The sequence below is a fragment of the Methanomassiliicoccales archaeon LGM-DZ1 genome (assembly GCA_030168595.1).
In the GTDB taxonomy this organism is placed as follows: domain Archaea; phylum Thermoplasmatota; class Thermoplasmata; order Methanomassiliicoccales; family Methanomethylophilaceae; genus Methanomethylophilus.
Map to the genome: position 1 here is coordinate 115,343 of CP115556.1, position 115,343 is coordinate 230,685.

General features: G+C 60.6%; 105 protein-coding genes, 1 other RNA gene and 2 pseudogenes (1 of these 108 cut by a window edge). 57 read left to right on the top strand and 51 right to left on the bottom strand.

Annotated elements, in window-relative coordinates:
* Positions 1-118: 118 nt before the first annotated feature.
* The 5 genes from hisD (at position 119) to O8W32_00525 (ending at position 7,605) form a co-directional block, all read left to right on the top strand.
* Entirely contained in the window at positions 119-1,405 is a 1,287-nt protein-coding gene (gene hisD, locus O8W32_00505; GenBank protein WII09328.1) for a histidinol dehydrogenase, read from the top strand.
* A gap of 2 nt (positions 1,406-1,407) precedes the next feature.
* A complete protein-coding gene (gene ppk1 / locus O8W32_00510; GenBank protein WII09329.1) occupies positions 1,408-3,504 on the top strand; it encodes a polyphosphate kinase 1 in 2,097 nt (698 codons plus the stop codon).
* 19 nt (positions 3,505-3,523) lie between these two features.
* Positions 3,524-5,080 (top strand): Ppx/GppA phosphatase family protein, encoded by a 1,557-nt coding sequence (locus O8W32_00515; protein WII09330.1) that lies wholly within the window; start codon positions 3,524-3,526, stop codon positions 5,078-5,080.
* Between the two features lie 311 nt (positions 5,081-5,391).
* Positions 5,392-6,756 carry an Nre family DNA repair protein gene (locus O8W32_00520; GenBank protein WII09331.1) on the top strand — a complete coding sequence of 455 codons (1,365 nt, stop codon included), beginning with the start codon at positions 5,392-5,394 and terminating at the stop codon, positions 6,754-6,756.
* Positions 6,757-6,822: 66 nt separating this feature from the next.
* Complete coding sequence (locus O8W32_00525) at positions 6,823-7,605, top strand: protein-ADP-ribose hydrolase (GenBank protein WII09332.1); 783 nt, start codon at positions 6,823-6,825, stop codon at positions 7,603-7,605.
* A 424-nt stretch (positions 7,606-8,029) separates the two neighbouring features.
* Here the strand turns inward: O8W32_00525 and O8W32_00530 are convergent, their stop codons facing one another.
* A complete protein-coding gene (locus O8W32_00530) occupies positions 8,030-8,446 on the bottom strand; it encodes a hypothetical protein (protein WII09333.1) in 417 nt (138 codons plus the stop codon).
* A gap of 74 nt (positions 8,447-8,520) precedes the next feature.
* Here O8W32_00530 and O8W32_00535 point away from each other — a divergent pair, with 74 nt between their 5' ends.
* The 4 genes from O8W32_00535 to O8W32_00550 all read left to right on the top strand — a co-directional run bounded on the left by O8W32_00535 (position 8,521) and on the right by O8W32_00550 (position 13,146).
* The gene (locus O8W32_00535; protein ID WII09334.1) at positions 8,521-9,372 is read left to right on the top strand and encodes a radical SAM protein; all 852 of its coding nucleotides are present in this window, start codon (positions 8,521-8,523) and stop codon (positions 9,370-9,372) included.
* Between the two features lie 54 nt (positions 9,373-9,426).
* Positions 9,427-11,076, top strand: coding sequence for a thermosome subunit alpha (gene thsA, locus O8W32_00540; GenBank protein WII09335.1), 1,650 nt, complete (start codon positions 9,427-9,429; stop codon positions 11,074-11,076).
* Between the two features lie 285 nt (positions 11,077-11,361).
* Positions 11,362-12,576, top strand: coding sequence for an ISL3 family transposase (locus tag O8W32_00545; protein WII09336.1), 1,215 nt, complete (start codon positions 11,362-11,364; stop codon positions 12,574-12,576).
* 75 nt (positions 12,577-12,651) lie between these two features.
* Positions 12,652-13,146: a hypothetical protein gene (locus O8W32_00550; GenBank protein ID WII09337.1), complete on the top strand. Its 495-nt coding sequence runs from the start codon at positions 12,652-12,654 to the stop codon at positions 13,144-13,146.
* On the opposite strand, the gene O8W32_00555 is transcribed toward O8W32_00550, so the two are convergent.
* From O8W32_00555 to O8W32_00565, 3 genes and pseudogenes are all read right to left on the bottom strand, one after another.
* On the bottom strand, positions 13,147-13,689 hold the full coding sequence (locus O8W32_00555) for a recombinase family protein (GenBank protein WII10057.1): 543 nt from the start codon (positions 13,687-13,689) through the stop codon (positions 13,147-13,149).
* A gap of 201 nt (positions 13,690-13,890) precedes the next feature.
* Positions 13,891-14,196 (bottom strand): annotated as a pseudogene (locus tag O8W32_00560) (recombinase family protein).
* On the bottom strand, positions 14,082-15,053 hold the full coding sequence (locus O8W32_00565) for a recombinase family protein (GenBank protein WII09338.1): 972 nt from the start codon (positions 15,051-15,053) through the stop codon (positions 14,082-14,084). The pseudogene O8W32_00560 and the gene O8W32_00565 overlap by 115 nt, the downstream one beginning before the upstream one ends.
* Before the next feature lie 465 nt (positions 15,054-15,518).
* Between O8W32_00565 and O8W32_00570 the strand changes: the two genes are divergently transcribed.
* From O8W32_00570 to O8W32_00675, 22 genes and pseudogenes are all read left to right on the top strand, one after another.
* Positions 15,519-16,418 (top strand): extracellular solute-binding protein, encoded by a 900-nt coding sequence (locus O8W32_00570; GenBank protein WII09339.1) that lies wholly within the window; start codon positions 15,519-15,521, stop codon positions 16,416-16,418.
* A gap of 14 nt (positions 16,419-16,432) precedes the next feature.
* On the top strand, positions 16,433-18,607 hold the full coding sequence (pstC, locus tag O8W32_00575) for a phosphate ABC transporter permease subunit PstC (protein ID WII09340.1): 2,175 nt from the start codon (positions 16,433-16,435) through the stop codon (positions 18,605-18,607).
* Positions 18,608-18,621: 14 nt separating this feature from the next.
* The gene (gene pstB, locus O8W32_00580; protein ID WII09341.1) at positions 18,622-19,377 is read left to right on the top strand and encodes a phosphate ABC transporter ATP-binding protein PstB; all 756 of its coding nucleotides are present in this window, start codon (positions 18,622-18,624) and stop codon (positions 19,375-19,377) included.
* A 9-nt stretch (positions 19,378-19,386) separates the two neighbouring features.
* Positions 19,387-20,460, top strand: a complete 1,074-nt coding sequence (locus tag O8W32_00585; GenBank protein ID WII09342.1) for an AbrB/MazE/SpoVT family DNA-binding domain-containing protein — start codon at positions 19,387-19,389, stop codon at positions 20,458-20,460.
* Positions 20,461-20,485: 25 nt separating this feature from the next.
* Positions 20,486-21,277, top strand: coding sequence for a hypothetical protein (locus O8W32_00590; GenBank protein WII09343.1), 792 nt, complete (start codon positions 20,486-20,488; stop codon positions 21,275-21,277).
* A gap of 72 nt (positions 21,278-21,349) precedes the next feature.
* Positions 21,350-22,189: a hypothetical protein gene (locus O8W32_00595; protein WII09344.1), complete on the top strand. Its 840-nt coding sequence runs from the start codon at positions 21,350-21,352 to the stop codon at positions 22,187-22,189.
* A gap of 889 nt (positions 22,190-23,078) precedes the next feature.
* Positions 23,079-23,699, top strand: coding sequence for a sugar O-acetyltransferase (locus O8W32_00600; protein ID WII09345.1), 621 nt, complete (start codon positions 23,079-23,081; stop codon positions 23,697-23,699).
* 138 nt (positions 23,700-23,837) lie between these two features.
* Entirely contained in the window at positions 23,838-24,605 is a 768-nt protein-coding gene (locus O8W32_00605) for an EFR1 family ferrodoxin (protein WII09346.1), read from the top strand.
* A gap of 128 nt (positions 24,606-24,733) precedes the next feature.
* Positions 24,734-25,978, top strand: coding sequence for an SLC13 family permease (locus O8W32_00610; GenBank protein WII09347.1), 1,245 nt, complete (start codon positions 24,734-24,736; stop codon positions 25,976-25,978).
* Between the two features lie 334 nt (positions 25,979-26,312).
* On the top strand, positions 26,313-27,500 hold the full coding sequence (locus O8W32_00615) for an AAA family ATPase (GenBank protein WII09348.1): 1,188 nt from the start codon (positions 26,313-26,315) through the stop codon (positions 27,498-27,500).
* 51 nt (positions 27,501-27,551) lie between these two features.
* On the top strand, positions 27,552-28,247 hold the full coding sequence (locus tag O8W32_00620; GenBank protein ID WII09349.1) for a hypothetical protein: 696 nt from the start codon (positions 27,552-27,554) through the stop codon (positions 28,245-28,247).
* Between the two features lie 235 nt (positions 28,248-28,482).
* Positions 28,483-29,013: a S26 family signal peptidase gene (locus O8W32_00625; protein WII09350.1), complete on the top strand. Its 531-nt coding sequence runs from the start codon at positions 28,483-28,485 to the stop codon at positions 29,011-29,013.
* 5 nt (positions 29,014-29,018) lie between these two features.
* Complete coding sequence (locus O8W32_00630) at positions 29,019-29,777, top strand: hypothetical protein (protein ID WII09351.1); 759 nt, start codon at positions 29,019-29,021, stop codon at positions 29,775-29,777.
* 143 nt (positions 29,778-29,920) lie between these two features.
* Positions 29,921-31,825 carry a hypothetical protein gene (locus O8W32_00635; GenBank protein WII09352.1) on the top strand — a complete coding sequence of 635 codons (1,905 nt, stop codon included), beginning with the start codon at positions 29,921-29,923 and terminating at the stop codon, positions 31,823-31,825.
* Positions 31,818-32,792 (top strand): hypothetical protein, encoded by a 975-nt coding sequence (locus O8W32_00640; protein ID WII09353.1) that lies wholly within the window; start codon positions 31,818-31,820, stop codon positions 32,790-32,792. The genes O8W32_00635 and O8W32_00640 overlap by 8 nt, the downstream gene beginning before the upstream one ends.
* 17 nt (positions 32,793-32,809) lie before the next feature.
* Positions 32,810-41,377, top strand: a complete 8,568-nt coding sequence (locus tag O8W32_00645) for an InlB B-repeat-containing protein (protein ID WII09354.1) — start codon at positions 32,810-32,812, stop codon at positions 41,375-41,377.
* A gap of 21 nt (positions 41,378-41,398) precedes the next feature.
* Entirely contained in the window at positions 41,399-41,806 is a 408-nt protein-coding gene (locus O8W32_00650) for a hypothetical protein (protein WII09355.1), read from the top strand.
* Positions 41,807-41,857: 51 nt separating this feature from the next.
* Positions 41,858-44,764, top strand: a complete 2,907-nt coding sequence (locus O8W32_00655) for a hypothetical protein (protein ID WII09356.1) — start codon at positions 41,858-41,860, stop codon at positions 44,762-44,764.
* Position 44,765: 1 nt separating this feature from the next.
* The gene (locus O8W32_00660; GenBank protein ID WII09357.1) at positions 44,766-45,365 is read left to right on the top strand and encodes a hypothetical protein; all 600 of its coding nucleotides are present in this window, start codon (positions 44,766-44,768) and stop codon (positions 45,363-45,365) included.
* Between the two features lie 239 nt (positions 45,366-45,604).
* Positions 45,605-45,814: a helix-turn-helix transcriptional regulator gene (locus tag O8W32_00665; GenBank protein WII09358.1), complete on the top strand. Its 210-nt coding sequence runs from the start codon at positions 45,605-45,607 to the stop codon at positions 45,812-45,814.
* A 13-nt stretch (positions 45,815-45,827) separates the two neighbouring features.
* Entirely contained in the window at positions 45,828-46,523 is a 696-nt protein-coding gene (locus tag O8W32_00670) for an MFS transporter (protein ID WII09359.1), read from the top strand.
* A gap of 61 nt (positions 46,524-46,584) precedes the next feature.
* Positions 46,585-46,959 (top strand): annotated as a pseudogene (locus O8W32_00675) (DNA-3-methyladenine glycosylase).
* Positions 46,960-47,031: 72 nt separating this feature from the next.
* Here the strand turns inward: O8W32_00675 and O8W32_00680 are convergent.
* Positions 47,032-48,315 carry a hypothetical protein gene (locus tag O8W32_00680; GenBank protein WII09360.1) on the bottom strand — a complete coding sequence of 428 codons (1,284 nt, stop codon included), beginning with the start codon at positions 48,313-48,315 and terminating at the stop codon, positions 47,032-47,034.
* Entirely contained in the window at positions 48,312-50,462 is a 2,151-nt protein-coding gene (locus tag O8W32_00685; GenBank protein WII09361.1) for an AAA family ATPase, read from the bottom strand. Before O8W32_00685 ends, O8W32_00680 begins: the two co-directional genes overlap by 4 nt.
* A gap of 55 nt (positions 50,463-50,517) precedes the next feature.
* On the opposite strand from O8W32_00685, the gene O8W32_00690 reads away from it, so the two are divergent.
* On the top strand, positions 50,518-51,657 hold the full coding sequence (locus O8W32_00690; GenBank protein WII09362.1) for an alpha/beta fold hydrolase: 1,140 nt from the start codon (positions 50,518-50,520) through the stop codon (positions 51,655-51,657).
* Positions 51,658-51,798: 141 nt separating this feature from the next.
* Here O8W32_00690 and O8W32_00695 read toward each other — a convergent pair whose 3' ends face one another.
* The 3 genes from O8W32_00695 to O8W32_00705 all read right to left on the bottom strand — a co-directional run bounded on the left by O8W32_00695 (position 51,799) and on the right by O8W32_00705 (position 53,807).
* Positions 51,799-52,362 (bottom strand): GNAT family N-acetyltransferase, encoded by a 564-nt coding sequence (locus O8W32_00695; protein WII09363.1) that lies wholly within the window; start codon positions 52,360-52,362, stop codon positions 51,799-51,801.
* Complete coding sequence (locus O8W32_00700; protein WII09364.1) at positions 52,363-53,382, bottom strand: hypothetical protein; 1,020 nt, start codon at positions 53,380-53,382, stop codon at positions 52,363-52,365.
* 83 nt (positions 53,383-53,465) lie between these two features.
* The gene (locus O8W32_00705) at positions 53,466-53,807 is read right to left on the bottom strand and encodes a hypothetical protein (protein ID WII09365.1); all 342 of its coding nucleotides are present in this window, start codon (positions 53,805-53,807) and stop codon (positions 53,466-53,468) included.
* Between the two features lie 517 nt (positions 53,808-54,324).
* On the opposite strand from O8W32_00705, the gene O8W32_00710 reads away from it, so the two are divergent.
* Positions 54,325-55,293, top strand: coding sequence for an NAD(P)/FAD-dependent oxidoreductase (locus O8W32_00710; GenBank protein ID WII09366.1), 969 nt, complete (start codon positions 54,325-54,327; stop codon positions 55,291-55,293).
* An 838-nt stretch (positions 55,294-56,131) separates the two neighbouring features.
* On the opposite strand, the gene O8W32_00715 is transcribed toward O8W32_00710, so the two are convergent.
* Together O8W32_00715 and O8W32_00720 are read right to left on the bottom strand one after the other, a co-directional pair.
* Complete coding sequence (locus tag O8W32_00715; protein ID WII09367.1) at positions 56,132-56,290, bottom strand: hypothetical protein; 159 nt, start codon at positions 56,288-56,290, stop codon at positions 56,132-56,134.
* Positions 56,291-56,331: 41 nt separating this feature from the next.
* Entirely contained in the window at positions 56,332-57,213 is an 882-nt protein-coding gene (locus O8W32_00720; protein WII09368.1) for a serine protease, read from the bottom strand.
* 97 nt (positions 57,214-57,310) lie between these two features.
* Between O8W32_00720 and O8W32_00725 the strand changes: the two genes are divergently transcribed.
* Positions 57,311-57,514, top strand: coding sequence for a hypothetical protein (locus O8W32_00725; protein WII09369.1), 204 nt, complete (start codon positions 57,311-57,313; stop codon positions 57,512-57,514).
* A 103-nt stretch (positions 57,515-57,617) separates the two neighbouring features.
* Here O8W32_00725 and O8W32_00730 read toward each other — a convergent pair whose 3' ends face one another.
* The 4 genes from O8W32_00730 to O8W32_00745 form a co-directional block, all read right to left on the bottom strand.
* Positions 57,618-58,127: a hypothetical protein gene (locus tag O8W32_00730; GenBank protein WII09370.1), complete on the bottom strand. Its 510-nt coding sequence runs from the start codon at positions 58,125-58,127 to the stop codon at positions 57,618-57,620.
* Positions 58,128-58,209: 82 nt separating this feature from the next.
* Positions 58,210-58,839, bottom strand: coding sequence for a tetratricopeptide repeat protein (locus tag O8W32_00735; protein ID WII09371.1), 630 nt, complete (start codon positions 58,837-58,839; stop codon positions 58,210-58,212).
* A 24-nt stretch (positions 58,840-58,863) separates the two neighbouring features.
* Positions 58,864-59,784 carry a tetratricopeptide repeat protein gene (locus O8W32_00740; protein ID WII09372.1) on the bottom strand — a complete coding sequence of 307 codons (921 nt, stop codon included), beginning with the start codon at positions 59,782-59,784 and terminating at the stop codon, positions 58,864-58,866.
* Positions 59,781-60,560: a hypothetical protein gene (locus O8W32_00745; protein ID WII09373.1), complete on the bottom strand. Its 780-nt coding sequence runs from the start codon at positions 60,558-60,560 to the stop codon at positions 59,781-59,783. The genes O8W32_00740 and O8W32_00745 overlap by 4 nt, the downstream gene beginning before the upstream one ends.
* A 179-nt stretch (positions 60,561-60,739) precedes the next feature.
* On the opposite strand from O8W32_00745, the gene O8W32_00750 reads away from it, so the two are divergent.
* From O8W32_00750 to O8W32_00775, 6 genes are all read left to right on the top strand, one after another.
* Entirely contained in the window at positions 60,740-61,879 is a 1,140-nt protein-coding gene (locus O8W32_00750) for an aldo/keto reductase (GenBank protein ID WII09374.1), read from the top strand.
* Between the two features lie 543 nt (positions 61,880-62,422).
* Positions 62,423-63,043 carry a hypothetical protein gene (locus O8W32_00755; protein ID WII09375.1) on the top strand — a complete coding sequence of 207 codons (621 nt, stop codon included), beginning with the start codon at positions 62,423-62,425 and terminating at the stop codon, positions 63,041-63,043.
* A 258-nt stretch (positions 63,044-63,301) separates the two neighbouring features.
* A complete protein-coding gene (locus O8W32_00760; protein WII09376.1) occupies positions 63,302-64,330 on the top strand; it encodes a transposase in 1,029 nt (342 codons plus the stop codon).
* A 96-nt stretch (positions 64,331-64,426) separates the two neighbouring features.
* Positions 64,427-64,618, top strand: coding sequence for a hypothetical protein (locus O8W32_00765; protein ID WII09377.1), 192 nt, complete (start codon positions 64,427-64,429; stop codon positions 64,616-64,618).
* Between the two features lie 157 nt (positions 64,619-64,775).
* Positions 64,776-65,108 carry a hypothetical protein gene (locus tag O8W32_00770; protein WII09378.1) on the top strand — a complete coding sequence of 111 codons (333 nt, stop codon included), beginning with the start codon at positions 64,776-64,778 and terminating at the stop codon, positions 65,106-65,108.
* Positions 65,109-65,119: 11 nt separating this feature from the next.
* The gene (locus O8W32_00775) at positions 65,120-65,545 is read left to right on the top strand and encodes a hypothetical protein (GenBank protein ID WII09379.1); all 426 of its coding nucleotides are present in this window, start codon (positions 65,120-65,122) and stop codon (positions 65,543-65,545) included.
* A gap of 369 nt (positions 65,546-65,914) precedes the next feature.
* Here the strand turns inward: O8W32_00775 and O8W32_00780 are convergent, their stop codons facing one another.
* The 6 genes from O8W32_00780 to O8W32_00805 form a co-directional block, all read right to left on the bottom strand.
* Positions 65,915-66,985, bottom strand: a complete 1,071-nt coding sequence (locus O8W32_00780) for a methyltransferase domain-containing protein (GenBank protein WII09380.1) — start codon at positions 66,983-66,985, stop codon at positions 65,915-65,917.
* A 36-nt stretch (positions 66,986-67,021) separates the two neighbouring features.
* Positions 67,022-67,336, bottom strand: a complete 315-nt coding sequence (locus O8W32_00785) for a metalloregulator ArsR/SmtB family transcription factor (GenBank protein ID WII09381.1) — start codon at positions 67,334-67,336, stop codon at positions 67,022-67,024.
* Between the two features lie 70 nt (positions 67,337-67,406).
* The gene (locus O8W32_00790; GenBank protein ID WII10058.1) at positions 67,407-69,122 is read right to left on the bottom strand and encodes a YgiQ family radical SAM protein; all 1,716 of its coding nucleotides are present in this window, start codon (positions 69,120-69,122) and stop codon (positions 67,407-67,409) included.
* The gene (locus tag O8W32_00795) at positions 69,008-69,631 is read right to left on the bottom strand and encodes a GNAT family N-acetyltransferase (protein ID WII09382.1); all 624 of its coding nucleotides are present in this window, start codon (positions 69,629-69,631) and stop codon (positions 69,008-69,010) included. Before O8W32_00795 ends, O8W32_00790 begins: the two co-directional genes overlap by 115 nt.
* A gap of 557 nt (positions 69,632-70,188) precedes the next feature.
* On the bottom strand, positions 70,189-71,388 hold the full coding sequence (locus tag O8W32_00800) for an ATP-binding protein (GenBank protein WII09383.1): 1,200 nt from the start codon (positions 71,386-71,388) through the stop codon (positions 70,189-70,191).
* Between the two features lie 317 nt (positions 71,389-71,705).
* Positions 71,706-72,560 carry a pyridoxamine kinase gene (locus O8W32_00805; GenBank protein ID WII09384.1) on the bottom strand — a complete coding sequence of 285 codons (855 nt, stop codon included), beginning with the start codon at positions 72,558-72,560 and terminating at the stop codon, positions 71,706-71,708.
* 164 nt (positions 72,561-72,724) lie between these two features.
* Here O8W32_00805 and O8W32_00810 point away from each other — a divergent pair, with 164 nt between their 5' ends.
* From O8W32_00810 to O8W32_00840, 7 genes are all read left to right on the top strand, one after another.
* Entirely contained in the window at positions 72,725-73,621 is an 897-nt protein-coding gene (locus tag O8W32_00810) for a hypothetical protein (protein WII09385.1), read from the top strand.
* 27 nt (positions 73,622-73,648) lie between these two features.
* Positions 73,649-75,742, top strand: a complete 2,094-nt coding sequence (locus O8W32_00815; GenBank protein WII09386.1) for a DEAD/DEAH box helicase family protein — start codon at positions 73,649-73,651, stop codon at positions 75,740-75,742.
* Between the two features lie 278 nt (positions 75,743-76,020).
* On the top strand, positions 76,021-76,965 hold the full coding sequence (locus O8W32_00820; protein ID WII09387.1) for a Na+-dependent transporter: 945 nt from the start codon (positions 76,021-76,023) through the stop codon (positions 76,963-76,965).
* 389 nt (positions 76,966-77,354) lie between these two features.
* A complete protein-coding gene (pdxS, locus tag O8W32_00825; protein ID WII09388.1) occupies positions 77,355-78,230 on the top strand; it encodes a pyridoxal 5'-phosphate synthase lyase subunit PdxS in 876 nt (291 codons plus the stop codon).
* Positions 78,227-78,823, top strand: coding sequence for a pyridoxal 5'-phosphate synthase glutaminase subunit PdxT (gene pdxT, locus O8W32_00830; GenBank protein WII09389.1), 597 nt, complete (start codon positions 78,227-78,229; stop codon positions 78,821-78,823). The genes pdxS and pdxT overlap by 4 nt, the downstream gene beginning before the upstream one ends.
* A gap of 118 nt (positions 78,824-78,941) precedes the next feature.
* Entirely contained in the window at positions 78,942-79,598 is a 657-nt protein-coding gene (locus tag O8W32_00835; GenBank protein ID WII09390.1) for a tetratricopeptide repeat protein, read from the top strand.
* The gene (locus O8W32_00840; GenBank protein WII09391.1) at positions 79,595-81,736 is read left to right on the top strand and encodes a UvrD-helicase domain-containing protein; all 2,142 of its coding nucleotides are present in this window, start codon (positions 79,595-79,597) and stop codon (positions 81,734-81,736) included. The genes O8W32_00835 and O8W32_00840 overlap by 4 nt, the downstream gene beginning before the upstream one ends.
* Here the strand turns inward: O8W32_00840 and O8W32_00845 are convergent.
* The 4 genes from O8W32_00845 to O8W32_00860 form a co-directional block, all read right to left on the bottom strand.
* Positions 81,722-82,132, bottom strand: a complete 411-nt coding sequence (locus tag O8W32_00845) for a cupin domain-containing protein (GenBank protein WII09392.1) — start codon at positions 82,130-82,132, stop codon at positions 81,722-81,724. The genes O8W32_00840 and O8W32_00845 overlap by 15 nt on opposite strands.
* A 22-nt stretch (positions 82,133-82,154) precedes the next feature.
* The gene (gene gltS, locus O8W32_00850; protein ID WII09393.1) at positions 82,155-83,339 is read right to left on the bottom strand and encodes a sodium/glutamate symporter; all 1,185 of its coding nucleotides are present in this window, start codon (positions 83,337-83,339) and stop codon (positions 82,155-82,157) included.
* Between the two features lie 82 nt (positions 83,340-83,421).
* Complete coding sequence (locus O8W32_00855) at positions 83,422-84,375, bottom strand: hypothetical protein (GenBank protein WII09394.1); 954 nt, start codon at positions 84,373-84,375, stop codon at positions 83,422-83,424.
* Positions 84,375-85,322, bottom strand: coding sequence for a hypothetical protein (locus O8W32_00860; GenBank protein WII09395.1), 948 nt, complete (start codon positions 85,320-85,322; stop codon positions 84,375-84,377). Before O8W32_00860 ends, O8W32_00855 begins: the two co-directional genes overlap by 1 nt.
* Positions 85,323-85,446: 124 nt before the next feature.
* On the opposite strand from O8W32_00860, the gene O8W32_00865 reads away from it, so the two are divergent.
* Complete coding sequence (locus O8W32_00865; GenBank protein ID WII09396.1) at positions 85,447-85,866, top strand: hypothetical protein; 420 nt, start codon at positions 85,447-85,449, stop codon at positions 85,864-85,866.
* The gene (locus O8W32_00870) at positions 85,863-86,129 is read left to right on the top strand and encodes a DUF1294 domain-containing protein (protein WII09397.1); all 267 of its coding nucleotides are present in this window, start codon (positions 85,863-85,865) and stop codon (positions 86,127-86,129) included. The genes O8W32_00865 and O8W32_00870 overlap by 4 nt, the downstream gene beginning before the upstream one ends.
* Before the next feature lie 15 nt (positions 86,130-86,144).
* Here O8W32_00870 and twy1 read toward each other — a convergent pair whose 3' ends face one another.
* From twy1 to O8W32_00900, 6 genes are all read right to left on the bottom strand, one after another.
* Positions 86,145-87,110 carry a 4-demethylwyosine synthase TYW1 gene (gene twy1, locus O8W32_00875; GenBank protein WII09398.1) on the bottom strand — a complete coding sequence of 322 codons (966 nt, stop codon included), beginning with the start codon at positions 87,108-87,110 and terminating at the stop codon, positions 86,145-86,147.
* A 9-nt stretch (positions 87,111-87,119) separates the two neighbouring features.
* On the bottom strand, positions 87,120-88,643 hold the full coding sequence (locus tag O8W32_00880; GenBank protein WII09399.1) for a replication factor C large subunit: 1,524 nt from the start codon (positions 88,641-88,643) through the stop codon (positions 87,120-87,122).
* The gene (locus tag O8W32_00885) at positions 88,640-89,239 is read right to left on the bottom strand and encodes a zinc ribbon domain-containing protein (GenBank protein WII09400.1); all 600 of its coding nucleotides are present in this window, start codon (positions 89,237-89,239) and stop codon (positions 88,640-88,642) included. Before O8W32_00885 ends, O8W32_00880 begins: the two co-directional genes overlap by 4 nt.
* A 2-nt stretch (positions 89,240-89,241) precedes the next feature.
* The gene (locus tag O8W32_00890; protein WII09401.1) at positions 89,242-90,030 is read right to left on the bottom strand and encodes an ATP-binding cassette domain-containing protein; all 789 of its coding nucleotides are present in this window, start codon (positions 90,028-90,030) and stop codon (positions 89,242-89,244) included.
* 141 nt (positions 90,031-90,171) lie between these two features.
* On the bottom strand, positions 90,172-91,818 hold the full coding sequence (locus O8W32_00895; protein WII09402.1) for a sodium:solute symporter family protein: 1,647 nt from the start codon (positions 91,816-91,818) through the stop codon (positions 90,172-90,174).
* Positions 91,815-91,979 carry a hypothetical protein gene (locus O8W32_00900; GenBank protein ID WII09403.1) on the bottom strand — a complete coding sequence of 55 codons (165 nt, stop codon included), beginning with the start codon at positions 91,977-91,979 and terminating at the stop codon, positions 91,815-91,817. The genes O8W32_00895 and O8W32_00900 overlap by 4 nt, the downstream gene beginning before the upstream one ends.
* A 165-nt stretch (positions 91,980-92,144) precedes the next feature.
* Here O8W32_00900 and O8W32_00905 point away from each other — a divergent pair, with 165 nt between their 5' ends.
* Positions 92,145-92,729, top strand: coding sequence for a flavin reductase family protein (locus O8W32_00905; protein WII09404.1), 585 nt, complete (start codon positions 92,145-92,147; stop codon positions 92,727-92,729).
* A complete protein-coding gene (locus O8W32_00910) occupies positions 92,729-93,409 on the top strand; it encodes a flavoprotein (protein ID WII09405.1) in 681 nt (226 codons plus the stop codon). The genes O8W32_00905 and O8W32_00910 overlap by 1 nt, the downstream gene beginning before the upstream one ends.
* Here the strand turns inward: O8W32_00910 and O8W32_00915 are convergent.
* On the bottom strand, positions 93,333-94,154 hold the full coding sequence (locus O8W32_00915; protein ID WII09406.1) for a LicD family protein: 822 nt from the start codon (positions 94,152-94,154) through the stop codon (positions 93,333-93,335). The genes O8W32_00910 and O8W32_00915 overlap by 77 nt on opposite strands.
* A 257-nt stretch (positions 94,155-94,411) precedes the next feature.
* On the opposite strand from O8W32_00915, the gene ffs reads away from it, so the two are divergent.
* An RNA gene (ffs, locus tag O8W32_00920) (signal recognition particle sRNA) lies at positions 94,412-94,717 on the top strand.
* Between the two features lie 53 nt (positions 94,718-94,770).
* On the opposite strand, the gene O8W32_00925 is transcribed toward ffs, so the two are convergent.
* The 5 genes from O8W32_00925 to O8W32_00945 all read right to left on the bottom strand — a co-directional run bounded on the left by O8W32_00925 (position 94,771) and on the right by O8W32_00945 (position 100,209).
* On the bottom strand, positions 94,771-95,769 hold the full coding sequence (locus O8W32_00925) for an AIR synthase related protein (protein WII09407.1): 999 nt from the start codon (positions 95,767-95,769) through the stop codon (positions 94,771-94,773).
* A gap of 35 nt (positions 95,770-95,804) precedes the next feature.
* On the bottom strand, positions 95,805-96,371 hold the full coding sequence (locus tag O8W32_00930) for a hypothetical protein (protein ID WII09408.1): 567 nt from the start codon (positions 96,369-96,371) through the stop codon (positions 95,805-95,807).
* Positions 96,372-96,758: 387 nt separating this feature from the next.
* Positions 96,759-98,306: a site-2 protease family protein gene (locus tag O8W32_00935; GenBank protein ID WII09409.1), complete on the bottom strand. Its 1,548-nt coding sequence runs from the start codon at positions 98,304-98,306 to the stop codon at positions 96,759-96,761.
* 144 nt (positions 98,307-98,450) lie between these two features.
* Positions 98,451-99,098 (bottom strand): DUF115 domain-containing protein, encoded by a 648-nt coding sequence (locus O8W32_00940; protein ID WII09410.1) that lies wholly within the window; start codon positions 99,096-99,098, stop codon positions 98,451-98,453.
* Positions 99,073-100,209 carry a DUF373 family protein gene (locus tag O8W32_00945; GenBank protein ID WII09411.1) on the bottom strand — a complete coding sequence of 379 codons (1,137 nt, stop codon included), beginning with the start codon at positions 100,207-100,209 and terminating at the stop codon, positions 99,073-99,075. The genes O8W32_00940 and O8W32_00945 overlap by 26 nt, the downstream gene beginning before the upstream one ends.
* Positions 100,210-100,313: 104 nt before the next feature.
* Between O8W32_00945 and O8W32_00950 the strand changes: the two genes are divergently transcribed.
* A complete protein-coding gene (locus O8W32_00950; protein ID WII09412.1) occupies positions 100,314-100,958 on the top strand; it encodes an MBL fold metallo-hydrolase in 645 nt (214 codons plus the stop codon).
* A gap of 63 nt (positions 100,959-101,021) precedes the next feature.
* Here the strand turns inward: O8W32_00950 and O8W32_00955 are convergent, their stop codons facing one another.
* From O8W32_00955 to O8W32_00975, 5 genes are read right to left on the bottom strand one after another with little or no spacing between them, the layout of a single operon-like run.
* Positions 101,022-101,681: a translation initiation factor IF-6 gene (locus tag O8W32_00955; protein WII09413.1), complete on the bottom strand. Its 660-nt coding sequence runs from the start codon at positions 101,679-101,681 to the stop codon at positions 101,022-101,024.
* A gap of 5 nt (positions 101,682-101,686) precedes the next feature.
* Entirely contained in the window at positions 101,687-101,959 is a 273-nt protein-coding gene (locus O8W32_00960; protein WII09414.1) for a 50S ribosomal protein L31e, read from the bottom strand.
* A 5-nt stretch (positions 101,960-101,964) separates the two neighbouring features.
* Positions 101,965-102,096: a 50S ribosomal protein L39e gene (locus tag O8W32_00965; GenBank protein WII09415.1), complete on the bottom strand. Its 132-nt coding sequence runs from the start codon at positions 102,094-102,096 to the stop codon at positions 101,965-101,967.
* 26 nt (positions 102,097-102,122) lie between these two features.
* A complete protein-coding gene (locus O8W32_00970; GenBank protein ID WII09416.1) occupies positions 102,123-102,455 on the bottom strand; it encodes a DNA-binding protein in 333 nt (110 codons plus the stop codon).
* 13 nt (positions 102,456-102,468) lie between these two features.
* Complete coding sequence (locus tag O8W32_00975; protein WII09417.1) at positions 102,469-102,900, bottom strand: 30S ribosomal protein S19e; 432 nt, start codon at positions 102,898-102,900, stop codon at positions 102,469-102,471.
* Positions 102,901-103,250: 350 nt separating this feature from the next.
* Here O8W32_00975 and hmgA point away from each other — a divergent pair, with 350 nt between their 5' ends.
* The 3 genes from hmgA to O8W32_00990 are packed head-to-tail and all read left to right on the top strand — an operon-like array spanning position 103,251 to position 106,554.
* Positions 103,251-104,414, top strand: coding sequence for a hydroxymethylglutaryl-CoA reductase (NADPH) (gene hmgA, locus O8W32_00980; GenBank protein ID WII09418.1), 1,164 nt, complete (start codon positions 103,251-103,253; stop codon positions 104,412-104,414).
* Complete coding sequence (gene pheT, locus O8W32_00985) at positions 104,411-106,069, top strand: phenylalanine--tRNA ligase subunit beta (protein WII09419.1); 1,659 nt, start codon at positions 104,411-104,413, stop codon at positions 106,067-106,069. The genes hmgA and pheT overlap by 4 nt, the downstream gene beginning before the upstream one ends.
* Entirely contained in the window at positions 106,069-106,554 is a 486-nt protein-coding gene (locus tag O8W32_00990; GenBank protein WII09420.1) for a peroxiredoxin, read from the top strand. The genes pheT and O8W32_00990 overlap by 1 nt, the downstream gene beginning before the upstream one ends.
* A 45-nt stretch (positions 106,555-106,599) precedes the next feature.
* Here the strand turns inward: O8W32_00990 and O8W32_00995 are convergent, their stop codons facing one another.
* From O8W32_00995 to O8W32_01035, 9 genes are all read right to left on the bottom strand, one after another.
* The gene (locus O8W32_00995; protein ID WII09421.1) at positions 106,600-107,298 is read right to left on the bottom strand and encodes a hypothetical protein; all 699 of its coding nucleotides are present in this window, start codon (positions 107,296-107,298) and stop codon (positions 106,600-106,602) included.
* Positions 107,295-107,921 carry a hypothetical protein gene (locus O8W32_01000; protein WII09422.1) on the bottom strand — a complete coding sequence of 209 codons (627 nt, stop codon included), beginning with the start codon at positions 107,919-107,921 and terminating at the stop codon, positions 107,295-107,297. Before O8W32_01000 ends, O8W32_00995 begins: the two co-directional genes overlap by 4 nt.
* Positions 107,918-108,886, bottom strand: coding sequence for an inosine/xanthosine triphosphatase (gene yjjX / locus O8W32_01005; protein ID WII09423.1), 969 nt, complete (start codon positions 108,884-108,886; stop codon positions 107,918-107,920). The genes O8W32_01000 and yjjX overlap by 4 nt, the downstream gene beginning before the upstream one ends.
* Positions 108,883-109,149, bottom strand: a complete 267-nt coding sequence (locus tag O8W32_01010) for a DUF2116 family Zn-ribbon domain-containing protein (protein WII09424.1) — start codon at positions 109,147-109,149, stop codon at positions 108,883-108,885. Before O8W32_01010 ends, yjjX begins: the two co-directional genes overlap by 4 nt.
* Positions 109,094-109,687: a tRNA (pseudouridine(54)-N(1))-methyltransferase TrmY gene (gene trmY / locus O8W32_01015; GenBank protein ID WII09425.1), complete on the bottom strand. Its 594-nt coding sequence runs from the start codon at positions 109,685-109,687 to the stop codon at positions 109,094-109,096. The genes O8W32_01010 and trmY overlap by 56 nt, the downstream gene beginning before the upstream one ends.
* Positions 109,684-111,063: a signal recognition particle protein Srp54 gene (locus O8W32_01020; GenBank protein WII09426.1), complete on the bottom strand. Its 1,380-nt coding sequence runs from the start codon at positions 111,061-111,063 to the stop codon at positions 109,684-109,686. The genes trmY and O8W32_01020 overlap by 4 nt, the downstream gene beginning before the upstream one ends.
* Positions 111,064-111,548: 485 nt before the next feature.
* Complete coding sequence (locus O8W32_01025) at positions 111,549-112,598, bottom strand: MtaA/CmuA family methyltransferase (protein WII09427.1); 1,050 nt, start codon at positions 112,596-112,598, stop codon at positions 111,549-111,551.
* Positions 112,595-113,236 carry a cobalamin-dependent protein gene (locus tag O8W32_01030; GenBank protein WII09428.1) on the bottom strand — a complete coding sequence of 214 codons (642 nt, stop codon included), beginning with the start codon at positions 113,234-113,236 and terminating at the stop codon, positions 112,595-112,597. The genes O8W32_01025 and O8W32_01030 overlap by 4 nt, the downstream gene beginning before the upstream one ends.
* A gap of 176 nt (positions 113,237-113,412) precedes the next feature.
* Positions 113,413-114,438, bottom strand: coding sequence for a phosphoserine phosphatase (locus O8W32_01035; GenBank protein WII09429.1), 1,026 nt, complete (start codon positions 114,436-114,438; stop codon positions 113,413-113,415).
* A gap of 290 nt (positions 114,439-114,728) precedes the next feature.
* Here O8W32_01035 and purB point away from each other — a divergent pair, with 290 nt between their 5' ends.
* A protein-coding gene (gene purB / locus O8W32_01040; protein WII09430.1) for an adenylosuccinate lyase crosses the window boundary here: on the top strand, positions 114,729-115,343 show its 5' portion. Its footprint extends 756 nt past the window's final position; the window shows 615 of its 1,371 coding nt (coding positions 1-615); the start codon lies at positions 114,729-114,731; its stop codon lies off the right edge, out of view.

Here is a 115,343-nt window from a genome sequence, read left to right on the forward strand (position 1 = left end):
CCGGATGCTGGCACATCCGGTTCCCGGTTCCGCCGGGACAGCAGACGGGGCCTCAGGGCCCGCGTACGCGCGTACGCTGCTGGGTAATTATATTAAATAGCGGGCCATAGGCGTCAGCATGGCAAACGAGGACGGGGGCTCCTGGAAGCAGCCCGAGAAATGGAAGCCGATCACCGAGGAGTACTGGATCGCCAACCGCATGTCCAAGACCGACGAGGTCAAGGACACCGTCGAGGAGATCATCAGGAACGTCCGCGAGAACGGCGACAAGGCGCTCCGCGAGTACACCCTGAAGTTCGATAAGCAGGACATCAAGGATTTCGCGGTCTCCCGCGAGGAGATCGAGGCCGCCTACGACAAGGTCGACCAGAAGACCGTCGACGAGCTCGAGAACGCCGCCTTCAACATCGAGAGGTTCCACAAGCTCCAGGTCCCTCCCGACTACTGGCAGACCGAGGTCGAGCCCGGGATCACCCTGGGCATCAAGAGCACCCCCCTGGAGAGGGTGGGATGCTACATCCCCGGAGGGCTCGCCAGCTATCCCAGCACCGCCCTCATGACCGTGGTCGCCGCCAAGACCGCGGGCGTCGACGAGGTCGTCTGCTGCACCCCAGCCCCGGTCAAGCCCGCCGTCCTCGTCGCCCTGGACATCGCGGGATGCGACGAGATCTACACCGTCGGCGGCGCCCAGGCCATCGCGGCCATGGCCGTCGGAACCGAGAGCATCGAGAAGGTCCAGAAGATCGTCGGACCCGGGAACAGGTTCGTCACCGAGGCCAAGATACTCCTGCAGGCCGAGGTGGGCATCGACTTCCCGGCCGGCCCCAGCGAGGCTGCCGTCCTGGCCGACTCCTCCGCCGTGCCCGAGTACGTGGCCGCCGACCTGGTGGCCCAGGGCGAGCACGGCCCGTCCTCCGCCTTCGTCCTCGTGACCGACGACCCGGAACTGCCCGATAAGGTCTGGAAGTGCATGGTCAGGCAGCTCGAGAAGGAGCCGCGCAGGGACATCATCGCCAAGGCGATGGAGAACTCCGGCTACATCGTCTGCAAGGACATGGACCTCGCCGTCGAGACCATGAACGGCGTGGCCCCCGAGCACCTGTGCATCGAGGTCCGCGACCCCATGGACGTCCTCTCCAAGGTCAGGAACGCCGGCTCCATCTTCGTCGGGCCCTACACCCCCATCGCCGCCGGCGACTACGCGTCCGGTACCAACCACGTGCTCCCGACCAGCGGGTACGCCTCGGTATGCTCCGGGCTGACCGTGCAGATGTTCAGGAAGACATCCACCGTGCAGATGCTCACCAAGGAAGGCCTGGCCTCCCTGGCGCCCACCATCATGACGCTCTCCGCCGAGGAGGGCCTGCACGCCCACGGGCAGTCGGTCAGGGCCAGGAAGGTCTGAGGATGCCGAAGACGGCCGCCTCCAAGCCCGCCAAGGAGATAGACCTCTACGACAGGTCGCTCTACATCAACAGGGAGATCTCCTGGCTCGAGTTCAACAGGAGATGCCTGCAGGAGGCCATGGACCCGGGCGTCCCCCTGCTGGAGCGCGTCAAGTTCCTGGCGATATGCTACGGGAACATGGACGAGTTCTTCATGATCCGCATGCCGGGGCTGCTGGGGGCGGAGGTCGACCGCCTCATCAACATCGGCCCCGACGCCTACGACGATGAGGGCGCGCTCATCCGCGACATCAACTCCCGGGCGGCTGAGCTCATCGACGGATATGAGAACGCCTGGGCCAAGCTCGAGGCCCCGCTGGCGAAGGAGGGCATCAGCATCCTCTCCATCTCCGCCGTCGACGCGAAGCAGAAGATGTGGATCGACGACTACTACTCGGAGAGGGTTCATCCCCTCCTGACCCCCCTCGCCCTCGACATCTCCCATCCGTTCCCGTTCATATCCAACAACTCGCTGAACATCGCCGTCAAGCTCCGCAAGGAGGACGGCGAGGTGCTCTACGCCAGGGTCAAGGTGCCGGTGGGCATCCTCCCCAGGTTCGTCAAGGTGCCCTCCGGCGGGTCGACCAAGCAGTTCGTCCTCCTCGAGAACATCATCAAGGACAACATCGGGGCCCTCTTCCCGGGCCTCGAGGTCCTCGGGGCGTACAAGTTCCGCATCACCAGGAACGCGGACGTCAAGGTCACCGTCGACGAGGCGGTGGACCTGATGAGCGCCGTCGAGAACGCCCTCGATTCCAGGGACATCGGGTTCCCGGTGAGGATGGTCGTCGAGGAGTCCATGCCCACCGACCTCGTGTCCGTGTTCGCCAAGAACCTGAAGCTCAGGGACAGCCAGGTGACCAGGGCATCCGACAAGGGGATGCTGTTCACCGACCTCTGGGACATCGCCGGCCTGAACCTCCCGGGGCTGAAGTACAAGCCGTTCACCGGCTCGGTCCCCCAGGAGATCGCGGAATCCGCCAGCATGTTCGACGTCATCAGGCAGAAGGACTGGATCATCTTCCATCCCTACGAGACGTTCGAGACCGTCATCAGGTTCCTCAGGGAATCCGCCGACGACCCCAACGTGCAGTCGATCAAGATCTGCCTGTACCGCCTGGGGAAGAACTCCGAGATCATCAGGCAGCTGATGCGCGCCAAGGAGAAGGGCAAGGCCGTCTCCGTCCTCATGGAGCTGCGCGCCAAGTTCGACGAGGTCAACAACATCGCCCTGGCCAGGGAGCTCGAGAAGATCGGCGTCCACGTGGTCTACGGGCCGGTCAACCTCAAGGTGCATTCCAAGCTCCTGCAGGTGGTCAGGCTCGAGAAGGACCACCTGGTCCGCTACACCCACATGAGCTCGGGGAACTACAACGCCAACACCGCGAAGCAGTACGCCGACATCTCGTTCTTCACGGCCAACCAGGAGATAGGCGAGGACGTCGGGGAGCTCTTCAACGCCCTGACCGGGTACTTCGGGCCCAGGAAGTACAGGCATCTCCTGGTCGCCCCCCTCACCCTCAAATCGACCCTCATCGAGATGATCAGGAACGAGGCGGAGAACATGAGGGCCGGCGGGAAGGCGTACATCGCCATGAAGGCCAACGGGCTGATCGACAGCGACATCATCGCCGAGCTCTACCGGGCCTCGATGGCCGGCGTGAAGATCGACCTAAACATCCGCGGCCTGTGCTGCCTCCGCCCGGGCGTGAAGGGAGTATCCGACAACATAACGGTGACCAGCATCGTGGACAGGTTCCTGGAGCACGAGAGGATCTACTACTTCCTCAACGGCGGGGACCCCAAGATGTACATGGGCTCCTCCGACATGATGCCCAGGAACCTCATAGCCAGGGTGGAGGTCCTGTTCCCGGTCCTGGACAAGGAGATGATGATCCTCATCCGCGACCGCATCCTGAAGCCGACGCTGGAGGACAACGTCAAGTCCCGCGTCCTCAGGCAGGACGGGACGTACGTCCTGCGCAGGCCGAAGCCCGGGCAGGAGAGGATGAGGTGCCAGGAATGGTTCCTCGAGAACAAGGGGGTCTGGCACGGATAAGACGGTCGGCTTCATCGACGTGGGCACCAACTCGGTGCACATGCTGGTGGTCCGCTTCTACGACGGCTCCCTGGGGACGACCGTCTACCAGGACAAGGAGACCGTGCGCATGGGCCAGAGCCTGTACGCGCAGGGCGCCATCGACGCCGAGACCCTGGAGAAGACCAGGATCGTCATCAGGAACTTCGTCGGGGTCGCCAGGGAGTACGGGGCGTCCGAGATCGTCGCCATGGCCACCTGCGCGGCCAGGGAGGCGTCCAACCGGCAGGAGCTGGTGCACGCCATCAAGAGCGAGGGCGTGGACCTGCATGTGATCCCCGGCCTGGAGGAGGCGAGGCTCATCCGCCTGGGCGTCCTCGGGCCGGACTCGGACTGCCGGACGCTCTGCATCGATGTGGGCGGCGGGAGCACGGAGATCTCCCTGGGCGACGGGAAAGGGGGCGTGTACCTCGATTCCCTGAGCCTCGGAGCGGTCAGGCTGGCCTACGGCTCCGGCATAGACCAGAGCGGCAAGGTCACCTCCAGGCAGTACGACGCTCTCAGGAGGATCGTGGACACCGCGTCCTATCGCAGCGTCGGGAGGGTCAGGGACATGGGCTTCGACCGGGCCGTCGGCTCTTCCGGGACCATCATGGCCATCGGAGAGATGTGCGGTTCCCTCAGGGGGGACAGGGACGGATCGTACTTCACCTACACCGAGCTGTCGTCCCTGATGAAGGACGTCTGCTCCCGCGACGTCGGGGAGAGGCTGAAGCTCCCCAAGATGACGGCGAACCGCGCCGACATCATCGTGGGCGGCGGGGCCGTCGTCGAGGAGCTGATGTTCCTCTTCGGCATACAGAAGATGGAGGTCTCCAAGAACGGCCTCAGGGAGGGCATGCGCACGGAGTACCTGCTCGAGCACGGGCAGTCGGACTTCGACCTGCGCGGCTCGTCGGTGAACGGCCTCGTCTCCCGCTGCGGATGCGACAGGCGCCATGCCGATGCGGTCAGGAGGTATTCCCTCGCCATCTACGACCAGATGGCGGAGAAGGGGATCATCGCGGGCGATTCCCGCTTCCGCGAGCTCCTGGGATATGCGGCGGAGCTCCATGACGTGGGGGAGTTCATCAGCTACGAGAGGCACGCGGCGCACTCCTTCACGATAATAAAGAACTCCTTCCTGCCGGGGTTCGACGAGCACGAGCTCCTGCTCATGGCGCTCATGGCCAGGTTCCACCACAGCTCCGTCCCGGGCCCCTCGTCGAAGTACTTCGCCGGCCTCGAGCCCGATGAGGCCGGTCCCCTGAGGGAATGCGCCCTGGTCCTGCGCATGGCGGACATCCTGGACAGGAGCAGGGACCGTTCCGTGGAGTCGATCGAGGTCTCCCCGGTGGGAGCGAGCGTCGTGATGCGCCTGATGTGCACCCGCGACATCAGCATGCAGCTGTGGAAGCTCAAGACCATCAGGGACGAGTTCTCCAACGTCTTCGACAGGAAGCTGCGGGTCGTGGACATAAGGGAGCCTGCGCACCGACCTTCCCCGCCGGCGGACGGCCGTTCCGGCGCCCGGGCGCCGCTTTCGGACAGGAGTTAAAATATCAGAAAGGCCATCTCGGAACCATAAGTTCGGGACAGCCCCCTTGCACTTGGCGAAAGCCAGGTTGTCCCGGGCTTTGCTTTTTCTCTGCTCCGTTCCGCGGCCATGCTCTCTTTCCGGCATGCGCTGCGTTCCGGATGTTCCCGGGCATGATGCAGGTCGGCCGTCGGAAGAACGATCATCAGTTCGGCTCGATGAAATCCGAACAGCCGTCGGCCCGGCGATCTTCCCCAGCATGCAGGCATCATGATGCACGATCATCCGCTGGGATGGCATCTTTTATCATCCGCATTGCAGTATGCGAGGGCATGGGCGGTTTCTTCGACGAGATGGTGAAGGAGGAGGGCGCAGGCTCCGTGAAGTCCGGCCTCTGCGTCATATGCAAGGGCGCCCACATGCTCTGCGGCAAGGAACGCTGCCCCCTGATGATCAAGTTCTACTCCCGCCAGAGATCGCGCCCCATCACCTCGTCCAAGGACCTGGCCGGGAGCAGCCCCCCGGGCGTCTTCATCGGCCGCTACGGTTATCCGAAGGTGGCCATCGGCCCCCTCCTCCCCGGGGAGTTCGGCGACACCAAGGTCATGGACACCCCTGAGATGTGGATGGGGAAGTCCATCGACGATGTGGTGAGCATGAGGGACGGGCTCGTCAGGGGCAAGTTCACCATCGACGCGAAGGATCAGAGCAAATGGGGGAAGGACGTCCTGACCGTCCAGGAGCTGTCGCTGACCAAGGACCCGGTCTCCGTGGAGGCCAAGTTCTCCGAGCGCCCCCACGGGAGGATCGTCCTCGATGACGAGATCCAGCCCTTCGGCCCGTCGGCGAAGATGGAGAGCTTCAGCAAATCCAACGGGAAATGGGAGCGGAACCTGGAGAAGGGCTACTACGACACCGACGAGAACGCCAAGTCGGCGGTGCTGGAGGCCTATTACAACGGCACCCTCATCTCCGAGATCCAGAAGGCGTTTTCGGCGGGGACGCTGGGGGTCCAGAAGAACCGCCGCTTCGTTCCCACCAGATGGAGCATCACGGCCGTGGACGACATCATCGGGAAGGACTACCTGTCGCGCACGCGCTGGTACCCGACCATCGACGACTACCGGGTCTACCATTTCGAGCAGCTGGATAACAGGTGGTGCATCATCATGCTCCCGACCACCTGGCGCTTCGAGCTGATCGAGGCATGGTACCCGGACACCGCCTGGAACCCGGCCAGGTCGAGCATCCCCTCGGGCATCGGGGACAACGATATGTTCGGCAGGGGCGTCGAGATAATACACGATTCCGAGTTCTTCGACAGCAGGTGGGAGTACGCGCACATCGGCGGATGCTACTACGCTTCGAGGATGGCGGTGAACGAGCTGCTGGAGAGGGAGCACCGCACTGCAGGCGCGGTCATCTGCAGGGAGGCCCATCCCGGTTACGTGATGCCCGTGGGCGTGTGGAACGTGAGGGAGAACGTACGCATGGCCCTGAAGCAGGAGCCGCACCGCTTCGACAGCCTCGACGGCGCCCTGGGATACCTCTGCTCGGTCATGGACATACCCAGGAGGGTGTGGATCAGGAACTCGGATGTGCTCACGGACTTCCTGAGGCAGAGGAGGATCGAGGACTACTACGGGAAGAGCAAGACCGACCTGGGACCTGATCGACGGGCGGTCACTTCCGGGTAAGTATGTTGCGGGGCGGTTACTTCTCCGGATATAAACCCCGAAGAGCATCATGATGCCCGACGAAGAATGGACCAGGCTCAGAGGAGAATATATCTTATCAAGAGGCTGCTCGCCGAAGCAGGAGAGGGCGGTGCCGCTGTCCCAGAAGGCGAAGATGAGCAGAAGCGCCTGCTCAGGTCGCTGATGAACATCCGCCCCCCGGGGGCCGCGGACGGGGACTTCCTGGAAGTCCAGGACGAGTACCTGCGCAATGAGATAGAGGAAGCCGGCATCACGGACATCGCGGACCTCCGCCCGGTCTGCGGGGACCTTTACCTTTGGCAGGGGGACATCACCCGCCTGTGCTGCGGAGCCATAGTGAACGCCGCCAACAGCGGGATGACCGGCTGCTATGTGCCCTGCCACGCCTGCATCGACAACTGCATCCACACCTATGCCGGCGTGCAGCTGAGGCTGGAGTGCGCCCGGCTGATGTCCGGGAAGCCTGCCGGCGAGCCTGTCGGGCAGGCCGAGATCACAAGGGCGTACAATCTGCCGTGCAGGTACGTCATCCATACGGTCGGGCCTATGATCCGGGGATCGGTCTCCCCCGAGGACGAGCGCCTCCTGGCATCGTGCTACCGCTCATGCCTGGAGCTTGCTGACGCTCATTCGGCCGGGAGCATAGCGTTCTGCTGCATCTCGACCGGCGTGTTCCGCTTCCCCAACAGGAGGGCGGCCGAGATCGCCGTGGACACCGTCAGGGCATACAAGGAAGATACAGGGAGCGGGATCGAGGTGATCTTCTGCGTCTTCAAGGGCACGGACCTGGAGATCTACCGCGGCCTTCTGGGGGCAGGGAAGCGATGATGCTGACCGAGCTCGAGGAGAAGGACAGCCCCGAGGGGTACAGGAGGAAGATAGAGAGGCTCCGCAGCGCCCTGGAAAACTCGGACGCCGTCGTCATCGGCGGAGGTGCCGGCCTCTCGGCTTCCGCCGGGTTCGACTACGGAGGGAAACGCTTCGAAGATAACTTCTCGGATTTCAGGGCCAAGTACGGCATCCGCGACATGTACAGCGGCGGGTTCTACCCGTTCCCGACGCAGGAGGAGTACTGGGCCTGGTGGAGCCGCTTCATTTGCATCAACCGTTACGACACCGCTCCCGGGAAGCCGTACACCGACCTCCTGGAACTGGTGAAAGGCAGGGACTACTTCGTCCTGACCACCAATGTGGACCACCAGTTCCAGCTGGCCGGTTTCGATAAGAAGAGGCTGTTCTACACCCAGGGCGACTATGGGCTCTTCCAGTGCAGCGTCCCCTGCACGCAGGAGACGTACGATGACGAGGCCGCCGTGCGCAGGATGGCCGCCGAGCAGAAGGACATGCGCATACCCTCGGAGCTCATCCCCCGCTGTCCCAGATGCGGGAGGCGGATGGTCCCCAATCTCCGCGTCGACGGCAGGTTCGTGCAGGACAGAGGGTGGTACGAGGCATCCGGCAGATATCGTGAATTCCTAGACAGGACCGACGGCAGGCGCGTCCTCTTCATGGAACTGGGCGTCGGCGGGAACACGCCCGGGATAATCAAGATCCCGTTCCTGAAGATGGCCGCGGACAACAGCAATGCGGTATACTCCTGCGTGAACCTCGGGGAGGCGTACACCGGGAAGGGGATCGAGGAGAGGTCCATCATCCTGAACGCCGACATCGGTGCGGTCCTCCGCGACGTCCTCGCATCGGAGCGACGGAAATACCATTTACCGTGCCTCCCATGGGAGAGGCGTGAAGGATTGGTTCGGGACGGAGGACGGAGGCGGCACCCGCCTGCCGGAGTTCCAGAACAGGGACAGGTGGGACGGCGTCTACGAGACGGTGACCTGCAGGCGCGCCCTCTCGCCCTCCGGGCTCCCCGGGATAGACTACGCGCTCAACCCCTACGGGGGCTGCGAGCACGGCTGCGTCTACTGCTACGCCCCCGAGGTCACCCATTCGCCCTGGGACACCTGGAGGGTGGTCAGGGTGAGGGTCAACATAGCGGACCGCCTGGCCGCCGAGCTCCCGGGGCTCAGCGGAACGGTGGGGATCGGCACGGTCACCGATCCGTACCAGGGGGCGGAGGCGAGGTTCATGCTGACGAGGAGATGCCTCGAGGTCCTGAGCGCCAGGAGGTTCCCTGTCCATGTGCACACCAAATCCGACCTGGTCCTCAGGGACACCGACCTGCTCTCCGGGATGAAGTGCATCGTCGGGGTGACGGTCACCGGACTGGACGAGAGGGGCTCGAAGATCCTCGAACCGGGGGCTCCTATGCCGGAGGCCCGCCTGAGGGCGATAAAAAGGCTCTCCGACGCCGGCATCCGCGTCTATGCGCTCATAGGCCCCGTCCTGGACCGCCTGGAGGGTCAGGAGGAGGAGTTCTGCGATGCAGTGGCCGCCGCCGGGGCGAAGGAGGCGGTGCTGGACCGCCTCAATCCCAGGACTGAGCTCTCCGCCCGCCTGGCCAGGATGGGCGTGTCCGGCTCCCCTGCGGCCCTCGGGAAGATAAGGGACGGGCTGGAGGCCCGCGGCATCTCCGTCAGCGACGCCTTCCAGCGCTCCCGCCGATCCCCGTGTTATCAACCGGGGGTTACATAGATGTATTTTTATAGAAGAATAAAATAACCGATATCCAGCAAACGGAGAGTTCACATGTACGGAAACAGCAACCAGCCTATCATCGTACTGAAAGAAGGAACCCAGAGAAGGAAAGACAAGGAGGCGCAGTTCAACAACATCGACGCCGCCAAAGCAGTGGCCGATTCTGTAAGGTCCACCCTCGGACCCAAGGGAATGGACAAGATGCTCGTCAACACCATCGGGGACGTCGTCATCACCAACGACGGAGTCACCATCCTGAAAGAGCTCGATGTTCAGCACCCCGCTGCCAAGATGCTCGTCGAGGTCGCAAAGACCCAGGACACCGAGTGCGGCGACGGCACCACCACCTCCGTCGTCCTCGCCGGAGAGCTTCTCAAGCAGTCCGAGGAGCTCATCAACGCCAACGTCCACCCCACCGTCATCACCAACGGATACAACATGGCGGCCGCCGAGGCCATCAAGATCCTCAACGAGATCGCCATCGACGCCAAGAATGACAAGATGCTCAAGACCGTCGCGGACACCTCCCTCACCGGGAAGGACGTCGGAGACGACTCCGACAAGGACCACCTCGCGAACCTCGTCGTGAAAGCGTCCAAGTTCGTCGCCGATGAGAACGGCCGCGTCGACACCAAGAACATCCGCATCACCAAGAAGGTCGGAGGAGTCATCGCCGACACCTACCTGGTCCAGGGAGTCGTCATCGACAAGGAGCTCGTCCACTCCAGGATGCCCAAGATCATGAAGAACGCCAAGATCGCGCTCTTCAACTGCGGCCTCGAGGTCAAGAAGACCGAGATCGATGCGCAGATCCAGATCACCGACCCCAACAAGATGAACGACTTCCTCGCCGAGGAAGAGGCCGGCATGAAGGCCATGGCTGACCACCTCAAAGAGGTCGGAGCCAACGTCGTCTACACCTCCAAGGCCATGGACGAGCTCGTGCAGCACTACCTCGCGAAATACGGCATCATGGGCTACAGGAGGCTCAAGGAGTCCGACATCGAGGCCATCGCCAAGGCCACCGGCGCCAACATCTGCGGCGCTGTCGACGAGCTCACCGCCAAGGACCTCGGTACCGCCGAGCAGGTCGAGGAGAAGAAGATCGGCGAGGACGGCATGTCGTTCATCACCGGATGCAAGGACCCCAAGGCCGTCACCATCATGGTGAAGGGCGGGACCGAGCATGTGATCGAAGAGGTCGAGCGCGCCCTGCAGGACGCCATCAGGACCGTCGGCATCACCCTTGAGGACGGAAAGGTCGTCGCCGGAGCCGGCGCGCCCGAGATCGAGCTCGGCATCAGGCTGCAGAAGTACGCCGCCTCCGTCGGCGGAAGGGAGCAGCTCGCCATCGAGAAGTTCGCCAAGGCCATGGAGATCATCCCCTGGACCCTTGCCGAGAACGCCGGTCTCGACCCCATCGACGTCATCATCAAGATGAAGTCGGCCCACGAGAACAACAAGAACGGTGCCTACTACGGCATCGACCTCGACACCGGCGAGCCCACCGACATGAAGAAGAAGAACGTCATCGAGCCCCTCAGGGTCAAGACCCAGGCCGTCAACTCTGCGACCGAGGCCGCCAACATGATCCTCAGGATCGACGATGTCATCGCCGCCAGGAAGGCGCCTCCCGCGCCTCCCCAGGGCGCCGGAGCCGGAATGCCGGGAGCGGGCGGAATGCCCCCCGGCATGATGTGAACCTCCAAACCCTTTGAAGGGGCCCCCTGCGGGGCCCCTGCATACTCTCACTCCAGCCCGGGAATGCCGTTCGCGGCGGGGCTTCCTGCCCCGTGTCTCGCTTCTATTCCAGCAGATCTGTGAACGGCAATTCCTGCCATTTCTCAATAAAATAATTAGGTTCTATAACATTTCGTGTGGAATCGGGCAGAGGAGCAGGCTCATAATCGATCATGCGCATACGCACCTGTGTGCGCCAAAAGGAGCTGTAAGGCACCTTCGCCGAAGGGCGAAGGATGCGCCCCGATGACATTGGAGCAGTCGATGAAATTCATCCTCGGGGTGGAGACCGATCAGTGGAAAATAACGGCGATCCGGGGAGGAGTGGAGGATGACGTGAAGGTCACCCACATCGACATGGATTTCATCGGAGACCCCGGAATATGTCCGGAGTGCGGATGCAGACGTTCGATCCACGACGCCAGGGTCAGGGTATGGAGACATGCCAATCTGGACGATACCGTCTGCTACATCCATGCCGCGATACCGCGCTGCATGTGTCCCAAGTGCGGGAAGATAACCCAGGCGGACATACCCTGGGCGGATCAGCGCGTGAGCTATACGAAGAGGTTCATGGAGGCGGCCATCGAACATATGGCACAGATGTCGCTTGCAGCGGCATCGAGGCTTCTCAAGGTGTCCTGGAAGGTGCTGGACGATATAGTCGGGGCCGTTGTCGACCGCCATCTCGATTCCATGGACCTGTCCGGACTGAGGCGCATCCGTGTGGATGAGACGGCGGCGAAGAAGCACCATAAGTACATCACGGCAGTGACCGACGCCGATACCGGGGATATCGTGTTCATAACCAAGGGGAAGGATTCCGATACCATCAGGGAATTCGCTGTCTGGCTCTGTGAACATGACGGCGACCCGCGGGCCATCGAACTGATCGCCACGGACTTCGGCGATGCGTTCATCGCCGGCGCCAAAGAATATCTCCCCAACGCCGAGCCGGTCTACGACCCGTTCCATCTGGTCCAGATCGCCAACAGGCATCTGGACCGCGACCGCGCATCGACGCAGATCAACGGCCAGAGGAGGAAATCCGTCCGTTACGCGCTGCTGAAGAACCCCGAGAACCTCCGTCCGGATGAGATGCATGAGCTCATGGACATAACCAAGGACAACGAGCTTGTAGGTACATCCTATCAGATGAAGGAGTCCCTCAGGCAGGTGTTCGACTACTCATACGAGCAGATCGATCTGGCACGTGCCCATCTGGTCAGATGGGCGCAGTGGGCCGCAGAGGAAGGATCCGCGGGTTTCAGAGCATTGGCCAAGACCGTGAAGAAGCATCTCGAAGGGATATTGAAGGCCATAGAGACCGGCATCAACAACGGCTACCAGGAATCCCTCAACGGCAGGGTGCAGCTGTCCAAGGGATTGGCGAGAGGTTACGGGAAGGAGATGCGTCTCGGAAGGATAGTGTTCTTCCGCGACAGCTGCAGGTCGTTATGAGCCTGCTCCTCTGCCCGATTCCACACGAAATGTTATAGAACCAATAATTAAAGAGCGTGCGCGTTGTTCAATCAAATGACGGCAGGTAAAGGCAGATGGGTGTTCCTTGACGGGACAGTGGTCGCATATGGCCACGTTCACGCCGGCAGCCCCGGAACCGCATCGGCCGATCATCACCGTCACACGTTCTCATTCCCCATCCCGAAGAGGAGGAGGCTGAGCGCTTTCATCATCGCGACGGTCCTGCTGTCCTCGGTCCTGGTGGGCATATCCTTCGCATGCTGCAAGGAGGCCTCCATCGATTGGAGCATCATCAACGACAGCGGCTCCGATCTGGATGTAAAGATCTACATCGACGGCGACCTGGTCAGCAGCGGAGACTCCCTGAACGACCAGTACGAGATGCACAACATCTCCGAATATACCGATCATTTCAACATGTTCAGCAGCAGCGATACTATACGTTTCACTGTGATCGGGACGGACTCAGACGGCAACAGCCACATCGCCGAAAAGACCTTGGTGCTGCACGACGGGGATAAGGTCCTAATACATATCACCCTGTATTGATCATCGCGAGGTTCCGATAGCATGTATTGTCCCAGATGCGGAAAGGAGAATCCCGACGGATCGTCGTTCTGCAACGCGTGCGGGTCCCCGATCGTCGGAGGGTCCGCGAAGGCGGCGGATAAACCCGCCGGTGATTCCGATAAAAGCTCCGGGAACATCATCGGTTCGGTCGCATCGCTGATCTCGGCTGTTGCCGCCTTGGCCGTCGTGGCCATAATCGTTTTCACGTGGATATCCGTCCTCTCCGAATGGTGAGGCCGCCCCTTCTTCCGTGCCCCAGTCGTCTTCGGGGACCGTCAGACGGTCCTTCTTCTTGGACGGGTCCCTCTCCCTCGACGCCGCCAGCCTCTGGAGCTCGTTGAAATCGGCGGGACTGACTGCTGTTCCGGCGTAATGCCTGTAGAGCACCCCGTTCCATCTCATGTAGCCGGCGTAGATCGGATTGTGGACCATCGACCCGATGCTGTACGCCGTCCATCTGCTGCCCCTGCGCGTGCGCACCCCGTCGCGGTTGAGGGCTTCGGCTGCGGCCGCCTGGGACATGCCTCCCGAGCAATAGGCGAAGACCTCCCTGACGTGCGCCAGCTCCTCGGGGACGCTCCTGAGGAGCCCGTCCTCCAGCACATAGCCGTACGGAGGGTTCATGCCCATGGTCCTGGACGCCTCCCTGGTGTTGGACATGGTCTCGGCCTTCTGCCTCATGCCCATGTATGTCCTCTCCCCGATCTGCTCCGATTCCAGCTGGGCGATGTTCTGGATCATCGCCATCACGAACCTCCCCATGGCGTTGGTGGTGTCCAGGGACTCGGTGGCGGAGACGAACTCCTTGTGCTTCCTGCCGAGGGTGTCCATCATGTTCATGAAGTTCCGGGAGTTCCTGTGAATCCTGTCCATCTTCAGGACGAGCATGATGTCCCAGCGGTCGATCTCCTCCATCATCCTGCGGTATGCTGGACGGTTGGTGCTCCTCCCCGAGAAACCGTCGTCCACATAAACTGCCCAGATCTCGTAATCCTGCGCGACGCAGTAGTTCTCCAGGATCTCCTTCTGAGCATCGATGGAATAGCCTTCGAGGGCCTGTTCCTCGGTCGATACGCGGCAGTATACCGCGGTCTTCGGCGGCATAGCGTCCCGCGGCCGTTGGCGGATTCGAAGGCCTCTTCCGAGACTATGGCCGCCTGGGTCCCCGGGCGGACCATCCCGTCCCAGCGCAGATAGCCGGCATACAGGGGGTTGCGGAGTATGCAACGGACGGTCTGCCTGCACCATGCCCCTCCCTTCTTGGTGGGTATGTGCTCCGCGGAGAGCTCGCAGGCGATGGCCTCCATGCTCATCCCGCTCCCGTACATATCGAAGATCCGGCGCACGACCTCCGCCTCGGACTCGATCACGACCAGCTTCCCGCTGCAGTACTCGTATCCGTAGGGGTCGGGGGAGCCCATGGGCTCCCCGGTGGACTTGGCCTTCTTGGCCATGCCGATCTTCACCCTCTCCCCGATCTGCTCCGATTCCAGCTGGGCCATCCTCTGGACGATGTCCATGACGAAGCGCCCCATGGCCGTCGTGGAATCGAACTTCTCGTTCAGCGAGATGAAGCCTTTCCCGTTCTTGTTCAGGACCTCCATCATGCGCGCGAAGTTGACGCTGTTCCTGTGGATCCTGTCCATCTTCAGGACCAAGAGAGCATCCCATCTGTCGATCTCCGAGAACATGCGGCGGTACTCCGGACGGTCCGTATTGCGCCCGGAGCATCCCTCGTCGCGGTAGACATCGGCTATCGTCCACCCGCGGACCTTGCACATGGCCGTCAGGCGCTTCGTCTGCGCATCGAGGGAGTATCCTTCTCTCGCCTGGTCCTCTGTCGAGACTCTCACGTACAGCGCTACGCGGAGCTGTTCCGACTGCATCCTATCCCGTTCTTCATAACGCTCCCCCCAGTATTAAACGGTTTCAGATTGCCCGCATCGGCCTCCGTACGGAGGGGCAGGCTCTATAGAGGATTCCATGGGCATCTTTTGTTATCTATAGAGGGACGGATCCCGCCTATGCGCTCCGTATCCGCGATCGGGCGGCGGGCCTGTTCCGCGCCTGCGGAAGCCAGTATCGGGCCCGGACTGCTGTCTGGAGGAAATTTTATAACGGATTCGGACGTTATAGGCTTGTTACGGATTGCAGAGCAAAGTTACGAATTCCACATGAGAAATTCGGCAAAGTTTCTGTATTCGTAGCGATATGTATTTTTTATGATAATATCTATTAATTACATATAATTATATATTCTATATATTATAATATATAATACATCGAAATAATATATATTCAAATCGTCTAATCATCGAATCCGAGGTGCAAAAACCTTGGACGAAAAGACAATGAAAATCGTAGCCGTAGCTGCTATCGCGATCATCGTGGTCGCGGCAGTGGCCGTCTACGCTGTTACCAAAGACGATAGCAAAGATGATCCCTTCTATCTTGCGGACATCGAGGATGTCGAGGCCACCGAAGACAATGTTGTCAACGGCACATACGTCCTCCAGAGGAACCTCATCCTCGCAGTGCCCACCAGCCAGAGCGGTGACACCTCTGTTGCCGTCCAGGACCTCATCAACTATGTTCTCAGTGCCGAGGGACAGGCGATCGTCGTCGAGAACGACTACATCGCCATCAACTCCGACGCTTCCGCTTACACCAGCAGCATCGATGACAGCAAGAGTTACACCATCACCATCCAGGGATCGACCACCGTCAACCCCATCATGATGGAGGTCGAGACCGCCTACGAGGCGCTCCACAGCAACGTCAACATCAACATCACCGCCAACGGATCCGGTACCGGGGCCGCGGCCGCCATGTCCGGCAACGCCGACATCGCCATGCTCTCCAGGGACCTGAAGTCCTCCGAGGCCGAAAAGCTCACCGCCACCTCCATCGGGAAGGACGGTATCGCCATCATCATCAACTCCTCTGTCAGCGGAGTCTCCTCCCTCACCCTTGCCCAGGTCGCGTCCATCTACAACGGGACCATCACCAACTGGAGCCAGCTCGGCGGAGACGACAAGGACATCGACCTGTGCGGACGCGAGTCCTCTTCCGGAACCCGCGGCGCCTTCGAAGAGATCCTCGCCGGCAAGGTCAGCGGATTCAGCAGCTCCTCGGTTTCCTCGAGCATGAACGAGTTCTCGAGCAACAACGCTCTCCTGAGCCACATCGAGAACACCGACTACTCTATCGGATACGTCAGCCTCGGCATCGCGCTGAAGGCCCTCGAGTGATCAGAGGCTAAACAATGACTGAGTACGCTGATGTGCTTCAGAGGAAGCGCATCATCGATTCGGACAACGTCTGCCGGACGATACTGACAGTGGTCGCCCTGATCGCCGTCGTGACGGTCATCGCGATCATAGTCTTCATCGCCAGGGAAGGTGCCGACGCCTTCGGGGACATCGGCGTGCTCGATTTCCTTACCGGCGATGTGTGGAGGCCGTATGCCGACAGCTACGGCTCGGCCACCCTCATCGTCGGGTCCCTCCTCGTCACCGCCGGCGCGATGGCCATAGCCTGCCCCCTGGGCATCGGCGCGGCCGTCTACCTCTCCGAGGTCGCTTCCAGCAACGAGAGGAGGTTCCTCAAACCCATCATCGAGGTCATGTCCGGCATCCCCTCCGTCGTGTACGGTATGCTCGGAATGCTGATCCTCGTTCCTTTCATCCACAGCATGTTCCCCGACCAGACCACCTCGGGCCTCACCTGGCTCGCCGGGTCCATAGTCCTGGGGATAATGGCGCTTCCTACAGTCACTTCCGTTTCGGACGACGCCCTCAGGGCCGTCCCCAACTCTTACCGCGAGGCATCGCAGGCGGTCGGGGCCACCAAATGGGAGACCATCAGGCATGTCATCATACCTGCGGCCTCCTCAGGCATATCCGCGGCCGTCATCCTGGGCGTCGGCAGGGCCATCGGAGAGACCATGGCCGTCATGATGGTCACCGGGAACACTGCGGTCTTCCCCGACCCCGCCTGGGACGTCTTCTCCGGGATCAGGACGCTCACCGCCACTCTGGCCATCGAGATGCCGGAGGTCGTCGTCGGCAGCACCTGGTATTCGGCGCTGTTCTTCCTCGCGCTCATACTCATGGTGATCGTGCTGGTCATCAACATCGCAGTCAAAGGCATACTCAGCTACTCCAGGCGCAAGTTCTCCGGGGATTACGTCCCCGGTCGCTTCGGGTCCTTCATGGAGAGCCTCGACGAGGCCAAGAAGGACCGCGCGAAGGAGTTCTTCATCCTCGTCGTGGCCGCCGCCGTCGTGTACTGCGCCGTCTCCCTGTTCGCAAGCAACGGGATCTCCATCGCCGCCGCGGCCTGCGCCGCCGCGGTCATCTACCTTTACAACAACTACTCTTACCGCGTCATCAACAGGAACATGAAGCAGAAGCTCTCGCTGGGGAGCCTCTCGGTCGTCACCTACGGCCTCGCCCTGCTCCTGGTAGTGATAATCGTCTATATCGCCGTCCAGGCCCTGCCCGCGCTGAGCCTCGACTTCATCACCGAAGACCCGGTCAGGGCAGGAAGGAGCGGAGGGATATACCCCGCGATCATCGGTACCCTCGAGCTGCTCGCCGGGACCGCCCTCGTGGCCATCCCCGTCGGAGTCCTCGCCGGGGTCTACCTGGCGGAGTACGCCGGGCGCGGGAAGATCACATCCGCGATCACCACCGCGGTCGACGTCCTCAACGGGACCCCGTCCGTCGTCTTCGGCCTGTTCGGCATGGTCGTTTTCGTCACGACCCTCGGGCCCGTCATCGGAGCGACCGGGTACAACCTCGTCGCCGGATGCCTGACACTCGGCATCATGACCCTGCCCGTGGTCATCAGGACCACCCAGGAAGCGGTCTTGGCGGTCCCCGCCGACCTCCGCGAGGCCTCCAGGGCGCTCGGCGCCACCAAGGCGCAGACGACCTTCAAGGTCGTGCTGCCCGCGGCCATCTGCGGGATTGTCACCGGGTCCATCCTCGGTCTCGCCCGTGCCTCGGGAGAGACCGCGCCCATCATGTTCACGGCGGTCGTCGTGCAGTCCTCCGTGTCCGATTACTCGCTCACCAACCCCGTGATGGCGCTGCCCTACCACCTGTACTTCCTCGCGACCGAGGGCCGCGCGGACCCGTCGATGACCTACGCCACTGCCTTCGTGCTCATGGCCGTAGTCCTGTCCATGTTCCTCATCGCATCCTGGGTCAGGGTGTACGGCGAGCACAAGATGAACCCCCCGTCCGAAGGCGGGAGGTCCGGCAGGAAGGGCACCGGGAAGAAGAAGGACCGCGCCGCGGCAGCGCCCGCGGAGATCGAGAGAACAGAGGACACCGCGCCCGTCCTGAGGACGGCCGGTACCTCTGCGCCGGCGGCCGGCGCCGGGCAGCCTGCGGGAGCGATATCCCAGGCCGCCCCCAATGCAGATCAGTGAGGGAAGGTGAACATATGAAGACGATAATGGACATCGAGAACCTTGACGTCTACTACGGCAGCAAACAGGCCGTGTTCGGCGTCAACATGCCCGTCGAGGAGCACGGGATCACCGCGCTCATCGGGGCATCCGGATGCGGCAAATCCACGCTGCTCCGCAGCATGAACCGTATGAACGACCTCATAGACGGATGCCGGATAGAGGGGTCAATCTCCTACCACGACAAGAACATCTACGACCCGGACGTGGACGTCAACGACATCCGCACCAAGATCGGCATGATCTTCCAGAGGCCCAACCCCTATCCGATGAGCATCTGGGACAATATCACCTACGGCCCCAAGATCCACGGCATCAGGAAGAAGGGCGACCTGGACGAGATCGTCGAGCGCACCCTCCGCCAGGCGGCCCTGTGGGACGAGGTCTCCGACCGCCTCAAGAGGTCGGCCCTCGGGCTCTCCGGAGGCCAGCAGCAGAGGCTGTGCATCGCCCGCGCCCTCGCCGTCGACCCGGACGTGGTCCTCATGGACGAGCCCACCTCGGCCCTCGACCCCATAGCCACGGCCAAGATCGAGGAGCTCGTGAAGGAGATCAAGAAGGATTACACCGTCGTCATCGTCACCCACAACATGCAACAGGCCAGGAGGGTCAGCGACCACACCGGCTTCATGCAGCTGGGACATATGATGGAGTTCGGGGAGACCAAGCAGATATTCGAGAACCCTGCCAATGAGGTGACCGAGCGCTACATCGCCGGCATCTTCGGATGAAGGCGCGAGATGTCTACCGGCGTGGAGAAGATGCTCAATCAGTATCCTTTCGACAAGAACGTCGACATAAGGAGGGTGCAGGTGACCGGAGGGTCGTCCTTCATGATCACCCTCCCCAAGACCTGGGCGGAGTCCGTCGGTCTGAAGAAGAACGATCCCGTCGCCATCATCCCCCAGAGCGGGGGCGGCCTTATGCTCTCGCTCGGGAACGTCCTCGAGAAGGAGGATTCGAGCGCCATTGAGATCGACGCGGACAGCGTCCCGGACCAGCTGGCCCTCTACCGCCAGCTGATCGGCGCTTACATCGCCGGCTTCCGCAACATCTCCGTGCGCTCCGCCAATCCCCTGAGGGGGACGATGCTCGAATCGATATCGAAGTTCACCCAGACCTCGATCGGCATGGAGATCGTGGAGGAGGACGAGTGCCGCATATCCATGCGCGACCTCATGGACATCGGGGAGATCGTGCCCCAGAAGAACATCCGCCGCGAGTACCTGCTCGTCAAGAGGATGCTCTCCGACTTCTTCCAGACGGCCTCCGACATGGACATCCGCCGTCTGGACGGGATGGCGGACCGCGACACCGAGGTCGACCGCATCCACTGGCTCATACAGCGCCAGTCCCGGATGCTCCTGAGGGACGCCAACATCAGCGCCTCCCTGGGCATGGACCTCCGGCTGGTCACCGGCTGCGTCACCCTCAGCAAGACCATAGAGAGGATGGGGGACCACGCCGTCCTCATGTCATCGCATCTCTCGATGCTCTCCGGAGAGGACGATCGGAAGGTCCTGTCGGCGGTGGCCGAGCGGAGCGAGGGGCTCATCGCCCTCCTGGATTCCTGCATCGACGCCTGGGAGAAATGCGACCCGGCCGCCGCCGAGAAATGCATCAGGGAAGCGGGCGCGGAGGCCAAGGAGATATCAGCGGCCTTCGTGCAGGCCGGCATCGACAACACCCACGTCGACATGATCGCCGGGAGCTCCCGCCGCCTGGCGGAGTACTGCGCCGACATCGCCGAGCTTTCGCTCGATACAGCGATGGAGCAGGCCGGCGCCGATCGTAAAGCGGGCCGCTCAATCTAAATCGCCCTTCGAACATGGCCCGGCCATGGACGGGAGCAGAACGGGCCGCGGCCCATGGGCGGAAATCATCGGCATGATCTCGGAAGGCCTGTTCCTGGACGCCTGCGGGCCCTTGGACGACTATCTGGATTCCCGGCCCGGGGACGCGGAGGATATATACCGCGATTTGGTTTCCGCCGCGGCCGGGGCGCTGTCGCGTCCTTCCCGGGCATTCGACGACGGTCAGGTCCGCGGGCTCGTCGGCATGGACTATTCTTTCGAGAACGCCCTCGGCCCTGAGGCCGACGGATTCGCCCCTTCGGACGATGTCTGCGATATCATCCTGGGAAGGGCCAGGCGCTCGGACGATCCTGCCCTATCGGCGGCGCTCATCGCCTATGCGGAGAGGATCTGCGCCGAGCAGCTGATCGCCGGCGACTGCACCGCCGAGTCTAATGCCCTGAGGATGGGGGCCCGCGCCGAAGCGGTGAGGAACATCATCAGGCTGCGGGGGGCCGGTTTCTGGACGGCGGGGGAGACGCACGTCGCGGATTCCGCCGCCTGGCTCATGGAGCAGCTGTCCTCGGCCATACTGAAAGGCCTCGAGGGGCTGTCGCCCGAGCAGGTCTATGAGGCGGATGTATGGGAAGGCGACCGCAACGCGTTCGCGGATGCGGTCTACGACGCGGAGGAGGACGCCTATTCCGAGGCGGGGCGGGACAGGGCCGCCGAGGACATCGCGCGGTTCTCCGATGAGTTCTTCCGCCCGTCGAGGGAGATGGCGCCCGGGAGGAAGGCCGAGATCTCGCGCATAATATCCGGGGACGGCGGTTCCTGAGCCGCAGCCGTTCGTGTTCCGGAACATATTAACATACTGGCAAGGGAATCACAGTTCGAAAGGGGGAAAACCATGGCGAACGTTCAGAAGCTCGCGGCCAAAGCAGCCTCCGCTGTTTCGGAGGGGGATTTCGAGAAAGCAGTGGAGAGGATCATAGAGCTGACCGAGGTGTCAGACCCCGAGGAGGCCGAGGAGGCGTACAGGGAGTTCCGCGGCGCCCTGGCCTCCGCCCTGCTGGCCCACCGCGCCCTCGACAGGGAGGCCGCCACCTGGATATGCGTCGCCGACTCGGTGTTCTCCGGGTACTTCTCGGACAGCAGGCACTTCCTGTCCATGGAGGCCGTCAACGATGCCTTCGAGGGGCTGAAGACCTGCGACGACACCGAGGTCTGGTACAATGTGTTCTACTATGCCGTGTGCGTCACCGACAGCCAGATGGGCCTGGGGCTCCTGAGCGTCCAGGGATGCGCCGAAGCGTGCAGGAACCGCTCAGACATGATCTTCGAGTTCGCCGCCAGGTTCAGGGAGAGGTTCGCATCGGAGTACGACGAGGAGGGCATGGACGACATGTACGACATCCTGGTCACCGGGGCGTCCTACCTGAAGATCGCCGCGGAGTACATCGAGGCCCAGTGGAAGTCCCACACGCGCCGCGAGAGGTTCATGGCGGACCGCCTGGAGCAGGACGAGATCGAGGGCAGGGCCCGCAGGAACTACCGCGCGGAGAACTCCCTGTTCGCCCTCCTGGAAGCCGATTCGGACGAGGCGAGGGCGAGGATCGCCGGCAAGATGGACAGCAGGCTCGCGAAGTTCGCTGCCGAATGCTACGCACCCCTCGAGACGCTGTCCCCCAAGAGGCGCAAGCACCTCAAGAAGCAGTACGACGCCTGGATGGAACGCTGCGAGGATTGATCCCTGCTCAGTCACCCTGCCTGCCGCCCGCCGAAGGCCCGGACAGAGGTCATCTTCAATAACCCGTCCGCCTTACCGTCCGGCGATAACATGGCTGACAGGAGGAAGATGGCAGAGGATTTCCTCGCATGCATCGAAGAAGGGCGTCTAGCCGATTCGCTGGCACATCTGTCGGGGTTCTGCGCCGAAGCGCGCGTCGATGAGGCGGTCTCCCTTTACGGCAGGGCCAAGTCCGCGGAGGCCGACCTGCTGCTCTCCGGCCGCGACTTCGACTCCGAGGACCTGGAACCGCTCACCGATATCGACGCTCTGTTCTGGACCAAGGTCGACCGGGAGCATCATTTCCTGTCGTTCGAGGCCGTGAACGATGCTCTGTCGAGGCTCAAAGGTATCAACGACCCTATGGTCTGGGCGGGAGCATCCCTCTATTCGGCATGGATCGCTGCCATGACCGTGGCCTCCCGCAGGCTCGGCCTGCGCCCCATCACATTCCTCCTCAAGGGGCGCTCCTATGACCTGAAGCAATGCCTGGAAGGATTCGGCCGGAAGTTCCCCGAGGGGGACCCGGAGATACGCGACGTCATCGGGTACTCAGTCTCCCTGGTCACCGACCTGTGGTATGTGTTCGACAGGGAGATTTCCGGGATGCCGGACAGGGATGTCTACATTTTCGATGAATGCCGGGAGGGTTTCCGGCCGCCTGAGGGCGGGGCCCGCCCCCTCATCGATTCCCTGTCGGCGCTGATCTCCGCGCCGTCCGAGGGCAAGGAGAAAGCAGCGGGTGACATGGACGGCGCTGTGAAGGCGTTCGTCGCCTCGTACCTCGCCTGCGGCATCTCCGCGGAGCAGAGGGAGAAGTACGGTAAGAAGTTCGATTCGGTCAAGGCCGTTGCGGAAGCGCAGAGAGGCATCCGAGAGGAGGCTGGGTATCATATCAGAGAAGCAGATGACCGAGGTGGAGAAGATGAACGCAGGGCTGGAATACGATTTCTCCGACCCTGCCGTGTTCGAGATAAAGAAGAACGCCGTGTGCAAATGTGCCAGGCTGAACAGGGCGGACCCCGGCACCGCCGAGTGGGAGGCCGCCATCCGCGACCTCTTCGGCTCCGTGGGGAAGAACCCATCGGTGTTCCCGGAGTTCCACTGCGACAGCGGATTCAACATCCATGCAGGCGACGATTTCCTCGCCAACTACAACGTCACCATCCTGGACGTCGGACCCGTGCATTTCGGCAATAATGTGATGATCGGCCCCGGGACGCTGATAGCCACCGTCAACCACCCCATCAGCCCCGAGGGCCGTCGCCTGCACCGTGGCATCATGAAGCCGGTCGCCATAGGGAACGATGTCTGGATCGGAGGGAACGTCACCATCGTCCCGGGCGTCACCATAGGGAACAACGTCGTCATCGGGGCAGGCTCCGTGGTCACCAAGGACATCCCCGACAACTCCCTCGCCGTCGGGGACCCGGCCAAGGTCATCCGCAGCATACCTGACGATACGGCCTGACCGGGGCCCTGCGGCCCCGGACGTCATTTGCCGTCAAAATAAATGATTCATAATGATATTTTATTGATTTGTAATAATATTGTATTTATTATTTGAAAGACCATTCCGTGTATAGAAATTCAGGAGGATTGTCTGTCCATGAAGATTTTCTATTTCACGGGAACCGGCAACAGTCTCGCCATCGCGAGGAAGATGCAGAGGAAGGGGGACGAGCTCATCTCCATCCCCCACTCTCTCAGGTCGGGGGCCACCCATTACAAGGATGATGTCATCGGCATCGTCTCGCCCGTCTACGCGGGGTCCGCGCCCAAGATGGTGCAGGATTTCCTCAAGAGGACCGAGCTCGAGGCCGGCTACCGCTGGATCGTCTTCACTTACGGGATGGTCCCCGGGAACCCCCTCTGGTACCTCGACCCGGTGACGGAGGCGCAGGGCTGGAAATTCGATTTCGAGGGATGCATCGAGATGCCCAACAGCTATCTCCCGCTCGCGAAGATCCCGAAGGAGACTTCGAAGGAATGCCTCAGGTGGCAGGATGACAGCGCATGGTACCTCAGGAACTGCGTGGACCACCGCATGAAGCTCCGCTGGTCCGGGTACCCGGAGAACACGGCCTACACCAGCGCCATGCGCGGGATGTGGGCCAAGATCGTCAACTCGCACCTCAACGAATCGTTCACCGTCACCGATGCCTGCGTAGGGTGCGGGATCTGCGCCAAGGCCTGCCCCGGGCATGCCATCGAGATAGTCGACGGAAAGCCTGTATGGCAGCCTCGCTGCGAGGGATGCTACGGCTGCATCAACCACTGCCCCCATCAGGCCATCGTCTCCAAGAAGGTCAAGAGGCCCGACAGGTACATCAACAAGGATGTCACCGCAGCGGACATCGTGGCCGCCAACGAGTGAACGGCGGCCCTGCCGCGGTCTCCGGGCCGCGGTTCCTTCGGGCTATCAAGACAGCGTGCGGGACCTGTTCGGGAGGCCTGGGTCACCGACGCAATCGTATAATAGGGGACAATTCTACACAGGTTGAAATGGATACGGAATACGCCGTCGGGCTGATAATCTTCATCGTCACCTATGCACTGATAGCGCTCCGCAGTCCCAAGATAAAATCGTGGATGGCCGCCCTGGCGGGAGGATGCCTCATGATCCTCCTGGGGGTCGTCGCCTTCACGGACGCTCTCGAGTACATACATTGGAGTGTCCTCTACCTCCTCGTGGGCATGATGATGCTCGCATCCGCCCTCGGGGCATCGGGCTTCTTCGACATCGTCACTGACTATCTGCTCGAGAAGCTCCCCGACAGGAGGAAGTTCCAGGCGGCCGTGATGCTGATCACCGCCTGCCTCTCAGCGGTCCTGCTCAACGACGCCGTCTGCCTGATCTTCGCCCCGATCGTGCTCCGCTGCTGCCAGAGGCTCAAGGCCAACCCCGTGCCCTACATGATCGGCATCTTCGTCGCGGCCAACATCGGATGCATGGCCACCACCGTCGGGGCGCCCCACAACGTGGTCGTCGCTTCGATAGCCGGCCTCGATTTCATCAAGTACGCCGTCATCGGCATCCCCATCTCGGCCGCCTGCCTGATCGCGGCCATCCTCATCGTCACGCGCCTGACCGCGAAGGACCTGTCCAGCGACGACCTCTCCCTCGCCGGGCATGATTTCAGCGCCGGAAACGTCGACCGCCCGCGCATGAAGGTCCTGCTTGTCATCCTGGCCGCGGCGGCGGTCCTGTTCGCCCTCTCCGACACGATAGGCGTGGGGATCGGGACCGTAGCCATCGCCGCCGGGGCGGCCGCCCTCCTCGTCACCGTCCCGCGCGGGAAGGCCGAGGTGGAGAAGGTCATCAAAGGGGTCGACTGGTACATCCTCCTGTATTTCATCGGGCTGTTCTTCCTCATCGCCGGCGTCGACAGCTGCGGCATCATCAGCGGGATAGCCGATGCCTTCGGCATGGACGACCCCAGCATCGGGTCGCTGTCCGCCTTCACCGTTGTTCTCTCCAATCTCGTCAGCAACGTCCCCTCGGTCATGCTCGAGGGCGAGATGTTCTCCGGGAACACCATCCTGTGGGCGGCGCTCGCCATATCCGCTTCGCTCGCCGGCAACCTCACGATGATCGGCGCCGCCTCTAACACCATCGTCCAGGACCGTGCCGAGATACACGGGGTCAGGATAGACTTCGTGCAGTACCTCAGGATCGGGATCCCCGTCACCGCCGTCACCGTGGCCATATCAGTGGCGATGCTTTACGCGTTCGACCTGATAATCTGAGCACAAGTGTTACAGAAGCATCTTTTATCTACTGTGCCACACTAAGGGGTCTTATGAGGAAAGACACTCAGAAGAAGCTCATGGCGCTCTTCATGGTGGGCATCATGGTGCTGGTCGTCTTCGTCGTGGCCGCGTCCTTCTTAGCCGGCCTCTGACCGCATCCTGCAGGGCCGCCCGGCCCCCGCAGACTGCGGACAGCGTATGCAATGAACCGGAACACATTAGAGCCAGCATCCTTATGCTGTATGATTTGGTACTAGGAACATAAAATAAGTGCATTCTACTACATGTAATTGAAACATATTATATACCCAACGGTTGTTCCAGACGCTGTATGGCACATGTAGAAATCATCCGCAGAGCGTACCTGCAGAAGCTCCGCGAAATGATGGAGCAGCGCGACACCATCAAGATCATCACGGGAAGCAGGTACAGCGGAAAGTCATATCTATTGTGCCAGTTCAGGGAACGCCTGGTCTCCATGGGGATTCCCGAGGGGGACATAATCTTCGTTCCGCTCGAGGACCGCCAGGCCGAGATAAGCAACGCCGTCCAGCTGGAATCCTATGTGAAGGCGTCCGCCCCTCAATCGGGAGGGTTCCTGCTCATAGACGATATCCAGATGATCCCCGACGTGGGCGCCGCCCTGTGCCGCCTGTGCGACCGCGGCCTCAGCATCTACGCCGTCCTCCCTTATGCCGCTACCGACCAGGGGGCGGAGACGGTCGCATCGCTCGGCAAGACCGAGATCCTCAACATTCTCCCGTTCTCCTTCAAGGAGTTCCTCGATGCCTATCCTATATCGGACGAGCACGGCTACGGGGAGCGTTTCGAGCAGTACATCATGCTGGGCGGGACCCCTTTCATCGATATCGATGCCAATCCCAAGGATTCGTTCATCCTGTTCGAGGGGGTCTTCAACCTGATCCTCAACTGGGATATCGGGATGCAGACGAAGATCGATACAGCGGCCATATCAAGGCTGGCCATCTACATCTTCAACAATGTCAGCACGATCACCACGCTGTCGGCCCTGAGGCAGAACTCCAACGTCACCGACCAGAGGACCGTCGTGAAGTACATCAAGTACATGATAGACTACGGGATGATCATGCGCGCAGATGCCATCGATCTCAGCGACATGCGCAAGCTGGGAGTGAAGGCGAAGTACTTCGTGGTCAACATGCGCAACAGCCGCGGGTTCACTCCGCGCGGGCCGATCGGGACGCAGAGGGAGAACATCATCGAGAACCTCGTCTTCATCGAGCTCATCCGCAGGGGCTACGAGGTGTACGCCGGGTACTACCGCGGCAGCGATGTCGGCCTCTACTGCGTGAAGGACAAGGAGAAGATGATCGTCAAGACCGTCTTCTCGGTCGCCGATGACCGCGCCAAGGGCAAGGATTACAAGGCGTTCGTAGCGGCGCCCGGGAAGAAGGTCCTCCTGACCTCCGACCGCGGGATGAATGGCTTCTACAACGGCATAGAGTACAAGAATATCATCTCGTTCCTTCTTCAGTGACGCAATGTCAGTTATCGCGTGGTATATGTATGCCATCACTGATGGCCGTTCATGGGAAGCCGGGAAAAGACCTGTATGGAACCGCTGTTCACACGCAATTTCGTCCTCTGCACGCTCGTGAGCTTCTGCTTCACGACCGTGTTCTTCATGCTGTACACCGCGATGGCAGGGTACTCATCGGACGTGCTAGGCGTCGGCAGCACTGTATCGGGCCTGGTCGCGAGCATCTTCATCGCCGGCGACCTGATAGCGCGCCTCGCGGTGGGGAACAGGATCCGCAGCTTCGGCCCGAGGAGGATGTCCCTCATCTGCATGTCCGTCGGGACCGGCATAACCCTTCTCTACTTCGTATCGGATTCCGTCGCCGCCATGTGCATTGTGAGGTTCGTCAGGCACGGGACCTACAAGGGAGCCATGTACATCAGCAACGACGCGGCCGATGGAGATCTAGCACCCATCATCCTCAAGTTCACCGTCGACGAGTCGATGGTCACCGTCAAGAACGGCGGCACCGTGATCCACAACAACGACGTGGTCACCTTCACGAACGACTCCGAGCTGCAGGTAACCACCGTCGACGGGAAGTCGCACGAGATCACGTACAAGGGAACGTGGTCCAACTCCTCCGGTATGAGCAGCGGAGCTTCCGGCAGCGAGCTCGGTACCTCCACCACCATCTACATCGTCGACACCATGTACTTCGATGCCGGCAACGGGACGATGGAAGTCGGTGTGAAGAACGAATGAAACCGAGGGGGTCATCCCCCTCAAACACCTTTACAGCTATTGATTGGACTACCAACAGAATAGCTAAAAGATGTATTTTTTGGTATTTGTGCTGTAATTTCGTGCTATTGTTTCACGGTGGTTTATTCGTTCGAGAATGATTTTATATCCTGTTAATCGGTTATCCATCGCTATTAAGAGAGAAATTGCGCGCGCATACGCGCGTTCTTTTCGAACTTAATAGGGGAGAACTTGAATGGAGGCCCGCAGCAAACTGATTGCGGTGGTGGTCGTTATCGTCGCGGTAGCGGCGTCGGCGACGGCAGTGCTCATGGTGTTCAACAAGTCCGCGGATTTGGTGAACTCGGAGTTCCGCGTCATTGTCACGGGATCCATGGACGGAGAGCCCAGGACCGAGTATGAGATCGAGACGATCCCCGTCAACAGCCTCGTGGCCGTTCACAAGCTGAAGGGCGATGCGGTCGAGGACGTGAAGGTCGGCGATGTGATCGGTTTCTATTCACCAAGTCTGAACGGGAACATCTATCACCGCGTCATCTCGATCGACCCCGGGAGCAGGACTTTCACCACCAAAGGCGACGCCAACACGACCATGGAGTACGTGGGATTTGACGAGGCCAACGGCATCGTCGTCAACGTGAACCATCCGGCCGGGGAGGTGGTCGTCTTCGTGAAGGCGAACATCCTGTACCTGGTGATCATAGTCGTCCTGTTCTTCGTCATGGTTTCGGCCGTGTCCTCCCTGATAAGACTCTGGAAGGAGTGATTGAAATGGAATACAAAATGAAGAAGTCCATGGCGCTCGGAGTGGTCATCATGCTCTGCGCCGTGGCTATGATCGGAGCGGGCTACGCTGCATTCAACGGCCACGCCCGCACCTACAACGAAGGCAACTCGGCAAATGCTGGGTTTATTGAACTCGTACCTGGAGGCACGGGGGATGCTCAGTGGACTCCGCTTTCGAACAATGTTGCTACCGCTTTCAGCGAGTACACGTACAACGACGGCGGCACGAAGAAGGCTTACTACATCGCCGCCGGTGATGTTGATTCTGACACCCCTGTCGCACCTATTGCGAACTACGTCGTCAAGGTCCTCGGATCCAAGACATATACTGTAGCCAACAAGACCTCTGAGGCAATCACTGCAATCGACTTTGGTGTTAAGTCCGACAAGGGTGTCGGAAACACCGATTTCGTCTATGTCGTCAAGGTTGCTAACGGTGCATCAATCCAGTATGTCGTTCTCAACACTTCAGCTGCAACTGCCGAAAACGTCCTCAGCTTCACTGGATTGTCTGTTGCTGCTGAAACCGGAACCACCACGTTTACCGTGTCCCTCTGCATCGCATACCTGCCTAATGTCTACATCCCTGATTCCTTCATCGGACCTGCTGTTACACCAACGGACGATGATCACGATCAGGGTGCTAAGCAGTCCACCACCGGACCCGTGGATATCGGTACCGGTGATGATGCTCTTGCTCTTGGATTCAGCGTTACTGACGCAACAACCCCTGCTAGCCCGTGATATTTGGGTCCAACAGATTAATCGTCCTTCTGGGGTGAAGGCGGCCCCGTCCCTCCGGGGACGGGACCGTCCGATCCGACTCGAAGGAAAGGATGATCGAATCAAACCCTAACAAACGACACAACGAGAAAGAAAGCGGTCGGATGTACGGAAAAGAGGAAAACATAGGGGTTCTCCGGAACTCCAGCAGGCTCGGCCTGCCATTGGCATGCATCATGCTAGCGGCAGCCCTGTCGGTCATCCTCTGTTCCGTCGTTTTGTCCGACTGCTCCTCTGCTGACGGGGATGACAGGTTCCGCGTCGATCTGGAGAATGCCGACGGAAGCCCCCTCACGGGACCGATCATCGACGACGCCTACTTCTCCTTCGACACCATGACCCGTCCCGACGGCGTCTACTACGAGCTGGACTCCGGCGTCCCCATCGACAGCACCCCCGCATACTTCACGGTCCAGGCCGAACCCGGTCCGGACCGTATTCTCTACCGGATCACCGTCGGTATGGAGAACGTCTCAGGCACGTGGATGGACCACTACGGAATACGCGTGCTCACCGACGGAGGATGCTATGCGGATCTGACCAAAGAGAACGGCTACCAGTCCCTCTTCTACAAGGAGGGGGAGGTGGCCGGTTTCGAATGCGGTACGGGGTACGGCATATCCCTGGCGACCATTGGCGGGTCCCAGAAGGAGGTCGTCCCCGGCCACATCGGAAACATAAGGATATTCGTCGAGGCCACACCGACCCCCGGCTACCACGAGATCGAGTTCGTCTCCCTCGGGGCGGTCATCGAGACGAGGATCCTCTTCGAGACGGAGGAACTGGGAGCGCTCCCGGTCCCCGAAAGGAGCGGGTTCTTCTTCGAGGGTTGGTACGATTCCGACGGCAACCGCGTCAACGCGAAGACGGTCGTATCCGAACTGTCCTCCGACGTACTGGAGGCCAAATGGTCCGAGAACCCCGACGAATGGCCGAAGATCACACACACCGTGGTGACGGTCGAGAACCCCGACGGTTCCGAGACCGTCATCGACACCACCACCATCGAGCAGAGCGACGGCTCCTACGAGAGGCACGTCATAGAGACCACCACCTACCCCGACGGAAGGTCCGAGAAGAAGGAGACCGACGAGGACGTCGACCCGGACGGAGAGATGGACAGGACCACGTCCACCACGTCCATCACCGACCACGACGACGGCACCGAGACCTGGAACACGGAAACCGTCACGGAGAGGAAGGACGGTTCGTCCGAGACATCCAGGGTAATCACCGAGTACGACAAGGAAAATAACAAGGTCTACGAGTGGTCCGACACCCTCAAGACCGACACCGGCGGAGAGACCCGCGAGTACATCGTCACCGCCGAGGTCGTAGACCTCAAGGAGATGAAGTACAGGGTGGAGGCCATCCTGCCCGACACCACCATACTCGACGTGGACAACGCCAAGACCATCATAGACAGATACGACTACACCGTGGCCGTAGTCGGCACCCATTCCGATTCGGGATTGCTGATAGTGCCGGAGGACACGATGCAGATCGTCGCCGACTACGGATACTACCTGTCGGTCAGCAACGACGAGCAGTACGTAGCGCTCGACGATACCATATCCAGATACCTCGCCGACACCGGAGGCGAGGTGAGACTGAAGATCGAGAAGGCGACAGAGGACATGCTCACGCCCGAGCAGTCGGAGGTCATCGGAGATGCCTATGCCGTGAGCATCGTGCTGACCGTGAACGGGGTACCCGTAACGCAGCCCATCGGAACGATAGAGGTCGTCATCCAGCCTGGATACGCATCCGTGGCCGTGTACAGGGTGAATGAGGACGGATCCACCGTCAGATACCCCTGCACCTACGACTCCGCTACCGGCAAGGTGAGGTTCTCCCTCGACCACCTCTCGATCTACCTGATCGAACCCAGGAACGACGACTCCAGCAACGCGGAGATCTACGGCTGGATAATCTGGACGATGCTGATCGTCCTGACCCTGCAGTCCCTCGTGCTGGTGAACATGGGAAGGAGGCATGCGTATGGATAAGCGCATCGCAGCCACCCTGGCCGTCACCTTCGTCGCCATAATGGCGATGACCGGCATCGGATACTCGCTCTCGGCCATGACCTACAACACCGGCAACTCGGCCGTCAATGAATACGTGGTCCTGAACTTCGGAAGCTACAGCTTCGGCGATGGGGACCTGAGGTACAGCACCGTCAGCACCCCGGCGGACTTCACCTTCGCGGTGACGTCCTCGGAGAACGACGTCAACACCGTCATCACCCTGACGATGCGCAGCTGTTCCGCCCTTTACGAGGGCGAGCACCTGATATTCTGGCTCAGGACCTTCGTCGACGGTGCGACGCATTCCGTGAGGGTCGATCTGACGGTCACCGACAGCGCTTCGGACAATTCCCTGACGGTGGTGCACGACACCGTCTCCAACACCGGGAACATAGGTGCCGCCTCCTCGGACAGCACCTTCGCATTCACCCTCACCGTCACGGGACTGACCTCCCGTGCCTCCGCATCCGACTACCGCATCACCGTCATGAGGACGGTCTACGAGGTAGAGGGAGGCGATTCGGTGGGGACCTACGTCGGCTCCGCCCACAAGGGTTACGCCGTCGGCACAGACACCATGACCGCCAGGCACGCGGGTTCGGACGACAGCATGATCGTCACGCTGAAGACCCCCGTCACCGGGCAGTTCGAAGATCTCAGGAACACCGGATGGGTGTACGCCGTGTCCATGCAGCTGGCATCGGGACAGACGTCCTCCGAGACCTGGGACCAGACGCCGCAGTACGCATACTACGACGGGAACCCGTCGGGTACCTGGACGTACGCGGCCAACGGCGGGCTCAAGCTCACCGACGAGAAGACCTACGATATAACGCTGTACATAGCAGCGAAGACCACTGACGGCGGATTCGGTTCGCCGTTCAGGCCGGCGGATGACATCATCGCCGGCGGAATAATACAATTCACATTCGACAGCAGTAACTGAACGGAGGAGATGAGAGAATGGGGAGCACAGGAACGGCCGGAAAGGCGATAGGGAAATTGACAGCGAAATGGATGGCGACGTTAGCGGTCGCTTCTGTAATGGTAATCTCCGCTGTGATGGTATCTGCTCTCTACGACCCTTCGAACCCCTCCTCCGTTCCCGACGGCGTAGACACCGGATTCACGCAGTACATCACTTACCACTACGACGGATCCGACACGGTCAGCCCCTACCAGGCGTTCTATTACGGCATTGCCTCCACGGAATACAATCCGGAGATGTGGAAGAGCACCGGCAGCGTGCGTTCGGACGCATCCAATTGGACGGGGCCGTCGTTCACCAAGAATGCGACGGTGAAGATCTCAGAAGTATACATCTCTTCGATCACAGCCGATAACACCTACCACCTCACTGTTCCGGATAATTACACTCCCATAAGCGGTGCGAAGATCTCCAGTGGGAGTTCTGGTGATGCAACCATCACTGCCGATCCCGAAAACCACAGGTTCGACATAGCTGCAACCGTTTCGGGTACGTTCAAGTGCGAACTGACCCTGGAAAGGTCAGTGACTTTTAACAAGGTGTTCGCGGGATGGAACACGGCATCCGATGGAAGCGGCACACAATATCTGCCCGGGGATGTCGTCCCCGATTCGATCTCGACCCTTTATGCCGTGTGGATCCAGCCTGATATCTTCAGCGGTAACCTCAGCTACAGTATCAGTTCCTGGGGCGCGAGCAACACATACGCCATGAGTATGGCGCCTCCAAGCGGATCTCCTGACAATGACATTATATGGCCGTACTGCATCATCGGTGCAAACAGCGGTGCCAGCAAGCTGGTCGTGAACCAGACATATTACACCATAACACGCGGAGATTCCCGTGTGGCTGATTCGATGTACGGCACGATATACAAAATCACCTGCGTCGATACTCAGTGGGCCAAGGCGAGCAATCAGACCTATCCTAATTCAAGCGCTACGGCCGTTGAGCGCATTTATTATGCCAACAGTCTGACGTTCCCCACGGGAACGTACAGGTCCCTGCAGTTCGACAGCACGCCCGGTTCTCCCACTAGAGCCCAGATATCTTTCGTTGACCAATGCAAGTGCACAGGCGACGTCGTCATAGACAATATGGGTATCAATTCGACAAGCGCCAATGCCGGAAAGCACGGCGACGGTATAGGTTCGGCGCTCTTCGCGCAGGGGCATGTCCTCATCATGGGTGTCGGCCTCACCAACACCGCCCTGTCCAGTTCTACCGATCCTGCGGGCGGAAAGAACGCCCCTCAGATATTCGGCGGTATGTGTAGAGAAAACCTGTCACCTTCCAGTTACGACGGTTATCTCGAAAAGCAGATGGTGTTCGAGCAGTTCAGGGGCGAGGCCAACAACACGCTGTCCGTCCACGTCGGTACCTGCGTTATCATCCACAGCGGAATCTACGTCAACGTGATTGCAGGCAGTAACACCTCAGGCAACAACGGATACATAGGGAACTCGACCTATCCATTGTCCACATACCTGGTCATGAAGGGCGGAGAGGTCACTGATACGCTGGTGGGCGGATGTTCCGGAGCAGGGTATGGGGACATCTACGGTCATCTGAGCACCGGCGACGGAAAAATGGACGGAGGGACGTTCGTCTACTTCCTGGATAACGCCTATATGTCCGGTGACAAGTGGGAGGACGCCCAGGTCGGAATCACCGACAAGTACGCCACCGTCGAGTCATCCGTCCTTGAGGGCGGGAACTCCAGAGGTGTGAATCTCAAGAGCCAGGCCGTCATTACCGGTTCTACGCACGTGTTCCTGAGCGGCAAGTCCTCTGCCTGGGACGTGCAGGCGGGAGGCCGCAGCGCTTACACTCACACCGATTACGCCTACCTCGAGGCCAGCGGGAAGTCCGTCGTCAGGCACGTCGCCTGCGGTACCATCACCGACGGTACCAAGGAGAAGAACAACTGCGTCGACGTAACCGATGTCTATGTGTTCGAGGACGCGATCGTCGCCAACGTCTTCGGTGCCGGATTCGACACATGGGAGCAGCCGTCCGGCCGTTCCATGTTGGGAGGTACGGTCAACGTCACCATCGCCGGCGGAAAGGTCGGCAACGTGTACGGCGGTGGTTACAGAGGCAGCATCGGAGATACAGGTGCCAATCAGCAGGTCACCGTCAACGTTACCATTCTGGGAGGAGAAATCTTCCAAAACGTTTACGGAGGCGGAAGCGGAGGACTCGACAAGGTCAAGCACAACTCCAACGGCACCATGAGCGACCAGACAACCAGCTACTACACCCAGTCAATGGGGCAGTCCTACGTCTACGGCGACATCAACCTGACTATCGGCGGAAATGCCGTCATCCACGGTAATGTGTACGGCGGAGGCATGTCCGTTCCGAAGCTGTCCAGTTACGATGGTATCCGCATTACCGACAAGAACCCTGGCTTCGTATCGGAAAGCGGCAATGTCGTAGCCACTGTGTACGGAAACACATCCGTCACTATACAGGGCCATGCCAAGATCGACGGTTCGGTCTTCGGAGCGGGAAGAGGCGTAGAGGTAACTTACAACATGAATACTGGGACATACGAGTACCCCGATCAGACAAGACTGTATGTAGTCGATATGACTAACCTCTCGTCCGCCAACCCGTTCAAGACCATCCCCTGGCTACTCAACTCGTCCGGGCAGGTTGTGTACGAATATGATTCCGCCCTGTGTCACGTAGAGAACAACGACGCATACATCGCGGAAGGCTGCCGTTACGTGACCTTCGCCAGGGTCACGGGGAACGCCTCGATAAACATCGACCTGGAGTCAGACGGCTACATCGCCCAGGAGGTCTACGGAGGCTCCGCTTACGGAAAGGTCACCGGAAACACCTCGGTCAAGGTCGTCAAGGGTGACCTGAAGAAGGATGTGTTCGGAGGAGGTCTCGGAAGGGAGGGTATCGTCTCCGTGTCCGGAGGCAGGACTGTATACATAGCCGGAGACGAGAACGTCTCCGATACCGTGAACAGCATTTCCGGCGTATCCATCAAGGGTTCCGTCTACGGCGGATCCTCGAAGGGAGACGACGGTGGCAGTACATTATCTCAATACACCAACACGGTCGTAATCGTCAGGAACGGATACATCGCCAAGGATATCTTCGGAGGCGGCCTCATGGGCAACACCTACGGAAACGCCAGCGTGTACGTCGGATACGACAACGGTCCCAGCGGACCCACACCGTACAGCTACACGGAGGCCCATTCCCACGGCATATCAGTGGACAACATCTATGCCGGAGGCAACGTAAGTACCGAATACGACTCGGAAGGAAAGCCGATAGGCATCGTTCCCTTCGAGAAATATCTTGTCAAGGGGAGCGGAACCGTCATCGTGTTCGGTGACGACGGAAAGCGCCCCATTTCCATCACCGGAAGCGTCATGGGCAGCGGTAACTCCTGCCTCACGGCGGACAAGAGCATATCTTCAAGTTTCACCACCTATCTGGCCATCAACGGTGTGGAGAACCGCGCTGAATCCATGTCGGCCATCCACCGTGCCGACGAGCTCATCATCACCCAATCGGTCCTAAAGATCACCGGAAGGAGCCCGCTGGTGAAGGTCGGCAGCTCCGAGAAGACTCTCAGTATCTATGGCATCGGCACCATGACCCTAAGACGCGACTCCATCGTATCCATTGAAGACCCTATCGACGCAGTCGCCCAGTACCGCAGTCTCAGCAAGGACAACCTCCCGTCCACCGTAGCGGCACCGTCCAACGAGATCAGGTTCCTGACCGGTTCCACCTTCTACGTCAGGGACGTCAACATGGTATACGGAAAGGTCGAAGGATACACCATCCTGTCCGTCGAGACCCAAGGCAGGTATGGAGCGTACGTACTGGGAGACGCCTTGCTGTCGTCCAACAACGGTTTCGTCGTGTACAGGGACGGTTCCTACGACAGGGCTGACTACTCCGACTCCTCCGGCATCAGATGCTGGTTCATATCGGGAGTCACGAGGAAGGTCCTCACCATGAACCTGAATGCGGAGACTGACCAGCAGGGCCACCCCATACTCACGAACACCATGGCCACCGTGGACATCCAGAAGTTCCAGGATGCCACCCAGCTGAGGTTCACCGGAGGAAGTTTCACGTCCATGTCCTCGGACGGGGCCAAGATGTACTACTTCGACAGACCCGGCACCGTCAGCGACACCTACACCAACCTTGGAATGATAGTCGGTTACGCCCCGGACGACCCCAGTTACAACCCTGGCCGCGCTCTTCTCTACGACCGCGACACCCGCTACCTCGACATCGGAGAAGAGAGCACATGGATGTACGGCTCCTATTACGCCGAGAACGGAGACACCTACAGCGAGGAGCCTCTGAGAGGATACGAGGATAGGCCTGACAGAGTCAGTAGGACGCTGACCCCGGTCACCCTGCAGGCGTTCCGTGCCTCGGAGACACCCGCAGGCATCTACGGAATCAACTTCGTCTTCACCGCCACCCACAGCGACCGGACCTCTTACATCGGCTACCTGGTCATCAACCTCCAGGAATCAATCGTGGTCACCTACGAGTCCATGGAGGGCGGGCAGTCCGTCACCAAGGAGAACGTCATGACCACCAACAGGACCGAGGTGCGTATCGATCTGTACGTCATCGGATCCAGCGGCAGCGCGACCTCCGCCAACGACTACGAGGTCATCATGAAGACCGAACTGCCCCACAACAAGTCCGAGGGCCAGTGCGACATCATGATCCCCACCGGATTCACCAACGGAGAGCTCCACATCACCGGTGTCAGCTACACAGTGTATACCGAACAGGGAGACACTGATTCGGTGTTCAAGCGTTCGTACAACCGGGACGCGAAGATCTACGTGGCGGCCATATCCAACCAGGACAAGACCACCGGCTGGTCCACGTCCGCCGGAGTCGTGGAGTCTAACGACACCATGTCGGACACCGTCGTCGGTACCCTCATGGGTAACATCTCGGCGACCGTCAGATACTACGTCAGAGACTTCACGTACGAGGAGGACTACCCCGATTACCTCAGTCCCCAGATCCACAGCGAGACCAAGCGTCCCCAGTTCACCCTGCACTTCTACGTCCTCCTGAACGGAGAGCGGGTCAATTCCAACGTTACTGTAACCTTGATTGAAAAGCAGAAGTTCCAGGTGACCTTCTACGATTCATACAAGGACCCTGACTACCTCAGCCCCGAAGTCAGAGGCTACTACGAAGGCACCGAACTGACGGAGTCCAACATGCCCTCCACCGGTCCGAACTTCATCGGATGGTATTACGCAGGTACCAACTTCTCCAACGTCTACGACTACGGACAGCCCGTCACCAAGAACATGAGTCTGGAGGCCAGGTACACCTACGTACTGACCTTCGACAACATGGACGGCACCTCCTACACCATGTATGTCCCCGCTGAGGAAGGAGGTACCATGCTGAACAAGAACGCCGTCCCCAGGCCAACCGCCACCGGCTACGAGTTCGTGGAATGGTTCACCGATCAGGACTGTTCCCGCCAGTGGGACTACACCATGGACCGTATCACCGGAGATACCACGCTGTACGCGAAGTGGGTCGGGAAGCAGATTACCGTCCACTTCTGGTATACCAACAGCAGCGGTGACCTGGTCAGCTTCGCCGGAGACACCGCCCACGTGGCGCCCGAGGAAATAGGCGGGAACAGCTTCTACGTGATGATGAGGGTCGGCGATGAACTGATCAGGCCCTACGTGCGCTACGGTTCCACCTTCAACACCATCGACCCCTACCAGTCGTCCGGCTCGATCATCAACATCCTCGACTTCGCGAGGCAGAGCATCGAGGCCACCATGGGCGATAACGTGAAGTTCATCTGCTGGCAGGCCTACAGGTACAACGATCCCACGGAGAATGTAGTTTACAGCATCTATTCCGACACCCTCATGAGCGGGGACATGGCCCTCGAGAGGCCCACGCCCGGCGGTTCGCCCACAGTCCTGGACGTCATAGACCTTTACGCCGTGACCGCCACGGTGGCCATCCAGCTGGAAATGTCCGACAGCAACAACGATGCTTCCGTGCACATCGCTGCCCCCAGCACGTTCCTTGTCTATCCCGATGTGCCAGACGACATAAACGAAACCTACGACGTCTATGGATACGACAATACCATCTATCTCTTCCTTGACAACAGTACAGTCTATAAGTGGATGGAGGGCACTCAAAAGTGGCAGACTTCAGTCACTTCACCTGATACGATCAAGAACAACGGTACCTTATTGTTCAAGTGGAGCAACGACTTCAACGGCGTCGACTACGGCGGCAGTTTCAGGTACTACCTGGATGCGGACAATAACTGGTATGCCGTCGAGGACTGGAACTACAGGTACATAGATGAAATAGATACTGACTCCAGCCCCACCGTTTACTACGCCCACGACAAGTACGGGAACTTCTACACCAAGTCCGGCAACAACGCCTGGGTGAAGTCGTACAGCATCGTGTATGCTGTGGATGGCGTCGAGATCACCTACAAGCATGAGGGCTCCTCCTGGTACAAGCTCGAAGGCGACCTCTGGGTGTCGTGTTCTGAACCCTCCGACTATTACTTCAAGGACAGGTTCGACAACCACTATGAGGTTGCCTGGAGCGGCACGTGGAACACCGGAAACAATCCGAGAACCTACACCACGGGTCACGAGGGAAGTACATACACCATCACCATTGCCAAGACGGACAGCGGAAACCGCACCGGGACTCCCGTCTATAAGAAGGACGGAAGCGAGTACGACTGGTCCCAGGACGACTGGGCTGACGACCACTTCCTCGACCAGTTCTGCACCAGGTACATGTACGCCGGAGACATCTACAAGTGCACTTACGGTGCGGAGGCCTTCTACGAGTTCACCTTCCAGCTGAACCAGGCCACCCGTGCAGGATATAGACTGGTCGGATGGCACAACCAGCACGTCGACCCGATGGACGACTCCTATCCGAGTGCCGGCGTCAACAGGACCCTGTTCATCTTCGTGGATCTCACCGAAACCAATCAGCCTGTCTGGAGGGAGATCCTCAGGACCACCGAGGGCTCACTGTACCAGACCTGGGTGTACGACGGGGTATCCGCCCAGCCCGTCATCGGCGACCCGTCCCATTTGTACACCGTCGGATACACGGCGGTGTGGGAACAGCTGAATTACACAGTGAATATCGGTAACCCCGCCCACGGTACCATCAACGCGTACCTCGTCAACGAGGACGGTTCCAGGACCAAGATCGACGGTAGCATAGACAACATCCACTACGGAGACAGGATCGAGCTGTCATACGCCCCCACCGGCAACTATCAGTTCAGCAGATGGATGATCACCGGAGAGTACATCATCAACCCCGTGGGCAGACCCTCCACCACCATGATCGTCCAGGGAGACTGTACCATCTCTGTCAGCGATATCGGAGACAGGGTCGTCACCGCACAGGTGTACTACGACGGCCACAGGGAACAGGGGGGAGGAAAACTCAACGGCAGCGACGCCGACAGGACCACCGCCTTCATGCTCAACAAGGCCACCGGTGAGTACTGTCAGATGGACTTCATCCCCAACGTCTCCGACGAATACGAGTTCTACCGCGGATACGTCCCGCTAGGCGAGTACGTATTCGTCCTCAGATACGACATGGGAGAATACGGACACAACGATTTCGAACTGATGGGAGACCTGACGGTCGATATCGAGGGACGTGTGGACTTCTCCTTCTACGTCCTTACGGCGAGGATCACCGATGCCACCACCGACGGAAGTACCGTCGTAGATTACTGTTCCATCCCGGAGGGATGGCAGATCATCAACCACGTACTGCTGGTCGATGAGCACGGCAACGAGGTCCTCAGGGTGTCCAAGTACACAGGAGCCATCAAGGACTACATCGACAGGGAGATCGACCAGGGCGGCGCCATCATCAACAACCCGGAGGACATGATTCCGCCGGTGCGCTTCACCGTGGCACCGGGATACTTCTTCAACATCTACGAAGGATTCCCCGACGAGGTGTCTGGAGTGGACCAGTTCGTCGTCAACTACATCAACCGCTATCCCTACGGAACCACCCTCTACGGAGAGTCGTTCTCCGGAAGGTTCGACCTCAACTGGACCAGGTACTGGAAGCCCGCTGACGTCGTCGTCCACATAGCACCCATCGCACCTAAGGTCAAGTACGCCGTGGACAGCCCCGGTCCCGGAGAGGATTGGACCGCCACAGCGAACATCCCCTACGGTTCCGCATTCGGCCTCGACACCAGGACGACCGAACTGGAGACCTACCTTACTCAGCATTCCATATTCAAGCACGTGTCCTCGTGGAAGTACCCCGACGGCAGGATGGCCGTGACCGCGGACGTGTTCGGCCCCGAGACCGCCGTCAGGCTAGGATTGGGCGGCACCCCCGTCATCGACGCCATGTCGCTGGAGGACCAGTACGGCAACAAGTACACCAGCACCTCGGTGTCCGATCTCGACTATTACATAGTGTACAAGACCGTGGAGTCCGTGGAATCGAAGTACTAGATCGACGGCACCGACTACTACGTGTGGGACACCGACCACTGGGAGTCCTGCGACCCCGTGAACCTCTACTACTTCAAGGACGGTTCCAACAAGTACGTCCTGCAGGGAGGGGAGTACAGGTGCTTCTACATCGCCGACTCCTACTGCGAGATCGATGCAATCATCACCGCGGCCGAGGAGAAGCCCATTGCCGTGAAGGTAATGACGGAGAACCTCTCCGGAGGATACGACGTGATCTCGTCCGTCGACTCCTTCATGCTGACGAAGGACTCTTCCACCTACACCGGAACGTTCCCGGTCGAGGACATCTCCGGATACTCCTTCGGTACCGTGGTCCTGGAGAATGCGGGAGGCATCACAGTCGCCTCCGTCGTCCCCGTCATCGTCGACGGCAAGCTCACCGGGGTGCAGATGACCCTTGACGGCTAGACCGACGGCATCACCGCTGACATCAGGTTCGTCCTCCACACCGCCGACCTCGTGTGGGACAAGGTATGGGAGAGCGATCCCACTGCCGGCGAGACCCCCAAGGTCACCGCCAACGGCTGGACCTACGATTCAGTCACGCAAAAGATGACGAAGTCGGGAGTGAAGTACGGCCAGGAGGTCCTCATGCCCTACATGAACTATCCTGAGACGGACATCGTCGGCTGGACCGTCGGCGGCAATGCCGTCGGCGAGTACGAGGACGATATGTACAAGCTGACCTACACGGGATCCGTCCCCCACTTCAAGATGTGGAACGGGAGCGAATGGGTCGATTGCGATGAGATCGAAGGCTATCACTTCCACATCTACATTGACGGCGCCTATCTCCACGACTCCCAGTTCGTTCTGTCCAACGGTGTCTTCGTCCGCGTAGGCGAGGGCCCCGTCCCGCCCGAGACGTACACCCTGGTGGAGTCCGGCGAGTATGAGGGCAAGTACGTCGATACCTTCGGGAACTACTGGAACGACTCCCAGGGCAACAGCCTGTATGAGTATCACGTGTTCCGCAATAACCCCCTCAGGTTCACCTACGCCATCGAGCCCTCAGATTCCGGCACTGTGTCCCTCGATGCCGTCTATCATGTGGATAATGTGGACATCACCTTCACCACCTTCAAGAGCCAGTTCATAACCAACGGGTACCAGAGCATCACGTTCTCCATCCCCCAGGGCACCTCCCTCACCGTCGAGGAGATCGCCCAGCTGGCCCTCGAGCTGACCGACGGGAAGTACAACGGCTCCCAGTTCCTCGGATGGTGGAACGGCGACCACGAGTTCAATGTGAAGGAAGTCACTTCCATCCCCGTCACCGTGTCCTCCACTTCCACGGACGACGCCATCTCCGCGGACGTGGGCCCCGTCTCCGAAAGTCAGAAGGTCGGTCTTGCATCCGGCAGCCCGTTCACCTTCACCGTAACCGTCCGCGGCATGGCCTCCGCCTCCGGGGACGATGTGGTCTTGGAGATCACCGGCCTGCCCGAGGACGTCACCTACGAGACCGTATGGGTCTCCGGCGCCACCGACACCGTCCTCAGCGTCACCGTGACCGGCGAGGTGGAGTTCGGCACCAAGCTGACGGTGTATGTATCAACCTCGGAGGAGAGCGAGGTCTTCGATGCCGACACCGAGTTCCTCGCCAAGTGGGAGATCGTCTACCTCGACTTCCTCTTCGGTCAGGACATGGAGTACACTGAGATCGACGCTACCGTGACCGACGTCTCCGGCGACGACTCCGTCACCGTCGCCCAGGGCACTGTCGGCGGCACCGGCAACGTCGGTATCGCTTCCGGCAGCCCGTTCACCTTCACAGTCACGGTCACCGGCATGAAGTCCAAGGCCACGAGCGATGTATGTCTCGTGATCCACGGCCTGCCCGAAGGCGTGACCTACACCTACGAGGTCACCTCCTCCCTCGGAGCCGATGACACCGTTCTGAGCGTCACCGTCACCGGTGCCGTCGCCGCCGATACCGAGCTGGAGATCTGGGTCTCCGCCGCCACCCCCGATGTGGACGTGTCCGCCACCCAGGACTCCTCCGTGGACATCCTGGACTACGGCAGCCCCAACCGCGTCCTGTACAACTCGGAGATCATCATGACCATCAGGCCGCCCTCCGGCAAGACCATCGACTATGAGGCCACCATCGCAGCCAGCACCTCCGGCTACAACTTCGGCCAGCCCAAGAAGCTGTCCGAGGACAGGGGATTCAGATGGTCTTTCCTGCTGACCGAGGACAACGTGATCCTCAACGTGATCTACAAGGACGTCTCCGTGAAGATCGACTTCTACGTCAACGGAGTGTTCGTGGACCCCACCGGCCCCAACAAGGTCAGGGTATACACCGATGACGCATCCTACGACGCCTACGGACAGGACATCCCCATGTACAAGCAGGTCAAGTTCGGCAACTACGGCGACCAGAGCGTCATATGGTACACCGACCCCGAGTGCACCACCCCCTTCGATCCCTCGTCCACCTCCGGTTCGTACATCTACAACCAGCTGATGCTCGAGAGCATCTCCCTCTACACCTACGACAGGTATGTCGTGGTCTTCCACGACAGCGACGGTACCGGAGCGTACAAGATCATCAGAGAGCCAGTAGCTAGTTATGTGGATCTCCCGCTGTTCGGATACGACATGGAGGTCAAGCACAAGGACCACCTGTTCGCAGGATGGGCGGTGCTCTCCGACGACGATCACGTCTACACCTACTTCCCCGAGGGAAGAGTCCCCACCGCCGACTTCCCGGCCAACAAGTGGTTGAACCTCTACGCGTACTACCTCACCGACGGTACCTACGTGGGGACCTTCAACGGAGGGGACCACAACCCGAGGATCTACAACGACGATGATGTGCAGACGGACATCGAGCACCTCTCGGTGGTGTACAGCGAGACCGTGGACTTCGATCCCGACACCACCTATACCCCGGAGTCCCCCGGATGCACCGGCAACTACACCATCCGCCACCACACCGATAACACGAAGATCGTCCACTACTGGTGCAGGATCACCGTCGACGACAAGTACTACACCGTGGTCGGCACTTTCAGCGTGGACATCAACGCCCTGCAGATGTTCGTCATCGCCCCGTCGGCCTACAAGATGCACGACGGGACCGCGCTGGAGCTCGGCGACGCCGCCACCAGCATCCAGATGCGTTCCATCGACGGCACCGTCCTCCCCGAGACCATCCTCGACTGCTTCAGCTCCGTCGCCTACAACACCGGCGAGGGATACCGCAGCTCGCTTACCGACATCGGCACCTTCAAGACCGGTGCGTCGCTGACCACCGCCGAGGGCGTGGACCTGACCGACTTCACCATCAAGTACATCGACGGTACCATCACCGTATACTCCGAGGAATCCGTCAGAAGCGAGACGAGGGGGTGGTGAGGTGTCCGGTCAAAGCAGCAGGATCCTGATGGTTGCGGCCATCATCGCCATCGTGGCAGCCGCCTCGGTGGGGGCCGCGTTCGCATACTCCTCCGTCACCAACAGTGAGAACAACAACCTGAGCAGCGATGCCTACCTGGTGGCCACGGACAGCCATGGCGACACCTCCTTCCAGATCTCGCCGGTCCGGTACATGAGGGCCGGAACGGGGGTCTACCTCCCGGAGTTCGAGGGTTCCACGATCGAAGGGCAGCTGGAAGCTAAGAGTCCGTCTGGATCCTCTCAGATGAGAATGTGGGTCACGATGCAGGACCCCATGTCATGGACCGTCATCCAGAAGATCACCCTGACGGTAGATTACGACGATGATACCAAGAAGGTCGAGAGGACCTGCTTCGACTGGAACAACGTGATCCCCCAAACGGGAGCGGCGACCGATGTCATCTCCCTCGGGGACGGTACCCACACCTTCAAGATCTCGGTCACCTACAGAAGTACCGTGTCATCCGACCCGAACACTTACTCCCAGGTCCTCAACTCCGGTATCGTGTTCGTACAGGGGACCAATGCCAACGATCCCCTGACTCCGCCGTCATCCTGAATGTCTGGCACATCGCAAAATGAGATGACTGCAGAGATATATGGATAAGGGTAGGAACGAATGAAACCGAGGGGGTCCTTCCCCCTCTATTTTCCCTTTTTTACTCTGCGGATCCGTCCCTCCGAATACCTCTTCTCGCTTTTCCCGAGATCCGTCCTGGAATCACATATTATTGACGGTTAATATATTATCTATTTACCCAAAAATACGTATAAATAGATAATATGTTATCTACAATTATGAAGAATTATCTTGAACTCAGCGACATCTTCCACGAGAGATCCATGGAGGATCGGATGGCCGACCTGGCATCGAGATTCAAGGTATACCGCAAGAAGGCCAAACTGACCCAGCTCGAACTGGCAGACCGGAGCGGGGTATCGTACGGGACGATAAAGCGTTTCGAACGTACCGGCAGGATCTCCCTCGAAAGCCTGTGGCTCATATGACGAGATCTTCGCCGTGTCCGCCGCCGCAAGCGCCGCGGCCGCCGTGCTCTCCGCCGCCCTGACGGAGTCCCGGAGGGCCGGCGCTCAGAATGTCAGGAGGACGGGAGGCCCCCGGATATCGGATTACATAGAGCGCTCTTCGCTGGTGATGTCCCTCGTGGCCTTCGTGATGTTCTTCTCGTATTCCGGGGTGCTCACGTTCATCGCGCCCTATTCCCGCGAGACAGGGCTCACCGATTACTCCACGGTGTTCTTCCTCGTCCTGTCCATCGGCACGATCATCTGCAGGCTCTTCCTCGGGCGCATATACGACAGGCACGGCGAGAACCCCGCTCTGATCCCCTTCCTGGCACTGTATGTCGTCGCGATGATCATGCTGGGCACGGTGTCCTCCGGCGCCGAGCTCCTGGTCTCCGCGTTCCTCATAGGGATAATGATCGCCATGCTCTCCTCGGTGGCGCAGGCCGTGATAATCAGGAAGGCGCCCTGCGAGAGGTACGGGGTGGCGGTTTCCACGTACAATGTCTTCGTTGACCTTTCGTATGCTGTCGGGCCGGTGGTCAACGGATTCTCCATCGGCATCCTCGGCTACGGAGATAACTACGTCCTGATGGCGGCCGTCGGCCTCCTGGGACTCCTGATATATCTGGGACTCCACGGGATACCGGTCAGCATGGCCCGCAGGCGGGGGGAAGGTGCGGATGCCTGAACTTGCAGGGCCGGAATTCTACCTGCCGGGAGCGGCGGAGCTGGCCCCCCGCATCCTGGGCATGCTCCTCTGCAGGAGGATGCCGGACGGCAGCGTCCTGAAGCTCAGGGTGACGGAGACCGAGGCGTACTGCGGGGAATCCGATACGGCCGCCCATGCCCATCACGGCAGGACGCCCCGCACCGAAGTGCTCTATCACCGCGGCGGGAAGGCGTACGTGTACCGCTGCTATATGTTCTGGCTCCTCAACCTCACCTGCGGCGCCGAAGGCGATCCGCAGTGCGTGCTCATCCGCGGAGTCGACGGGTTCTCCGGCCCCGGCCGCATGTCGAAGGCGATGTGCATCGAAAAGGACCTTTACGGGAAGGACCTGGTGCCGGAGAACGGGCTGTGGCTGGAGTACGGGAATCCTCCCGGAGGGAGGATAGAGGCGGGCCCCAGGGTGGGCATCCCGTACGCATCGGAAGCGGACCGTCTCACCCCGCTCAACTTCAGGCTGGTCCGAATCTCATCTGAAATGCTGGTTATCGGCGATCCCGTTGAGCACGATGTCCAGCAGCCTGAGGGTCCCGGCAGGTCCGACGATGGGCTCCGGACGGGTGCGGATGAAATCCCCTCCGGGCGCCTCGATGACCGCCTGGGACAGTGCCGTTCCCCTGTTCACAGCGGAGACGCAGAGCCCCTCGCTGGCGAGGATGATGTCGCTCTGGGTATGCTCCGGATCGTCTGAAACCGGTATGCCGAGCGCCCTGAAGCGCTCCTCCGCTCTCTCCTTCCATTCCTTCCCGCCGGGGGACCTCAGCGCCACCGGGACCATCCCGAGGTAATCGTAGAGGAACATCGAGACGGCATACAGCATGGAGCCGTCCGCGTACACGGAGAATGTCCTGCCTTTCGGCAGTATATGGGCCGCTTCCATCTTCAGCAGCGCCCTCGCCGCGGCCTTCCTGGCGCCGGCGATGATTGCCAATGCCGGCGACGGGCCCTTCCCGAGCGCGGAGCATACGCCCTTGACCCATGCTTCGGCCGCCGAGAACCCTATAGGAGCGCCTTCCTGGGACTCGAAGAACGGTATCCCGTACTCCTTCTCATAGAGCTCCGCTATCCTCCTGCCGTATTCAGGGAAGATGAGGACGTTCAGTTCCGCACCGGCAGAGCCCCTGACGTCCTCCATGGACCATCCGGCCCCGACGGTGCACCTGACCTCTATCCCGCACGCCTTCAGGAGGGAGGACAGTTCCGCTATGTCGTCTTCCCAATGCAGATGGCCGATGGTGATCCCCATGAGGTTCACTCCGTGCCTCTCCTCCTGCTTCGCGGGCGCCGCCTCGCGCACGATCGCCCCGACGGCGTCCTGGAAGCCGTCGGCGAAGGTCCCGGAGTACCGGGCCTTCTCCGCCCTCACCGTGGGTATCTTCCCGCCGATGCTGCCGAGGTCCTCGCCGATGAGCGATGCGCCCGGCGAGTTCACCACGCAGATCAGGGACGGCCCCATCTTCTCAGCGCGGGCATACAGGTCCTTCAGCCTGCCCGAAGCGCCTGAGACGAACATATCGAAATCCAGATAGGTGCACGGGATGCGGGGCTGACTGAAGAAGTAGGCATCCTCCCACCTGAAGACGTTCCTAGATTCCCAGCCGGGCCCGCGGTCCGGGAACGCCGCCTCCGAGAACGCGGAGGGATAGTATTTGCACCCGGTGGGCCCGTGGACGATCGTGCAGGCGTCCCTCACGCCCTCGAACCCCATAAGCATGCCCAGGAGGCTCTCCGGCCTCTCATGTTCCAGAGTCATGCGTCGTCCCTCCATCCTTCGCGGCGGGGGGCGAGCATGCCCCTCGCCCAATCCTCGGCGAGCCATCTCCCCGCGAACGGGTCGGCGGCGGGGGCGCACGGGGTCCTCGCCTGGTACACCGACGGGTCCAGGTCCATGGCCGACGGGGCGGCCACGATGTCAGGTGCCAGGCGGGATATCTCGCTGACGGCTTCGGCGGTGCGCGATGCCGGGTATTCAGAGAATCCGGCGGGTATATCCTCCTCGGACCCGTCGCGGTAGTCCCCGCGCGTTATGATGCATCCGAAGACGATCCTCATCCCGACCGCCTCGGCCGTCTCGGTTATCCATGAGACACCGCGGCTCAGGGAGACGACGGCCAGCGTCTTCCCTTTGAGGACCTCCCTCGGACCGGCGAGCATGCTGCCGAAGCGCTTCTTCATATCGGCGATCAGGGCGTCCGCCTCCTTCTCCCTGCCGAAGAACCTCCCTGCTTCGCCGATCCACGAGGCCGCTCCCGCGATGCCGCCCGTGACATGGGCCTTCAGGGCCGGCACCCCATACTCCGTCTCCATGAAAGCGCACAGGGCCCGGCTGAAGCCGTCGGGGTTGAGCATGAGGCAGGCGGAGGCCCTTCCGGCGTTCCTCAGCTCATCTACGGAGGACATCCCCGGCAGGATGCAGTTCACGGAGATGCCAAGGCGCGACAGGCATTCCTTCACCTGCAGGATCTCGGACATGGCCGAGCTCGACATGGTCTTGGAGCCTACGAGGTCCACCGTCATCGGCATCTTCCCGCCTTTGGCGGCGAGGCGCTTCACCAGCCCGATGCCGGCATCCACGACGCCCTGCATGAAGTCCCCGGCGGCGTTGCCGTCCTCGATCAGGGGGATCACCATCGTCCCGGGATGGGCGGCCTCCTCCTCCGAGCATATCTGGGACACCGGGTCGCCGATGATCCCTGGCGGGCAGGCGGTGATCACCGCTATGCACTTACTGCCGGCCGCAATCTTGCCCTCGATGGCCTTTTTCAGGGCCTCCGAGCCTCCGAAGATCATCGTCCGCTCGTCCATCAGCGTGCAGACGGCGTCTGGGTCCTCGAAGCTGCGGACTGATGCGAACCCGCACCTGCCGGACCTGCGGACGCATGAGGAATCGAGCTGTACCGTGAAATGGGCGCAGGACGCCGGCGCGTGGAGGACGGTCGACAATCCTTCGATCGACGTGCAGACGGAGGCCGCGCCGGAGAACGCGCATCCGCAGAGCATCCCGCCGTAGACCGCAGGCCGGGACGAGAAGGGGGCGCGCACCGGCGTATCCTTTCCGATGTCTCTCCCTATCTGCGTCGCAGGGGCCGCCCTGACGGGCACTCTGCCGAGGATGAGCTTCTCCAGCTCGCCGTCCTCAAGGAACCTCGCCGGACGGCGCTCGGCATGCATGACCCGGTCGGCCAGTTTCCTGAAGTCCTCCGCAGTGCGCGACTCCGGGAATGCCTGGACCACGGTCTGCCCCAGTTTCTCGGCCTCCATGAAGATGTCGGACCGGCCGATCCTCGCGATGACCGGTATGCCGACGGCCGCCGAGAACGCATCGACGCGCCCGTCCTCCGACGGGTCCCCGCGGCTGTTGAAGATCAATCCGCCGATCCTGTCGCCGCCGTAGTTGGCCGCGCCCTTCAGGATGTTGTTGGCCGCGTAGATGGACATGAACTCCCCGGAGGTCACGATGAATATCGTGTCGGCGTACTTCGTCCTCATGGGCACGGCGAAACCGCCGCAGACGACGTCCCCGAGGACATCGTACAGCGTCACATCGGCGTTCAGCCTGTCCGCCCCCATGGATTCCAGGAGGTCGAACGCGGAGATTATCCCCCTCCCGGCGCATCCGACGCCGGGCTCCGGGCCCCCGGCCTCGACGCAGAGGCATCCGCGGTACCCCTCCGCGACGACATCGCTCAGTTTCCCTGACTTCAGGCCGCCGCTCTTCACATAGTCGAGGACGGTCTCCTGTATGTTCCCTCCGAGGAGGGAACGGGTGGAATCGTGCTTGGGGTCGCATCCGATCTGCAGCACCCTGATGCCTGCCTCCGAAAGGGCGGCGGTGAGGTTCGATGAGACAGTCGATTTGCCGATCCCGCCCTTTCCGTATACGGCGATCCTGCGGGACATATAATCCAACAATCTCCTGCGCGCGGTTATATCTTTGCAGGCGTTCCAGTTCAGCATGCAGTCCAAGGAAGGATTCACCGTACGCAGCGAGCTCGGCATATTCCGCGGCAGGCTCTCAGCGAAGGGGCGTTTCTCGGCCGAGGCGAACGGTTTCAGGCTCAGGATGAAGGAGGAGGACGGCATCGTGAAAGCTAAGCTCACCTCCGATCCGGACCGCTGGGCGGCGGCCGAGACCAAGCAGAGGTTCCGCGCAGCGTCCGCCGAGGAGGCCGTTCCCATGGTCGAGGCATGGCTCGACAGCATCTCGGAGCTGGTGGTCTCGTCGTATGCGGATGACGCGGAGTTCCTGGAGACCTCTCACGGGCGGATCGCGTTCTACCGCTACAACACCCATCTCGGCACCGAGCCTGCGATATTCGTCCACGGGGGCCCGGGAGGCGAGAGCAATCCCGCCAATGCGAGAAGGATGAAGCTCGACCATCCGGTATACGCCTATGACCAGCTCGGATGCGGCCGTTCGGACCCCATCCCGGACATAGATAGCTGGACGGCGGCCGATTATGCGGCGGAGCTCGACGAGTTCATAAGATCGATCGGGGCCCCCAAGGTCATACTCATCGGGGCATCGTGGGGCGCGGGGCTGATAATGTCGTACATCGCCGGGTACGGCACCGGCAGGGTCGCCGCCCTGGTCCTCCCGTCGCCGTTCCTCAATGCCCGCACGTGGGAGGCCGACCAATGGGCGAACATGCATGAGCTCGACCCCCGGCTCGAGAAGAAAATGAGGAAATTGATATCCGTTAAGAATTACGGGGACGAATTCCGGGCAGGGATGGCCGTTTACGACGCGAAATACCTCTTCTCCAGGAAGGCGTTCGCCGAATACGCGCAGACGGCCGCCTCCGAGCCTGCACCGCCTGTCGCGATGAAGCTCCTCGGCCCCAGCGACCTCGTCTGCGAGGGAACGCTCAGGGACTTCGATACCGAACCCGCCCTTGCTGAGATCGACGTGTCGACGCTGTTCATTTGCGGCGACAGCGATGAGGTGCGCGTATCCACCTTGGAGAAATACAGGAAGGCTGTGAAAGGGGCCAGGATGGCCGTGGTGCCCTGCGCCGGGCATGTGACGTCCCTGGAGCAGTGGGACGCCTATTCGGAATCCATCAGGGCGTTCCTGAGGGAGTACGGGCTTTGATGATCCGCAGGGAGGACCTCTGGGTCGGGCTGCTGTCCGAGATCGGCATCTGCCTGCTGAAGGTGTCGGTCCTTCCGGATACCCCGGAGTACTTCTGCCTCTGGGCGGTGTTCTCGGTGTTCTGCCTGGGGCTGGCCGCCGTCAGCTGGAACCGTTTCTGGAGGAAGCGCCGCCGAGGCCGCCGCGGGCCGCCTTCCGTGCCTTCTCGGTTTCGTCAAAGAATTTTTTCATTCTGTCATCTGGAATGAGCCCTCCGCGATACATCATATCGAAGGGTATGCCGCGCCACGGGACGGGCCTGCGGTCGTCGACGAAACCATTGCGCTCATAGAATCTGATCCTCCTCGAGCGGATGTCCTCCGTGTCGGAACGGTCCGGGGGAGTCTCCGCGCTCAGGGCCATGATGCGCCCCGGATACATCTCCGCCAGAGTACCGATGATGCGGGACCCGCACCCTCTGCCCCTGAGGGCAGGCTCGACGGCCAGATAATAGATGTAAAGGATTCCTTCCTGCCAGAGCAGGTAGGTGAAGCCAACGAACTCCCCGTCTTCCAGGGCGGCGAAGAGCCCTCCGCAGCCTGCCTTCTCGGCCAGGAGCATGTCGTCGTAGGACGTCCTCTCAGGTTCAGGGAACGCTTCGGCATTGAGGGCCTCGATCCTCTCCCTGTAAGGCGAATCGGCGCCTGCCGGGACGATCTCGGTCATTCAGATCGCCTTCCGGCGGCGCCTCAGGCGGCGGAGGCACCTTTCCGCATCATCCTTCCCCGCTTCCTTATCGGACACTATCTGATATTCCCTGCCGAGGAGGCTGTACCTCTCCATCCTGTCCTCGAACCCGAGCGCCGACAGGCGCTTCAGGAGCCTGTACCTCATGCTCTGGAGCCTCTCATCGACCCCCGGGGCCTCGGGAAGGAGGATCACGGTCTCATCCGGGTGCTCCGAGCGCAGGAGCCTCAGGGACTCTGAGAAGACCCCGCGGCCGCGGAAACGCTCTTCCACGGCCATGTAGGGGACGAGGAGGAACCCGTCGGCCGATACCGAGGCGCAGTAGCCTGCAGGCTCTCCCGATACCTCTATGAGCATGACGGTCCCGTTCGAAAGGAACGCCTCGAAGGGGATCTTCCTCATCCCGCCGTACGATGCGGAGTACATCTTCTCCGCGGCATCGGCGGCGGAGGTGCCAGGGGAGACCGCCGACAGCGTCACGCCGGTGCCGCCGGCGTTCTTCTGTGCGGCCTCATAATCGGAAACGGTGCTCTCCATGTCCGCCTGGGCCACCGGGGCGCCCAGCCATACGGCATCGAACAGGTATCCGTCCGACTTCAGTGTCATCCCCGGCACCGTGCAGCCGTTCCTCTCGTAGAACCTCCTCCTCCCCTCGCAGAGGGCGGCGGACGTGAATCCGGATTCCGGCTTCTCCATGACGGTGAACGTATCCTTCCCGAACCTCTTCCTGATGTCCGCGAGGGCCTCGGACCCGTAGCCCTTCCCGCGGTCCCCGGGATTGAACGCCAGGTAGACCAGGAAGGATCTTGGCCCGTCCGTGTACGTGAACGAGAAACCTTTGAACGCGCCGTCCGAAAGGTAAGTGATGAGATTCCCGCCCCTGCCGACGGTGGCGGCGAGGACTCCGAATGGGATCCTTTCCTGTTCGGGGAAGGCCGAGAGGTAGAGCTCCCTTATATTGCCGTAATCCTCGGACAGCGAGACTCTGGAGAAGAACATCAATGGCCCATGCTGGCCTCGGAATTAAATGTATCCCGTCCCGGGTCCGGGACGGGAAAAGGGGCCGGGGCCCCCAAGATGTTTCAGTCCTTCCTGGCGAACGGGCCGATGTGCAGGAAGTACAGCGCTATGAACAGCACTGCGATCGCTGCAGCGATGCCTATCCCGACGAAGAGCAGGGTGCTGCTCCCGCTGTCATCCGACGGTTCGGAATGCATGACGGCGTAGTCGGAGAAGTGGTCGGTGGCGAAGGTGACGTACCCGTCGCTCCACGTTCCGCTCATGCTCTCCAGCTTGTTCGTTTCGGGGTTCACGAAAGCGACATAGATCCTGCCGGCATCCTCTCCATCTCTCAGCGCATACGGCAGAGTGACGCTCACCGTGCCGGCGAAATTCTTGTTATCGCCGAAGGCGATCGAGAACACAGGCCGGTCTGCGATAATGCATGAAAAATGAATCCGATCCTGAAGGGAACGTATAGAAAGATTGCCCCCGCCCGAGATTGGAATCGGGCGGGGACGGACGGAGGTAAGCTCCCCGGACGGTCTGTCAGCGCCCGGGGATCGAACCGCAGGCGAATCGCGAACCCGCGGCTCAGGAAGACAGGAAGCAGTCAGGTCCCGTAGTCACACGCTTAGCCCCTGCACAGGCATCTGCTTGTCCGGGCAACTTCCTATCTTCATCTTAAGGGATACCTTAATTTATATTTATAATTAAGGATGCCTAAACGTAATCGAACGATCTTGCGCAGCTCTTATGAACGCTTCTTACTGAACTATATGATTAATAATAATGATATTTAAGATATCTGCTTTACTAATATCAATACCGCATAAGTTACGGTCAAATTAAAAATACACTCACCATGTTTATACCGGTGTGACTGATGCCATCGTGATCGGTTCGGGTCCGGCAGGAGCCTCCTGTGCCCGCTTTCTCCGGATGAGGGGTATCGACGTGACGCTCATTGAGCGGATGACGTCGAATTTCAATACCTATCACCGTATCTGCGGTTCCGCCGTCAGCCGCAAGGGCGTCAGGCACCTCAGACTTAAGGATAATGAGATCCAGAACCGCATCGGGCTGCTGCGCCTGAGATGGCCCGGAGGCATCACCACAGACATCAGGGTGCGCGGATACATCATCGACAGGCCCGTGCTGATCGCGAGGCTGAGAGAGGAAGTATCCGATTCGGGCGGCGAGATCGTCACGGGCAGCGTGACTGAGGTATCCCAGGACGAGAACGGATGCACCGCCGTGCTTTCCGACGGCAGGGAGTTCCATGCGGATTATCTGATAGGTGCCGACGGCGCCTTCTCTGTTGTCAGGAAGAAGATCTTCGGGACAGAGCCGGGGAGCATCATCAAGGTGGCGGAGTCTTACATCGATTCTCCGCCGGACGGAAACCTGATCTTCAAGATCGGGGAGAAGTACCGCGGCCTCTACTCATGGTCGTTCCCCTGCGGCAGCGGCAGGACCGTCGGCACATCGGCCGATCTCAAATCGGAGGTCGCCGGCAGTCCGTTATGCCGCTGCACCCCTACAGGCGCAGTGGATGAGCTCATCAACGGAAGGGCGATACTCATCGGCGATGCAGGAGGGCTTGCCAATCATGTTTCCTACGGAGGCCTCCGCACAGCGTTCGAATCGGCGTTCGAGGCTGCCTCGGCCATCGACAAGGGAGACCTCAATCAATACCAGAACTGGTGGAGCAACAGCGTGAAGTCAAGCATGGGATTCGGGGACCTGCATGACCTGGTCGTTTCCATGACGGATTACGATTACTCCGAGTTCTCGAGCAGGATGAACCATCGGAGCCTGTACCTCAACGGCCTCGACTCGGTGATCCATAATCCGAAGTACTTCAGGTACTACATAGGATGCCTGCAGGCGCTGCGCTTCGGATGGTGAGCGTCTCTTCGAAACCCGCCTGAACGATTCTTCGTAATGTAAGACGGTTCCGGGCTGAGAGCGAAAAATGTCCTTCAGAAACGGCCCTAGAATCGAAGAAAAGGCTTTTGCCCTTGTCCGCGTACGTTATTCAGATTTCAATCGATTCTGATGCCGTTTTCGAATGAAAAAATCTCTCCGGCCTTGTTTTTTCGTTGACTCTCCGGTGCACAGTGTCCAGCAGGATGTTTTATCAACGGCAAGAAGAAATTTGCCCTGTATTCTTCTGTTCTTCCCTTGATTCTGCGGTCCTTATTCATAATGCAAAATAATATTGCAAGTTAAGCAATATGGTTTACAATTTGTTGCACGTCACGCAAACGTTTGTTTTCAAAAGAATGCGCCTCATTTTGGTGTTTTTGCTGTACAGCGGAAGGGATCTATCTGAAAATCATCGGGAAAAATCCTCGAAAAAAAATTTTCAACACGAAAAATGCCTGTTTTCAATGCGAAATCATATCGATATTCGGGGTACCGTTGTTGTCAGAGAAACATGCAACTTTTGGAAAAAGTATGCATTTTCCTCCCGATTCTGAGCAAAAACGCCTATTTTTGTCATTTGCACGCTGTTTTTCTTAGGTTTATTAGATATACGAGATAAGTAAAGCATATAACTAAACTGACAATAAAAATACGGACAATGAATTTTGCACTTGATTTTATCGTGAAAAATAGAAAAAATATGAATTTATAAAAATCAATGGAAAATCGAAGGTTTTGCTCTTCAGGCTCAATAAAAATCTAGTTAAGTAATTAGTAAATCATTTTGCTTTATTGAAACAAATAATAGCGAACCTATTCAGACAATGTATCTATAACGCGAAACTGAGGTGCAAATGACCTTGTCCGCGCGATCCTGCGGATGCCGCGCTTCAGCAGAAAGGATATGCTCCGGAGGCAGCGCGATGCCGGTCCGCACCGCCTCCTGAAAGCATTTTTCCAGTTCTTCGAGTACCATTAAAATAAATCAATCTAGTAAAGCAAATGACTTTATTATTATCATTCGTTGATGGTATAGTTCGATCCGTCCTTCGTGGTGCACTCAGTCCGGAAGCTGACGTGCTTATCGCGCATGATGTCCTGCAGGACCTTCCCGTGGACCCCGATGCCGACGTTCATGAACTGGTTCTCGACCACTTCCTTCCCGTTGAAATTGCTGACAGGGTGGAATCCGAGGGGCATGTGGTTGGTGCGGACCTGCATCGCATAGATCCTGCCCTCGGTATCGAATATCGGTCCTCCGGACTGTCCCTTGAGCCCGGGGGTCGAGGTCTCGACGTACATGACCTGATACCCTCCGTCCTTGGAGCTCTGCGAGGTTATGATGTTCCGGGTGTGGATCCCGTCGTTGGGGAAGAAGGCAATGGGGAGCACCCCGGGCCTGATCCTGAACGCATTGCATTTCTCGTCGAAATCGGCGGCCACGTTGGTGAACGGGAACCCGGTCCTGCAGATGCTGGTGCCGGGGAGCATCGTTTCCGGATCGCGGAAGACCGGATACTCGGACACCATGTCGGGCTTGAACCCTTCCAGCCTGCCCAGGCAGACGTCGATCTCCCTGTTCACATAGACGTCTGCGAGCCTGACGCCGTCCCATCCCCACCAGAAGGAGTGGTTAGTGAGCCATTTCGGGTCCAGTTTGACCTTTTCGGTGCCCGCAGGCGCCTTGGCGTTGATCTCCTCCACGCCCTTGATCTTGGTCTGGTCCTGGCGGAACTGCATGTAGGAATCGAAGAGGTGGCCGGCGGTCAGCACCCACCCCTCCGGATTGACCACGAAGAACGTTCCGAGAGAGGAGCTCACGGTCCCGTCCACGGAACGGGTGTTGACGATGAGCGGCCTCGTGAACCTGTATGCCTTCTGGCATGCCTTCGCGAACATGTGCACAGGATGAAGATGTGCCTATATGACGTTTCACCAAACGGAAACGCCTCATCATAACATAGAAAGAAGAAGATACGACGCCGGAAGTGCAATCATGATTGTAGAAGCAATCGCCGAGGCGATCATCTGCCTGGCGATCGCGGTCATGTTCGTCGGTATCTCGTACAGCTTCTTCTACTGCCGGGCGCATCCTGAGGAGAGCGCGCCCGTCGACGTGTCCGGATATAACAAGATCGGGTGCATCGTCATCGCAGCTTTCATCGCGTTCATCGCGCTGAGCGTGTACGGGACCGCCTGAAACCATGCGATACGGTCACCGGGCCCGGAAGTCTTCCAAACCCTTTCAGATTTTTCTGTTTTGATTAAAAAAACGGGGAGCAGGGCTCCCCAAAGTTTCGGTTTTACTCTGATGTGCCGATGGCGCTCATGATCTCGGCGTCCTGCGAGACGACCGCGCCGATGGCGGCGAGGATGTCGTCTGAGGACATCATGAGGTTCAGCGCGAGGTCGTTGGAGAGCGCGGCCTTGCCGATCTTGACGAGGCGGCTCTGCACAAGGTCCTTCGCATACTCGACCTTCAGGGACATCGCGGCCTTCTCATCCTCGAGGTCGTCGGGGCTGAGCTCAGGGAGGTAGAGGTCGTTGTAGACGCCTACCGCCTCTGCCGGGAGGGATGCGATGTCGTAGATGTTCCCGGTGTGGTCGTTCGATCCGTCCTTGAGGTCGTCGATGATCGTCTTGTAGCCGGCGACGTCGTTCTTGAGGAACTCGGCGAGCGCGAGGCATTTGCCGGCCTCCTCGCCGGTGAGCTCCGCGGCCTTGTCGTTCAGCTCGTCGATCTCCATAATCTTGCGGCCCATTACCGACCTCATCAGCCGGACCTGGTCCCTGATCTCCATATTCCCATCCATTCTCAATACCTTCGGCGGGATGCGTTCCCGCCGGAAGTGCATGGGTTTCTGATGATTTAAAGTTGATTTCCCTGAAGAAATATCAGTATTCTTTGTTCCGGGGGACGCGGGAAACGGGTTTTCCGCAGAACGGGCACTTGTCCAGGATGGTCTCGGAGCCGTCCTTGTCCTCGGTCATCAGCTGCGGTCCCTTGTAGGTATCGTCCACCCAGATCTCCTTGGCGATGACTGCGTTGTACATCTTGATGCAGCAGCATGCCTCGACATCGGCATCGGAGATCTCGAGGTTCAGGATGGGGCGGGAATCGAGCTTCGCCTTCCTCATCGCGTCGATCTTGTCCTCGATCCTGTCGGCCTCGACGGCCGCGGCCGAGAAGCCCATGCCGGCGGCGTACCCCATGAGCCTGAGTGCTTCGTAGATATCCTTCTCCACGTATGCCCCGTTCTCGTACATGAGGGCGAGATGGTACATGGCGTTCGGGTCCAGCTGGTCCGAGGCCTTCTTGAGGTATCCGTACGCCTTCTCCGCGTCCGGAGGGACGCCCTGCCCGTTCAGATATGCGACGCCGAGGTCGCGGACGGCCGGAAGAAAGCCTGCATCGGCGGCCTGTCTGAGGTATTCTATGCCTTTCTTCTGGTCCAGAGGGCGGCCCTGGCCGGTCATGTACCCCATGCCGACGGTGTAGACGTCCTCCATGTCCTGCTTCACCATGAGTGATGGATTGCAGTTCAGGACTTAATTTGTACTGTTCCCCTTCCCGAGGCTGGCCAGTATCTCCTCGGCGCCGGCCGCTCCGGCTTCCTTCGCGAGGTTCAGCCATTTGACGGCCTCCTCCCTGCTCTGCTCGGTGCCGTAGCCCGTCAGATAGTCGGTGGCGGCCTGCACCATGGCATCCGGGAACCCTCCGGCCGCGGCCTTCACGGTCCATTCGAACGATCCGGCGGGGTCCTTCCCGATGCCGTCCCCTCCTTCCGAGAGGATGATCCCCAGCCGGTAGGCCGATTCCGCATCCCCCTTCTCGGCGGCCCTGCGGTACCACGATGCGGCCTTCTTGAGATCGGCCTCGGTCCCTTCCCCGAACTCGAGGCAGACCCCGGCATGGAACATGCCGTCCTTGTTGCCCCCTTCCGCGGCTATCCTGTAGAGGCGGAACGCCTTGGCGGGGTCCGCAGGGGTCCCGAGGCCGTTCATGAACATGTAGCCGAGGCTGCAGCGGGCATCCTGGAGGCCCTGGGAGGCGGCCGCGCGGAACCAGCGCATGGCCTCTTTGTAGTCCTGCTTCACGCAGATGCCGTCGAGGAAAGCGGTCCCGTAGAACAGCTGCCCCTCCGCGATCCCCGCCTTGGCGGAATCTTCCGCGTATCTGACGGCAGTTTCCTCATCGATCCCCGTGTACACCCCGTTCATGTACTGCACCAGGAGGAGCGCTTCCGCGTCCGGGAACCCCTGGCCGGCGGACGCCTCGAGGAGCTCGAACGCCTTCCCCATGTCCTGCGGGATCTTCTCCCCGAAGAGGAACTCGGAGCCCAGCAGGTACTGGGCCTCGGGATCCCCGGACCCTGCCTCATCGTCGAGCTCGCCGAGGGTCTTGGACATCATGCCGTCGGGCGTGTCGTATGAAACAGCGGTGCTCCTGTGCTCTGCCGGGACCTTCATGTTCCGCTGTCATGCGGATTGATAATAAAGGGATGCCGTCGGACCCGGCCGTTCCTGAGTGCCCTGCCCTTGGAGGGGAGGCCCCTCATGTACAGCTCGGATTCGCGGTACATGGGGTAGAGCTTCTCCTGCCGGCGGAACTCGGCATCATGGGGACGGCGGTTGAACGGGCGGTACCTCTGGCGGAGATGGAGGCACTCGTGGTAGACCACGCGGTCCATGACATACTCCGGGACGGACAGGTCGTCCATGACCGAGGATATGGCCACCACGCGGAACATCTGGTTGCAGTAGCCGAGGCGCGTGTAGTTCGCTGCCGTCGTCCAGGTGAAATAGGTGTTGTCGAGGTCCGCCGGGAGCAGGAGGCCGCAGTCCAGCAGGCGCTGGACGGAATCGAAGATGTTCCTGTACCAGCCGACATCCCTGCGCGCCAGGTTCCTGGACCTCCTGAGGTAAAGCGGGCGCTTCTCCTGCAGGAACCGGTCTGAATTGAAATACGCAACATAGTCCGGGCCCATTGTGAGGTCGCCGGCCCCCGCGCGGTCCCCCCTCTCTGTCAGGCGCGCGTAAGCGAATATATACTGCAGAAGATCGGCGAGAGCGGCGTCCGGGGCCGAATCGCAGTAATCCGAGACCTCGATGACCGATCCGCCGTGCGACCATTTGAAGGAGAACTGCTTGAACGGACGGAACTCAGCGGACACCACTTCCGTGCCTGTTTTCGCCCCTTCGGCGGCGGCTATCTGCAGCAGGCGCTCATCGTCCGTACTTACCATGCCTTCGGCATCTGCAAATCATTTTAATAATAATTCTTGATAGTAACACGATGTCAGCAGGAACCCATCCCCATCCGGGCCCGGACAGGTCTGCAAACGCCTGTTCACGGCGTTAAGAAAATTAACGCCTATTTAAAACGGCCCAGAGGAAGAGAAGGTCCTCGGACGGAGGTTAGAGGATGATATATTCCGATTTCAAAGGGGACAGGATCTCCAAGCTCGCATTCGGCGCGATGCGCCTTCCGGTCGCGGACGGCGACGATTCGAAGCCCATTCAGGAGAAGGTCGACGCGCTCGTCGACGAGGCGATGAAAGAGGGGATAAACTACTACGATACCGCATGGGGCTACCACGGCGGCAACTCCGAGACCGTCATGGGCAAGGCGCTCTCCAAATACCCGAGGGACAGCTACTTCCTCGCCGACAAGTTCCCCGGATACGACGTGGCCAACATGGGGCACGCCAAGGAGATCTTCCAGAAGCAGCTCGAGAAGACCGGCGCGGGATACTTCGACTACTACCTCGTCCACAACGTCTGCGAGACCAACATCGAGCAGTACCTCGACCCCAAGTACGGGGACGTTGCGTTTCTGATCGAGATGAGGAAACAGGGGAAGATCAGGCATCTCGGGTTCTCCTGCCACTCCAACTTCGACAACATGAAGAGGTTCGTGGAGGCCTACGGCAAGGAGATGGAGTTCGTCCAGCTGCAGATCAACTACCTCGACTGGATGTTCCAGGAAGATAAGAAGAAGGTCGACTACGCCACCGAGCACAATCTTCCCATATGGGTCATGGAGCCCCTGCGCGGAGGCTCCCTGGCTAAGATCGATGACAAATACATGAAGGAGCTCGAGGCCGCCAAGCCCGGGGAGACCCCCGTCGGATGGTGCTTCAGGTTCCTGCAGTCCATCCCCCAGGTCGTCACCGTGCTCTCCGGCATGACCGAGATGCAGCAGATGAAGGACAAGATCGCCCTGTTCGAGAAGAACGAGCCTCTCACCGAGCATCAGCTGGCCGTCCTCCAGCATGTCGCGGACGAGATGGCCTCCGTGGGCACCGTGCCCTGCACCGCCTGCAAGTACTGCATCACCCACTGCCCCAAGCACATCATGATCCCCGAGGTCCTGAGGCTCTACAACGAGGACAAATTGACGAACGGCGGTTTCATCGCCTTCATGGGCTACGAGGCGCTTGCGGTCAAGCCCACCGAGTGCATCGCCTGCCACAGGTGCGAGAAGGTCTGTCCCCAGGGCATCAAGATCTCTGAGATCATGAAGGACTTCACCGCCAGGCATGCCAAGGGAATGTTCCACTGAACTCCCTCGGGGTCCCTGCACGGGGCCCCGAAAACCACTTATTTTCCGGAAAAACGATCAGTTTCTGCCTGTTTTGCATTAAAATCCTGATTTTCCGAGGTATCTGGTATTTACAGAGAGCGCGGATTTTCCGACCCGCTCCGTTCATGGTATGAATCGAGTACGTAAATACTCGGGCGAGGAATGCATCATTCATGTCGTTCAAGTGCGGCAAGAAGACGAAGGCCCCTAAGACCGACGCCAAGGATGCAAAGAAAGAGTGATTCCCCGTCGGAGAATCATCTCCTTCGGGACCCGAACTCACATCCGAGCCCCACAAACCCGTTTCATCCCTTTTCTCTCACATATCATTATATCCCCGGCAATGCGATTTTATCCGCATGGGAAACACTCATCTCAGGAATGGTCGGAAAAGCGTCAGACCGAATGCCTCTTCGAAAAAGAACCGGGCCCATCCGAGTATGAGTGTAAAAAAAATCGAGTGCTGAGCATTGCAGGTATCAGCCGCGCACATCCGACGGCCGTTTCGCTTCTCCTGACAAGATGAAAAGATTCAGACAGGCCCATCCGTACTTGTCTTTGATACCGGGAGCGATGAAAGATACCGCGGACGCCGTCGATAAGAAAGCGAGAGGGCAGGTGCTGGAAAGAACGGTGCAATTCCGCTGCGACAGGAAAATGAGGAAAAGGGTCACAGACGTGGTCACCGACAATTTCTCGGCTTTCGAAATCATGACCTTTGATGATAAAGGAAAACCTTCGATCAGGCCCAAAACATTCAAAGGTCAGGGAGAGAAAAAAGGCGATTATGGCCGGAAATCCCTCGATGATAAAAATGAGCTGTTCAAGGCCGAAATAGAGCTAAGGAAGAATGCCAGCGAGTACACCATCATTCATGAATTTGTTCACCATTCAAGGGTAGTGGACTGGCGTCGCAGAGGATATTCGAAGACAGCATATCCTACGGACGAAAAAGGTATATTCCACGACCATGAAGATTCTTCTTTAGACATGAATAAGGTAATGTTGGCTGAAGAGGCTGCAACGGTAGCAGAAACAGCCATGCGCTGCCGTAAAGGGCAGAAGGATTATCCATACACGTATTACGACCATTTGGAAACTCAGACGAAAAAGAGGATTGCTGCTCATCCGGGGTCCCATTGAAACCCTCTTCGCTTTTTCCTCGATCCTGCGGGGCAGATCCTTTCGCAATCATGGGCTGCGGGCATGCCGGGCACGCGTATTCCGCCTGCCGGACCTCTGTTCCGCTTGGAATAGTATTATTTCTTTTTTTCGATAGACATAAATATATAATATTTGAACGGCATGTTGTGCAAGGCGAAGAGCCAGACATCGGAAAAGAGAGGAACGCCCCCCTGTGCGTAGGAAACATGCGGGGGCGGCCACCCGGAAGCGATTCGGATGACATGCCAAGATAGCGCTGACAGCATAGTTAAGGGTATTGCGGGGCCCCGCGGGAACCGCGGGGCGAACAGAGGCAAATCGTACTCGAGGATGCCGGCGGACGGCGGCGCCTCGGGGCAGTTCGCCGAGGCGCTGACGGCGGCCATGGACGCCGCCGGGGTGCCGCAGTGTTTCTCGAAGTTCAGCAACTGCATCTACACGGACCGCCAGAAGCTGGCGGTGCTGGTCCTCATGGCCCGGCACGGCATCAGCTACGGGGCCGTCCGCAGGGACCTGGGCATGTACAGGGGCTTCACCGACGCGATCGGCCTGAAGCGCATCCCGGACGGCTCGACCCTGTGCAAGTTCCTGAAGCGGATCGGGACGGACGTCCTGGAGAGGGTGGTGATGGCCTTCGCGGCCGCCGCGGACGGCGGCGCGACGGTGGCCGTCGACAGCACCGGCCTGTCCGACTTCGACAGGTCCGCCCATTACGAGAAGCGCCTGGACGACTTCGGTGCCGGGCGCAGCAGGTCGTTCACCAAGCTGTCGCTGGCGGTCGATACCGGCACCAGGATCGTCCTGAGCGCGTCGGCCTCCGCCGACGGGCACAGGAACGACACGACGTTCATGCCGGGGCACATCTCGGACCTCGCAGGGTCCGGGCTGAAGATTGACTGGCTCATCGCGGACAGGGCCTACGACTCGTCGCTCAACCACCGGCTCGTGCGGAAGTTCCTGGGGGCCAGAGCGGCGATCCCGGTCCGCCGCGGCCAAGGGAACCGCGGGACCGCGATCCACGGGCCGTACAGGCGCATGATGGACGAGGCCCTGTCCGACCCGGACAGCGCCGAGAGCAGGGCGTACAGGCGCAGAGCGGTCATCGAATCGACGAACTTCATGATCAAGAAGGCGGCCGGCCCGTCGGTATCGGCCAGGATACCGGCCTGCAGGGAAAGGCAGGCCCTCCTCAAGGCGATCGCCTTCAACGCGCTGAGGGTCATCAGGCTGGGACGTATCGATAGGCTGCGGGGAGGGTTTCAATGAGACCCTCATCCGGAAAAAAGAGATAAAATACTGTCGGAGTTCGATGTTGATTCTACTGAAGATTTCGGCAGGGAGACGTATCGCAAGGACAGGAAAATGTTAAGAACAAGCGCTCATGCGAAATACGGTGAGCCAGTTGTTGGCATGAAAGCATTCAGAGCCGTTGAAGAAAATTTCGAAAACACGAAAATATCAAAAATTGAAACAGGCGGAGAGAGTGCGAAAAGCATTTTCGGCAGAATATTGAAATTAAGAAACCTGGGGAAGTATGACCGCGATGATGATTGAATGCGCGATTGATCTCCGCTGAAATGCAGAAGTGCAGCAAACTACAGGTGTTTCCTGCGGCCCCGATGCTATAAATCATCATGACAGTCTTGAATCGAATGCAACTGGGACCTACCTACTGAGAGAATATAATAATGAAATGAACCGAGGCTGAGAAATGGTGCTGAAATGCTCGATGGACCGTCCGGGAGCGACACTGGAACTGACGATGTGCATGCAGAACATATACGCTGCCGATCTGTACATCCTTCAGGACAGATTCGGCTTCACGTTCAAAGAGGCCTGCATGTTCCTCTCGTGGGACAGAAGGGAGAGCGACGATGAAATCGAAAGAAAATACGACATGACCCTGGAACAATACAACAGGCAGCGTCAAAGGCTCATCTACAGGCTTCCGAGAAAACGTTACGGTGTATTCGGGCCGTATAGGGCGCCCCTCGTCGATATTGAACTTGAAGACGAGCACGGCGTTCCCCCCTCCCTATTCTGAACGCGGTCATCATGAATCGTTCCAAAGACGGCAGGCAGGGAGGATCCGGACCGCGGCGCGGAGATCTCTACGATGAGAACTTCTTCAATGACCACCGCATAGGCCGGAACGGCATCACGTCGGTCAGGGAGTTCCGCTTCATCCGCTATGCCGCCCGTGTCTGGCTGCTTCAGGAGAGGGGAGGCCTCAGTTTCGCTGAAGCGCGCATATACACCCATGATGAGAGGCCGGAGACATTCAGCGAGATAGATGAGAAGTTCGGCTTCGAACCGGGGGAATCGGAGCGCAGCTATCCGGAGATCTGCGCCCAGGTCGAGGAGAAGCTGAAGACGACCGACATATTCTGCGGCTTCACGCCGGTGTACGCTGACTCAGTGGTCAAGCCCGGCAGGCTGGAGAGGGAAGCCAGGAAAAAGAAGAAGAGACAGGGGAAATGACCGTATCCGAAATTAACGCCTCTTCATTCTGCCTCTGCGGGCAAAAGGTCCGCTGTCCCTGGGCACGACGGCCTGCTTCATCAAGGAGCAGGCGGACTTCTGCGCGGCGGAGCGCATGATCGCGGGCAGGGAAGGATGTGGAAAACGCCCCAAGGACCTGAGCATGAGATCGACTGGGGACCGCCGGATGCACCAGCGATGCGGCCATAAAAGGCCGCATCCTGATCAGTTCCGGCCCTTTTCTTCATTTTCATGGTCCGTTTCCTCCATCCGGAATACCGGAACAGGACGGCTGGATCCATTTGCTGAGATCTGAGCTCGTTCTCACTTACGGTTCTGATGGAGGAAGGGAGACAGAAAGGCGGAGCTTCACCTGCAGCAACAGCATCCGGACCCGCAGGGATCCGGCACGTCATCGCTGCTGCAGTCGAAACTCCCGTAATGGACGCTCCTGTCGCCTTTAACGGCGAAGGCCGAGCTGTACCTTGAGCCGGAGATCATGGCGGCGGTGTTGCCGCAGACCTTCTTCCATATCCCCCTGCGGAAGCGGTGGTGGTCGTCGAGGTCGAATAAGTCGGGATATCCTGGGATGTTCCCCATATAGGCGGCCATCTGCCCGTAGTCCTCGCAGGCGTCCTCCAGGCCGTCCACCTTGAACGCCCTGACGGTCCTGGAAGTGAACGCGGCGTCTCCGATCGCTGCCTTAATCGCGGGGTCGTCCACGGTCACCGGCGAAGAAGCGGTGTACCTGAAGTCTGCGAAGCCCACCTTGGCCATGAGCCTGCGGAAATCACCGTCGTACATGGCGCCTCCGAGGCATTCGCCGCGGACCACCGGGTCAGCGTACACGGAATCGGGGACGCGCCTGTCGGCGAAGACATCGGAGAAGTACAGCTCCCCGCCCTTCTTCAGCACCCTGTAGATCTCGGAGAATACCTTCTCCTTGTCAGGGGACAGGTTGATCACGCAGTTCGAGATGACGACATCCACCGTGCCGTCGCCGATGCCGAGGGATTTGAGGTCCTCGATGTAGCCCTGCAGGAATCTGACGTTGGACTTCCTGTAGCCGAACCTCGCCATCTGGTCCGCCTCGTGCCTCTTCGCCACTTCGAGCTGCTCCGGGGTCATGTCCACCCCGATGACGCTGCCGGATCCGCCCACGAGCTTGGACGCGATGTAGACGTCCTTTCCGGTGCCGCATCCGAGGTCCAGAACTGTCTTTCCCTCCAGAAGCGGAGGTATGGGCGACCCGCATCCGTAGGACCTTTCGATGATCTCATCATCCACGAGGGCCAATGCTTCCTTGACCTCATCGCTCATGTTCCCGGAGCACTTGCATGCTCCGGTCTTCAGGTCGCTGCTTCTTTTCAGTTCCTTTCCGTAATATTCGCGGACGCCTTTCTTGACCGTTTCTCCGCTCGGGCGGCTGCTGTTCTCCATGCACTACACATAGATGACCAACTATATAGATGGTTATCAATCTTTTTCGGAGGACCTGCAGCATTCCCCCTCTCCGCATGTCACGGAATGCCCATCGCCGCGCAGGGAAACGAAATAATCGATGATCTCGGCCAGTTTCTCCTGGCTTAGGGTGTAGTACGACCACCTGCCGGACCTCCTGACGGTGACCAGTCCGCATTCCTGGAGGACCTTCATGTGATGGGACAGCGTGGGCTGAGTTATGCTGAGGGTCTCCAAGATCCTGCAGGCGCAGGTCTCCCCGCCCGTCAGCATCTCGAGTATCTTCAGGCGGTTCCCGTCGGAGAGCGCCTTGAACACTTCAGGGTCCATATCGCAGTCCCCGACGGGTTCTTCCGTACAGATACCTTTGCAAAAGCAGAGGATTTTCTCAGGGGCGAAGTCAGCGCCTGCCCGGCCTGTTCCTGCCGTTCTTCGCGTCCCCGTGCCTCTCCGAAGGAGGCACGACGGTCTGCTTCTGCTTCTGCTTCAGGCCCGGGACGTGCTCCGACCATACCCTGCGCCCGTCCATGTCCTTCCCGGTGCAGTACATGAGGGTGGAGACCGTGGACGGCGTAGGGGTGAAGACCTGCACCTGCTCCGGGTTGGTCCTCAGCTCCCGGTGCACGAAATCCGCCAGTTCCTCCATGTCCCTCTGACCGCAGCCCGGGTGGGCGGCCATGAAGTAGTATGTCAGATACTGGTCCTTCCCCTGGCGGCGGTTGGAAGCATCGAACATGTCCTTGAAGTCCAGCAGGACGTTCGGCCCGGGCTTCCCCATGCGCGACAGCACCTCGGCCGAGATGTGCTCCGGGGCGATTTTCAGCTGTCCGGAGACATGGTCTTTCACGATGCAGTCCACGTATTCCTGCCCGTGATCCTCGTCGGCGACGGCCATGTCGAAGCGTATGCCGGAGGTAACGAACACCTTCTTCACCCCGGGCACGGCCTTGATGCGGTTCAGGAGTTCTATCTGAGCGGAATGGTCTATGTTCAGCGAGGGGCAGGGCCTGGGGTAGAGGCACCTCCTGTCCGGGCAGGCGCCTTTCGAGGCCTTCCGGGGGCATTCGATGCCGTACATGTTTGCCGTCGGCCCGCCGACATCGTAGATGATGCCGTTGAACCCCGGCATCGATGCTATCCTCTCCGCCTCCGCGACGACGGAATCGGCGGTGCGTGAGACCACCCTCCGGCCCTGGTGGACGGCTATGGCGCAGAACGAGCATTCCCCGTAGCATCCGCGGTGGGTGGTTATGGAGTTCTTGATGGTGTCCATCGCCCTGACCTTGCCGTTCTTGGTATAGAACGGATGGACGGCGTACTCGTAGTCCAGCATGTAGACCCGGTCGAGCTCCTCCGGCGCGAGGCAGCGCTGGGGAGGGTTCTGGATCAGGAAGCGGTCGCCGTGCTTCTGAACGAGGCCTGCGGCGGTGACAGGGTCGCAGTTATGGTAGAAGATGCGGAAGGCGTCCGCGAACCTCGCCCTGTCGGCGGCGCATTCCTCGTAGGACGGCATCTCGTTGTACCCGTCGGGGGCCTCCCTGCCGATTCTGCATATGCCCTTCGCATTGCTCCAGTCCCGCCCGTCCCTCATGCATTCCGCGAGCTCCAGGTTCGACAGCTCCGCCATCCCGTAGGTGATTGCATCGGCCTTGGCGTCGAAGAGGATGCTCCGGCGCAGGGAATCCGACCAGAAATCGTAGTGGACGACCCTTCTCAGGCTGGCCTCGATGCCGCCCAGGACAATCGGCTTTCCCTTGGCGTACCGGCGGATCAGGTTGGAGTACGCGATGCAGGCGCGGTCGGGGCGCCTGTCGTTGATCCCTCCGGGGGTGAAGTCGTCCTCCTTCCGGAACTTCCCGGACGGGCTGTAGTTGGCCACCATGGAGTCGACGCAGCCCGAGGTCACGGACCAGAACAGCCCGGGCATCCCCAGGCGGGTTATGTCCACTCCGTCCGAGACCGACGGCTGGCAGATGATCCCGACCCTGAACCCGTTGTCTATCAGCCAGTGGCCGATGATGGCCGCCCCGTTGTACGGCGAATCGATGTAGGTGTCGCCGGAGACGATGATGACATCGAGGGAGTCCCATCCCCGCGCCCTGACCTCCTCGGGCACGGTCGGTATGAACATCGGATCTCCCTGGACATGATGTAATCGTCGGTCGAGAACCCGTCGCCCAGGTAGGCGATCTCACGGTACTGCTTCCGGAACCCGTTCCTCTCGTAGGCGTCTATCGCCCGGAGGTTCCTGGTGTTCACGTGCAGGTAGGCGGAGGTGCAGCCGTGCTCCTTCCCGTAATTTAGCATCTTTCCGATCATCTCGGAGCCCAGGCCCTTCCCGCGCTCGTCCTTCACAAGGTAGCATTTGCTGATGAAGATCTTCTCCCCCTCGACACGGGCCGCGAGGTACCCGGCCTTCCTGCCGCCGTCGATGAGGTAGCCGTAGACGAAGCCGTCGTCCATGGCCCGGCGGATGCTGTCGGCCGACTGCCATGATTCGAAGATGCGCTCGGTCTCGTCCTCTCCGCCGGCGATCATCGGTCCGAACACTTCTGTCCAGATGGGATGGGCGAACTCATGCAGCTCCTCTGCCCTGTCCTTCCCGATGATCTCGATCTCGGCCATGGGCTCTGCTATGCCGATGCAGTACTTGTAATCAGCAGGTCAGGAATGTGAATCAAGAATGCAGTGCCGATACTCTGGATTTAATCAATTCATCGCAGCAAGAACTTCTTTCTAGAAGATCGACCATGAGAATTTTTCAGAATCCATCTTTGGATAATGCCTAGTTCGCATATGCGGTGCTGGAATATTCTGCCGAAGGCGTACTGCAACACGACCTGCTCTGCCATTCGGTATTGCATTTGAGTTTTCTCCTCACGCAGGATCCAATAAGAGGCCCATCGAGGGCTTCATTTTCATTCATATGGTCATGCAAGGCATGGTACATTGGTGCGATATTGCATTTGTAGAATTTTCAACCCGGCATTTGTAGAATTTTCAACCCGGCATTTGTAGAATTTTCAACCCGAGATTTTGAGTCCTCTGTCCGTAAAAAATCGATCGATAATAGACTCACAATCATTCGTGCCTACAGAATTGCAGTATTCAATGACATACTTCCAGATTTGAACAGCGACTGTGTGGAAATATGATTCATTCCTCGCTTAGCTTAATTAATCTCATTCATTCTTCTCGCTGAGCAGGAAGTCCGTGACCCCCATCTCCCTTATGCCGTCCCTGGTAGACGTCGTTCCGCGCCCGTCCATCAGTATGACGGTCTTCGGACAGCTGTCATTTATCGCTCTCAACGGAGCCAGTTCCCGGGCCTCCGTCTTATCGTCATAATATCCCAGGCATACCTGCCAATACGCCTTCATGCCGTTCTTCTCGGTGACGAAATCCACTTCCTTGGAGTCCCATTTGCCGACGATTATCCCGTATCCCCTGCGTTTCAGCTCCAGGTACACTATGTTCTCCAGCACCCTGCCCCTGTCCTTGCTGGCCATGCCTACGGAGTTGTTGCGCAGCCCCGGGTCCACTGCATAGTATTTCGGAGTAGGGCTCAGGGCAGTGGATCTCAGATCGAACCTGTCGGCGCGGTAGAACAGGCATGCCGACTGCACCGCGGCGAGGTACTTCTCCACAGTGCGGACGTTCATGTGCAGTTCCCTGGCCACGGCGGCGCTCTCTATCGGGTTGCCGATGTTCAGCATCAGATAGGTCACCATCTTCCCCAGTTCCTCTGGCTTCCTCACGTTCCCGCGCGTGACGATGTCTCTGAACACGATGGACGAGTACAGGTCGTCCAGCATCGCCGATGCTGCCTGTTTTCCTAAAGCTGGGTCTATGCCGGGGAACCCTCCGTACTCGAAATACTCGCCGAACACTTCGTCAGGTTTCCTGCCGTTCCCCCTGAGGTCCATGTATTCTTTGAAGGACAGGGGGAGCATCCTCAGCTCCACGTAGCGCCCTGTCAGGTAGGTGGCGAGATCGGTGGAGAGGAGATGGGCATTGGAGCCGGTGATGTAGATGTCGGCCTCGGTGTCGACCATCAGGGCATTCACAGTCTTCTCCCAATCCTTCACCCTCTGGACCTCGTCCAGGAAAAGATAGAAACGCCCTTTTGCAGGGACCCTGGACCTGAGGTATTCATTGAGATCAGAGTGATCAGATATGGAATCGTAACGGGCGGATTCGAAGTTGATCAGCAGCATCTCGCCGTCTCCGACGCCGTCGGACCTGAGCTTCTCCATGAACTGCATCAGGAGCGTGGACTTGCCACACCTCCTGACCCCGGTGATCACTTTGACATGGCCCCTGTCGTCACGCAGGCTCTCGAGCTCCGACATGTAGAGAGGGCGCTCTATCATACCTTTCATCATAGAACTCTAAGGGTTCCTTCGTATTTCAATAATTGTATTATAATACAATTTTAGGTCGATAATTCTTTGAAAATTGTATTATAATACCATTATTTCGGCGCCGTTCTTTCAGGAAGCCGGATCTCTGAAAGAAGATCATCAGTTGCAGTGCTGCAACATTAATCAAAAAATCTTTCCGGGCCCTATGCCCGCTGTATTGATTTTGAAACAGCGGGGGACGGCGGACCTTCCGATGCGGAAGGGTCCGCCGTATCCGATTATCCGATCCTGGCACCTTCGTGAAGAACCCGTTCCCGAGGGGCAGGGCCCCTGCCTCAGTCCTTCCTGAGCCCCATGTCATCGAGGAGCCGGGGGAAGCCGGCCTCGAAGTTCACGCCGAACCTGACGTCGGTGCCGGCGTCGTGGGTCCTGACGATGCTCCTCCAGGTGAAGTCCACGGCCAGCTCCGTCGCTCTGGCCAGTGTGAGGCCGTTCATGACGGAGGCGACTATCACGGACCCGAAGATATCCCCAGTGCCGTGGTAGTATCCGGGGATGCGGTCGCGGAAGAAGTACTCCGTCCTCCCGGTGCCGGCGTCGTAGCAGGCGGCGCCCAGCTTCACGCTGTCGAAGTGCACGCCGGTGAGGATGACCTTCTTCGGGCCGAGCGCGGAGAGGCGCCTGAGCCGCCCTTCGATGTACTCCTCCGTGTACGGGCCCGGCTTATACTCCTCGCCGAGCATGAACACCGCTTCGGTGATGTTCGGCATTATGACATCCGCGCGGGTGCAGAGGTCCCTCATGCCTTTCGCGAAGGACATGTCGAACCCGGGGTACATCTTGCCGTCGTCGGCCATCACCGGGTCGACGAAGATCTGCGCCCCGTTCCCCTTGGCGTACGCGAAGATCTCCTCGACGAGCGCCACCTGCCGGGCGGACCCGAGGTAGCCGGTGTACACGCCGTCGAATCTCACATTCAGTGATTTCCAATGTGCCAGGATGGGCTCGATGTCGTCGGTGAGGTCGCGGAAGGTGTAGCCCTTGAACCCGCCAGTGTGGGTGGAGAGCACGGCGGTGGGGAGGGCGGAGCACTCGACGCCGGCGGCCGAGATGATCGGCAGGGCGACGGTCAGGGAGCATTTGCCGACGCACGAGATGTCGTGGACGGCGAGAACGCGTTTCTGCTGCATATGCCCGATTGATGGGCCACCGCGTATTAAACAACCGCGAACAGGGAATGCGCCTGCGGCGGAAGCACAGGGAAACACAGAATGACAGGGGGTCTCGGCCATTTCCCGAGGTCCCGCTTGCTCTCCCCGATACTTTTAAGAAACGATAGCAGGAATAGAGGCGCATGCTGAATTCGGACGAGCATCTCGAGAGGGCCCTGGCGGAGTACAACGATAAGGTCTCCGCCCTCGAGGACAGCGGGCCCAGGGAAAAGCTCCTCGAGGCCCTCGTGAACCGCGGCTGCGTCCTGTTCATGATGGACTCCTACGTCTCCGCCTACGGCGATTTCGATGATGCGTCCGACATCATCGCGGAGATCGAGGACTCCGGAGGGTCGGTGGACCCGGGGCTGTACGTCAAGACGCATGCCATGAAGGGGATGACGATCGTCGAGAAATCGGTGCACGAGGCCGCGGAGGAGTTCAGGCTGGCCGCCACGAGGCTCGGGCAGCTGAAGCCGGGCGCCAGGCACTTCCCGGACGGCAGGGCCATCGCCGACTTCTGCCTCGACTGCGCCCAGACGCTCATCGACGAGGACATGGGCGCGGACGCCCTGCCGTTCACGGAGAAATCCATGTCCCAGACCGTCGGGAAGGACGATGCCTGGAGCCGCAACAGGTACATGGAGGCATGCAGCATGGAGGCGGACGCCCTGTCCGGCTCGGAGGACCCGGAGAAGGCCGGGGAGTACTTCGACGAGGCCGTGCGCACCGGGGAGTCCCTCAGGGCCTCCGGGGAGCTGGAGGACGACATCATGCTGGTCGACGCCTACGTCGGCCGCGCGGAGCTCTGCAAGGGGGAGGAGTTCATCGGGTATGCGGAGAAGGCCGAGAGGATCCTCGAGGACCTCGAGGCCCGCCATGCCCTGGAGGACAGGGACCTGCTGTCGCAGCTGTGCGGGGAGATCGCCCAGGCGTACATGGGTCTGCACAAGATGAAGGAGGCCGAGAAGTACCTGATGAAGCAGGTAAAGCTCAGCATCGGCGCCGAGCCCCCGCGGTCCGGGGATTCCGCCCATTGATATACGGCGGAGGGATTAGGCGGAGCGATGCGCACATTCTTCTGCCCCCAGTGCGGGGCGATGGTCCTCCCGGGCGTCGGCACATGCCCTTCTTGCGGGACCGTGCTCGGAGCCGACGGGCCTCAGATGCAGGAGCCCGTCCCGGAACACCGTCAGGGCCCTGCCACGGTCTCCGACGCCTCCGAGATGAAGGCCCCCTTCCTGCCCTACGAGCCCAGGGAGTTCCAGCTGCAGATCATCAGCGACATAGTCGATGCCCTCGACCGGCACCGGCACATCGTCATCGAATCGGGCACCGGCACCGGGAAGACCATCGTCTCCCTGGCGGGGGCCCTGCAGCACGCGAGGAAGACCGGCAAGAAGATCATCTACACCACCCGCACCATATCCCAGTCGGACCAGGTGATGAAGGAGCTCAAGGCGATCTCCTCCCTCAAGCCGGTCTCCGGGATAACGCTCACCGGCCGCAGCAAGTCCTGCCCCCTGCTCCAGTCGCGCCCGGATTTCGCCGACCTCAGCCCGAGCGCGCTCTCCACCCTCTGCTCCGACCGGAAGCAGAAGAGCCTGCAGAACCGCCCCGGGGGGTGCCAGTTCTTCGAGCAGGTGGAGCCGAGGCTGAACAGCATCTCCATGTACGCCAGGAGAAACTTCCCGCGCTCGGAGGAACTGGACGCGTTCTGCAGGAACCTCGGCGCCTGCCCCTACGAGGCCAAGAAGCTCCTGCTGAAGGACTTCGACGTCGTCGTCGCGCCCTATGTGCACATAATCGACCCGGAGATCAGGAAGAACCTGCTGACAAACATGGGCGTAGACGAGAAGGGCATCGTGCTCATCGTGGACGAGGCCCACAACCTGATCGACGCCGTGAGGCAGCAGGAGAGCTTCACCATCACGGCCAGGCTCGTGGCGTCCGCTCACGACGAGGCCATGCTGTTCACCGATGCCTCCGACGCTTCAACGCCGGCAGCGTCCCAGCGCCGGTCCCCGCAGCTGTGCCAGGGCGTCACCATGACCGAGTTCGTCCGCGCCGTCGGGAGGGCCATGAAGGACCTCGGCACCAAGTACATCGGCTTCAACAGGAAGGAGACCGCCCTGCCCCCCAAAGCTCTCGAGGGGAGCCTCTGCGCCATCCTGGGCATCGATGATGCGCAGCTTGGGGCGGCCGTGAACAGGCTGATCGAGCTGGGGGAGAAGAGGGAGGAGGCCATAGCCGACACCGACGCGCCCTCCTCGCCCGTCCTGGAGCTGGGGCACCTGCTGGAGGCGTGGATCAAGAGCCCGGACAGCAGGTACGTCCGCGCCGTCCGCGCCGATGCGGACGGGGAGTTTCTCACTGCGTCCTGCATCGATCCGGCGGACATCGTGACGTTCATGCGCTCCCTGCCGGGCGCGGTCCACATGTCCGGGACGCTGCAGCCCCTGGCTCAATATGCGAGGGTGATGGGACTGCCGGGTGACTCGATACCCAGGACCTACCCGTCCCCGTTCCCGAAGGAGAACAGGCTCGTGGTCTACACCCGCGGCCTGTCCACGAAGTACGACGAGCTGAAGTCCAACCCGTCGATGTGGCCCGAGATCCAGCGGACGGTCGCGAAGCTCTGCAACTCCGTCAGGAAGAACACCCTGGTCTTCATGCCGTCGTACAGCATGATGGGCAGGATACGCCCGTACCTGGAGGAGGCCGTCGACAAGCCCCTCTACTGGGAGGAGAAGGGGAGGCAGAGGAACACCATGCGCTCGCTCGACGCCTTCCGCAGGGGCAGGGACGGCGTGTTCGTCTGCGTCATGGGCGGGTCCGTGGCCGAGGGCATGGACTTCCCGGGCGACGAGCTGTGCTTCGCCGTGATCGTCGGCATGCCGTACCCCCCGCCGTCGCTGGAATCCGACGCGATGAAGACCATGTTCGACTCCCGCTACGGCGCCGGGATGGGATGGGTCTACTGCTCGGAAGTGCCTGCGGTCAGGAAGATCCGCCAGGCGATCGGCCGCCTGATCAGGACCGAGACCGACCGCGGGATGGCGGTCATCATCGACAGCAGGGCCGCGAGGAACGCGAGGCAGCTGGGGGCCGTGCCCACGGACGATCCGGTCGGTGACGCGGCCAGGTTCTTCTCCGGATGAACGCCGAACAAATGGATCGGACCGGCAGGGATAATATACCGGACGCGGCATCGCGGTTCCGTGCGGGGCGCGGAAGCCCATAAGCTCCCGATCCATTGCAAAAACGCTGTCTCAGAGACCCGCGTAGCTCAAAATTAAAAACCGGACGGGCCGGGCGACATGGCCTTGTGCCGCCCGCCCCGCACACTTCCCATTCATCGCATCGTGCATGGCGGTCACGACAGGCTGCCCCGTAAGCACGCAAAACGCTTATATCAGACTTCTAGGTGGGTGCTGTCATGGCAATGATGTCCGTCCTCACGGACATAAAGTACTGGGTCGCAGCATCGATCTTCGTGGCGTTCGCCGTGGGCAGCCTGGGCGATCAGGTCCCCAACATGGTGATAGCTGTCCTCATGCTGCAGATGATCGCGGCGATGGCAGGGCTGTCGTTCAGGAAGGATGACTTCAAGAAGGATGCCAAGCCGATATTCTGGTCCTTCGTCTGCTGCTTCGGGATCTGCACCGCGCTGACGCTAGCCGTGGGCGCCCTCTTCATCCCGTCCTACAAGGACCTCTGGTACGGCTGGGTCATGCTCGCCTCGGTACCCGCCGGGGTCTCGGTCATCACCCTCTCGCTGATGATGAAGGGGAACAGGGTGATGTCCGTTCTTGCCCTGACCGTGATCTACCTCATCGCCCTGGCCCTCACCCCCCTGCTCACCACTGTGTTCATCGGGGATGCGGTCAGCCCGCTTGACATCTTCAAGTACGTGCTCCTGTTCATCGCCGTCCCCCTCCTGGTCAACATACCGCTCAAGAAGGTGAAGCTCAACCAGAACGGGAAGGTCATCTTCATCAACATCATGATGTTCTTGCTGATGGTCTTCTCCATCGGGAACAACAGGGACTTTATCATCGACAACCTCGACCTGGTCCTCTACATCATCGCCGCCTGCCTGGTCAGGACGTTCGGTGTCAGCCTGACCATGGTCTGGTTCATGAAGAGGCACGGGACCGACAGGGACAACGGCGTCGTCTACATGGGGTTCGCCGTCTGGAAGAACTCCGGCCTGGCGACCACCATGTGCCTCGTGCTCCTGGACGCCAGCGAATCCGCCCTGCCCTGCGTCCTGTCGCTGATGATGGAGAGCATCTGGTTCGCGGTCATGAACGGCTACATCAAGAAGCACTGGCCCTCCCATGAGAACGTCGAGGCCGAGGTGCTGGGGACGGCGGCCTGAAAGGCGCCGTCCTCTCCTCTTCCGGATCGATCGCCGAACATGATCGGCTCGGAATCGGGAGCTTTTCCCTCCCGATTTCGCCTGCGCCCCGCCTCCCGTTCTAAGTGCCAGACAGCGCATCTGCATCCGCGGGCCTGGATCGAATTGCCAAATATTATCGAAGCGGAATACGGGGAATGAAACGGATCTGGCATACCGCACAGATTGTTGGGTCCTGAGATGCTTTAATAAATGCCTCAATGCAGGCATCTTTTTTCCATTTCTTAGGAAAAATATATCCAGCATGAAGGACATTACTTTGTAATCTATTGTTAATGTACATAATAATACATTAATGTACTTTTTGGATATTGTTAAATAGCATGTCTGCATGGCAAGCGACGATAGAAATGGCCAAGAGCAGATATGAACTGAACAAGGAACTGGCTCAGATGCTGAAGGGCGGCGTCATCATGGATGTCACTACCCCGGAGCAGGCGAAGATCGCCGAAGAGGCAGGGGCCGCCGCCGTTATGGCCCTCGAGAGGATCCCTGCGGACATACGCGCCGCCGGCGGGGTTTCCCGCATGAGTGACCCCAAGATGATCAAGGGCATCCAGGACGCCGTCTCCATCCCAGTGATGGCCAAATGCCGCATCGGGCACTTCGTCGAGGCGCAGATCCTCGAAGCCCTGGAGATCGACTACATCGATGAGAGCGAGGTACTCACTCCCGCCGATGACATCTATCACATCGACAAGACCAAGTTCAAGGTCCCGTTCGTCTGCGGCGCCAGGGACCTCGGCGAGGCCCTCAGGAGGATCTCCGAAGGTGCCAGCATGATCCGCACCAAGGGAGAGCCCGGAACCGGCGATGTCGTGCAGGCCGTCCACCACCTCAGGGCGGTCAACTCCGAGATCGCCAGGGTGAAGGCGCTCAGGGCCGACGAGATCTATGAGAAGGCCAAGGAGCTCCAGGTTCCAGTCAGCCTGGTGCAGTACGTCCACAGGCACGGCAAGCTCCCGGTCGTCAACTTCGCCGCCGGAGGCGTCGCCACCCCCGCCGATGCCGCGCTCATGATGCAGCTCGGCGCAGAGGGAGTGTTCGTGGGTTCGGGCATCTTCAGGTCCGGGAACCCCGCCAAGCGCGCCAAGGCCATCGTCCAGGCAGTCACCAACTACGACGACCCGAAGATCCTGGCAGAGGTCTCCACCGACCTCGGCGAGGCCATGGTCGGGATAAACGCCGAAGAGATCAAGACCATAATGGCAGAGAGGGGGCAGTGAGAACGCCGACGGCCGCCGTCCTTGCCCTTCAGGGGGCCTTCATCGAGCATGAGCGCTCCCTGAAGAGGCTGGGCGCCGACGTCTTCGAGATCAGGCAGCGCGTGGATCTGCAGAGGCATTTCGACGCGCTCGTCATCCCCGGCGGGGAGAGCACCGTCATCGGAAAGCTCCTCCGCGATCTGGGTCTTTATTCCCCGCTCAGGAAGATGATCGAGGATGGGCTTCCCGTCTTCGGCACCTGCGCGGGGCTCATCGTCCTCGCGAAGGAGGTCGTCGGAGGGGAACCGGTGTTCGGGACCCTGGATGTCAAGGTCAGGCGCAATGCCTATGGACGTCAGCTCGGCAGCTTCTACGCAGAGGAGGATTTCGACGGGATCGGGAAGATACCCATGACCTTCATCCGCGCACCCGTAATAGAGTCCGCAGGGCCGGGAGCCGAGGTCCTCGCGAAGGTCGACGGGCAGATCGTCGCAGCCCGCCAGGGAAGGCAGCTCGGCATCACGTTCCACCCTGAACTGTCGAAGGACCTCAGAGTGCACCGCTATTTCCTCGAGGAAGTGGCGGGGCTCAGCCTGCGAAGGCAGCGATTCTAAGGCGATCCGCTGCGGGGATTCTTATCCCCGTTTCGGAATTAACCTGCAGTCGAGAAATCGTTCGGTGCAGCACGCCCTTTCCGCTGACTATAAAATCCGATTCTCCATCATGTCAGCTATGACCGGCGAACAGCCTGCTGACAGTGCCCGCGAGATACCTCCGCCCAGCGATCCGGGCGATCTCTACGTCCTCGGCGGCGTTTACTATCAGGGCATCGGCGTTCCCGTCGACAAGGAGAAGGCCGCCGCCCTCTACCGCATGTCGGCCGACAAAGGCAACGCCGACGCCATGGTGAGGCTCGGCATCATCCTCATGACCGGCGACGGCGCGGAGCAGGATTACCGCGAGGCCTCCAAGCTCTTCAGGAGGGCGGCCGACCGCGGGAACGCCGACGCCGAGTACCTGCTCTCATCCCTCTATTCCCGCGGGAAAGGGGTCGACCGCAATCCCATCGAAGCGGTGAAACTCTGCCTGCATGCGGCTGCCGAAGGATGTACAGGGGCCATGTGCCAGATGGGCAAATGGTACCGCGACGGAGAGAACTGTGTAGACAGGGACATGGCGAAGGCCGTCTGCTGGCTGAAGCAGGCCGCGGAGAAGAAGGACGCCGAGGCGCTCTATGAGCTGGGATGCATGTTCGCGTTCGGCGAGGGCGTGGAGAAGGATGAGGCGAACGGCCGCACCCTCCTGCGGTACGCCGACATGTACGGGGACCCGGACGCCGCCGGGGCCCTGGAAGCTCTCGACAGCGGCATGGGCCGGAGACCGGAATGAAAGGATACCTCGACAGGCTGAACGACGCCCAGAAGGAGGCCGTCCTGACCACTGAGGGCAGGGTGAGGGTGATAGCCGGTGCCGGAACAGGCAAGACCCGCGCCCTGACCGCCCGCTACTGCTACCTCGTGGATGAAGCAGGGATATCCCCGGCGAACATCCTCTGCGCCACCTTCACCAACCGCGCCGCGGACGTCATGAAGCGGAGGATCCGCGCGGAACTTGGAGACCTCGACCTGGGGATGATATGCACCTTCCACGCCTTCTGCGTGCAGCTTCTGAGGGAGGACATCAACGTCCTCAACTATCCCAAGGACTTCATCATCATGGACGAGGAGGACGTGAGGGACACCCTCCTCAAGGTGTTCTCCGACATGGGTCTGACGTCGCGCGACATCACCGTGAAGAAGGCCAACGACAACATCCTCGAGACGCGGAAGCTGCGCACCGAGGACTACATCGACAACGTCTACCTGCTTAACAACGAGGAGCTGAGGGCGAGGTTCGAGGCGACGGACGACATGGAGGAGGGGATCTTCCTGCGCTATCTGTACGAGCAGAAGAAGAGCTTCGGCCTCGATTTCAACGACCTCATCAATTTCGCCACCTACATCCTCGAGCGCTTCCCGGACGTCCGCTCCAAGTGGGCCGGGAGGATGGAGTACGTCATGGTCGACGAGTTCCAGGACGTCAGCGCGAGGCAGTACGGCATCGCCAAGATACTCTCGTCGGTCCACCGTAACCTCTTCATCGTCGGCGACCCGGACCAGACCATCTACACCTGGAGGGGCTCGCACGCGAAGATGTTCCTCGATTTCGACAAAGAGTTCCCGGACTCCAAGACCATCGTCCTCGACATCAACTACCGCTCCGTCCCCGAGATCCTGGCCGCTTCGGACGAGCTCATCAGCCATAACATCGTCCGCTACCCCAAGACCCTGAAGGCGGTGAAGGAGGAGGGCACCAAACCCGTCTTCTTCCATGCCAAGAGCGACCGTGAGGAGTCCCAGTGGATCTGCTCCCGCATCTCCGACATCAGGAAGGAAGGCGGGAAGCTCGGGGACTGCGCCGTGCTCTACCGCGCCCACCATCTCTCGCGCCCGCTGGAGGAGGCCCTGATGCGCAACAAGATCCCGTACGTCATCTACGGCGGGACGGAGTTCTATTCCCGCCGCGAGGTGAAGGACCTCATCTGCTACCTGCGCATGGTCGCCTACGGCGACGACATCTCCTTCCGGAGGGTGGTCAACGTCCCTCCCAGGAAGATCGGCAGGAAGAAGATGGAGCTCCTGGCAGAGAGGGCGGAGGCCGGGGGCAGGACGCTGTACGAGGCGCTGAGGGACAGCATCCGCGACCCGGTCTTCAAGGGCACCGATGCCGGACGCTTCGTATCCTGCATCGAGGCCGCCCGCGAGCTCCGCGGGAGCATGTCGCTCGGCGACCTTCTGCAGGCGCTGATGGACCGCTCCGGGTACGAGAGGTTCCTGAGGCTGCAGGGAGACCAGGAGAGGCTGGATAACGTCGCCGAGCTGAAGCGCGGAATAACAGAGTACGGGGAGGACCCGGACGCCACCCTGGAGGATTTCCTGGTGCATGCGTCGCTGTTCGACGGGAACGGAGATGAGAAACCGGACAGGGTGAAGCTCATGACCGTCCACACCTCCAAGGGCATGGAGTTCCCGTACGTCTTCATCTGCGGGCTTGACGAAGGCGTGTTCCCTTCGAAGAAGACGGACAGCCCGGAGGAGATGGAGGAGGAGCGCAGGCTGATGTACGTCGCCATGACCCGTGCGGAGTACGGCCTGTACCTCACCGATTCCGAGGGGCCGGCCGAGTCGGGAGGATTCAAGAACCCCTCGCGTTTCGTGTTCGAGATCGGGAGGGAGAACCTCGATTACGCCGTCGAACTGGACCCGGAGATGGCCAAGGAGATGGAGGGGCGCGCCCGCACCGAGGCTGCGCGCGCCAGGCGGATGTCCGACCTGTTCCGGCGCGGGGACCGGGTGGTCCACCAGGTCTTCGGAGCCGGAACTGTGGAAGAGGTTTCCGAGCGCGAGATGTGCTACATCGTGAAGTTCGACAATCTCGAGACTCCCCGCACCCTGCGCTTCGACGCGAAGCTTTCACGGGAGCTTTGAGTAGTCGGCGTCCGAGACGGGCCCGCACCATTCGGTTGAGGCCCCGGGAGCGGGCACCTCCACGGCGATGTGCGAGAACCAGGAATCCTTGGCGGCCCCATGCCAGTGCTTCACCTCCGGCGGGATGGCGATGACATCTCCGGGGTGCAGCCCGCGCGGCTCCTCTCCCCATGCCTGGTACCATCCGCAGCCCGCGATGCAGATCAGGACCTGCCCGCCCTTATGGTGTATGTGCCAGTGGTTGCGGCATCCCGGCTCGAAGGTCACGTTGGCGATGCCAACGGGGGACTCGGCGAACATCTTCAGATAGCTCTTGCCTTCGAAATGGGCTCCGTAAGGGTTGGGCTCCCCGGCATCGAACGGGCTGAGGTCTTTGGGGACTTCTTCAGATGACATGATGTAAGGTATATGCCGGCTGTTATAAAATGTTGAGGAAAACGGTGATTATCGCCACGTTCAGCAGGTCTATGAAGACGCTCCCGACGAGGGGGACGGCGAAGTACGCCTTGGGCGCGACGCCGTACTTGTCGAAGAGGGACTCCATGTTCGCCATGGCGTTGGGGGTCGCCCCCAGGCTGAACCCTGCGGTGGCCGTCACCAGGGCGGCGGACTCGTAGTCCCTGCCGGTGGCGTTGAATATGACGTAATAGGCGTACACAGCGACCAGCGCCGTCTGCGCCAGGAGTATGACGACCATCTTGCCGGCCAAGTCGGCGAGGTTCCACAGCTGGGTCACCATCAGGGCGATGGACAGGAACAGCGACAGCGAGATCCACCCGAGGGTGTTGATCTCCTTGAGCGGCAGCTCGATCCCCTTCCAATCGGCGACGTTGCGGATGAGCATGGCCACGAGCATCGCCCCCAGGTACACCGGCAGGGTGAGGCCGGCGGCCTTGATGCCTGCGACGATGTACGACCCGGCGCCCACGCCGATGCACAGCAGCAGGAGGGCATAGAGGAAGCGCTCGGAATCGATCTTGCGCACCTCTTCCTCCTCCTCGGCCATGGCGATGTCGTCCTTGTCGGGGGACAGGTTGCCTTTCTCGATCCTCCTCTTGGCCAGTGGCCCTCCTACGAACCCGCTTATGGCCAATCCGAAGGTGGCGGCGGCGATGGCGACGGTATCGGCGTTCTCCACGCCGTAGATGTCCACCAGGTCGGGGCCGAACGACCCCGCCGTCCCGTGCCCTCCGACAAGGCTTATCGAGCCGAGGGCCAGCCCCATGTCCGGGTCCATGCCCAGGAGGGACGCCAGGGAGACGCCCAGCACGTCCTGGCAGACGATCAGGACGCCGACGAGGGCCAGGAGGGTCAGCACCAGGCGCCCTCCCTTCTTCAGCATCCTCACCGACGCCATGAAGCCGACGGAGCAGAAGAAGGCCATCATGAAGACGTTCTTCAGGGTCTCGTCGAAGGAAACTTCGGCGATGTCCGCCTCGTAGATGGCGCAGAACGCTATCGAGAACACCAGCCCGCCCATGACGGCCGCGGGGATGCAGTATTTCCGCAGGAGCTTCGAGCGCCTGACCAGGAGTATGCCGACGGCGAGCGCGACCGCTCCCATCATGGCGGTCTGGTAGACGTCGAAATGGACGGTGTACACGGTTCACCTGACGCAGGACGGTATTTAAAAAGGGAACGCCCGGGCCGCCCTCTCCAAAGAGAACGGCCCGGACGGCGGAACCTCAGAGCTCGTAGTGGGTGGCCGTCAGCTTGACGGACGACATCTCGCGGACGGTGGTGATGTACTCCGAGAGGGCGTCCTCCTCCTGCTGGACCATCTCCGCCAGGAGCATGACGTTCTTGAGCTCGACATCGGCGTCGCCCAGGGTCGTGGAGATATCGGAACTCCTGATCTGGCGGATGACCGCGGCCTTCTCGCCCTTCATGGCGTCCGACTGGTAGGCTATGAGGGAGTCCAGGGCGGCGCCTCCGTAGGTGGAGGCGTTGATGAACTTCATGGCCGCATCGCAGATCTCGGGGTTGAAGTCGAAGTCGATGTCCTCGACGGTGTTCATGAACGCCTTGGCCAGGGCCTTGTGCTGGGTCCTGAAGCATTCGATCCTGGTCCTGCCGGCGTCGGTGATGATGTCGGATTTCTCGTACATGTTGGAGAGGCTCTTGAAGGTCAGGTCTGACTTCACCAGGTACGTGCGGACGTTGTCCCCCGGAGGTGTGAGCATCATGTTCTTCCTGGCCAGGTACATATCGATGGCCGGCTGGAGGATCCTGTTGTGGCGTATGATCGCCCTCTCTTCCGACCTCTTGCGGCCGTTCGCCTGGTTGATGTACATGATGGCGTCCATGGCGGTCAGACCTACGATGAACGCGAAGCTGTTGTCGGCCAGGTTGATCAGGTGGGTGGAGCCGTCCCCCCAGGTGTCGTAGAGGATGAAGCAGGCGACCTCGAACGCCGCCACGGCCACGAGGATGATGAGCGAGGACTTCAGGATGGTGGCGCCGAGGTTGTGCATCTCGCGGTGGCCGGCGCTGTTCTTGGCATAGTTGCGCCTGATCCTGTCCCTCTCCGTCTCGATGGTCCTCTTCCGGGCCTCCTCGTCCTTCATGGCCCTGTTCTTCCTGCGGGCCTCGGCCCGGTCCTTCTCTTTCTGTATCTTCTCCTCGTCCCTCAGCTTCATCAATGCGCCCCCACGATGCTGCGGATGATGTCCTGGGTCTCCTGCGGCGTGCCGATGGTGTTGATCATATGGACATCGCACCTGTCCAGCAGCTTCCTGAAGAACTCCTTCCTCAGCCCGGTCCTGTAGGCATCCCTCACGATCTGGTGCGGGTTGCACAGGTCCGCCGCGGAAAGGTATTCGAGCGCGGCCTCGGCATCCATGCTCCTGCACTTCTCCCCGTCCGACGGGTCGCGCTTCATCAGGATGACATGGCTCAGCGAGCACTCGTGCACCACCGAGGACCCGCCGGATACCCAGCGGATGTTGGCGATGCCCCTGCCCCGGCTGTCGAACTTCACGTTCTTGACCAGCGGGCGGTATTCCTCCCACACGTCCCCGATGTCGGCATCGATGTAGCAGTTCTTCTCGGAGGCGCGGATCTGCGGCCTTCCGGAAGACCCGAACTTGACGAAGAACCAGTCGTCCGAGATGAGAGAGGCGTTCTCCGATCTCAGGAGGCCCCATGACTGGGTCGTCTTCCCGGTCTTCGGAGGTGCGATGAGGGTGACACCGACACCGTCGGCGCAGATCGCCGCCCCGTGGACCGAGTAGATGTCGTGCGCGGCCTCGTTGATGTACCCGGCGATCCCGAGCGCGATGCTCTTGACCCAGCCGTAGTAATCGAAGTTCAGGAGGAACGCGGTCTTCGAGTTGGGCTCGAACCTCAGCACGCTCTCGCCCGCCGACGGCTCCCTGACGACGAAGAGCTTGGCGTGGGAGCGGACGCGGTCGGAGGCCGAGTAGAAGTTGTCCCTCCACATGTCCGTGAAGTCCCTGTCCGAGGTGCAGAGCTCGATGACGACCCCGTTGATGTCCGCCTTGGCCGCATACAGTAGGCCGGGGGCGTATCTGGCGCGGAGGGCCGCCGATTCCTCCTCGGAGATGAGCTCGGTCTGATATACCATGAACTGGCACATGGAACGTTAATATTAACGTTCTGCGACCTTGCGAAACACGTTCCGTCCAATTTCGCCGGCCCTGCGAAACGCTATTTACGGAGTTCGGCATGAGAGTGCCGAGGATGGGATCATGACAAGCACAGCGATCATCTATTCGACTTCCATCGGAAAGCACGTCGAGGCCGCAGCCAAGTATCTGGCACAGCAGTCCGGCGCCGACACTTTCAACCTGAAGGACCAGACCAGGATCGACATCTCCCGCTACGACAGGATCGTGCTCGGGACCGGTGTCCATGCCGGCAAGCCCTACAAGCCCCTGATGTCGTGGGCGGAGGCCAACAAGGAGGCCCTCGCGGGGAAGCAGACCGTGCTCTTCATCTGCTGCCTCTACAAGGGGGAGCGCGCCAAGGCGGAGCTCGACAAGATAAAAGCGTCCATGCCCGTCGAGTTCGGCAAGGATGATTTCTCCGCCTTCTTCCCTGACAAGGACGAGCAGAAGGACGGAGTGGGCATCAGCATGGCCGCCTTCGCCGAGAAGCTCAGATCATGAGCCCGGCAGAGGCCGCAGCCGCGGCGTACATACTGCTCAATCTGATATCATTTGCAGTCTACGGCATCGACAAGCGCCGCGCCGTGAAGGGCGAGTGGAGGATAAAGGAGAGCACGCTCCTCCTGCTGGGTCTTATCGCACCGTGGGGAGCGGTCGCCGGGATGCATGCGTTCCGCCACAAGACCAGGAAGCGGAAGTTCCTCGCGAACTACGTCTTCCTCGTCCTGCACATCGCCGCCATCATCCTTATACTGACGGCGTGAGCAGAGGACGGATCATCAGTGCAAGCGGCGCGAGAACGCCGTCCCGGACTCCCATGCCCGGGCGGTGTCCAGCTCCGTGCCTTCATAACCGAGGAGCGCGACGCGGCTGTCCTTCTTCTCGCGCAGCAGCGACATGCCGAGCTCCTCCCCCAGCCTGGCCGAGAAATCCTTCACGGCCTCGAACGAGGGCATGGCATCGACGGTCAGCCTCTGCCTGGAGCCCCCGACGAACACGTAGCCCTTAGGCTCGACGAGGTCGGGATCGGCGGTCTTGTCGATCTTGGCGTAATCCTCGGGGCGGAACATGTTGATCCCCTGGACCAGAGTATGCCTTATGACCGTCCTCGTCTCGAGCGACGGCATAAGTGCCAGCGTCTCCATTATGCGCTCCCAGCCGTCAGAGACCTTGGGCCTGCAGGCCCTCGCGTAGGTCTCCCGGTCGGGCGCTGCCACGGTCACGTAGAGCTGCGAGGGCAGGGTGTCCAGGGCGGCGATCCTTTCCGGGTTCGTGCCGTTGGTGACCAGGAACACGGTCATCCCCCTGGACCTGCATTCCCTGAAGAACTCCGACAGATAGGGGTACTCAGTGGGTTCCCCGGCGAGCGAGCAGGCCACCTGGTTGGGGTTCATGGCCTCCTCGAACATCTTGGGGTCGCAGCGCGGGTCTCCCTTGAACCCGGACAGGAGGAACCGGTGGTATTCGATGAGGGCGTCCAGCATCTCCTTCGGCTCCGCCCATTCCGTCACCGGGTAATCGTGCCCCTCCGTGCGCCAGCAGAACGGGCACATGTGGGTGCATTCGTTGATGGCGGGGGTCATCTGCAGGCAGCGGTGCGTCATTATCCCATAGAAGTCCTGCTTGTAGCAATGGCGCCCGTGAAGGAGGGACTCCTTGATCCACCCGCAGAGCTTGACGGCGGCATGGTCGCGGTAGACGCGGTAATGCTGGCGGATCAGGGTCTGGCGGTATTCCTCGTCCATGGCCGTGCCTCAGAAATCGAAGAGGCTCGTCTGCACTCTCTTCGCCGGCTTGGGAGCGGGGGCCTCGGGCGCCGCCTGCTGAGCTGGCTCCTGCGCGGTCTTCGTTTCTTCTGCAGGCGCCTCGGGCCCTGCATGCTCCTCGGCGGCCGGAGCGGCTGCCGCAGGCTCCTGAACTGGCTCCTGCGCGGTCTTCTTGCCCTTGGTCTTCTTGGCCGGCTTCTCCTCGGGCGGGAACGCCTCGAGGAAGGTCTTCTTCACCGCCGCCGAATCCACCTTCGCGCCCAGGAGGAACGCGAGCTCATCCTCGTCCAGGCCCCCTTCCTTCACCAGCATGACGCGGAACCCCTGGTCGTTCTTCGCCATCGCCCTGTAGGAGAGCAGGGAATCCGCCAGGATGCGGGCGGCCGAGGTGTGGGTCATGCGGCCGATCTTGGAGGCCAGGGAGTTCCTCACTGCGCGGACCGATTTCGTGCGGGACATCTTGGTGAGGTAAGACGGCCAGTTGATGCGGGTCCATTTGGGCTTGCTGTGCAGGGACTCTATGATGCCGTCGACCATCAGGTTGTTGGCATATCCCCAGAACCCGTAGTACATGCGCCTGTTCACCCTCCCGAGGTAGATGTCGGCCCGGGACAGGCGCTCGTAGCAGCGGACTAGCTCCCCGGTGTCCGACACCTGGTACGGTATGTTCTCGTCCAGCCATACGGAGACGGTGCCCGGGTCGGAATCTACGTCGCGCAGGACGGAATACGCCAGGGCCGGGTCCCTCTTGGTGAAGACCGCCCCGATGAAGTCGAACATGCTCTTGGTGCCGGCGGCCTGCCTCATGGAGAGGGCATGGGCCGCCTCCGCGGTCACCCTGACGCCGCCGTACGCCAGGGACTCCAGGTCCCTGACCGCGGCCCTCAGGTCGCCGTCGGCATTGTCCGCGATGGCGGCCAGCGCCGCCGGCTCCGCGTCCACGCCTTCCGACTCGCAGATATGGGCGAGCACCCTCTCGACGGCAGCGGCACGGGGCTTCTTGAAATCGACCTGCAGGGTGCAGTCCTTGACGGCGGACGACCTCCTCGAGATGTTGTAGAAGTCGTTGACGATCATCACGGTCGGCTGCTCGGTGGTCTTTATGAGCTCGCTGATCGCCGGCAGGGCGTCCCTGTCCCCCGACGGGGAGAAGCTGTCGGCCTCGTCGAGGATGATCATCTTCATCCCGCCGTTGCGGACCGCGGAGAAGCTGCCGTCGTCCGAGAAGGTGTCGAAATGCGAGGCCCTGAGCGCTATGTTCCTGATGTCCTCCGCCTTCCTCTGGTCGGAGGCGTTCATCTCCACCACCGGCCAGCCCATCTCGCGGGCCAGGGCCCAGGCGGAAGAGGTCTTCCCTATGCCGGGGGCGCCTTTCAGGAGCAGGACGCGCTTCTCCGGGACTCCGTGCTCCCAGGACTTCGCCCAGGCGCGCATGGTCTGCACGGCGGTCGGGTTCCCGACGACATCGTCCAGCGTCTTGGGGCGGTACTTCTCGTTCCAGTCCTCGCTCATCGCTGCCCTCCGGTCCCGCTGTCCCCGCCGGGCCCGTCCTGCTTTCCGCCACCGGGAGGGGCGTAGATCAGCCTCACCACCTCCATGGACTGCTGGAAGTACACGGCGAAGGTGATGAACCAATAGAGCATGTAGACGCCGGTGCCGGACGAGGTCACGACGGTGAACCTGAGGTACAGCACCACGGCGGAGATCATCAGGTACATGAACGCGCGGGACCACTTCCCCATGACGAGGTGCCCCAGGCCGAAGATGTTAACGATTCCCGGCACGAAGGCCAGGAACATGGCGAGGTAGTCCTTCCTGGTGAGGGTCTTGACGGGGTACGGGCCGTACGGCTGCGCGAAGGGGTCGGCGGCCGCCCCTTCCTGCGGGCGTTCGGAGGACAGCTTCCTGCCGCATTCGGAGCAGAAGGAGGCGCCCTCGACGTTCTTGTGGCCGCAGTCCGGGCAGACCCCGTCCGGGCTGTACGCCGGAGAGACCTCGCGCCCTTCGTCGTCTATGGCTATCGCTTTAGACTTGAGAGCGCCGCAGTAATAGCAGAAATCGGCCCCGGGCTCGATCTCGTGTCCGCATTCCCTGCAGTAATACCTCATCTTCACTCCAGATACATGCGGTATATCCCTTTGGTGCTTTCTACTTTTATCTTCGCGCCGTAGAGCTCGGAGACCTTCTCGTCGTTGAGCAGGTCCTCCTTCTTCCCGTCGCCGAATATCCTGCCTTTGCGGATCATCACGATGCGCCCGATGCTGACCGGGATGTCGGTCAGGTCGTGGGTGATCATCACGATGCGGACGCCCGAATCGATCAGGATGTCGAACATCTGCCTGAACTTCGACTTCATGACGATGTCGAGGCCGGTCATCGGCTCATCGAGGATCAGCATCCGGGGATTGGTGATCAGGGCCCTGGCTATGAGCGCCCTGCGCATCTCGCCCAGGGACAGGCCCTCGATGGTCCTCTCCAGGAGGTCCTCGATCCCCATCTCCGTCGCGCGGTAGCGGATGAGCTCCTCCATCTCCGGCCTGACCTCCATGTTCCTGAAGATGTCGAGGCTGCCGAAGAAACCGGAACCGATGACCTCCCGGACGGTGGTGACGGGCGAGAACCTGTTCTGCAGGTCCATCGACACGACCCCCATCTTGGTCCTCAGGTCGAATATGTTCCAGTGCCTCTCTCCGAATATCTTCATAGAGTACGGGACCTCGTCATCGTCATAGGGGTAGATGTCCCCGCGTAGCAGCTTGAGGAGGGTGGTCTTCCCGGAGCCGTTGAGCCCTATGATCGCGACGTTCTCGTCCTGCCCGATGATCAGGCTGACGCGGTCCAATATCCGATGCCCGTCCTTCACGACGGACACGTTGGAGAGTTCGAGTGCGTTCTCCATGCGCGGGCTTAAACTGGACATGACTAAAAAGGTGAGCCCTGCAGGCATGCTTATCAGCATGGCGGAACACGGCCGGGAGGGCCGGCCCCCGCTGTCGGCGGGCGCCGGTCTGGCACATGCGGGAAGATGTTTCTTTCGGCCTCACTCGGCCGCGGACGCCTGCAGGGACGGCTGCCTCTTCTCCCTGGCGCGGTCGATGAGGAGGACGGCTGCGAAGACGATGATCGACAGGGGCAGCGCGACGACGAGCGCATCGCAGTACTGGATGGAGCCCTCCGTGAACAGCACGCTGTTCCCGGTGATCCACTTGCAGATCGGCAGGAACACCGAGGTCGAGGTGTTGATGAACAGCGCCCAGAACAGGTAGGACACGGTGCCGACTATGATGCTGGCCAGCGCCGCCTTCCTGTCGGGGGTGCGCTTGGTGTACAGGCCGTGCACGAAGGCCGGCAGCAGGGCCGCGGCGGTGATGCCCATGAACAGAGACGTGGCCTTGGCTATGATGTCCTTGGGCATGATGTAGCAGTACACGACCACGAGCACCAGCATGACGGCGGTGCAGATCCTGTTCACCCTGATGTTCTGGGAATCCGCCTCATTGCGCTCCCTGCGCTGTCTGGCGAGCGTGTACAGGTCGTATCCCCCGGCCGCCCCGATGGTGTGCATCAGAGCGCTTATGGTGGAGATCGATGCGCATATCAGCGACAGGAGGAACAGGCAGACGATGAAGTCGCCTCCGGTCTTCCCGTCGAAGAGCTCGAGGATGAACTGGGGGATGATGAAGTCGGTGGACCCGCTGCCGTAGATGCTCGCGACGTGCGCTGCCGCCAGCCCCTCCCCGTTGTTCCAGAAGAAGACGTTGGACAGCGCTCCGCAGGTGTAGGCGGTGCCGACGATTACGAACATGAAGATGCTCCCGACTATGAGGGAGCGGTCGAGCATGCGGTCGTCCTTGGCGGACATGAACCTGACGATCAGCTGAGGCTGGGTCAGCACGCCCAGGCCGACGCCCATCAGGAACGTGGTCACCACCAGCATCCATTCCGAAGATCCGAAGTCCGCCACGCTGTCCCAGCCCTCGAACCCGGGGAGCACCCCGGAAGCCGAGGATGCCGGCAGGTCCGCCAGGCTCTCGAAGGCCGCGGTGACGCCGTCGAGCTCCGCGAAGGTGACCACGAGGATCACCGCCATGCCGCAGAACATGACGGCGGCCTGCAGCGCGTCGTTGTACATGACCGCGATGATCCCGCCGTAGATGACGTAGAGGCCGACGATGACGGCCATGATCACGAGGATCTCGTCGTAGTAGTCGTTCAGCCCGGTGATGACGGCGACGGAGTTGACGCCCCCTTTGAGCACGGCGGCGCAGTAGATCGGCATCATCACGATGATGAGGATGGCGGTGAACGCGCGTATCCCCTTGGACGAGTACATCTTCCCGAGGATGTCGGCGAAGGTGGAGGCGTGCAGCCTCCTGCCGATGCGCCTGGTCCTGGGCCCGAAGAACAGGAACGCCACGAACAGGCCGACGAACAGGTTGAGGAAGCACAGGTACATCAGGGTGAGGCCGTGCGTCGCGGCCTGACCCCCGAACCCGATGACGGCGCTGGCGCTGAGGAACGTGGCGCCGTACGACAGCCCGATGATGACGGAGTTGGTCTTGTTCCTGCCCAGCAGGAACTCCTTGTTGTCGCGCGTGTTGCGGTATCCGTAATATCCGAGGTAGACCGTGACCGCTCCGAAGACGGCGATCATGACGGCCAATATGGGCAGCGATACGCCGCTCATTGGTCCATGCCCCCGTCTTCATCTCCCTCATCGGCATCCTCTTTGGAGATGTTCTTGCGTCCTCCTCCGAGAATGCCGACGAGGCAGCAGAGCACCACTGTTATGATGCAAAGCGCATAGGCCCCGATGATCCAAGGGTCCGTGAGGCCCATGATGCTCATTCTTCAGCACTCTCCCCGAATATTGCAGACATATCTATCAACCGTACACCGTGCTAACACGTAGCACGCTTCAGGATTATCCGCTCCTTGTATATAAACAGAGATGCTGACGGCACCTATCATCGGCGCGAACAGCTGATATAACCGCCTTCCGATACGGTCCGCATGAGGAAAGACCTGGGAAGGAAGACCCTGCTGTACCCTATGCCCGCCGTTATCGTCGCCGCCTACGACAAAGAAGGGAAGACCGATGCCCTGACGGCCGCGTGGGCCGGCATTGACGATGATTACCGCATCGGGATCTGCCTTACCGCCTCCCACCACACGTCGGTGTCCCTCATGGAGAGGGGAGCGGTCACTGTCAGCATCGCCGACGCCGCGCACGTGAAGGAAGCGGACTACCTCGGGATCGTCTCCGCCAACAAGACGCCCGACAAGTTCGCTAGGTCCGGCCTGCATTCGCACCCGAGCGCGCACGTGGACGCCCCTGTCATCGACGAGTTCCCCCTGACGTTCGAGTGCAAGGTTGTATCGCACGACACCATCGCCGAGGACACGATCCGCGTGGTGGCAGAGATCGTCAATGTCAGCGCCGACGAGAGGATCCTGACCGACGGGAAGATAGACATCGCGAAGCTCGACCCCCTGGTGTTCGACGGGGAGACCAGGAGGTACATGCATGTCGGCGGGGAGATCGCCAAGGCCTTCTCCGTCGGCAGGTCCCTCGCGGACGGCCCGGGGAAAAAGTGATGGACCGCGAATCGCCGATATTCGGGAAGCTCTACCAGTTCTCGCAGAACGTGGGGATGATGGCCATGCCGGTGCACCAGTACCTGCTGGCCTCCGATCCCCCCATCATGTTCGCCACCGGCACCGCGTCCCAGGCGGAATGGATACTCCCGCGCATAGACCGCATACTCGGCGGGAAACCGCTGAAGTACCTCTTCATATCCCATATGGAATCCGACGAGTGCGGCGGGTACATGCTGTTCCACAAAAAGTATCCGAAGATCTCCGTCATCTGCTCCTCGTTCACCGCGAAGGAGATGCAGGGCTTCGGGTACAAAGGCAGGATAATAGTCGGCGATTCGGCGAACGGCATCAACGACGGCGAGCTCGCCTTAAGGTTCTACAAGTACCCGTCCGAGGTCCATCTCCAGAACGGTGTCCTCTGCCTCGACCGCGGCAGCGGCGTCTTCTACAGCTCCGACCTGTTCTTCCGCGGCATGTCCGACGGGAAGATCCAGGAGGACACCTGGGACAGGGTCCTGACGACCGTGGACAGGCATTTCATGCCCAGCCGCGAGAAGTACGGGGAACTCCTGAAGGAGCTCGAGGGCGCCGACCCGAGGTTCATCGCCTCCGGGCACGGAAGCTGCATCCTCTGCGGCGGCAGGCGAATCGGCGCCTGCGGATGCGGCGGCAGTTGATGCCCCGCTTTTCCATTATGTAATCCTTCAGGACGCTCAGCGGGAACCCTTTCGCCCCGGTGCGCTGGTCCTCGGGGGGCGGCGTCATGTAATCCCCGAACTCCGCGGTCAGGAGGAGGTCCCATTTCTCCGGGAGGGGGATCTCGGTGTCCTCGAACCTGTGCCTGACGGGGGTGCCGTACCAATCGGCGGGGAAGAGCTCCTTCGCGAACGCTGTCGTGTAGATGGCGGTCGTGCGCGAGCCTTCCTCGGGCATGAGCTCGGCCAGCCTCATATGCCCTGCCGGTATCCAGGAGAGCATGCGGTGGACGGCCAGCGACCTCACGCGGTTCAGTGCCGTGACCCATATGTGGAGTCCCCACACCGCCGCGAAGGAGACGGCGCGCCTGAACCTGCCCTCCGGATAGCGTTCGATCGGGAATATGTCGATGAACGGGGTCTGTTCGGAACCCAGGTCCTTCTCCATGTCCTCCGTCCTGAGCATGACATGGGGATGGGTATCGGCGGTAGGGTCGTGGACATAATAGCGATCTTTGTCCAGGTCCGATTCCAAGGCGTCCATGACCGCCGGGAGGTCCTCCGCCCACACTCCCAGGTCGATATCGTCGTCCCACGGGATGAACCCGTTGTGACGCACCGTGCCGATGGCCGTGCCGTACAAAGCATAATAGCGGAACCCGTGCGCGTCGAGGACGGCAGCGATATCCTTGTACATCGACAGCAGGCAGGTCTGAACATCGTTCAATGGACCACTCAGCCATCCTCACGGGCGGGACGTTAATAAATGATTGCAGGGAAAGCGCCTCTGTAGGCCTGGTTGCAGCTATATAGGCCGGTCAGCGGATCACGATGATGCATGGCCGGATCGGGAAATGCGGCCATGGCGAGCTGATGGCCGTGCGGTTCAGGGCAGTGCTTGAAATCGCTTGTTCCATCATATATGAGGAAGAGGAAGTTTCCGAAAAGCATACTTGTTAAATACGGACCGTCCTTTTACCACCACGTTAGGCTTGGCCGGGGAGCTTGGCGTGCCCTGAACACGCAATCGTCACAGCGTGGGCGACTGGAGGGGGCGGCGGAGCGGAAACGGCCGGCCCTTCGAACGACGATGATACTTTGTCCTGCAGAGTTGGAGTACGCGTCCTTCGTTCCCGGAGGGGATCGCGGAGCGCGCCAATCGGGGGGACCGGGCCAGGCCCTGACGGGAGCAGCCTAACCTCGAGCTACCGACGTTTGCGGGGATACAGGGTTGAGGAGGGAGATGGATTACCGGCCGCGGAAGTGACGTCCACCTTTCCGTGCCTAACACTTTTCTCTCGATCGGGCGGTATTTCTTCCGGCCCGGATGCAGGGGCCGCGGATCATTCCGATCTGCGGCGGCTTTTCGGCCTGCATCCGGTGATGATGTCCTTGGTGAAATCGAACAGGACGCCTTTCTCTCCGTCCATGGTCAGGGTCAGCCTGCGGGAGGAGTTGATCTTCCCCACGACCGCCCCGGCGCAGCCGACCTTGGCGAACTCGGCGATGACGTCGGCAGAATGCTCCGGAGGGCACGAGTACACGAACCCGCATCCCTGATAGGCGAGGAGCCAGCGGATGAGGCCTTCCCCTTTCTCTGATTCCGGTATGGGGATGCTGCGGATATCCACTTCAGCGCCCATCTCCGAGGTCTCGAGGAGCATGCCGAGCGTGCCCACGCTGCCTGGATTGCTGAGGTCCTTGCCGGCGTGCACCCAGTGGTTCTCCGCCACGATGGCAGCGGCCTCCATCTGCCTTCTCACGAGCTTGGGGTCCTTGGCGAGGGTGGTCTCCCATGCGTACGGTGTGGTCTTTGGATAGTGGCCGTCCAGGTCCATGACCATGACGACGTCGTCCCCGTCGGCGGCGGTGCTGCTCCGGACCAGGGCGTCCTTCCTGACCCTGCCGATGACGGAGATGTCGATGGCATGGTAATCGCAGTCAGGATGCGTGTGGCCTCCGACGATCGGGACCCTGAACCTGCGGACGCCCTCCTCCATGCCCCTGAGCATCCTCCCGCAGAGGACCTCGTCGGACATGGACATGACGTCCACCATGGCGGTCGCCCTGCCGCCCATGGCGGCTATGTCGTTGATGTTGACCAGGACCGCGAAATAGCCGGCCATGTACGGGTCAGACTCGACCAGCGACTCCATGATGCCGTCGGCGGCGAAGAGGATGTAGTGGTCGCCGTCATCGATGGCGGCGGCGTCCTCGCCTTCGGCGGCGTCCACGTTAGCGAACGAATCCGTCGGCAACAGGTCGACGACCTCGTGTATCTTTCCCTTCCTGGTGACGCCCGGGAATCCGCGGATGGCGTCGATAACCTCCTGCAGGGCCATATTCCCCAGGCACGCACCCGCGGATATTAACCTTTTCAGAAGAGCTTCGTCTGCTTGGTCGTCATGACCAGGTGCCCGGAGTCCGTGGCCTCCAGGACGGCGGCGGCCACAATCGCGTCGTATTCCTCAAGATATTCTTTCACCGGAACATAGGCGGCATCGCTCGGGACGATGTTGCCGGCCCTCTTCAGGACCTTCGCGGCGTCGGCCACCGCATCATCGCCCGCTCTCTCGCCTACAGGGCGCATGATCCCGCAGCGGCGGAGCTCCGACTCGAACACCGGCCTGCGGAACAGGCGGTTCAGGCAGTACAGTATCACTTCGTCGGTGTCTATGCCGGAGTAGGCACGGGCGCCGGCGGTCACGGCATCGTAGATGTTATCGGGCAGCCTTTTCGCAGGAACGTAGATCTTCGCCGGGGGAACATCCCTCATCCTGAGGTATCCGAGGTCGGTCATCGCCCTCAGATATCCGGTGAGGACCAGGCGGTGGTCCTTTATGCCCTGCCTGGATAGTTCCTTGTCCAGCGAACTAATCGACATCCCATCTTTGCCGAGAAGCTCAATTATCTTCCTGCTCAGGTCCTTTTCGGGACTGAACATGAAGAGATGAATGGTCAGCACTCTTATAATTGATTCCATGCACTGTTTCGGGGCATTTGATCAAGAGAATCGATTTTTTATGATTCTGGCTATTTCATTTGGTAAAAGATATGATAAAGAATCGGATAAATTAACAGGGGTGCAATGTTATCAGTTCGGATTCAAATTTAATTAAATACCCAGCGGTAATCTGGAAATATGCCAGTCATTCGGTGTGCGGATGGGATTGCACACCGGGGGATCGTCCAAGTGTTCGAATTTGCAGTTCCGACACAATCCATCCTATCTCATACCCGGGACGGTCCTCCGGCACCCATCTGCCATCGGATGCAGACATTTTGCAGCATGCGAGTTCATAGGAATGAGCAGTTTTCGCCTGCGCCCTTATCAGACGAGCACCGCTACGATCACGATAGCATAGAGGAAGATCATCAGTATCGATATGTTCCCGGTGATCTCCTCGGCCTGTTTCTCGCGCGCAGCCCTGTCCTTCTTCCCGGTCTTCTCGAGGACCCAGTCGACCCAGCCCATGAATATGAAGCCACCGTCGAACGGGACCGCGGGCAGAGCGTTGCAGATGCCAAGCAGGATGTTGATCCAGAATATCCAGTACAGCAGCTCGGCGGCCATCCAGAAGGCATCGCTCTCACCGTACCACCACTGGACGCTCGACGGTATGGGGTCGAACCCGTTGATGGGGAGGACCAGGTAGGACAGCGAGCTCTGAACGTAGTCCAGCATGCCGTCGGCGCCGTAGAAGGGATTCGAGGCGGTCTCGAGGATGATCTCAGGGGTCGTGAGGACCATGCCCGAGGTGTTGGCATAGACCCCGAGGTATCCGATGCCGTTGTTCTCGTCCAGGACGGCGTCGACGGTCTTTGTCGTATATGTTCCGCCGGAGGTACGCTGCATGACCGTGAACGTCACGGTGTCCCCGCCGCTCGTGGAGGACATGAAGTCGGAGAACTGGTTCTGGGTGTAGAACTTGTACGTGACGCCGTCGCGCTCGGCCGATAGGATGAACATGCTCTCTCCCAGCCCGGCCTTGTCCGCGGAAGAATCCTCGGCGATCTTGCTGATATACACCCCCCACACGAGTTGGGCACTATAGGTGCTGTTTTCGGAGATGCACGTCACGGTGACGAGGTCCCCGGGAGACCAAGAATAGGTGCGGCCGTCATCGAAATCGTCCGAGAAATAGAACGTCTCGCCGTTAATCTCCGAGATGATGTCGCCTGCGGAGATATCCGCATTGTAGGCGGGCGAGTCCTCGGCCTCCATGTAGACCGCGCAATTGTCCGAATAATCGGAGGAGACCGACCCCAGCATCCCGAATGACATTATCAGGAACGCGACACCGGCGATGATGAAGTTAGTGGTGATCCCGGCGCTGTAGAGGTCGAGCTTCACCCTGCGGCTGGCCTTCTCCACATCTTCCTGCTCCGGCTCGACGAACGCTCCGAGGGGGACGACACCGTAGAGGAGGCCGGTGTTCTTCACCCTCATGCCGTTGGAGCGTGTCTGCACGCCGTGGGCGAACTCGTGGCAGACCAGGGCGATTATCAGGCCGATGAGAGCGTACCAGAAGGGCAGAAGGGGATTGATCCCGGGTATGGCCAGGACATACTCGATGCCTATCGAGGTCCCGCTGCTGAGGCGGTTGGGCAGGTTGATGACGGCGACGACCACCATGTAAACGATCAGGACCATCATGATGAACGAGGCCGCCTGCGAGAAGATGCCCATCGCCCTCCAGAAACGATGGAAGCGGCAGACCTTGTCCATGGACTTCTTGCCGAGCTGGGTATTGATCTTGATGATCGGGCCGTACTTCTGGAGGCCCAGCTTCTGAGCGCGGGGGCTCTTCCACACCCACACCCACAGCGGGATGTAGATAAGGGTCAGGATTAGGAGTATCCATCCGGTCGCGCTCATATCGGTCCTCCCTAATCCTGAGCGCGGTTATAGCGTTATTGGGCGCCGGGCCGCTGTCCCGAACGCACGGTATGAACAGAGAGGGGTCCGAGGCCTGAACCCTTCTACGCATGCTGATGCGATCCCGGGTCTCCGTCCGTACGCTCAGAACCGGACGGCCGCGCCACCGTGCTCCTCGATGATCCTCTTCGCCCAGGACAGCTTGCGGAGCTTGACCGCCGGGTCGGACCCGGCCTTGGGCATCGGGCTGCCGAAATCGAACCCCCTGAGGAGAATCCTCTGCGACCCGGCCTCCTTCGCCAGGCAGACGGCCCTGTCGCCGTCGGTGAACCCCCCGTGGCACTCGACTATGCCGAACGGCTCCCCCTGGGTCGTCAGAACTATGGGCCCTTTGAACAGCGGGGCGCAGCGGGCGACCGTCTCGGCGTTGTCGCCGTGTGCCAGGATGAAGGCGGGGACCCCGGCCGCGCTCAGGCCGATCTGGGCCTGCAGGTCGCCGTCCAGGTCCGTGACCATGATGTCCGGGGTTATGCCGGCCCTTCCGGCGGCGGACCCGGCGGCAATGACGCAGCCCTCGGGAGGGCGCTCGGCAATGTCCTTCTCGAGGCATCCGGCGCCTCCGAGCACCGTGACCGTTCCCTTCATGAGCCCTTCGAAGTCCGAGCCCATGCGCAGGTCCGAGTTCTGGGTGACGGCGAGGAGGACCCTGGCGGACATAGTGTCCTGGGCCGGGTCGTATCCCATGTCCCTGCAGATCTCGAGATACTCAGGCTCCCATTCTTGGTAATTCATCCTCTTCCTCTTTCTTGGCCTGCCCGCGGTGGACGGCGATCTGCATGACGGTCGCGAAGATGGCCATCAGGAAGCCGCCAATCAGCTCGAGGCCGACGACGGTGGTGCTGAGGTCGACGATGTCCACCGACTCGCCGATGAGGTCGAACACGCCGCACAGGATGAGGCCGATCGCCACCAGGTCCAGGAAGCGGACGACGTAGACGATCTTGACCTTGCCCTTGGAGAAGTACTCGTCGAGCAGCGAGCCGAAGGTGAAGGTCATCAGCCCGAATATGGCCGGCCACAGGGCGTTGGACAGGAAGATGTATGCTTTCTGGGTGATGCGGGGGGTGTAGTACTCCGAGAGGGAGAAGTAACCGAACACGATGCCAACGACTATGAATGCCATACCAGCCAGGAGGAAGATGAGGTCGAGGGCGTCCCTGTCGGACCTCTTGATGAGGTTGTGGATCCTGTCGTCGAGGCTGTACGAATAGATGATCAGCAGGACCCCGACGATGAAGAATATCAGCGGGGTGGTGGACTTGAGGACGTACTCCTCGGCGCTGTCGCAGTCGTACATGTTGACCACGAGGTACACAGCGCTGATTATCAGGACGATCCAGGCTATCGGGGCCAGGAAACGCTCCTTCTTCTGAGGGTCCTCGAGGGTCTTCTGGATGATGTAGAACGTACCTTCGACCCCGGGGGCCTGCTTGACGTAGACCTTCCTGACGGAGATTATGGGGACACGCGAGGATATGATGGGGTAGATGTACTCATCCTCCGCGCCGTCGCTGACGAGGACCGCGCGGTCGGGCTTGACCTCCTCGATGACCCTGTCGAGCTGCTCCACGAGCGCCTCGTCGGACTTGTACCCGACTTTCTTATTGCCGCAGATGAGCGCCACTTCGAAGGACCCAGGCGGATTATCTCCGTCCGCCTCCATCTGCCGGTAGATGTTCATGGCAGCATAGAGCGCGTTGGTGTCGGAATCCTCGGGGTCAGCAGTGCCCAGGGCGGCGGCCGCCTTGTAGCATGCGTCCATGCCTATCGCCGGCGATTCGACGCCTCCTTTGGCGCCAAAATCGTCATCGCGGTCGACAGCGAGGATCAGGGTCTTCTTCATCGCCTTCGTATCATCGCGCGCATATTTTATGCTGAGCACTGCGGCGCGGAGGAGCGGGGCCCGGCATACGACGATTTATAGAAGACACGTCTTAGAGGGCGAGTATGTACATCAGGTGGTTCGGCTACTCCTGCTTCCTCTTCTCGGACGATTCCGTAAGGGTCGTCACGGATCCGCACGACGGCCGTTCCATCGGGATCGCCAAACCCGCCGCCTCGGCGGATGTGGCACTGTGCACCCACAACTCGTACGAGAGGAACTGCTTCCGTTCCCTCACCGGGAAGCATAAGGACTTCATGGAGGCCCTCGGCCGCCAGGAGTGCGGATGCTTCAGTTTCGAAGGGCTCCCGTCGTTCGCCGACGCGTCCGGAGGGAAGGAGCGCGGCCGGAACTCGGTCTACATGTTCGAGATGGACGGGCTGAGGATAGTCTTCTGCGGGGCCCTCGGGGACATCCCGGGGGAGGAGGAGATCGCCCGGATGAAGGGCGCGGACATCGTCTTCGTCCCGGTAGGCGAGTTCGGCACCCTGCCCATCGCCCGCGCCGACGAGATGATGTCGGCGGTATCGCCCAAGGTCATCGTGCCGGTGGGCTACAGGACGGGCGGGATAACGCTGCCGCTGTCGCCACTGTCGAGCTACGCCGAAGGCAAGGACCCGGATTCGTTCGTCCATGTCGGGAACGAGGTGGAGCTCACGGCCGGGGACATAGCGGATTTCACAGGATACTGGATCTTCGACCAGTCGTGAAAGCGGCCGGGACGGCCGGAGAAAGAAAGCCTGAAAAAAAGGAACAGAGGAAGGGGCCCGCCCTCAGAGGGCCAGGCCGTCCTCTATCCTGCCCATCTCTATGGGGGTCGTGGCGTCGCCGACGAGCGCTCCCCTGGAGTTGGCGATGATGCCGGAACCGACGTATCTGGAACCGTGGTTGACGGTCGTGCGGACGACGTCGACCTTCAGGACCTCCCTGAGAAGCTGCAGGTCGTCGTCGGTGGCCTCGGTGGTCACGACGCAGCCGCTGTTGGTGCAGCATGCGACGGACCCGACGGACACGCAGCCCGCGATCATCGACCTGACGCACTCGATGCCGAGCGCCTCGGAGATCCTGTCAGCGGTCTTCGCGTCAATCTCGGGCGAAAGAACCGCGCCGTTATCGTTCGCGAGGATGTTGTTCCCCGCGGCGTTGCAGTAATCGGGCAGGAGGACCATAGGCAGCTCCTTCCCGATGAGGTCCGCCTCGGCGGACTCGATGAGCCCGGAGACGGCGGCCCCATGCGAGTTCATCGCCACGAGCGAGCCCACCACATGGGACCCGGAGACCGTGGTCGGGACGGACCTGACGCCGAGGACCTCGGAGATGTCCTTTATGAACGCCTCGTCGGCCTCAGAGGAGACGATGGCGAGGTTCTCGCTGACCGCGGCCTCAACTCCTATGTTGGGCGTGCCCGCTACCCTCGAGAGCCTCATTGCCATGCGGTTCACTCCTTCTTGTCGGCGAGCGAGACCTCTACGAGGCCGTCGTCGAACTTCACCGCTTTCACGGTGATCTTGGTAGGGGGGTTGCGGATTCCGTTCTCCCAGACCTTCTCGTTGACCGTCTTGTCGATCCAGACGTGCTCAGCGTCCACCTTCATGTGGCGCATGATGGCCTTCCTGACCTCTTTGACGGCACGCTCGGTCCTCCTGGACCTGGGCGCGAGCCTTGCATCCCTCAGGGGGATGACGATAATCCTGGTTACTTCGTCTGCCATCGGAATCACTCCTTGAGCTTGCCCATGCGCCACGACCTTCTCTTCGGGTGCCTGAGGAACTGCCTGTTGGTCCTGAGCATGACCCATGCGGGGACGCGGCGGTTCTGTTTGATCTTCTTGTTGAGCCTCTCTTTCATTGCCGGGGGCTTTGTAGATGACATGTTTATCTCCTCTCTATCTTGATTTCGCGGTGCTGCGGAACCATGCTCTGAAGGATCTCTCTCAGCATGGCGTCGCTGATCTCCTGCTGAAGCCTGCCGCTCTGGTAAAGGCGGATCAGCTGGTTCTCAACAGAGGCAGCGAGCTGGGGATTGGCGAGCTTGACGTTCGCCAGCCTGTCGCGTGCCTCGGGGGACATGATCTGCCTGAGGATGGACTGCTTCTGGGCCTCGATCTGCTTCGCCTGCTGCTCCTGGGCCGCCTGGTTCTGCTGGTTCTGCTGCATCTCCTGCAGCCTTCTCTGCCTGATAGCCTCCAATTCAGGATCGTCGTCCATGCCGTTCGCCCCTTCAGTTCTTGGCCTCGTCGAAAACCTCTTTCGCAACGCTGTCGAGGAGCTTCTGGCCGGCCGGGCTGACCTTGCGTCCCTGGAGGTCCTTGGTGGCCTCGAGGAGCCCTGCGTCCTGGAGCTGGATCAGGATCTTCCTGATGATGTTCCTGCTTCCCTTGACGGCCCTGTTGGGCTTGCTTCCCCTGTCGACGTATCCTCCGTACTCGCCTGCGAGCTTGGAGGTGCCCATGGGGCCCTTGACATACAGTTTCCTCATGACTGAGGCTGCCCTGGTGTACCACCAGTCGCCCTGCACGGGCGCCCTCTCGGCCTGGATACCGGTCTTAGCGAACTCGGCCCAGTCGGGAGCAACGATCTTGTCGTTCTCTTTGAGCTTCTCAGAAAGCCTGAGAATGAGCTTCTCTGCGGGAACGTCGTAGACTGTTACCATTTGTTCATCCTTCTGCCGCGCTTACCGTGAAGTATGCGCGACCGCAGGGCGGAATAGCCGCTTCATGTATATAAAAACAACTGGCGCTAACGCTGACACTGAAGCAATAGCGAAAAAACCACTGCACGCGTTCGCCCGAAGGCCCCGCGCGCCCCGAAGGAGCAATTCCTTCCACGGCAGATACCGAACGGCATCCAAATCCGTGATTGCGGAGATTCATGGAAGGTATATAAAACTTCCATGGACGGCCCGGAAGATGCGCCCGTCCGTATGCGCGTCCGTCCGCGCATCAGCTGCCTTCCCGCGGGCGCATAAATAATTATAATATCCATGAAAGGTTCGCTCGGAGCATGACTGACGGTACCGGGCTCAAGAACAGGGGCCACACCCATGCGGACGTCGATGAGAGGCGCGGGGCAGTCGAGCAGTTCACCGGCGCGGATCTCGAGAAGATTTCCAAATACTGCTTCAGGGCAGAGGATGCGGAGCACAACATCGAGAACATGATCGGGGCGGTGCAGGTGCCCCTGGGCTTCGCCGGGCCCCTGAAGGTCGAAGGGGAGTACGCCGAAGGGGAGTTCCTGGTACCTCTCGCCACTACCGAGGGTGCGCTGGTGGCATCCATTTCCCGCGGCATGTCCGTCATAACGGCCGCCGGTGGCGCCAGGACGAAGGTCTTCTCCGACTGCATGACCCGCGCGCCCGTCCTCAGGGTGGACGGGCTGTCGCACGCCTGCAGGGTCATCCAGTGGATCGACGCGCACGAGGACGACATCAAGGCCGCCGCCGCTTCGACCACCAAGCACGGCAGGCTGGTCAGGATCGAGAAGTTCCCCACCGGCCGCGCGCTCTACCTGAGGTTCTCCTTCGAGACCGGGGACGCCATGGGGATGAACATGGCCACCATCGCCTCGGAGGCAGCCTGCCGCGTCATCGAGGAGGCCACGGGAGCGGTCATGGTCTCGGTCTCCGGGAACCTGTGCTCGGACAAGAAACCCGCCGCCGTCAACATGATCGAGGGGCGCGGCAAGACCGTGGTCGCCGAGGCCCTCATACCCAAGGACCTGGTGGAGTCCAAGCTCCATACGACCACCGCGCTCATCGTCGAGACCAATGTGAGGAAGAACTTCGTCGGCTCCTCCCTCGCCGGCACCCTCGGGGCCAACGCCCATGCCGCGAACATGGTCGCCGCCTTCTACATCGCCACCGGGCAGGACCCGGCGCAGGTCGTGGGCGGGAGCATGACCCTCACCGACTGCGAGGACGTCGGCGGGGACCTGTACATAAGCGTCAGGATGCCCGCGGTCGAGCTCGGGACCGTCGGCGGCGGCACCGGCCTGCCTTGCCAGCGCGAGGCGCTCGAGATGATGGGTTGTAAGGGCGAGGGCAAGGCCAGGAAACTGGCCGAGATACTCGCGGGAACCGTCCTCGCGGGCGAGCTGTCGACCCTGGCCGCCCAGGCCGCCGGCCAGCTCGGCAGGGCCCACGCACAGCTGGGGAGGAACAAAGCATGACCAACGTCAATTTCAGCTACAAAGACTTGGAGAAGCTCATCGGGAAGGAGCTGCCGCAGGACAAGGCGCTCGAGGACCTCCAGATGATCGGATCGGACACGGGCGACACCGTCCCCGGCGATGACGCGATGACCGTGGAGTTCTTCCCCAACCGGCCGGACCTGTACAGCGTCGAGGGCATCGCGAGGGCCATGAGGCAGTACCTCGGAATGGAGCCCGGGCTGAAGACCTACAAGGTCGAGGACTCGGACATAAAGGCGATCGTCACCCCGGAGGTCAGGGAGATCCGTCCCTACTTCATGTGCGCCGCCGTCAAAGGGGTGGAGATCGACGATACCGTCCTCCGCTCGATGATGGAGCTGCAGGAGAAGCTGCACATCACCGTCGGGAGGAAGAGGACGAAGGTCGCCATCGGGATCCACGATCTCGACAAGGTCGTCCCACCGTTCACCTTCTCCGCGGCCGACCCCGATAGGACCTCCTTCGTTCCGCTCGCGAAGACCCAGAAGATGACCATGAGGGAGATCCTCGATAAACACGAGAAAGGCAGGGCGTACGCCCGCCTGCTCGACGGTTTCGACAGGTACCCGCTCATCACCGATGCCAACGGCAGCGTGCTCAGCTTCCCCCCGATCATCAACGGGGCGCTCACCGCCGTCACCGTGAACACCCGCAACCTGCTCATCGATGTCACCGGCTTCGATGCATCGGCCGTCGAGGAATGCGTCAACATCGTCGCCACGGCCCTGGCCGAGAGGGGCGGCACCATCTGCCGTGTCCACATGGAAGGCGCTCCGAAGGAGAGCTACCCCGACCTGGAGCCCAGGAAGATGACAGTGTCCCTTGCCGAGTGCCGGAAGTTCATCGGAGTGCCGATCTCCCCGGAGGACGCTGTCGCCTCGCTGAGGAGGATGGGGCTGGACGCCGGCTGCGAAGGCGACAGGCTCACCGCCGTCATCCCCGCCTACAGGATGGACTTCCTGGCGGCCGCCGACGTCTACGAGGACGTGGCCATAGGGTACGGCTTCGGGAACTACGGGAAACGGAAGGTCCCGGTGACCCAGACCTTCGGCAGGCTCCTCCCAGAGACTGATTTCTCCGAGAAGCTCAAGGACGTCATGATCGGCCTCGGCTACACCGAGGTCACCACCCTGACCCTGTCCAACCACCGGGACGAGTTCGAGATCTCCGGCCTCCCCGAGGTCGATTCCGTGACCGTCAAGAACCCGATAACCGAGGACCACACCTGCCTGCGCTCCTATCTCCTGCCCAGCCTCATGAGGATCCTGAGGCACAACAAGCACAGGGACCTCCCGCAGAGGATATTCGAGACCGGGTTCGTCATCAGGGATGCGAAGACAGTCCTGCACCTGTGCGCCCTGCAGGCGGCGTCCAAGAGCTCGTTCACCGAGGCCAAGTCCCTCACCGAGGCCATACTGAGGGAGATCGGAGGGGACTTCTCGCTCGAGCCCTGCTCCTACCCCACTTTCATCGCCGGAAGGGGCGCCTTCATAGTGTACAAGGGGAAGAGGATCGGCATCTTCGGAGAGATGTCGCCTGCGGTCATCGCCGGATACGAGATGACGCACCCCGTCATCGCCGTGGAGATGGACATCAGCGGGCTGGCCGCCGAGCGCTCCGGGAGGCTGTTCTGATGGAGAAGGGAGATAAGATGCCCCCGTTCCGCCTGCAGGACGAGAACAGGGAATGGATCGATTCCTCGGCCCTGCTCGGCATCCGTTTCGTGCTGTTCTTCTATTCCCAGGACGGCACGCCCGGATGCACCAAGGAGGCCCAGGAGTTCACCGACCTCTACCCCAAGTTCCAGCTCAGGAACGTCCCGGTCATCGGGGTCAGCGGGGATTCTATCGAGTCCCACCGGAAGTTCAAGGACAAGTACGGGCTGAAGGTCAAGCTCCTGAGCGACCCCGACCATAAGTATGCCGCGGAATGCGGGGCATGGGGCAAGAAGATGCTCTACGGCCGCGAGGTCACCGGCACGATCCGCTCCAGCTACCTCGTCGGCAAGGACGGGACTATAGAGGAGGCCTGGCGCAACGTTAAGGCCACCGGCCATGCGAAACGCGTCCTCGACGGCACCCTGAAGCATTACGTCGACGACAGCCCGGCAGAATTCTGAGAATAATATGAGAAGGCCGGGAGGATAAGTCCTCCCGGCGGGCGCTCACGCCCGGTATTCCGAGGAGACGATGTCCTTCAGGTCGTCCCCTTCGTACTGCCAATAGATGACGGTCCCGGTGCGCCCGGTATCCGGTTTCCCGAGGGGCAGCGCGCCCGGGACGACGGTCGCGAACTGAGGGTAATGAGCGTATTCCGCTCTGCAGCGCCTGCCCTGCACGCCGACCTCGATGTCCAGGTCCCTCCCGTCGGCTCCGAAGTCTGCGCAGTTGGCCTCCATCCCCGCCTCCAGCCTGGCTGCCGTTCTGGGAGCGAGCTCTTTCCCGCGGCGGGTGGCACCCATGAGGACCGCGGCCGCCTCGGTGCGGATGATAATCTTGGCCAGGCAGTCGGCGTATGCCTCGGGCTCGAACCCGACGAGGCGCTTGTCGTGGACCTCGTAGAGGGTCTCGATCCCGTAGGAGAACAGCTCGCTGCGCAGAGGCCTGAGCTCCGAATGGCCGAAGATGACGCCCCAGACGCGGGAACCGCCGTTCACCTCGCGGATCCTGGAGAGAATCTCCTCGCTGACGCGGGCTATGCGCGGGCCCTCGGGCCGGTGCTCCACCTCGATCCACACCAGGAATCCGTCCGAGCGTGGAGAGTTGAGCTTGTACGCCTGCAGCATCCCGGGCGGGAGGTCCCTCACGCGCCCGTTGGAGCAGCTGGAGCACGATCCGGACGAGCAGGATTCGCAGCCGCTCATTCCGATGCCCCCATGTCCTTCAGGACGATCTTCGAGCCCCTCTCGCCGACCGAGAAGGTCCCGAGACCCAGATCGATCCTACCCAGCCTCTTGACCGCGGAAGGGTCCCCTTCGGGGGCATCCGCCGGAGGATAGGCGCCGGAAAGGACGGAGACCACGGAGCCTCCGCACGTGCGGCACACGCGGACCTCGTCCCCGTAGTCCTGGGTCATCAGGAACCAGCACCCGTCGCGCTCGATCTTCGAGGTGTAGTAGAACTGGTCCCTCCCGAGCATCTCGGCGAGCTCCGCCGGCAGCATGCCCGTGCCCGAATCGGACGATGCCTCCCCGGCGATTATCAGAGCATAATCGGGAGCCTCCCTGCCGATGAAGGCATTCAGGCACCTGGCTGTCGCGTAGACGTCGGCATAGCCGAACGCTTCATCGCAGAGCAGGAACGCATCGTCGGCGCCGGCTGCCAGGCATCTCCCGAGGGCCCCGGCGGCCGCCTCTGGCCCCATGGACACTGCGGTGACGGTGTCCCCTTCCTCTTTCAGACCTTCCGCCGCGGCGAGGGCGGACAATGACCCTGCATCGGGCGATTCTCCCGACGGGCCCGCTTTGATCAGGACGATGAACCTCATCGATCTTCCTCCGTGTACGCATCATTGAGCCTGGGTATCATGGCGGCCATGACGGACTCCTCCGTGAGGGCCTTCCTGTCGATGATGCCGCCGCTCAGGATCCCGACGGCGCCCATCCTCTTCCCGACCTCCGATTGCCCGAAGACCTTCCCCATGGCGTCCCCCACGGTAGATCCTCCCCTGACGAGGGCGGCCACCTTCGGCGGGTACATGAACCCCGATCCCGTGCCGACGGTGAACCTCCCGTCCCTGTCGAGGACCGCGCAGTACTGGTAATCGTACAGCCCGTCTTCCATCTCGAAGGCCCCCGCCTCGATGCCGACGGCCAGCTCATGGCCGCCCAGGGCGTTCCGGGCGCGGTTCATCGCGCCCTCGCGGGCCTGCTTCCCGAAGGGCTGCTCCGGGACGCCCGACGGGACGTCGCAGGCGGTGATCCTCACATCGCCGAATATCCTCTCCATTACCGAGCGGACGGCCTCCGCCTTGACGCGGTTGAGCGATCCGACGGCGATGTCCTTCACGCCGTGCCTGCCTGTGCGCCCGTATTCCCCTCTGAGTATGTTCCGGGCGCTTATCTTCGAGCCGTCGTCCGCCATCACGAGCGGGACCACCGAGAGCTCCAGCGGGGGGACCCCGCGGGAGGCGCGGTCCCTGTTCAGCTCCCTGCCGTTCTCCAGGGTCTCCTCGGAGACGACCAGGACGGAGACCCTGTCCATCTCCTCGCGGGGGCCGTACATGTCGTCGATGACGCCGATCCTCCAGGGCTTCTCCTGCTCCGAGAGCAGGTCCTCGAGGGCCCTGCGCCTGAGATAGAGGGGCAGGTGCTCCCCCCTTCCGGCGGCGGCGAACCTGTCGGAGGTGATGCCGACGAAGACGGAATCCCCCACTTCGAACGCCCGCTCGATGAGGGCGCGGTGGCCGTCATGCAGCACATCGAACGTGCCGGCGACCGCAGACTGCTTCATAATCCGATCACCAGGACCGCCGCGATGACGACCGCCCAGAGGACGGCGATCTCGGCGATGTACCTGTAGAGCTTCTTCTTCGCGGCCTGCCCGTCGAGGTCCCTGCACTCGTCCGAGCAGTAGGGGCCCTCCCCGATGAACGCCTTGCCGCAGCGCCTGCAGTGCCTGTGCTGCGGGATCTTCGCGGTATGCTGCTCCTCAGCCGTCTCAGAGCCCCCTTCTGTCCATCTCGTTCTGCACCAGGATGATGCAGTGGTCGGCATGCAGGCTCACCGGCCCGAGGCAGATGGTGGACGGCCCCTTCTCCAGGAGCGCCTTCTCCTCGTTCTGCGTCAGGTCGCTGTTATCCCCGAGGACGAATATGGGGTTCTCGGGGAAGTCGAAGCCCCTCACGTCGCTGCCGTCCTCCTTCAGGTAGACGAAGCTCCCCTTCCCGGACAGCATGTCGATCACATCGTAGAATGACATCTTCGACACGAAGACGCCGGGGGACGAGACCGCCTCCTTCCCGTCGGGGATCTTCTTCAGCAGGGCGTTCCTGAGAAGGGAGGCCGTGCTCCTCTCGTCGGGGTTGAGATAGCGCACCAGGGACCCGTTTATCCTCACCGTCTTGGGGGAATCGTCCCCGCCTTCGAAGACGAGGTAGATCTCGGCGTCCTTCCTGATGCCGTGGCTGAGCATGAACGCCGAGTTCACGCATCTCGCGAGTATGTCGGCGCGCCCGGCCCCTCCGGCGATATCGTCGAGCTTGAACGACCCGTCCGCCAATGCTTTGTGGCCGGTGATGACGAAATATCTCATTTCTCCCCGCCTTCGATGTCTTTGAGCTCCTTAAGAGCATCCGGGTCCATGCCACCCATCTGCTTCGCCAGCTGCCTGCGCATCTTGCGGTCCTTGGACACGGCGGACATCGTCTTCTTGCTGTTGTTGTACTGCTTCAGGAGGTCCCTGACCTCGGACGCCGGCACTCCTGCGCCTACGGCGATCCTGTCGATCCTGTTCCCTTTGATGATCGAGGGCTCGTCCTTCTCCCGGGCGGTCATGGAGTCCATGATGATCCTGTACTTGGAGAGCCTTGACTGGGTGGCCTCGTAGTCGATCTTGTCCGACATCTTGCTCATGCCGGGCAGGAGGCCCATGATCTTCTGCAGGGTGCCCATCTTCCCGAGGGCCTTCATCTGAGTGTACATGTCGCTGAGGGTGTACTTCCCGGAGGTCATCCTGCGGGCCATCTCCTCGACGTCCACGTCCTCGTCGAAGCTGTCCTTCGCCATCTCCACGAGCCCGGCGAGGTCCCCCATGCCGAGGAGGCGGGAGATGAACCTGTCGGCATCGAAGGGCTCCAGGTCCCTGATGTGCTCCCCGGTCCCGATGAACACGATCCTGGCCTTGGTGGTGGCCACCGCGGAGAGCGCGCCTCCTCCGCGGGACGTCCCGTCCATCTTGGTGACGATGACCCCGGTGACCCCGACGGCCTTGTTGAAGGCGTCCGCCTGGGGGCCGGCCTGCTGTCCGACCTGCGAATCGAGGACGAGTATCCTCTCGTCAGGATTGGTCGCATCCGCGATGTCGGTGATCTCCTTGATCAGGTCGTCCTCGAGCGCATGACGTCCGGAGGAGTCGATGATCCTGACCTTCTTGTCCCTGAACCTCTCCATCCCCTCGCGGGCGATCTTGACGGCGTCCTTCTCCTGATGGGTGGGGTCCCCGAAGACCTCCGCGCCCACCTTGTCGCCGAGCTGCTTGAGCTGGTCGTACGCGGCAGGCCTGTACACATCTGCGCCGATGAGGCCGACGGACAGCCCTTTCTTTATGAAGTAGTTCGCGAGCTTCCCGGCCGTGGTGGTCTTACCCTGTCCGTAGAGCCCGACAAGGAGTATGGTCTGGGGCTTCACCTCGAGGGGCTCGCCGTTCTTCAGCAGGGCCACGAGCTCCTCGTAGATGATGCGGGTCACGTGCTCTTTCGCGGAGCGGCCGGCGGCCGGCTTCTCGTTGAGGGCGCGCTCGCGGACGTTGCCGGTCAGCCTCAGGACGAGCTGAACATTGACGTCCGCCTGGAGGAGCGCGCGCTGAAGCTCCTTGCAGACCTCCTTAATGAGATCCTCGTCGACCGTGGATGAACCTTTGATGCGGTCGAGGACGCCTCTGAGGGATTTTCCCAATCCGTCCATTACCATTTAATCACCACCCCATGCGCTGGTGGTTATTTTATTATTAGTATAGGGCCGAAACCCTGCCGGCGGACGGGATTGTGTAAAGAACAGAGGTTCATCAGACATTGGGGGCCGGAACGGATCGAAGATGCGCCGGAGCGGAGAAAATGCCCGCAAAACAAGAATCAGAAGAAGTACGGGACAGGCCAGCCAGTCAGAAGGGATGGGATGCACTCTACAGAACTGACCTGTTCCCGAATATATCATAATCCATATCCGATATTTAACTGCTTAGGTTTACGTATCCATGCTGGACACGCCCAGGCCTGACATTCATCGGAGATTCATGTACACACGTGCGGATGATGTCAGACTGGCGGCGGCCGGCCGGAGAACGCGCTCCGCGATTCAAATGATCGAGCAGGAACGCTTCTCATCATCGATCCCGTCCCCGGCCCGAGCCAGGAAAAAGGGCCGGAGAGGGTCCGGGCATATGCCCGTAAGATGTTTCACTCGGGTGCGCGGGACTTGATGGCCTTGACCATCGCGCGGATGTTGTCCGCAGGCGTCCCGATGGGCACTCCGCATCCTGCCGAGATGACATCGAACCCGGCATCCGCAGAGCGCGTCGCGGCGGCGGCGCAGTCGGCAGGCGTTCCCTTGAACAGGGGGAACGCGCATCCCACGTTGCCGACCAGCACTCCGCGGCCGTTCGCGATCTTCACTGCCTCCTCCGGCGGGACCTTCTCCTCCACGGAGATCCCCGTGGCGCCTGTCTGGTACATGTAGGGGATGATCTTCCTCGTGTCCCCGCAGATATGCAGGATCGTCATCCCGGGCAGCTCCCCGAGGGCATGGTGCACGTAGGGCATCGACATCTGCTGGAAATCATCGGGCGAGAGGATATCCGTGGACGCCGACGGCTCCGACATCTGGACGATGTCCGCGCCGTTCGCGAGCAGCTCCTCGCCGAACTTCCTGCAGTAAGGCTCCACCGCCTTCAGCCATGACTTGGCCCTGTCGGGATCGGTCCATACCGAGTAGATCAGGTTCTCCGCGTTCAGGATGTGCCCGGTGAGGGTGAACACTCCGGTGTTCCCTCCGACGACCACGTACCTGTCCCCGTGGGTCTTGTGCATGATCGCCATCGCGTCGATGGCGGTCTTCACCCTGCCGCCCTTGCAGAAGTCCTCCAGGGGCATTATCTCCTGGAGCTTCTCGGGGTCGTCGAATATCCTCTTCTGGGGGTCGTACGTGTACGGGTGGGAGAGGATCATCGGGGACGATGTCTTCGAGCCCATCCTCATCTTGCACCCAAGGCGCTCGGCCTCCTCCGTGAGGCAGAACCCCGCCCTGACGGACTCCAGCCCGAAGTAATCGGCCTGGGCGCATCCCAGGGTGGCCATCTTCTGCGGATCGGAGTGAGCCTCCGGCCACGCCGCCCCGCAGGCGTTCATCATGTCGATCGTATCGCAGGTGGTGAAGATCGCCACCGGCGGCCTGTCAAGAGACTCGCGGTGCATGGCCGCGAGCACCCTGTCCCTGCAGCTCATGCTCATAGACCTTCCTCCTTCAGCCACTTGACGCAATTGGTCGCGTCCGTATCCCTGTGGTCCGCGCCGATCTCCTTGGCGAACCCGTCCGTCGTCGGGGGCCCGCCGATGGTCACAGTGCACTTCTTCCGGTATCCGTTCTCCTCGAGCGCCTTCAGAGCGGCGGCCATGCTGTCCATGGTCGGGGTCATGAGCGTGCTCAGGCAGACCACGCCGATCCCCTGCTCCTTGGCGGTGGAGGCGATGACCTTGGGATCGACGTCCTTTCCGAGGTCGTTGACGATGTAGCCCGACGCGGTCAGCATCGTCTTCACGATGTTCTTGCCGATATCATGGACATCTCCCATAACCACGGCGGTCTCGGCCTTCTTCGCGTCGGCGAGATCGGCCTTGGGTATAGCGGGCAGCAGGACATCCAGCCCGTTGTACATGGCATGCGCGGCGACGAGCACCTGAGGGAGGTACATCTCCCTTGCGGCGTAATGCTCGCCGATTCTGTCCATTCCGACCACGAGGCCCTCGTTGATGGCCTCTACAGAATCCATTCCGGAGTCAAGAGCCTTCTTCGCGACCTCCGTCGCGACTTCGGGCTTACAGGACTCCACTGCATCCGCGAGGGCATTCAGAAGATCCTTCTTGTCCATTCAGATTCCTCCTGGGAAGGCTCGGCTTCCGCCTCAGCCTTCTGCATGGGGATATATGCCGGATAGAGTGATAAGCAGTATTACGAATCAGTTCGGCATTCTGAAACAGCTTATACAAAATTGAAAAGTGTCTTCCTCCGTTCCCGGAGGAAGTAAAGGGTTTCCGTGAGTGACTTTCAGAGGTACCCGGACTTCTGGAGGATCATGAGGTCCTCGGTCGAGAGCTTCTCTCCGGCCTTGAACTTCTCGAAGATCTCCTCAGCCTTCTTCTTGGTCTCGTAGTCGGTGCGCTTCTTCTTGGCGATGTTCTTCTTGTTCTTGATGCCGTCGGCGTCCTTTCCGACCGCATGGACCGACTTGATGGACTCGATATGCAGGCGGTGCTCCTCATCGGCCTTCTGCTTGCACTCGACGAACTTCGCCTGAGCGGCATCGGCCTCCTTGCGGATGGCATCGGCGCGCTGGTAGAGCGAGAGCATGTTGTCGTGGGCCTTCTGGGCCTCCTCGGCGTTGATCGAGACCTGCTTGTGGGCCTCCTCGGCCTTGGCCTTGGCGTCCCTGAGCTCCTGGACGAGCCCGCGGATCTCCTCATCGCCTTCCTCGACCTTCTCGCGCTCGCCGATCTGCTTGGCAAGCTCCTGGATCTGCTTGACGAGGGCCTTCTCCTTGTCAGCGCCCATGGGCATGGTCTGCTGCTGCATCTCCATGCGGTCGAGGCGGGCCTTCATCTGGCCGAGGCTCTCCTCTTCGCCTTCCTTCTTCTTCTCGGGGCGGATCTCGTTGATCTTGGCCCTGATCTCGGACACCTTCTTGTTCCACTCGTCCCTGACTGCTTTGGACTCGCGGACCTTCTGGTTGAAGCCGTCGCGGACCTCGCGGGATTTGCCTGCCTCCTCGACGAGCTCCCTGACCTGGGCGTTGAGGGCGTCCCTCTTGGACTTCCACTCCTTGGTCTGGGCGTTCAGCTCGTCCCTCTTCTGCCTGTGGACCTCGGCCTCGTTGTTGAGGATGGTCTTCTGGGCCTCGAGGTCGGCCAGCTTGGCCTTCTCCTCGGGGGTCGGCTCCGCCTCTTCAGCGGAAGGGACCTGCTCGCTCTCGGCCTGCTGCTCTTCCTGGGCGTTCTCCGGCTCCTGCTCGCTCTCGGCCTGCTCGGCGGCCATCTTTTCGGTGTCTTCAACCTGGACTTTTTCCTCGTCAGTCATAAAAATATCACTCACGTTCGTTTTGGCCATGATTCAAAGCGTGGCCCACTTTTAAGCGCTCTATAATGGTATCCCTTATAAAGTTTAGTACTGGAATCACAAAACACGTAGGATTATCGGTCCTTTTCGGGCGCTCCGAACAATGTCAGGACCGGCGCCTGCGGTTGGCCAGAAATGGGGTGCTGCAGGCGCTTGCGGCATCCCTGATGGTCTGATACCGACTGCCTAACAGTGGCCGCGCGCATAAGTTCTATTAAATAATGTAAGCCTATCCGATTCCAGAGATAAGCATGAGCGATTACGTCTGTCCCTTGGACTACAGGTACGGTCGCAAAGAGATGAAATCAATCTTCTCCGAGACCAGCCGCATCAATTACCAGATGAAGGTCGAGGCGGCCCTTGCCAGGGCGCATGCCTCCTTGGGAGAGATCCCGCAGGCCGATGCCGACGAGATCACCCGCGTGGCCGAGTCCGGCGAGGTCACTGTTGAGAGGATCAAGGAGATCGAGAAGCTCACCAACCACGACCTCATGGCCATGGTCAAGGCGATGACCGAGAAGTGCAAGGGCGATGCCGGGAAGTACGTGCACCTCGGGGCCACCTCCAACGACATCGTCGACACCGCTACCGCGATGCAGATCGCCGACGCCCTCAAGCTGGTCTCGGACGACATCGATGAGTTCGCCTACACCCTCGCCAAACTGGCCAAGAGGGAGAGGGACACCCTGGAGATCGGCAGGACCCACGCTCAGTTCGCCATCCCCATCACTTACGGCTTCAAGATCGCCGGGTACATCGCTGAGATCCTCAGGTACAGGCAGAGGATAATCGAGATCATGCCGAGGGCCTGCTGCGGCAAGATGGCCGGCGCCGTCGGGACCGGGGCCGCGCTCGGGAAGAACTTC

Excerpts from the sequence above, each read along its gene's own strand:
- O8W32_00665 (WII09358.1), top strand. The coding sequence starts at position 45,605 with ATGAAGAATTATCTTGAACTCAGCGACATCTTCCACGAGAGATCCATG.
- O8W32_00565 (WII09338.1), bottom strand. The coding sequence starts at position 15,053 with ATGCAGTCGGAACAGCTCCGCGTAGCGCTGTACGTGAGAGTCTCGACA.
- O8W32_00635 (WII09352.1), top strand. The coding sequence starts at position 29,921 with ATGTACGGAAAAGAGGAAAACATAGGGGTTCTCCGGAACTCCAGCAGG.
- O8W32_00595 (WII09344.1), top strand. The coding sequence starts at position 21,350 with ATGGCGAACGTTCAGAAGCTCGCGGCCAAAGCAGCCTCCGCTGTTTCG.
- O8W32_00610 (WII09347.1), top strand. The coding sequence starts at position 24,734 with ATGGATACGGAATACGCCGTCGGGCTGATAATCTTCATCGTCACCTAT.
- O8W32_00525 (WII09332.1), top strand. The coding sequence starts at position 6,823 with ATGGACCAGGCTCAGAGGAGAATATATCTTATCAAGAGGCTGCTCGCC.
- O8W32_00925 (WII09407.1), bottom strand. The coding sequence starts at position 95,769 with ATGGCCCTGCAGGAGGTTATCGACGCCATCCGCGGATTCCCGGGCGTC.
- O8W32_00965 (WII09415.1), bottom strand. The coding sequence starts at position 102,096 with ATGAAAGAGAGGCTCAACAAGAAGATCAAACAGAACCGCCGCGTCCCC.
- O8W32_00590 (WII09343.1), top strand. The coding sequence starts at position 20,486 with ATGGACGGGAGCAGAACGGGCCGCGGCCCATGGGCGGAAATCATCGGC.
- O8W32_01000 (WII09422.1), bottom strand. The coding sequence starts at position 107,921 with ATGAGGTTCATCGTCCTGATCAAAGCGGGCCCGTCGGGAGAATCGCCC.
- O8W32_00720 (WII09368.1), bottom strand. The coding sequence starts at position 57,213 with ATGTTCGCGAAGGCATGCCAGAAGGCATACAGGTTCACGAGGCCGCTC.
- pdxS (WII09388.1), top strand. The coding sequence starts at position 77,355 with ATGGCCAAGAGCAGATATGAACTGAACAAGGAACTGGCTCAGATGCTG.
- O8W32_00995 (WII09421.1), bottom strand. The coding sequence starts at position 107,298 with ATGAGCGGCTGCGAATCCTGCTCGTCCGGATCGTGCTCCAGCTGCTCC.
- yjjX (WII09423.1), bottom strand. The coding sequence starts at position 108,886 with ATGAAGCAGTCTGCGGTCGCCGGCACGTTCGATGTGCTGCATGACGGC.
- O8W32_00945 (WII09411.1), bottom strand. The coding sequence starts at position 100,209 with ATGAAGAAGACCCTGATCCTCGCTGTCGACCGCGATGACGATTTTGGC.
- O8W32_00810 (WII09385.1), top strand. The coding sequence starts at position 72,725 with ATGCTGAATTCGGACGAGCATCTCGAGAGGGCCCTGGCGGAGTACAAC.
- O8W32_00990 (WII09420.1), top strand. The coding sequence starts at position 106,069 with ATGGAGAAGGGAGATAAGATGCCCCCGTTCCGCCTGCAGGACGAGAAC.
- O8W32_00550 (WII09337.1), top strand. The coding sequence starts at position 12,652 with ATGACGGCAGGTAAAGGCAGATGGGTGTTCCTTGACGGGACAGTGGTC.
- hmgA (WII09418.1), top strand. The coding sequence starts at position 103,251 with ATGACTGACGGTACCGGGCTCAAGAACAGGGGCCACACCCATGCGGAC.
- O8W32_01020 (WII09426.1), bottom strand. The coding sequence starts at position 111,063 with ATGGTAATGGACGGATTGGGAAAATCCCTCAGAGGCGTCCTCGACCGC.
- O8W32_01035 (WII09429.1), bottom strand. The coding sequence starts at position 114,438 with ATGACTGACGAGGAAAAAGTCCAGGTTGAAGACACCGAAAAGATGGCC.
- O8W32_00750 (WII09374.1), top strand. The coding sequence starts at position 60,740 with ATGATATATTCCGATTTCAAAGGGGACAGGATCTCCAAGCTCGCATTC.
- O8W32_00680 (WII09360.1), bottom strand. The coding sequence starts at position 48,315 with ATGACTCTGGAACATGAGAGGCCGGAGAGCCTCCTGGGCATGCTTATG.
- O8W32_00745 (WII09373.1), bottom strand. The coding sequence starts at position 60,560 with ATGGTAAGTACGGACGATGAGCGCCTGCTGCAGATAGCCGCCGCCGAA.
- O8W32_00930 (WII09408.1), bottom strand. The coding sequence starts at position 96,371 with ATGTTCAGTCCCGAAAAGGACCTGAGCAGGAAGATAATTGAGCTTCTC.
- O8W32_00765 (WII09377.1), top strand. The coding sequence starts at position 64,427 with ATGTTAAGAACAAGCGCTCATGCGAAATACGGTGAGCCAGTTGTTGGC.
- O8W32_00905 (WII09404.1), top strand. The coding sequence starts at position 92,145 with ATGAGGAAAGACCTGGGAAGGAAGACCCTGCTGTACCCTATGCCCGCC.
- O8W32_00890 (WII09401.1), bottom strand. The coding sequence starts at position 90,030 with ATGGAGAACGCACTCGAACTCTCCAACGTGTCCGTCGTGAAGGACGGG.
- O8W32_00795 (WII09382.1), bottom strand. The coding sequence starts at position 69,631 with ATGGCCGAGATCGAGATCATCGGGAAGGACAGGGCAGAGGAGCTGCAT.
- O8W32_00975 (WII09417.1), bottom strand. The coding sequence starts at position 102,900 with ATGGTAACAGTCTACGACGTTCCCGCAGAGAAGCTCATTCTCAGGCTT.
- O8W32_00935 (WII09409.1), bottom strand. The coding sequence starts at position 98,306 with ATGAGCGCGACCGGATGGATACTCCTAATCCTGACCCTTATCTACATC.
- O8W32_00770 (WII09378.1), top strand. The coding sequence starts at position 64,776 with ATGGTGCTGAAATGCTCGATGGACCGTCCGGGAGCGACACTGGAACTG.
- twy1 (WII09398.1), bottom strand. The coding sequence starts at position 87,110 with ATGGACGAGGAATACCGCCAGACCCTGATCCGCCAGCATTACCGCGTC.
- O8W32_00520 (WII09331.1), top strand. The coding sequence starts at position 5,392 with ATGGGCGGTTTCTTCGACGAGATGGTGAAGGAGGAGGGCGCAGGCTCC.
- O8W32_00630 (WII09351.1), top strand. The coding sequence starts at position 29,019 with ATGGAATACAAAATGAAGAAGTCCATGGCGCTCGGAGTGGTCATCATG.
- O8W32_00940 (WII09410.1), bottom strand. The coding sequence starts at position 99,098 with ATGAATTACCAAGAATGGGAGCCTGAGTATCTCGAGATCTGCAGGGAC.
- O8W32_00625 (WII09350.1), top strand. The coding sequence starts at position 28,483 with ATGGAGGCCCGCAGCAAACTGATTGCGGTGGTGGTCGTTATCGTCGCG.
- O8W32_00700 (WII09364.1), bottom strand. The coding sequence starts at position 53,382 with ATGTTCTTCTCCAGAGTCTCGCTGTCCGAGGATTACGGCAATATAAGG.
- O8W32_00615 (WII09348.1), top strand. The coding sequence starts at position 26,313 with ATGGCACATGTAGAAATCATCCGCAGAGCGTACCTGCAGAAGCTCCGC.
- O8W32_00860 (WII09395.1), bottom strand. The coding sequence starts at position 85,322 with ATGGTATATCAGACCGAGCTCATCTCCGAGGAGGAATCGGCGGCCCTC.
- hisD (WII09328.1), top strand. The coding sequence starts at position 119 with ATGGCAAACGAGGACGGGGGCTCCTGGAAGCAGCCCGAGAAATGGAAG.
- O8W32_00640 (WII09353.1), top strand. The coding sequence starts at position 31,818 with ATGGATAAGCGCATCGCAGCCACCCTGGCCGTCACCTTCGTCGCCATA.
- O8W32_00690 (WII09362.1), top strand. The coding sequence starts at position 50,518 with ATGCAGTCCAAGGAAGGATTCACCGTACGCAGCGAGCTCGGCATATTC.
- O8W32_01010 (WII09424.1), bottom strand. The coding sequence starts at position 109,149 with ATGCCGACCACTGCATCATCCTGGTGCAGAACGAGATGGACAGAAGGG.
- O8W32_01025 (WII09427.1), bottom strand. The coding sequence starts at position 112,598 with ATGAGCATGAGCTGCAGGGACAGGGTGCTCGCGGCCATGCACCGCGAG.
- O8W32_00900 (WII09403.1), bottom strand. The coding sequence starts at position 91,979 with ATGAGCATCATGGGCCTCACGGACCCTTGGATCATCGGGGCCTATGCG.
- O8W32_00710 (WII09366.1), top strand. The coding sequence starts at position 54,325 with ATGAGGGGTATCGACGTGACGCTCATTGAGCGGATGACGTCGAATTTC.
- O8W32_00910 (WII09405.1), top strand. The coding sequence starts at position 92,729 with ATGGACCGCGAATCGCCGATATTCGGGAAGCTCTACCAGTTCTCGCAG.
- pheT (WII09419.1), top strand. The coding sequence starts at position 104,411 with ATGACCAACGTCAATTTCAGCTACAAAGACTTGGAGAAGCTCATCGGG.
- O8W32_00820 (WII09387.1), top strand. The coding sequence starts at position 76,021 with ATGGCAATGATGTCCGTCCTCACGGACATAAAGTACTGGGTCGCAGCA.
- O8W32_00800 (WII09383.1), bottom strand. The coding sequence starts at position 71,388 with ATGAAAGGTATGATAGAGCGCCCTCTCTACATGTCGGAGCTCGAGAGC.
- O8W32_00530 (WII09333.1), bottom strand. The coding sequence starts at position 8,446 with ATGTCGGCGTTCAGGATGATGGACCTCTCCTCGATCCCCTTCCCGGTG.
- O8W32_00840 (WII09391.1), top strand. The coding sequence starts at position 79,595 with ATGAAAGGATACCTCGACAGGCTGAACGACGCCCAGAAGGAGGCCGTC.
- O8W32_00780 (WII09380.1), bottom strand. The coding sequence starts at position 66,985 with ATGGAGAACAGCAGCCGCCCGAGCGGAGAAACGGTCAAGAAAGGCGTC.
- O8W32_00895 (WII09402.1), bottom strand. The coding sequence starts at position 91,818 with ATGAGCGGCGTATCGCTGCCCATATTGGCCGTCATGATCGCCGTCTTC.
- O8W32_00620 (WII09349.1), top strand. The coding sequence starts at position 27,552 with ATGGGAAGCCGGGAAAAGACCTGTATGGAACCGCTGTTCACACGCAAT.
- O8W32_00960 (WII09414.1), bottom strand. The coding sequence starts at position 101,959 with ATGGCAGACGAAGTAACCAGGATTATCGTCATCCCCCTGAGGGATGCA.
- O8W32_00885 (WII09400.1), bottom strand. The coding sequence starts at position 89,239 with ATGAGGTATTACTGCAGGGAATGCGGACACGAGATCGAGCCCGGGGCC.
- O8W32_00735 (WII09371.1), bottom strand. The coding sequence starts at position 58,839 with ATGGTGAAGCAGGACATGGAGGACGTCTACACCGTCGGCATGGGGTAC.
- O8W32_00585 (WII09342.1), top strand. The coding sequence starts at position 19,387 with ATGTCTACCGGCGTGGAGAAGATGCTCAATCAGTATCCTTTCGACAAG.
- O8W32_00725 (WII09369.1), top strand. The coding sequence starts at position 57,311 with ATGATTGTAGAAGCAATCGCCGAGGCGATCATCTGCCTGGCGATCGCG.
- O8W32_00865 (WII09396.1), top strand. The coding sequence starts at position 85,447 with ATGACAAGCACAGCGATCATCTATTCGACTTCCATCGGAAAGCACGTC.
- O8W32_00955 (WII09413.1), bottom strand. The coding sequence starts at position 101,681 with ATGGCAATGAGGCTCTCGAGGGTAGCGGGCACGCCCAACATAGGAGTT.
- pstB (WII09341.1), top strand. The coding sequence starts at position 18,622 with ATGAAGACGATAATGGACATCGAGAACCTTGACGTCTACTACGGCAGC.
- thsA (WII09335.1), top strand. The coding sequence starts at position 9,427 with ATGTACGGAAACAGCAACCAGCCTATCATCGTACTGAAAGAAGGAACC.
- O8W32_00815 (WII09386.1), top strand. The coding sequence starts at position 73,649 with ATGCGCACATTCTTCTGCCCCCAGTGCGGGGCGATGGTCCTCCCGGGC.
- pstC (WII09340.1), top strand. The coding sequence starts at position 16,433 with ATGACTGAGTACGCTGATGTGCTTCAGAGGAAGCGCATCATCGATTCG.
- O8W32_00785 (WII09381.1), bottom strand. The coding sequence starts at position 67,336 with ATGGACCCTGAAGTGTTCAAGGCGCTCTCCGACGGGAACCGCCTGAAG.
- O8W32_00740 (WII09372.1), bottom strand. The coding sequence starts at position 59,784 with ATGAAGGTCCCGGCAGAGCACAGGAGCACCGCTGTTTCATACGACACG.
- O8W32_00755 (WII09375.1), top strand. The coding sequence starts at position 62,423 with ATGAAAAGATTCAGACAGGCCCATCCGTACTTGTCTTTGATACCGGGA.
- O8W32_00835 (WII09390.1), top strand. The coding sequence starts at position 78,942 with ATGACCGGCGAACAGCCTGCTGACAGTGCCCGCGAGATACCTCCGCCC.
- O8W32_00775 (WII09379.1), top strand. The coding sequence starts at position 65,120 with ATGAATCGTTCCAAAGACGGCAGGCAGGGAGGATCCGGACCGCGGCGC.
- trmY (WII09425.1), bottom strand. The coding sequence starts at position 109,687 with ATGAGATATTTCGTCATCACCGGCCACAAAGCATTGGCGGACGGGTCG.
- O8W32_00570 (WII09339.1), top strand. The coding sequence starts at position 15,519 with ATGAAAATCGTAGCCGTAGCTGCTATCGCGATCATCGTGGTCGCGGCA.
- O8W32_00695 (WII09363.1), bottom strand. The coding sequence starts at position 52,362 with ATGACCGAGATCGTCCCGGCAGGCGCCGATTCGCCTTACAGGGAGAGG.
- O8W32_00805 (WII09384.1), bottom strand. The coding sequence starts at position 72,560 with ATGCAGCAGAAACGCGTTCTCGCCGTCCACGACATCTCGTGCGTCGGC.
- O8W32_00730 (WII09370.1), bottom strand. The coding sequence starts at position 58,127 with ATGGATGGGAATATGGAGATCAGGGACCAGGTCCGGCTGATGAGGTCG.
- O8W32_00685 (WII09361.1), bottom strand. The coding sequence starts at position 50,462 with ATGTCCCGCAGGATCGCCGTATACGGAAAGGGCGGGATCGGCAAATCG.
- O8W32_00845 (WII09392.1), bottom strand. The coding sequence starts at position 82,132 with ATGTCATCTGAAGAAGTCCCCAAAGACCTCAGCCCGTTCGATGCCGGG.
- O8W32_00970 (WII09416.1), bottom strand. The coding sequence starts at position 102,455 with ATGGACGACGATCCTGAATTGGAGGCTATCAGGCAGAGAAGGCTGCAG.
- O8W32_00950 (WII09412.1), top strand. The coding sequence starts at position 100,314 with ATGTACATCAGGTGGTTCGGCTACTCCTGCTTCCTCTTCTCGGACGAT.
- O8W32_00545 (WII09336.1), top strand. The coding sequence starts at position 11,362 with ATGACATTGGAGCAGTCGATGAAATTCATCCTCGGGGTGGAGACCGAT.
- O8W32_00855 (WII09394.1), bottom strand. The coding sequence starts at position 84,375 with ATGAAGCTGAGGGACGAGGAGAAGATACAGAAAGAGAAGGACCGGGCC.
- ppk1 (WII09329.1), top strand. The coding sequence starts at position 1,408 with ATGCCGAAGACGGCCGCCTCCAAGCCCGCCAAGGAGATAGACCTCTAC.
- O8W32_00645 (WII09354.1), top strand. The coding sequence starts at position 32,810 with ATGGGGAGCACAGGAACGGCCGGAAAGGCGATAGGGAAATTGACAGCG.
- O8W32_00880 (WII09399.1), bottom strand. The coding sequence starts at position 88,643 with ATGAGCGAGGACTGGAACGAGAAGTACCGCCCCAAGACGCTGGACGAT.
- O8W32_01030 (WII09428.1), bottom strand. The coding sequence starts at position 113,236 with ATGGACAAGAAGGATCTTCTGAATGCCCTCGCGGATGCAGTGGAGTCC.
- O8W32_00555 (WII10057.1), bottom strand. The coding sequence starts at position 13,689 with ATGTCCCAGGCGGCCGCAGCCGAAGCCCTCAACCGCGACGGGGTGCGC.
- O8W32_00760 (WII09376.1), top strand. The coding sequence starts at position 63,302 with ATGACATGCCAAGATAGCGCTGACAGCATAGTTAAGGGTATTGCGGGG.
- O8W32_00605 (WII09346.1), top strand. The coding sequence starts at position 23,838 with ATGAAGATTTTCTATTTCACGGGAACCGGCAACAGTCTCGCCATCGCG.
- O8W32_00715 (WII09367.1), bottom strand. The coding sequence starts at position 56,290 with ATGGTACTCGAAGAACTGGAAAAATGCTTTCAGGAGGCGGTGCGGACC.
- O8W32_00870 (WII09397.1), top strand. The coding sequence starts at position 85,863 with ATGAGCCCGGCAGAGGCCGCAGCCGCGGCGTACATACTGCTCAATCTG.